We start from the raw sequence: 111224 nt of genomic DNA, 5'->3' as shown, positions 1-111224 counted from the left end.
GCGCAGCTTCGACATGGTCTTGGACTCGATCTGGCGGATGCGTTCGCGGGTGACGCCGTAGACCTGGCCGATTTCGTCCAGGGTGCGGGGCTGACCGTCGGTCAGGCCGAAGCGGAGACGAACCACGCCGGCCTCACGCTCGGAGAGCGTTTCGAGGACGGACTGGAGCTGGTCCTGCAACAGGGTGAAGGACACCGCGTCGACGGCGACGACAGCTTCGGAGTCTTCGATGAAGTCACCGAGCTGGGAGTCGCCTTCGTCACCGATGGTCTGGTCCAGGGAGATGGGCTCACGCGCGTACTGCTGGATTTCCAGCACCTTCTCCGGCGTGATGTCCATTTCCTTGGCGAGCTCTTCGGGGGTGGGCTCGCGGCCCAGGTCCTGGAGGAGTTCGCGCTGGATGCGGCCGAGCTTGTTGATGACCTCGACCATGTGCACGGGGATGCGGATGGTGCGGGCCTGGTCGGCCATGGCGCGGGTGATGGCCTGACGGATCCACCAGGTCGCGTAGGTCGAGAACTTGTAGCCCTTGGTGTAGTCGAACTTCTCGACCGCGCGGATCAGACCGAGGTTGCCTTCCTGGATCAGGTCCAGGAACGCCATGCCGCGGCCGGTGTAGCGCTTGGCCAGCGAGACCACGAGGCGGAGGTTGGCCTCCAGCAGGTGGTTCTTGGCGCGGTTGCCGTCGCGCATGATCCACTGCAGGTCGCGGCGGGACTGCACGGGCAGCTTCTCGCCCTTGTCGGCGAACTCGCGCAGCTTCTCCGTGGCGTAGAGACCGGCCTCGATGCGCTTGGCGAGCTCGACCTCCTCCTCGGCGTTGAGCAGCGCGACCTTACCGATCTGCTTCAGGTAGGCGCGGACCGAGTCGGCCGAAGCGGTGAGCTCGGCGTCCTTGCGGGCCTGACGCAGCGCCTCGGATTCCTCTTCGTCCCAGACGAAGTCACCGGACGCCTTGTCCTTCGCCGACGGCTCGTCGGCCTCTTCGGCTTCCTCGGTCTCGGCAGCGGCGGCGGGCGCGGCGACCTCGTCCTCGTCGTCGGCCTCGTCGACGATCTCCTCGTCCTCGAGGTCTTCCTCGTCGATCTCGATGTCACCCAGGTCGTCGAGCTCGATCGACTCGTCGTCGAGGATCTCTTCGCCCTCGGCACCCTCGGCACCGGGCTCGCCGGCCTTCTTCGGCGCAGCCTTCTTCGCCCCCGCCTTCTTGGCGGCGGCCTTGGTCGCCTTCTTGGCCGGGGTCTTCTTGGCCGCGACCTTCTTCGCCGCGGCCTTCTTGGCCGGAGCCTTCTTGGCGGCTGCCTTCTTGACCGCCGGTGCTGCGGTGCTGTCTGCCGGGTCGGCGGCTGCGGCCGATTCGGCGGTGTCCTGGGTATTCGTGGCTACCACGTACGCCCTTTCGTGACGGTCTCGTGCGGCGTCACGCCAGAGTGATCATCCGGCGGAGCGGTTCTGTCGGGGGGATAAGCCGGCTCTCGTGCCGGTGTCGGTTTCCGGCTCACCGCCGGGCATGCGTTCCATTGTAACGATCGAACCAGCTTACTTACGGTGCGATACCGGCTGACACCGCCATGGCCGCTCCGACGATGCCCGCGGTATTGCGCAACGCGGCAGGCACCACGGGGGTTCTGTTGGTGAGCAACGGAATCCACTCCTGATAATCGCGGCTGATGCCGCCACCGGCGACGAACACGTTCGGCCAGAACAGGTTCTCCAAGGTGACCAGCACCTTGGACACCTCCAACGCCCACTCCGGGTAGCTCATGCCGACCCGATCCTTCACCGACGCCGCGGCCCGATGCTCGGCCTCACGGCCGTCCACCTCGATGTGCCCGAGCTCGCTGTTGGGCATCAGCACGCCGTTGTACATGACCGCCGAGCCGATACCGGTGCCGAAGGTGAGCAACACGACCAAACCGGTGAGATCCTTTGCCGCGCCGTACCGGTCCTCGGCCATGCCCGCGGCGTCCGCGTCGTTGAGTACCGTCACCTCACGGCCGCCCAGCGCCACCGAGAACAGATGCCGGGCGTCGATGCCGACCCAGGTCTTGTCGATATTGGCGGCCGTGCGCACCTGGCCGTGCAGCACCACGCTCGGCATGGTGATCCCGACCGGGCCCTCCCAGCCGGCCTGCGCGACCAGCTTGGCCACCGCCTCGGCGACCGCGTTCGGGGTGGCCGGATGCGGGGTGGCGATCTTGATCCGCTCGTACACCAGCTCACCGGTCGCGAGATCGACCTCGGCACCCTTCACGCCGCTGCCACCGATATCGATGCCGAACGCGTGCCCGGGATCGGACATGGACCACACCTCGTTCTTCCCCTTCGACCTGCGCCCTGTGTCGTGCACGACAAGCCTAATGCGCGCGATGCCGGATCTGTGCTGCGATGGAGCTCGTGCCGGAATCGAATTTCACTTCCATCGCCCCCGCCGACTCCACGAACACCGACACTTCAGACATAGCCGAACTGCGCCGCGTCGCGGTGCTTCTCGCCGAGACCGCCGCCGCGCACGTGCGCGAGCGCCGCCCGCAGGTCTTCGGACCCGGCGCGCACGCGACGGACGCCGTGCAGTCCAAGAGCACCCCCACCGACCCCGTCACCATCGTCGACACCGAGACCGAGCAGCTGGTCCGCAAGCTGGTCGCCGAACTGCGCCCCGGCGACCTGGTGGTCGGCGAGGAGGACGGCGGCGCCATCGCCGACGCCCCGGAACTCGTGCACTGGGTGGTCGACCCCATCGACGGCACCGTCAACTTCGTCTACGGCATCCCGTCCTACTCGGTGTCGGTGGCCGCGGTGCGCGACGGCCGCCCGGTCGCGGGCGCGGTCGCCGACGTCGCGCACGCCGTCACCTACAGCGCCGGCCTCGGGTTGGGCGCGCATCGCGCGGACTCCAGCCCCGACGGCGCCGCACCGGGCGGCGCTCCGGTTGCCTTGCATGCCAACCGGGTTGACGCGGCGTCGATGGCGCTGGTCGCCACCGGTTTCGCGTACGCGACCGAGCGCCGCACCCGGCAGGGTGAGCTGGTGGGCCGGGTGCTGCCGCACATCCGCGACATCCGCCGCTTCGGTTCGGCGGCCCTGGACCTGTGCGCGGTCGCCGAGGGCCGCACCGACGCCTACTACGAGCACGGCCTGAACCTGTGGGATTGGGCCGCGGGCGCGCTCATCGCCACCGAGGCCGGCGCGCGGCTGATCCTGCCGCCCCGGCTCGACTCGCCGGGCGCGGCAGGCGATTTGGTGTCGGCGGCGGCGCCCGCCATCGCGGACGAGCTTTTCGGCCTGTTCGAACGGTTCGATGTCACCACCCCTATCCCGATTTCCTGACAGCGGGCTGGACGGCCGCGCGGCCCGGGTGACCGGCCGCGAGCCACACACAAAGAACCGCCGCGACCGAGAAGGTCGCGGCGGTTCGTTCATCCGGAGACATCTATTCGAATGCGACGGCACGAGTTTCGCGACGGCGCCCGAGCGGTCAGAGCCGCGCCCCCGGAAAAGAGATTCTCAACACTTCGCGTGCCGGGCGGCTTCCAGCAGCCTCGGGTCGACGGCGGGCGCGGTGCCCGGCGTCGGATTCTTCAGCGCCCGCAGCACCTCTTCGGCGTCGGTACCGGGCCGGATGTCGCGGAACAGCGAGCCCAGGACCATGTCCACGGTCTCGTCCTGTCGCTGATCCTCGATCAGCTCGGCGCACGGCGCGACCAGCTGGACCGCGGCCGCGGCGGGCCGTCCCTTGACGCCGAACCGGATCTGCCCGGTGCACTCCAGATCACCGTTCACATAGACCGGGTCATTGCCGATCTGCACGTCCGGCGCGCTCGCGAAACCGAGATCGCCCAGCTCGGAGGCCACATGCGCGGCCTGACCGCGCTGGTTGTTGGCGTTGAACACCCGCACCTTCGACGCGGCCAGGGCGGCCGGCTGCACATCGCGCAGCCGCGACGCCGACACCCGTTCGCCGAGCGGGGCGGGCGCGGGCGCCGACGTGCTCGAGGCCGGACTGGGGGAGTTGCAGGCCATCGCGCCCTGGTCACCCTCGCTGGTCGTCAGCGCCTTGAACCACACGACGACGCAGATCAGGGCGATGACCCCGACCATTGCCGCCCAGGGTTCCCAGCGTCGGCGAATGAAGTTCCGTCCCGTGGGATCGGTCGTTTTGCCTTGGGTGATCAGTGAAACCACGCCCACACTCTACGAAAACGCCGGGACTACCGCGTGAACGGTCTCGGCAAGTCGGGCATCGGTGTGGCGGGCGGGTCGCGCCGGGGCCCCGCCGAGGTGGCGGACAGGTCTCGAGACGGTGCGGAAGGTCTCGATCAGTACCCCCGCCGGTGACGATTAACCCTCTTTTTCAACTCGCGCGGGTTTTGATTGCGACTTTGGTCCCGGGGTCCGCTATTGTCTGGCGGCCCAGATCGTACAACCCAGGGGAATCTGGGGTTCGATTTCGGGAACAACAAGGGCATGTCCTGCGTTGACCGAGCGCGATCCAGTGTGGATGAGGACTATCCGGCCTGGATCTGTGACCGGTGTACGCGTGACGTACACCACGGGCGGGCGGCATTCCAGCCGATCCGGCTCCGCGAGGAGTCGGGCGGACGGGTGCCGGTCCGGGATACACGGAGTGAGGACGAGGGGAAGACGACATGGCAACCGACTATGACGCACCGCGGCGCAATGAATCCGACGATGTTTCGGAGGACTCGCTGGAGGAGCTGAAGGCTCGCCGCAACGAGGCCGCGTCCGCCGTCGTGGATATCGACGAATCCGATACCGCGGAGTCGTTCGAGCTTCCCGGCGCGGACCTTTCCGAGGAAGTGCTCTCGGTCCGGGTCATCCCGAAGCAGGCGGACGAGTTCACTTGTTCCAGCTGCTTCCTGGTGCACCACCGCAGCCGTCTGGCCAGTGAGGCCGGCGGTCAGCTGATCTGCATGGACTGCGCCGCCTAGGCAAGGTTCGCAGAGCGTGTCCGGCCAGCCCGCGCTCGGTTCGCCGAGCGCGGTCCGGACCGGACCGCGCAGTACTTCTCAGTAGATGGTTTCGGGAGATCAGGCCGATTCGGCCGCGTTCTCCAGGCCGAGTGCGGCGATCACGCGTTCCGGATCATCGGGCACTGCCTGACCAGCCAGTGCCCGGCAGGATCAGGATGTTTCGGCCGCGTTCTGTAGTCCGAGCGCGGCAATCACGCGTTCCGGATGGCGAGTACTGGCCAGCCAGTACGGCGTCGGATCCTCGGGATCGTCGAGGACGAGCAACACCATGGGCCCGATCCAGGCCCGATGCTGGACGAAGGCGGCGGGGTCGAGTTGTCGACCCAACGCCGCACTCTTCGCGCTGGTGGGAACCGGCGCCGCCCGCTTGACGAAGGTCGCGGGCAGATGCGCGCGATCGGTGCGCAGTTCCGGCACGCCCTCGGCGTCGGGAGTCACGTACAGGCGATGGCGCGAGAACCACAGCAGCACCCACACCGCGACCGGGAACAGCAGCACGTACGGCAGCCAGGCCCGCACACCCGGTGCGCCCATGTGGATCTCGGCGGCCAGCAGCCCGGTCACGACGAGCGCGGCCGGCCACCACCACAGCGGCACCCAGAGGCGCTCGGTGTAGAGGGGCTTGGTCTGCGGCTGAGGTTCCATGGTCACCTGAGGGGGCTGGTCGGACACGACATCAGACTAGGTCAATGACTGAGCGGTCGAACGCGTAGGCTCGGCCCACGTGACCGGTATTCCACCTATTCCCCTGCTGCGGCTCGATCCCGGCATCCCCGTACCGACGCGTGCTCACGAGGGCGACGCGGGCGTGGACCTGTGCACTACCGAGGACATCATCATCGAACCGGGCGAGCGGGTGCTGGTCGGCACCGGCATCGCGGTGGCGCTGCCGATCGGCACGGTCGGGTTGATCCATCCGCGGTCGGGTCTGGCCGCCAAGGCGGGCCTGTCGGTTGTCAACACCCCCGGCACGGTCGACGCGGGCTACCGCGGTGAGATCAAGGTGTGCCTGATCAATCACGATCCGCGCACCGCCATCGAGCTCCGGCGGGGCGATCGCATCGCCCAGCTGCTCGTGCAGAAGGTCGAATTGGTGGACTTCGTCGAGGTCCAGGCACTCGACGACACCGCGCGCGGCGCGGGAGGATACGGATCCAGCGGTGGGCATGCCAGCCTCGCGCAGTCCGGCGGGGTGGGTCAGGCGACCGGCAAGGAGGCATGACGATGGTGTTCGGACGCAAGAAGAGCAAGGGCGGCGACAGAGACGACGCGCCGCAGTACGACGACGAGTACACCGAGTACGACGAGTACGAGGAGTACGACGAAACAGTCGACGAGGCAGACGAATTCGGTGACGAGCCGGCCCCCGCGCGCGGCCCGGAGATCGGCCCCTACGACTACGAGGACGTGGCCGACCGCCTCGAGGCGATCGCCGAGCAGCGCCTGGACCTGGGGTCGGTCATCGTGCCGGTGCCGCCGGGCGGGCAGCTGCAGGTCGAGATGACCCCCGACGGCACCCCGCAGGCGGTGCACCTGGCCACCCAGCACGGCCGGATCACGGTGGCGGCCTACGCCGCGCCGAAGTCGGCGGGCCAATGGCGTTCGGTGGCAGCCGATCTGGCCGAGACGCTGCGCAAGGACGGCGCGCAGGTGTCGGTGGTGCAGGGCCCGTGGGGTCGTGAGCTGCACGCCGTCACCCAGGGCGCGGATCTGCGTTTCATCGGCGTGGACGGGCACCGCTGGATGGTCCGCCTGGTCGCGGCCGGCCCGACCGGCGCGGCCGACGAGAACACCCCGCTGGTCGCCGCCGCCCGCGCGGTCATGGGCGAGACCGTGGTCCGGCGCGGTGACGAGCCGCTACCGGTGCGCGAACCCCTCCCGGTGGTCCTACCCCAGGAGCTGGCCGACCAGCTCGCCGCCGCCCACCAGCAGCAGCTGGCCGCCCAGCAGCAGGCCATGCAGGCCCAGATGGACGCCATGCAGGGCGGCCCGGCCTACCAGCCCGAGGCCGCCCCCACCGAACCGCGCCGCGGCGCGGAGGGCTCGGCCATGCAGCAGCTGGGCTTGAACTGACCGAACTCTCCGGGCCGGGATTCCCGGCCCGGATTCGGCTGTAACGCGCAACGAAAATGGGGCGCCGCCACTGTGGCGGCGCCCCATTTCGCTATCGGCTGAATCGGGTGGCGGTCTGTACTCGGGATGGTGTCTCAGCGCTGCGATTCCAGAAGTCGGGCCCGGACCCTGGATCCGATGCCGTTCGGCTCGGGACTGCGGGAGTTGCACTGTGCCGGGCCAGGATTCGGGTCAGGGTGCGGGGATGCGGCGGGGGAGTAGGGCGTTGATGCCGCGGGCGCCGAGGATCGAAGGGTCCGCGCCGAGTTCGTCGAGGGTGATGGTGTGCAGGGTGGCGTGCGGGAGCAGCGCGGTCCAGCGTTCGGCCACGGCGAAGGGGTGCACGGGGTCGTCGGCGGCGGCGATGATTTCGACCGGGGCGGTGACCTGGGCCAGGAGTTCGGGTTCGGGCCAGGCGTAGTTCGCGGCCTCTTCGAGGGCGGCGGGCAGGTCGGGCCACTGGGAGGTCCACGAGCGGGTCAAGGCGTCGGCGAGCCAGGCTGGGCTGGATTCGCGCATGCGGGTGATGACGGCGTCTAGGCCGTCGGCGCGCAGCTGGGTGGCGGTGGCGGCGGCGGACAGGGCCGCGGGGCAGCCGGTGGTGTCGGCGCCGGTCCAGGCGGGCAACGCGGCGACCACGCCGTACACCGACTCGGGGTGCTGGGCGGCCCAGTCGACGGCGACGGCCGCGCCGAGGGAGATCCCGGTGACCAGGACGGGCCCGGAGCGGGCCGCGGCGTCGAGGGCGGCCCGGTAGCTGTCGATCACCCGGCGCGGGTCCGGTTCGACCGCCAGGAACGGCAGATCCAGTGCGGCGCAGGCGGATCCGAAGGCGCGGCGGGCGAAATGGGCGTCGGAACCGGTCCCGGGCAGGGCGACGGCGACCGCCGGACGTGGAAGATCGGGCACCGGCCGACTGTAGCGGGGGCGGGCGCGCGTGGCGGGTGCAGCCCGTCCCATCTACAGTGGCCCTTGTACGGCCACGAGCGCCCGGGTGGCAAACCGTCCGGTTGCCGTGGAAGGAACGAACGACGTGAGACCCACGCCGTCGAGCTCTACAGGAGAGCGTGCGAGATGCCATCCTCGGGTGGGAAGGACACCCCGTCAGGCTATTTCCGGCGGCTCGGCCGCCGACTGACGGAGGACCTGGATCGTTTGGATGCCGAGGAGCTCGCCGAGACGTCGGAGGCGTCGGGTGCGTGCCGGGCATCGGAATGTCGGCGTGGTGAGGAAGTCACCATGGTCGGCCGGCTCCGGAGCGTGGAGGCCTGTCCCAAGGCCGGCGGCGCCGAGGTGGCCGCCGAGTTCTTCGACGGCACCGACAGCGTCGAGCTGGTTTTCATCGGCAGGCGTCGTATCCCCGGAATCGAACCGGGCCGTCGTATTCTGGTCCGCGGCCGTGTCGGTGAACGTGACGGCGGCAAGGTCATCTACAACCCCTACTACGAACTGCGCGGGAATTCCTGACACTCATGCCGAACCCCACCAGCAGCGGCGAGGGCCGCGATCCCGCCGAGCCCTACGGTGCGGCGGCCTTCGATCCACCGACGGTTCGCATCGATCCGGCCGCAGCGGCCGACGAGCCGCCGTTTCGCCTGGAGAACGCCCTGCTGGACGACGATATGCAGGCGCTGGTCGACGCCGAGCGCGCCGCCGACACCGAGCACGGTGACGGCGCCGACGAGCCCGAACCCACCCTGCTCGAGCAGATGGGCGGCCTGTCCGGCCTGATCTACTCCTCCCTGCCGGTGCTGGTGTTCGTGCCGGTGAATTCGCTGCGCGGCCTGACCGCCGCCATCTGGGCGTCGCTGGGCGTGGCCGCGGCGATCCTGGTGTGGCGCTTGGTGCGTCGCGGTCCGATCCAGCCCGCCATCTCGGGTTTCCTGGGGGTGGGCCTGTGCGCGTTCATCGCCTACCGGATGGGTGAGGCGAAGGGTTTCTTCCTGTTCGGCATCTACGCGAGCCTGGTGTACGGCGGCGCGTTCCTGCTGTCCCTGGTGGTGCGCTGGCCGTTGGCGGGCGTGATCTGGGGTGCGCTGAACGGGCACGGCACCGGGTGGCGCTCCGACAAGCGCGCGATGCGTCTCTACGACATCGCGACGGCGGTGTGGGCGCTGGTGTTCGTGGCCCGCTACCTGGTCCAGAACCACCTGTACGCGGCCAACAGCACCGGTCTGCTGGCCGTGGCGCGGATCGGCATGGGCTGGCCGTTGACCGCCGTGGCGGCGCTGGTGACGTTCTGGGCGGTGCGCAAGGCCGGTCACCTGCCCTCTTCCGCCGCGAAGGCCGCTGAAGGCCAGGCCGAGGCCGGTCAGGGCCGGGGCGCCGCCCCCGATTCCACCGTCTAGACAGTCGTCCGATTCGGGCACTTATCGCGCTAAACCTTCGCCGCGCAACACCTTCGGGGCCATCGGGGGACGGGAGGGGGTGACCAACCCACCCCTGGGGTGCCTATTTCGGCGGCCTCCCGGCGAGCACGATCTTTCTCAGAAGCTCTAACAGGCTACGGAGAAAGGAACGCGGAGTGGTTACCGACGGCAAGGCAGTGGCAGCGCAGGATCGGGGCGAGGGGCTCGCGATCGCGGTGCAGACGGCAGCCTCGCGCCGGCACCCGGTGGGGCGGGGAGGCAGCAAGTCCGGCAGTGTGGCGACATCGGAATCCCGGCGTGCCGCAGCGGAATTGGAGATGCTGATCGGCCCGGCCGCCGCCGGTGACCGCGCGGCCGTCTCCGAGATTCTCAAGATCGTGTACCCGCTGGTGCGCCGCTACTGCGCGGCTCGCCTGGGCGGGGCGGGTCACCTGCACGTGACCGCGGACGATGTGGCGCAGGAGATCTGCCTGGCGACGGTGCAGGCCATCCCGCGCTACCGCGACCAGGGCAAGTCCTTCCTGGCCTTCGTCTACGGCATCTCGGCGAACAAGGTGGCCGACGCGTTCCGGCGGGCGCAGCTGCACCCGGCCTACCCGGTCGCGGAGTTCCCGGACGCCCCGAACACCGAGGCAGGCCCGGAGGAGCGGGCGCTGGCGATGGAGACCCGCCGCGCGACCCGCGACCTCATGCAGGTGCTGTCCTCGACCCACCGTGAGGTGCTGGTCATGCGGATCGTGCTCGGCTGGACGGCGGCCGAGACCGCCGAGGCCATCGGCACCAGCCCGGGCGTGGTGCGGGTGATGCAGCACCGCGCGCTCAACCGGCTGCGCGCCGAGCTGCGGGAGGCGTCCTGAGAGTTCGGGGAATGAAATACGGCGAATGGGCCGGGCGCAGGGGGTGCGCCCGGCCCATTGCCGTATCCGGAGCTGTTTCGGTTCGCGTGCGATCAGGCGGGGGCGGCGGTCGAGCCGAAGCCGTTGGCGCCGAGCGCCTTGCGTAGGTCGTCCTCGGCCTCCACGGAGGTGACGAACAGCAGTTCGTCCTCGCCTTCGAGCGGGTCGTCGCCCTGCGGGACGATGACGCGCCCGCCGCGCAGGATGGTGACCAGGGCGGCGTCCCGGGGCAGGGTGAGGGTGCGAACGGCCTTGCCGGCCAAGGGGGTATCGGTGGGCAGGGTGATCTCGACCAGGTTGGCCTGACCCTGCCGCAGCGTCATCAGCCGCACCAGATCGCCGACCGACACCGCTTCCTCGACGAGCGAGGCGAGCAGCCGCGGCGTGGACACCGCGACGTCGACGCCCCACGAGGAGTCGAAGAGCCACTCGTTGCGGGGATCGTTGACGCGGGCGACCACCCGATCGGCCCCGAATTCGGTCTTGGCGAGCAGCGAGAACACCAGGTTCACCTTGTCGTCGCCGGTGGCGGCGATGACCACGTCGTAGGTTTCCAGCCCGGCCTCTTCGAGCGTTTCCAGCTCGCAGGCGTCGGCGTGGGTCCAGACGGCGGCGGGCGCGCTGGTGGGGTCGATGTGGTCGAGGCGGCGTTCGAGCAGCATGACCTGATGGCCGCCGCGCAGCAGTTCCTGGGCGATGGAGCGTCCGACGGCTCCGGCCCCGGCGATGGCTACCTTCATCGGGCTTCCTTCACGATCAGTGCTCGGGGGCAGGGGGATTGGCGGCCAGGGCGACGGCTTCGCCCACGGTGCCGGAGGTGGCGGCGATGTAGACCAGGTCGTCGGCCTGCAGCATGGACTTGCCGGTGGGCAACACGCCCTGCCCGAAGCGGATCACGAAGGCCACGCGTGCTCCGATGGCCTCCTCGAGGTCGTGCACCGAACGCCCGTACCAGTTCTCGTGCACGTCGAGTTCGGTGACGGCGACGGTGCCGGTGGGGTCGCGCCAGGTGGTGGTGGACTGGTCGGCGACCAGGGTGCGCAGGAACCGGTCGGTGGTCCACGGCACGGTGGCGATGGTGGGGATGCCCAGGCGTTCGTACACCGCGGCGCGCTTGGCGTCGTAGATGCGGGCGACCACGCGCTCGACGCCGAAGGTCTCGCGGGCCACGCGGGCGGAGATGATGTTGGAGTTGTCGCCGGAGGACACCGCGGCGAAGGCTCCGGCGCGTTCGATTCCGGCCCGGGTCAGCACATCTCGATCGAACCCGACGCCGGTGATGCACAGGCCCGGGAAATCGCGGCCCAGGCGCAGGAAGGCGCTCGAGTTCTGATCGATCACCGCGACCTCATGGCCGATGCGCACGAGGGCGCGGGCGAGCGAGGAACCGACCCGCCCACATCCCATGATCACGACGTACACCGTACGAACCCCATTCCCGAAAACCGTGGTGCGGTCTGGTTGCCACCTGCTGGAAAACTTCGGCCGGGTGGCAACCGTACCGCTCGAGTTTCACTGCGGGCACTTTCCCCCTCCGGAACATGTTCAAACCGGAACCGGGAAAACCTCACACCCTCCGACGTCACCCTACGGTCGCGGGGCACCCGCGTCGCGCCGCGAACACGGCCGCTCCCGGACTGCCTTATGCTGCCAGGAGTGTCGAAGTTGACGACGGCCGCCAAGCGCATGCTGGTCGGCCGCCCATTCCGCAGTGATTCGCTCGGTCATACGCTGCTACCCAAGCGGATCGCCCTCCCGGTCTTCGCCTCGGACGCCCTGTCCTCGGTGGCATACGCCCCCGAGGAGATCTTCCTGGTGCTGTCGGTGGCCGGGCTGTCCGCCTACGTCTACGCCCCCTGGATCGGCCTGGCGGTCGCCCTGGTGATGGCGGTCGTGGTGGCCAGCTACCGGCAGAACGTGCACGCCTATCCCTCGGGTGGCGGCGACTACGAGGTCGCCACCAAGAACCTGGGACCGACCGCGGGCTTGACGGTCGGCAGTGCGCTGCTGGTCGACTACGTGCTCACGGTGGCGGTGTCGATCTCCTCGGCGGCGTCCAATATCGGGTCGGCGGTGCCGTTCGTCTCGACGCACAAGGTGCTGTTCGCGGTGTGCGCGATTGTGATCCTCACCGCCATCAATCTGCGTGGTGTGCGCGAGTCCGGCACGGCGTTCGCGATTCCCACCTATGCGTTCATGATCGGCATGTTCGTCATGCTGATCTGGGGTTTCGTCCGGATCTTCCTGGGGCAGACCGTGCACGCCGAGTCCTACGGGTTCGGGCTGAAGGCCGAGGACGAGCATCTGTTCGGGCTGGCGTTCGTGTTCCTCATCGCCCGCGCCTTCTCCTCCGGCTGTGCGGCGCTGACCGGTGTCGAGGCGATCAGCAACGGCGTGCCCGCCTTCCGCAAACCCAAGTCCCGCAATGCCGCGACCACCCTGCTGCTGCTCGGTTGTATCGCGGTGACGCTGTTCATGGGCATGATCGTGCTCACCCAGAAGGTCGGCATCGTCTACGCCCACGACACCGCCGACCTGATCGGCGCTCCGGCCGGATACGAGCAGAAGACCCTGGTCGCGCAGCTGGCGGGCGCGGTGTTCTCCGGCTTCCCGGCCGGGTTCTACTTCATCACCATCGTCACCGCGCTGATCCTGGTGCTGGCGGCCAACACCGCCTTCAACGGCTTCCCGGTGCTGGGTTCGATTCTGGCGCAGGACCGCTTCCTGCCGCGTCAGCTGCACACCCGCGGTGACCGGCTGGCGTTCAGCAACGGCATCCTGTTCCTGGCGGGTGCGGCGATCGCGTTCGTGGTGTTGTTCGGCGCGGAGGTGACGCGCCTGATCCAGCTCTACATCGTCGGCGTGTTCGTGTCGTTCGTGCTGAGCCAGACCGGCATGCTGCGGCACTGGACCCGGCTGCTGCGCACCGAGACCGATCCCGCGCAGCGCAACCGCATGAAGCGTTCGCGGGTGATCAACGCCATCGGCCTGACCATGACCGCGACCGTGCTGATCATCGTGCTGGTCACGAAGTTCCTGGCCGGCGCGTGGATCGCGATCATCACCATGGCGGCGATCTTCGGCCTGATGAAACTGATTCGCCGCCACTACGACTCGGTGTCACGGGAACTCCACGAGGCCGAGTGGGACGGGGTGCTGCCCAGCCGCACCCATTCCATCGTGCTGGTGTCCAAGCTGCACATGCCGACCCGGCGCGCCATCGCCTACGCGCGCGCCACCCGCCCCGACACCATCGAGGCCATCACGGTCAACGTCGACGAGCCCGATACCCGCGCGCTGGTGCGGGAGTGGGAGGCCAGCGATATCGCGGTGCCGCTCAAGGTGATCGAATCGCCGTACCGCGAGATCACCAAGCCGGTGATGGATTACGTGAAGCGCGTCCGCAAGGCGTCGCCGCGCGACGTGGTCACCGTGTTCATCCCCGAATATGTGGTCGGCCACTGGTGGGAGCAACTGTTGCACAACCAGAGTGCGTTGCGCCTGAAGGGCCGCCTGCTGTTCGAGCCCGGCGTGATGGTGACCAGCGTCCCCTGGCAGCTGTCCTCCTCCGCGGGCCGCGGCCAGCCCGCCCGCGTGGTCAACGCCCCCGGCTCGGTGCGTCGCGGTTTCGGAGATGAGGCATGAGCGGACCCGACTGGTACGGCGAGGTTTTCGAGGTCCGGCTGGGCCCGCCCGGCCACGGCGGTTTCTGCGTGGCCCGCCACGAGGGCCGCGTCCTGTTCGTTCGCCACGGCCTGCCCGGCGAACTGGTCCGCGCCCTGGTCACCGAGGATCGCGGCGGCTCCTTCTGCCGCGCCGACGCCATCGATATCCTCGACCCCTCACCCGACCGCATCGACGCCACCTGCCCGGTCTCCGGCCCGGGCGGCGCCGGCTGCTGCGACTTCACCTTCGCCACTCCCGAAGCCCAGCGCGCCCTCAAACACCAGGTCGTCGCCGACCAGCTCCGCCGCCTCGCGGACTGGGAACCGGACTTCACCGTCGAACCGATCCCGGTCCCGTTCGGCCTGCCGACCGGTGCGGCAGCACAACAGGATTCCCGCACCGGCCTGATCGCACCGCCCGGCAGTCCCGGCCGCGCCGGCCGCGTGACGACCAATCTCAGTGCGGCCTTGCTCGCCAATCCGGCCGAATCCGGTTCGCGCGCTGCTGCGGTGCATCCGGCGGGCGGTGTCGCACCGGGCCGAATCGGCGGTGTGGCCACGCATGTGGCGAGCGACCTGCTCGCGCGGCCGGGTGTCGTCGGAAAGCCCGACCCGGTGTCGGCGGAACTGCCGGGCGCCGAGTGGTCGGCCGATGCGTATGCCGGTGGATGGCGGAGCCGGGTGCGACTCGTGGTCGACGCCGAAGGGCGGGCCGGGGTGCACCGGTATCGGAGTACCGAAGTGATGGCGGATCTGCGGTGTCCGCAGCCGATGGCGGGGGCCTTGGAGGGGATCGCCGAGCGGCGATGGACTCCGGGAGCCGATCTCGTGGTGGCTGTCGACGGGGACGGGATGCGGCATCTCGTGGAGCTCGCGCCTGCCGAGGACCGTCACGGCGGAGAGCCTGCGCGGCGTGAGAGGGGCGGCGGCGCAGGCGGTTCCGGCCGGGGCAAGGGTGATCGGCGTAGTACGGCGGCGCGGCGGGCCGCGGCGCACAGTGCGCGGACCGAGCGGGTGGTCGATGGGACCGGTCGTGCGGTGCAGTATGTGTCCGGGCGGCGTTGGGAGTTGTCGGCGACGGGGTTCTGGCAGCCGCATTACGGTGCGGCGCAGTGCTATTCGGATGTCGTGGCCGAGTGGGCCGACGCCGCTCCCGGATCGCTGGTGTGGGACTTGTATTGCGGTGTGGGTGTATTCGCGGCTCGGCTCGCGGATCAAGTCGGCCAAACCGGTGCGGTGCACGGTGTGGAGTTCGCGCGCACCGCGGTCACCGAGGGGCGCGCGGCCTTGCGGGACCTGCCGTGGCTGGACCTGACCGCCGAGCGGGTCGAGCGGTGGATCGTCGAACAGCCCGAGGCCGCGCCGGACGTCGTGGTGCTGGACCCGCCGCGGGCGGGCGCGGGCAAGGACGTGATCAACGCGCTCAGCGAGCGGTCTCCGCGCCGCATCGTCCACATCGGTTGTGACCCGGCCTCTTTCGCGCGCGATGTCGGCCTGTACAAGGCGGCCGGATATCACCCCGTCGCGCTGCGTGTTTTCGATGCGTTCCCGGGCACCCACCACGTCGAATGTGTGGCTGCGTTCGAGCGCTGACGGGTTTCGAGATCAGGGAGCTGTGTGCACGGGATGTCGTCGTATTCCCGCGCCGACGGCTCCCTGATCTTGTTGTGGCACAACCGCGGCGCGGAATCGGCGTGCCCCGGCAGCCGGATGGGCTGGCGGGTACGGGATTCGGTGCGTGCGCCAAGATGTGGCCCATGAGTACGTTGTCGGACCCGACGTTGGCGTCGGTCCTGGAGCTGATCTACGCCGATCAGTCGAAGTTCCACTCGCTCGAGGCGCTGCTGCTGGGGGTGGATCTCAAGCGGCCCGAGTATCAGGTCGATCTGTGGGTGAACGCGGACAGCTATTGGGGCCGGTTGGTGGGTCCGGTGTACGGGGCGCGGATGGCGGCGTCGGGCGGCAACGCGGAGGCGGATCGGGCGCTGCTGGATCTGGTCGAGGTGACGGTGGCGCGGTTCCTGCAGGGGGAGTCGTTGCAGCGCAAGCTGCTTCCGGCGTGGATGCCGCGGCTGCGGGAGGCGCTGCTGGCCGACGGCTATCGCGTGAAAGTCGATCGGGTGCCGGGGGAGGGGCTGGACGGCACGGTGCGCTGTCGCCTCAAACCCACCGCGACCCTGCCGGTCCGTTTCGCCGACCGGGTCGCCCTGCTCGAGACCGAACTGGAGGTGCGCGGCCAGCAGACCGCCCTCGACCATCTCCGCGCCGCCGTCAAACACTATGGCCGGGGCCGCTTTCCGGCCTGCGAGAAGCGTCTGCGCGCGGCTCTGCTGCAGGTGACCGCCTACGCCACTGGCACCGGCGATCTCGACGGCACCCGCAATGTCCGTCACCTGGTCGACACCGGCCGCCTCACCATCGCCGAGGGCACCCGCCTGCTGCACGACCTGCGCGCCCTGACCGCCGCGGACCCCTACCCGCACCGAACCCGCGCCGACGCCAGCCGATTCCGTGTCCAGCTCACTGTGATCCACGCGACCGCGCTGCTGGCCCAGGTCCAGCACTGAGTGTCGTTGCGGTGCTAGCCCAGTTGCCAGGTGACGCGGATGCTGGCGGTCATCTCGCTCTCGCCGAGTTCCACGGGTACCGCGCGGGGTGCGGCGGCCTTCATGTCGGCGGCGAAAGCGATGCGCGGCGGGGGCGTCGGTCCGGAGATGTTCTCGGTGATCTCCAGCACCGGCCCGAGCTTGCGGCCCGCCCGTGAGACGTACTGTTCGGCTTTGCTGACCGCGTGGTCCCAGGCTGCGTCGCGGGCGCGGATCATCAGCGATTCCTCGTCGGCCACTGTCAGGGTGAGCCCGCCCAGCCGCACGTCGTCGCCCCCGGCGGCGACCGCGTGCGCGATGGTCGCCGCGGGCCCGCCGTCGTTGCCCGCCTTGGCTTCTCCTTCGGGCCCGGCGACGTCGCGCAGCGTCACGGTCAGCGAAGTCCCGGCCGTGTATCCGACCAGCTTCTCCCGATTCCCATCCGTCCAAACGGTTTCCGCGCGCACGCTGAGCCCGCTGGTGCTGATGTCGCGCCCCTGCACGCCATCCCCGTGCAGGGCCGCGATGACCGCGTCCGCGCGTTCCCCGGCGCGCGCGTAGGCGACGGCCACGGTGTCGGCGCGGGTTTCCACGGAGATGGATACCCGCATGATGTCCGGTGTGGCCCCGGCGCTGCCGGATCCGATCATCGTGATGGTGCCGGCGTTATCACTGGTCACGGGGTCCTCCTCGGTCGGTGCGGGCGCAACCCAGCCGATGCTACCGACGCCCGTCGACTCCCCGTCCGTGCCGCGCGGACCGTTCGGCCGCGCGGTGCACCGGGTCCGGGTTCAGCCCGCCGGGTGTGTGGAGTCGGCGGTTTCGGAGAGTGTTTCGGCGAGTGTGCGTGCCCCCGTGGCGATCTCGCTCGCGGCGGCGAGGTCGAGGCGCAGGTCGAGGTCGGGTGCGTCGGCGGGGCCGTCGTGGTGGGTGAGGCCGGTGTCGGTGATGACGTAGTGGAAGGCGGTGTCGCCGATGCGGACGGTCACGGTGCCGGTGTGGACGATTTCGGCGACGGCGCGGCCCAGGGGCAGTGCGAACCAGTGGGCGCGGACGGCGTCGGTGGCGCGTTGCTCGCCGAGCTGGGTGGTGCCCCAGGCGGAGAGGGTGTCGAGGACCGGGCGCAGGGCCGCGCCGGCGTCGGTGAGTTCGTAGAGGGCGGTGCCGGCGCGGGGTCCGCTGCGGCCCGGCGCTGCGGCGGGTGGGCGGCGTTTGATGAGAATCCCGTCACGCTCGAGGTCCTTGAGTCGCGCGGCGAGCACGTCGGTGCTGATGCCGGGCAGGTCGGCGAACAGGTCGCTGTAGCGGCGCGGGCCCGAACACAATTCGCGGACCACCAGCAGGCTCCACCGGTCGCCGACGATGTCGAGGGCGCGGCTCACGGTGCAGTAGTGGTCGTAGCTTCGGCGTGGCACGATCCCACTGTAACCAACAACTTGGAAAAACAAAGTGCAAACTTGGAATTTCCAAGTAGAGTGTGCGGCAACCACACCGAGAAGGGGTCGTTCATGCAGGTGAAGCAGTCGAGCAAGCTGGCGGGCGTGTCCTACGAGATCCGCGGGCCGGTCGCCGAGCATGCCGCACGGCTCGAGTCCGAGGGGCATCACGTCGTGAAGCTCAATACCGGCAACCCGCTGACCTTCGGCTTCGAGGCGCCCGCCGAGCTCCTGCAGGACATGGTGCGCAATCTGCCGCAGTCCAGCGGCTACTCCTCGTCCAAGGGCCTGTTGTCCGCGCGCCGCGCGGTCGTGCAGTACTACCAGACCCTGGGTCTGTCCGAGCTCGACGTCGAGCAGGTCTTCCTCGGCAACGGCGTCTCCGAGCTGATCATGATGGCGATGACCGCGCTGCTCGAGACCGGTGACGAAGTCCTGGTCCCCGCACCGGATTTCCCGCTCTGGACCGCCGCCACCGCGCTCAACGGCGGCCGCCCGGTGCACTACATCTGTGACGAGCAAGCGGACTGGATGCCGGATCTGGCCGATATCGAGTCCAAGATCACCGACCGCACCCGCGCGCTGGTCATCATCAACCCGAACAACCCGACCGGCGCGGTGTACTCGCCCGAGGTGGTACGCCAGATGCTGGAGATCGCGCGCCGCCACAACCTGGTGGTGTTCTCCGACGAGATCTACGACAAGATCCTCTACGACGACATGGTCCACACCGCCACCGCCGCCCTGGCCCCGGATGTGCTGTGCCTGACCTTCTCCGGGCTCTCGAAGTCCTACCGTGCGGCCGGTTTCCGTGGTGGCTGGCTGGTGGTCTCCGGCCCGATCGAGCACGCCGAGAACTACCTGGAGGGCCTGACCATGCTGGCCGGGCTGCGCCTGTGCGCGAATGTCCCCGCCCAGCAGGCGATCCAGGCCGCCCTCGGCGGGCACCAGAGCATCTACGACCTGACCCTGCCCGGCGGCCGCCTGCGCGAACAGCGCGACCGCGCGTGGGAGGCGCTCAACGCGATCCCGGGCATCTCGTGCGTGAAACCCAAGGGCGCGCTGTACGCCTTCCCGCGCATCGACCTGGACATGTACCCGATCCACGACGACGAACAGTTCGTCCTGGACCTGCTGCTACGCGAGAAGATCCACATCGTGCAGGGCACCGGCTTCAACTGGCCGCGCCCCGACCACTTCCGGATCGTGACGCTGCCGCACGCCGATGAGCTCGAAGCGATCATCGAGCGCATCGGACGTTTCCTGGCGACCTACAAGCAGTAGGTCAGACCGGGCGGCCCGCGGTCATGCCGCCGTCGACGACGAACTCGGCGGCATTGCAATAACTGGATTCGTGGCCGGCGAGGAACACGACGACCGCCGTGACCTCCTCCGCCATACCGAGTCGGCCCAGGGTGTTGGCGGCGCGATCTGCGGTCGAACCCTCGGGCACGCCGATCATCGGGGTCAGGATCCCGCCCGGGTGAACGGAATTCACGCGCACCCCGTGCGGGGCCAGTTCCAGCGCCGCGGACTTGGTGAGTCCGCGCACCCCGAACTTGGAGGCGGTGTAGGCGTGCGCGCCGGGCACGCCCTGGATCCCGGCGGCCGAGGAGATGTTCACCACCGACGCCGGCCGGGCCGCCACCAGGGCGTCGCGGGCGGCGGTCAAACCCAGGAACGGGCCGGTGAGGTTGATCGACAGCGTCCGCTGCCACTGCTCCTCGGTGTAGGCGCCCAACGGTCCGAAGTCCAGGATGCCCGCATTGTTCACCAGCACATCGAGTTTCCCGAACCGCTCCACCGCCGCGTCCACCGCGACCCGCCAGTCCTCGGCGCTGGTCACGTCGAGGTGGACGAACGCCGCGGCCTTCCCGAGTTCGGCGGCCAGCTTCTGGCCCGCCTCGTCGGAGATGTCGCCGATGAGCACCGAGGCCCCCTCGGCCACGAACGCGCGCGCGTGCGACGCGCCCATTCCCGATGCGCCGCCACTGATCAGGGCTACCCGCCCGTCGAGCCGTCCGCTCATGCCCGCTGCCTTCCGTCGAGATCGATGATGGTCCGCTCCGGCCGGAACACGCAGCGGGTGGAGGTGTAGATGGTGGGCATGCACTTGTTGCAGTGCACGCACGCCGACTGCGTGGCCGCGTCGGATTGGATGCGCCGCAACAGGTTCGGTTCGCGCAGCAGCGCCCGACCCATGGCGACGAATTCGAAGCCCTCGGTGCGGGCCAGGTTCATGGTGTCGAGATTGGTGATGCCGCCCAGCAGGATCAGCGGCATGGACAGTTCGCGGCGGAACTGGCGGGCCCGCTCCAGCAGGTACGCCTCCTGATACGGGTACTCCTTGAGGAAGGCGCGCCCGACCACCTTGAAGCCCAGCCGCGCCGGGCCGGGCAGGACTTTCGCGAAGTCGGAGCGGGGCGCGTCGCCGTGGAACAGCAGCATCGGGTTGAGCAGTGAACTGCCCGCGGTCAATTCGAGGGCGTCGAGTGCGCCGTCGGCCTCCAGCCAGGCGGCCACCTGCACGCTCTCGGGGATGGTCAGTCCGCCGCGGCGGCCGTCCTCCATGTTCAGCTTGGCGGTCACCGCGAGCCGGTCGCCGACGGCTTCGCGCACCGCGCAGGCGATTTCGCGGGCCAGCCGCGCCCGGTTGACGAGGGCGCCGCCCCAGCGGTCGCGGCGTCGGTTGAGCAGCGGGCTCAGGAACGAGCTGACCAGATAGTTGTGGCCGAAATGGATTTCGACGGCGTCGAATCCGGCCTGCTCGGCGAGCAGCGCGGCGTTCGCGTGCGCGCTGATGAGTTCCCGGATCTCGGCGTCGGTGGGCACCTTCATGGCCTGCATGCTGAGCGGGCTGAACATGCGGCTGGGCGCGAGCGCGGGCACCCGATTGGAGGCGGCGTTGGCGACCGGCCCGGCGTGCCCGATCTGGGCGCTGGCGGCCGCGCCCTCGGCGTGCACCGCGTCGGTCAGTTCGCGCAGTCCCGCAACCGCTTCGGGTCGCATCCAGATCTGGTGGCGGTCGGTCCGCCCGCCCGGCGCGACCGCGCAGTAGGCGACGGTGGTCATGCCGACCCCGCCCGCGGCGACCTCGCGATGGAACTCGATCAGTTCGGGGGTGACCAGCGCCTTGGGTGTGCGGCCCTCGAAGGTGGCGGCCTTGATCACCCTGTTGCGCAAGGTGATCGGGCCGAGTTTCGCGGGTGCGAAGATGTCGTTCATGGTTGTTCTCCCGGTGCGGTGAGGCCGGCCACCACGAAAGTGCGCAGGGCCGTGAGCGCTGATGCGGGCATCCCGTGATCTTCGATCTCGGGTGCGCCGAAACGCATGATGATCAGGTCGAAAGCCAGCATCCAGCGCTGGGCGGCCTGGCTCCGTTTCAGTTCGGGCAGTAGTGGCGCCCAGGAATCCATCTGGAACCACGGCCCCTGCCAGGTGGTCAGGTGCCGGCCCAGTACGAAGCGGGCCAGCAGCCGTAAGTGCAAGCGCCCCAGGGGATCGGCGGCCAATTCCACGAACGGCGCGAGGATGGTGTCCACCACCGCCGGCACCGAATCCCGGCCGCCGCTGGCCCCGGCCAGCCCTTCGGCCCATAACGGTCCGAGCCGATCCTCGATGAGCGCGCCGACCAGCGCCTCTTTCGAGCCGAAGTGGTAGTGGACCGCCGCCGGATTGGCCCCGGCGGCCGCGCAGACCGCGCGCACGGACACCTCGTCGTACGGCTCGGTGAGCAGCAACTGCTCCGCGGCGGCGATCAGCCGTTCGCGGGTTCCCGCGACGGGTGCTTTCTCGACCATGCCAAGCAGTGAAACACGTCTCAATCAGTAATTCAATCAGTGATTGAAATACTGATGGGAAGGGTCCCGGTGAACGGTCAGTCGGACTGAGCCCAGGCCGCGACCGGCAGGGTCAGGTAGACGCCGATGCTGCCCTCGACGAACTTCTCGACATCGGCGAGCAGCCGGTCACAGCGCTCCTGCCGGTTCTCGGCGCGGCTCTCGAAGTACTTCGAGCGGATCTCGATGAGCAGGTCCAGGCCGGATCGGTCGAACTTCCCGAGCGGGCGGAATCGGATCTCCACATCGCCGGGCTGCAGATCGCCGTCGTAGGGTTCCTCGGGGCATTCGACCGCGGTCGACACCAGGTGCGGCAGCCATTCACCCAGTTCGCGCAGCACGGTCTCGGGGAGTTCCGGCTTGTAGGTCACCTCGACGAGGGGCATCGCCTCAGTCTATGGGCCTTGATTTCCGGGTTTCGAGCGCGCGGGCGAGAACCTCCTCGATCACCTCGCTCTTGGCGTTCGCGTAGGCGTCACCTGGACGACGAAGGTGTCGGCCGATGGCGTGGTCGTCCATGGTGGCCATGGGTTCCGCCGAGGGTGTCCGCGCGATCAGGAGGTGCGGACGCTCGCGATGATCTGCTTGGCCTGGTCGGCGGGCAGCTCGCCCGGCGTACCGCGGTCGACGAGGACGGCCAGCACCAGCAGGGCGTTCTTGGGGCCGGTGAAGGCGAAGGTGTAGATCGAATAGGAGGTGGTGGCGCAGCCCGACAGCGACGGCTTCCACGTGCCCGCGGACTCGACCTGCTGACCGGCGATGCCGCTCTTGGTGGTGACCGCGGCCGGCGCGCCCGGCTTGCCGCCCGAGGGATCCGAATAGCCGCCCTGCGCCGAGATTCGCGCCACCTTGGTGGCGGCCGCGCCCGCATCGCCGCCCTCGGCGCGGGTGACGAACGCGAGGGTCCGGTAGGCCGAGCCGGGACAGTAACCGTTGCCCTCGGTGGCCTTGCCGTGCCCGACGAAGGAGCCGTCGGCGCCGTTCTGCAGTTCAGTGTCGGAGCGGTCGGCGATGGTCCAGCCGTCGGGCACGTCGTAGCTGATCCCGTAATCCGGGACGGTCACGGTGTTGCCGCCGGGCTTCGGCGCCCCGGACTTGGACGGACCGGTCGCCGACGGACTGCCCGGGCGGCTGGTCGGGGCCGAGCCCACGGTGCTGGTGGGTGCGGCGGTGGTGCCGCCGGACGAGTCGCGGGTCAGCGCGTACGCCGCGATTCCGCCGCCGACCAGCACGATCACGCCGACGATCGCCGCCACGATCAGCCAGGTGCGATTGGGTCCGCCACCGGGCGCCGGCATCGGCTGCCCGTAACCCGGAATCGCCGGCTGCCCAGGGTAATTCGGGGGAACCTGCTGGCCCGGATACTGGCCGGGGTACATCGCCGAGGGGTCCTGCCCGGGGAATCCCTGCACGGGCGTTTGCCCGGTGTAGGTCGCGGTCGGCTCGTATCCCGGGTAGTTCGAGGCGGGTGCTTGGCCGGGGTAGACCGCGGTCGGCTCATAGCCGGGGTGGTTCGGGACGGGCGTTTGACCGGGGTAAACGGCGGTCGGTTCGTATCCGGGGTAATTCGGGACCGGCGTCTGCCCCGGGTAGACCGCAGTCGGCTCGTACCCGGGGTGGTTCGGGACGGGCGTTTGACCGGGGTAGACCGCGGTCGGCTCATAGCCGGGGTGGTTCGGGATGGGCGTCTGTCCCGGGTAGACAGCGGTCGGCTCGTAGCCGGGCTGATTCGGGACGGGAGCTTGTCCCGGTTGCCCCGGGGTCGGGTGGTAGCCGGGGTGGACCATCGTCGCTTCCGGCGTCATCGGCTGCTGCCCAGCGTAATTCGTCGTCGGCTGCTGTCCCCACGCCTGCTGGTTCGGGTCCTGCGGCGAATGTGCGCCGGGCGCACCGGAACTCGCGGGGTCCTGGGGGTTCCGCCACTGATCATGGTTGTCGGTCACGCTGTTTCGCCCCTGTCCCCGGCGTGCTTCCGCCGCTCGGGGCCCACCCTATCGGGTGCGTTTCAGGCGTGCTCGTCGGGCGCTTCCGGTTCGGCCCCGGCGGCGGGCGGTGTCGCGGCGGGGGACACGCGGATCACCCCGGCGTCGAGGTCGAGGCTGACGCGCGGCCGATGCATCTGGCCGCCGCTGTCTTCGCTGCCGTCGTCCTCGAGCTTCTTGCCGGGGAACAGTTCACCTATGACACCCACGAATCCACCATAACCGTCAGCCGCGGTGGTAGCGCGGACCCTGGAACCCGTAGCCGCGCCGACCCCGCGCGAACGCGAAGAACAGCACCGGGAACAGGAAGAACGGGAAGATGTGGGTGACGATGGCGAACACGAACGCGAGCACCACCAGCGCGCCCGCGCCCACCGGAACCAGCGGCAGCGCGCGACGTGGCGCGGGCGGAGTGGGAGCCTGCTGGGCCGGTGGTTGCGGGCGGGGCAGGTCGCTGAACAGGACCGCCAGTTCACCCGCGGTCTTGGCGGCGTAGGCCCGGCTCACCCGGTCGTCGTATTCGGTGAGGTCGAGGCGGCCGGCCGCGAAGTGCTCGCCGAGCGCCGCGGCGGCCTGTTCGCGTTCGGTGGTGCCGACGCGCACGGTGGGCGGCCCGTAGACCGCGGGATCGAAATCGGTCATGACAATCCGCCTGGTGGGAGGGAAGCAATCTCGTTGTCCGCCAGCGTAGGCGCGTTCGCGGCGGCGCGCCTGCACGCGAAGGCGTAAACCGGGCTACGCCTGCGGGCGTATGCCGGGTGTCGAGGTCAGACTCCGCCGTGGGCGGCGACCGCGCGCACGGCGGCGTCGGCCTGCGCGTAGGCGGCGGCCGCCAGCCGTTCCAGCAGCGCGAGTTTGAGCTGCGGGGCGGCGTTGGTGAGTTCGTCGAACCGCGCGGGCGGCAGCACGGCCACCCGGACCGTGGTCTCGGCGTACACGTCGTTGGCGTATCGCATGTCCGCCAGCATCGAGGTCTCGCCGAACGACATGCCCGGGGTGAGGGTGATCAGCCGGTGCCGCCGATTGTCGCGATCGGTGAAGGTGAAGCGGACGCGTCCGTCGAGGATGAGGAACAGTCCGCAGCGTGGACTGTCGCGCGGCACGATGAGCTCGCCGCGCGCGATGGTGCGGGTCTCGAATTCCTTTGCCAGCCGCTCCCGCTCGTCGTCGGGTATCGCGGCGAGCGCGGGATGCTCGTCGACGGTGAGGGCGGCCGGGCCTTCCTGCCCGGCGGGCCGGTGCTGGTCGAGCACGAGTTGTTCGCACCATTCGGTGGCGGCGTCGCGGTCGATGAACACGCGTCCGTGTATGTCGGCCGGGTCCAGGCTGGAGGCCAGCTGTCCGAGCTTGCCGTCCGGATCGACCAGTCCCACAGGGCAACCGGCGGCGGCCAGTTCGGTGCGCAGGTCCTCGAGCATGCGGACGGCGATCGGGCTGACATCGCCGACCTCGCGCAGATCCAGCACCAGGGCCTCGAGTTCTCCGGGGGTGTCCTCCACGGCGCGCACGGTGGATTCGGCTCCGGCGAACAGCAGGTCGCCGTGTAGTTCGAAGATGCGCGCGTGGTCGCCGAATTCGCGCAGCACCGCCAGCTCCTCGGCGTCGCGGCGCAGCCGGGAGGGCGCGTCGGCGACGGTGTAGGCGGTCCGGATCGCGGTGTGCGCGGCCCGGGTCACGTGCAGGAAGTGCAGTCCCAACCGACTCGACAGCTCCCGGCACGCCTTGACCCCGCGCACGCTGCTGCCGTGCGCGTCCAGTCGCGGCGAGTACACGGCGATCCCGATCTGCCCCGGCAGCACCGCCAGGATGCCGCCGCCCACACCGCTTTTGGCGGGCAGCCCGACCGTGGTCACCCAGTCCCCGGCGGCGTCGTACATGCCGCAGGTGGTCATGACCGACAGCACCTGTTCGACCAGCGGTCCGGTCAGCGCTCGTTCCCGGGTGAGCGGGTTCACCCCGTTGTTGGCCAGGGTGGCGGCCATGACGGCGAGATCGCGGCAGGTGACGTCGATCGAGCACTGCCGGAAGTAGCGGTCCACCGCCTCGTCGGGGTCGACGTCGATGATGTTCGCGCCGCGCAGCAGGTACCCGATGGCGCGATTGCGGAATCCGGTGCGCGCCTCGGAGGCGTAGACGGCGTCGTTCATGGTGAGTTCGCGTCCGGCGAATCGGCTGTAGCTGCGCCGGATTCGGGCGAAGCGGTCGGCGGCGTCGGTGCCGTTGATCAGTCCGGCCGCCGCGATGGCGCCGGCGTTGATCATCGGATTGCGCGGCCGCTGGGTCTGCGGGTCGAGGCTGATCTCGTTGAACGGCTCGCCGGTCGGTTCCACGTCGATGTGCCGGGCGACTTCGGCGACCCCGCGATCGGCCAGCGCGAGCGCGTAGGTGAAGGGCTTGGAGATCGATTGAATCGTGAACGCGGCGTCCAGATCTCCGCTGCCGTAGATCCGCCCGTCCGCGGTTGCCAGGCAGATGCCGAACGAATCGGGTTGCACGGCGGAGAGTTCGGGAATGTAGTCGGCGAGCGTTCCCGATGTGTCGGCCCGGCAGAGCTCGTACACTTCGTCGATGATGCGGGCCACGACGCCGCCGGAGGGGACCACAGGCCCAGCGTAACGGGCGTAATCTGTGTTGAGCCTCACATCTGTTACGGATGTCGCAGGTGGCGTTTCGTTCCTGGCATCGGGGGCCGGAAAGGGCTCCGTAGACTGTTGCAAACACAGGAGACATCCGGAGGGAGCAATAGCCGTGGGAGTGCTTTCCCGGGTCGACATGCCCGAGGACCTGCGCCGGCTGTCGGTACCGGAGCTGCATGAGCTGGCCGAGGAGATCCGCGAGTTCCTGGTGCGGAAGGTCGCCGTCACCGGCGGGCACCTCGGACCGAATCTCGGCGTCGTGGAGCTGACCATCGCGTTGCATCGGGTCTTCGACTCGCCTGCCGACCCGATCATCTTCGACACCGGGCATCAGGCCTACGTGCACAAGATCCTCACCGGCCGCAAGGACGGGTTCGACACGCTGCGCAAAGAGGGCGGGCTGTCGGGCTATCCGTGCCGAGCCGAGAGCGCCCACGACTGGGTGGAGTCCTCGCACGCCTCGGCCTCGCTGTCCTACGCGGACGGACTGGCCAAGGCGTTCGCGCTGACCCGGCAGAAGCGGCACGTGGTCGCGGTCGTCGGGGACGGGGCGCTGACCGGCGGCATGTGCTGGGAGGCGTTGAACAATATCGCCGCCGGGCAGGACCGCTCGGTGATCGTGGTGGTCAACGACAACGGCCGTTCGTATGCCCCGACCATCGGCGGTCTCGCCGAGCGGCTCGCGGGTCTGCGCACCCAGCCGGCCTACGAGCACGCGCTCGACGCCACCAAGCGGATCGTGCAGAGCATTCCGGGCGTGGGTGATTCGGCGTACTCGATGCTGCACGCGATCAAGACCGGCATCAAGGACGCGGTCGCGCCGCAGGAGCTGTTCAGCGATCTCGGGGTCAAGTATGTGGGCCCGGTGGACGGGCACGATCAGGTCGTGTTGGAGGCCGCGTTGCGGCGGGCCAAGGACTTCGGTGGTCCGGTCATCGTGCACGCGGTGACGCAGAAGGGTCGCGGCTACAAGCCGGCCGAGGATCACGAGGCCGATCAGATGCACGCCATCAACCGGATCGACCCGGAGACCGGTGTGCCGGTGGGCGGTCCGTCCGGTCCGAGCTGGACCTCGGTGTTCTCCTCGGAACTGATCGCGCAGGCCGAGCAGCGCGACGACATCGTGGCGATCACCGCCGCCATGCCCGGGCCGACCGGTCTGACGCCGTTCGGTGATCGCTTCCCGGACCGCATGTTCGATGTCGGCATCGCCGAGCAGCACGCCATGACCTCCGCGGCCGGTATGGCCCTGGGTGGTCTGCACCCGGTGGTCGCCATCTACTCCACCTTCCTCAACCGGGCCTTCGATCAGCTGCTGATGGATGTGGCGCTGCTGAAACTCCCGGTGACGCTGGTGCTCGACCGCGCCGGCATCACCGGTGACGACGGTGCGTCGCACAACGGCATGTGGGATCTGTCGGTGCTGGGCATCGTCCCCGGCATCCGGGTCGCCGCCCCGCGTGACGCGGTCCGGCTGCGCGAGGAGCTGGGGGAGGCCCTGCACATCAGTGACGGTCCCACCGCGATTCGCTTCCCGAAGGGCGCTGCCGTCGAGGAGATTCCGGCGGTGGAGCGTTTCGAGGGCGTGGACGTGCTGCGTCTGCCCGATGCGGATGACTCCGCGTACTCGGTGCGCGCCGATGTCCTGCTGGTCGCGGTCGGCGCGTTCGCCGGGCTCGCGCTCGAGGTGGCGGATCTGCTGGAGGCCGAGGGTGTTTCGGTGACCGTGGTGGATCCGCGCTGGGTGCTGCCGGTCTCGGACACGCTGGTCAAGCTGGCCGGGAATCACCGCCTGGTGGTCACTCTCGAGGACAGTGGCCTGCACGGCGGTATCGGTTCGACGGTCTCGGCGCGGCTGCGTGGTGCGGGTGTGGATGTCCCCACTCGCGATCTCGGTGTGCCGCAGCATTTCCTGGATCATTCCGCGCGCGGCAAGATCCACCAGGATCTCGGCCTCGTTCCCGGCGAGGTCGCGCAGCGCGTGCACGGCTGGCTCGGTGGGGTGTCGAGCGATGAGCTGTCGGCCTCGGGTGAGGATCTCGCCGAGGCGCTGCTGCCCGCCGCCGAGTAATCGGTTCGAGCTCACGGACCCGCGATCATCCGGTCGCGGGTCCGTTCTGCTTTTCGGGGCCGGACTCCTCGCGTAGATTCTGTAACAGGTTACAGTTTTCTGGTCAGGAGTTCGGATGTCCTTTGTGCTGGTCGAGAAGCCGCGTCCCCAGATCGCGCTGGTCACGTTGAACCGGCCCGACCGGATGAACGCCATGGCGTTCGACGTCATGGTGCCGCTGCGCGAGACCCTCGAGGAGGTGTCCGCCGACAACGAGGTGCGTGTGGTGGTGCTCACCGGCGCCGGGCACGGCTTCTGCTCGGGCGCGGATCTGCAGCACGCGGGCCGGGTGCCCGGTGTAGAGGGCTTGACGCGCACCACCATCGGCCGCCGCTCGATGGAACTGCTCGACAATGTGATGCTCACGATCAAGCGCATGCATCAGCCGGTGATCAGCGCCATCAACGGCGCGGCCATCGGTGGCGGTTTCTGCCTGGCCATGGGCACCGACATTCGAATCGCCTCGGAGGACGCGTATTTCCGCGCCGCGGGCATCAACAACGGCCTCACCGCCGCCGAGCTCGGCATCAGTTACACCCTGCCGCGCGCCATCGGTTCCACCCGCGCCTTCGAGATCATGCTCACCGGCCGTGACGTGGATGCCGCCGAGGCCGAGCGCATCGGCATCGTCTCCCGCGTGGTCCCCGGCGACAAGCTTCTGGAAGCCGCCTACGACACCGCCGACCAGATCCTGCGCTGGAGCCGCAGCGGCGGTGAACTCACCAAGCGCCTGTTGTGGAGCGGCCTCGAGGCGGGCAGCTTCGAATCCCACATGCAGACCGAGGGCATGGCCCAGCTCTACGTCCGCCTCACCACCGAGAACTTCGACGAGGCCGTCCGCGCCCGCCGCGACCGCCGCCCACCCAACTTCCTGGACTGAGATCGCCCCGGGAATCGGTGAGCGGCGGCCCGGGTCCCTCGGCTCCCTGCCGAGCCGAGGGACAGGATCACCGGCGGCTGCCGCTGCCGGTCGGGAACAGCTGCGAGCTGCCCGCGCTGGGGAAGGCGATCTTGGGGAGCGCGGCGCTGCCGGAGACCGTGCCGTCCCCGTGGCAGGGAGTCTGCGCGGGCGGCGTGACGCTGGTCGACCCTGCCGGCGCGGCGACGACGGTGACGGTGGTGTCCGCGAAGTCGGAGCCCTGCATCACGCGGATCTTGTGCGTTCCCGATGTGGTCGGAACCCAGGTGATGTGCGTGTAATTGTGGATCCCGTCGGTGCTGGTCGCCATGGTGCCCGCGACGCAGGTTCCGTTGTCGAAGCCATCCACGAAGCGGTTGATCTGCGCTCCGTCGAGTCCGTAGTCCGTCCCGTACGACGCAGAAATGGTGTAGGCCTGTCCCACGACATACGACCCCGGCGTCACGCACGGTGTCGACGCTGCCGGGTCCGACGGACAAGCCAGGATCTGGACCGGACCGACGTCCGCGAGGGCGGTGGGCGCGGTCAATACGGTGACCGCCGCGCCGACGGCCAAAGTCGTTGCACCCCAGCCGATATGTCGCAGCGTCCGGGTCGTGTTCGGCATTCGTGAGCTCCTTCCTTGTTCCGAGTACTAGCTGCCGGGCAGCAGATTCGAACTGCCGGATCCGAAGCTGCCGCCGCCACCGCAGCCGCCCTGCTGGGGCTGCTGTGGCGTGGGTGTTCCGGGGGGTGCGGCGACCACGGTCACCGTCACCGAGTCCGTGAAACTGCCGCCACGGGTGGACAGGGTGTGGGTTCCCGCGGTGAGCGGAACCCAGGTGACGGAATTCGTGGCGCTGCCGAGGCAGGCGCCGTTGTCGTAGAAGCTGCTGACGGGGCTTTGGACGCTGGTGCCGTCGTAGGGTGCGATGACCGAATAGCTTTGTCCGACAACGTAGGACGCGGGTGTCGTGCAGGCTCGGTCCGAACACTCCTGCACCTCGATGCCGTGGATGCCTGCGGTGGCGACGGCCGATGACAGTGTGGTGAGTGTGCCGGCGACGCTGAGAAGTGTTGCGGCCCAGGCGATGTGGCGTGCGCGACGGTGGGTGGCGGGCATGGGTGATTCCTCGCTTCGTCCAGATTTCTGGTCGAGCGAATCCTGCCTTCACCAACGGTGAAATGTTCTCGCTTCACAAAAAGGCGTGACCCCCGACTTGCGGGGGCACCGAAACGGGGGTCAGTCCTCCGTGGAGTACAGCGCGGCGGTCAAGCGCGGGACGACGAGTGCCCGCTGCCAGGGCCGGGCACCGCCGGCGGCCAGGTAGTCCTCGATGAGGGCCGGGGCCTCGCCGTTGGTGACCGACTTGGGCAGCCCGTCCCAGCACATGCGGCGCAGCAGGTCGGGGGTGAGGAGGTTCTCGACCGGGACCGACACCTCGGTCGACAGCTCGCTCATGGCCGCGCGGGCGCGTTGCAGGCGGGCGGCGGCGGCCGGGTCGCGGCGTTCCCAACGGTTGACCGGGGGCGGGCCGTCGAAGGGCTGGGTGAGCGGGGGCAGCTCGTTGTCGGGCAGGGCGCGGGCGCGTTCGACCGCGCCGAGCCATTCGCGCGAGTAGCGGCGCTGGCGGGGCCCGCCGAAGATCGGCAGGGCGCGCAGGGCGGCGATGGACTTGGGCTCGCTGGTCGCGGCGGCCACGATGGCCGAATCCGGGAGGATGCGGGCCGGGGCCACGTCGCGCAGCCGGGCGAGGCGGTCGCGGGTGGTCCATAGTTCGCGGACGGTGGCGAGCTGGCGGGTGCGGCGCAGGGTGTGGATGCCGGAGGTGCGTCGCCAGCGGTCGGCCTTGGGGCCGGACGGCTCGGCGGTGCGGACGTGCTCGAATTCCTGTGCGGCCCACTCGGATTTGCCCTGGTCGGACAGGTCGGCGGCGACGGCGGCCCGCAGTTCGAGGAGTAACTCGACATCCAGGGCGGCGTAGTTCAGCCAGTCGTCGGGCAGCGGGCGGGTGGACCAGTCGGCCGCGCCGTGGCCCTTCTTCAGTTCGCGGCCCAGCAGCTTCTCCACCATGGCGGCCAGCCCGACCCGCTCGTATCCGGCCAGGCGCCCGCCCAGCTCGGTGTCGAACAGCTCGGCCGGGTACAGCCCCAGCTCGGCCAGCCCGGGCAGGTCCTGGTCGGCGGAGTGCAGCACCCACTCCAGGCCGTTGATGGCGTCCGCGAGCGGGGCCAGGTCGCCGTCGACCGGAATCGGGTCGATGAGGAAGCTGCCCGCGCCCTCCCGGCGCAGCTGGATCAGGTAGGCGCGATTGGAGTAGCGGAAGCCGGAGGCGCGCTCGGCGTCGACCGCGAGAGGGCCGGTGCCGGCGGCGAGGCTGCGGGCGGCCGCAGCCACATCGGAGGCAGAGTCCAGTACCGGCGGTACACCGTCCACTGGCGCGAGCAACGGTACCGCGGCAGTGGCTTCGGGTTCATCTGGTACGGACATGGTCTTGAACTCTACGGGTTGGGCAAGGGCGAGCCGCGTCACGTCGGTGAAACGACCGGCCGTGACACTGCGTCGGGCCATGGGGAATCGTACTCACCGGGTGCCGATTTCGTTGCAGTACAGATGTTCTGGCAGGCGGGAGGGGGTTTCCCGCCCGGGCGGGCGGGAATTCGACGATCAGCGGATCCGATCCGGGCCGCAATTATTCGGCGCCCTCGCCCCGGCGCACGTCCAGCCGGGTTACCCCCGCGGGCGGCAGTCCGGCCGCGTAGGCGAGCACCTCGCAGAACGCCTCCACGTGCGGGCGCAGGTTGGTGTCGGTCACGGTCCAGGAGGCCCGCACCTCGAGCTGGTGGGCGCGCGGCGGCCCGGCGATGTCGCCGTAGCGCACCGAGCTGGTCGCGGTGACCGTGCCGCCGAGCGCGGTGAACGGGGTGCGCGAGTCGAGGGCGTCGACCAGCCAGCTCCACGCCACCTCGGGCAGCAGCGGGTCGGCGGCCAGCGCGGAGTCGATGTCGGCCTGGCAATAGGCGACCAGCCGGAACACTCCGTGCCAGGCCTCCTGCCCGGCCGGATCGTGCAGCAGGATCAGGCGGCCGAACGCGTCCCCGTCGGAGTCGACGGGTACCACGTTGCTGTCGGGTCGCGTGACTTCCGCGCCGAGGGCGTAGGAGTACGGAGCGAGACGCTGGGGCGGGCGGATCGGTGCGAGTTCGATGCGGGGATGCACTGATGCGGTTCCCATGGCCTCGACCGCGGCGCGGAACCGAGCTGGTTCTTCGGGCTCCGGGGTCGGGGCAGCGCCGTCGCGGAAGTCGAGCGGTGTCACGAAACGCAACCGTAGACCCCTCGGGCACCCAGCAGTGCGAGGCGCGCCGCCGCGCCCCTTTACGATGGGCGGTGATGAGTACTCACGCCCGCCGCCAGCTGACCGATGCCCCGTTCCTCGCCGCCGCCACCGGTGGCGTGCCGCATCGGCGTCCGGTGTGGTTCATGCGACAGGCCGGCCGGTCTCTTCCGGAGTACCGGGAGGTGCGTGCCGGAATCGGCATGCTGGAATCGTGTTTCGATCCGGAGCTGGTGTGCGAGATCACCATGCAGCCGGTCCGCCGCCATCAGGTCGACGCGGCAATCCTGTTCTCCGACATCGTGGTTCCGCTCAAGGCCGCGGGCATCGACCTGGACATCGTGCCCGGTGTCGGCCCGGTCGTCGCGAACCCGGTGCGCACCGTCGCCGACGTGCGCGCCCTGCCCCGCCTGCGCGCCGAGGACGTGGGCGCGGTCACCGCGGGTGTGAAGCTGCTGCTCGACGCCCTGGGCGAGACCCCGCTCATCGGATTCGCCGGTGCCCCGTTCACTTTGGCGTCCTACCTGGTGGAGGGCGGGCCCAGCAAGAACCACGAGCGCACCAAGGCGATGATGCTCGCCGACCCCGAGACCTGGCACCACCTGCTGGGCGCGCTCACCGACATCACCATCGAATTCCTGCGCGCGCAGCTCGCCGCCGGCGTCGACGCGGTGCAGCTGTTCGACTCCTGGGCGGGCGCGTTGTCGCTGGCCCAGTACCGCGAATATGTTCTGCCGCACTCGGAGCGGGTGTTCGCCGAGGTCGCCGACGCGGGCGTGCCGCGCATCCACTTCGGTGTCGGCACCGGCGAGCTGCTGGGCGCCATGGGTGAGGCGGGCGCCGATGTGGTGGGCGTCGACTGGCGAATCCCGTTGAACGAGGCGGCGCGTCGGGTCGGCCCCGGAAAAGCGTTGCAGGGCAACCTCGATCCGGCCGTGCTGTTCGCGGGTCCGGCGGCCATCGACGCCGAGGTCCGCCGCATCGCCCGTGAAGCCGACGAGGCCATCACCTTGGGTGCGAAGGGACACATCTTCAACCTGGGCCACGGCGTGCTCCCCAACACCGACCCGTCGGTGATCACCGACACCGTCGCCCTGATCCACAGCCTGCCCACCCCGCTCTGACGGACGAACCTCCAGGTAGGAGGGGAGCTGCCGGGTTCGATTCCCGGCTGCCGGGGGCCCGCGAGCGGGCGCGGACGGCGGGAGTAGGTTGGCGGGGACAGCGGCCCGGCTTCGACGAATCGGGCCGTGGTCGCGGCCGCGCAGTGGGCTCGGTCGCGGCGTCTACGAGCTGACGAGGAGTGGTCGATGCGGGTCGCGGTGGTCGGTGGTGGGATCAGCGGGCTCGTGGCCGCCTACCGGTTGCGGCAGGCGCTGGGGGAGTCGGCGGAGCTGATTCTCGTCGAGCGGCGTGATCGGGTCGGCGGCATTCTGCGGACCGTCGACATCGAGGGCGATCCGGTCGATCTGGGGGCCGAGGCGTTCGTGGGCCGCCGCCCCGAGATCCCGGAATTGATGCGGGAATTGGGGATCGAGGATCAGCTCGTGTTCCCCGCGGGGAAGCGGCCGCTGGTGTGGTCGGAGAGGACCGGGCATCGGCTGCCCGAGCGGACGTTGATGGGGATTCCCGCCGCACCGGAATCGGTTGCGGGACTGGTGGATGCGCAGACCCTGGATTTGGTGGCGACGGAGCCGTCGCGGCCGCTGAACTGGACTCCGGGCGCCGATGTCTCGGTGGGGGAGCTGGTGCGGGATCGGTTCGGCGAGCAGGTCGTTCGCCGCAGCGTCGATCCACTGCTCGGCGGAGTCTATGCGGGACTGGCGGATTCGATCGGAGTGCGAGCTGCCTTGCCGACGCTGGCGGCAGCCCTGGATCGGGGAGTGGCCAGCCTGACCCAGGCGGTGTCGGAGGCGCTGCCCCCGCCGAGCACGACCCCGGTCTTCGGCGGCATTCGCGACGGCTACCGGGTGCTGTTGGAAGCCCTGCGCGCCGCCGCCGACGTGAAGGCCGAAACCGGCACCGCCGCAACCCGCCTCACGCGGACCGCGTCCGGCTGGCACATCGACCCGATCGGTGACGTCGACGCGGTGATCCTCGCGACTCCCGCCCCGGAGACCGCGCGACTGCTCCACGACGTCGCTCCTTTTGCCGCCGCGCTCGCCGGCGGTATCGAGTTGGCCTCCTCGGCCGTGGTGGCCCTGGCCCTCCCCGTCGACACCGCCCTCCCCGACAACTCCGGCATCCTCGTCGCCACCGGTGAACCGTTGCGCGCCAAGGCCTTCACTCTTTCCAGCCGCAAGTGGCCGCACCTCGCCGGCCGTGACGTGGCCCTGGTCCGCGCCTCCTTCGGCCGCTACGGCGACGACTCCACCCAATCCTGGTCCGACGACGACCTGGTCACCGCCGCCGTCCAAGACCTCACCACGGTGACCGGCGCCGAGATCCGCCCCGTGCACGCGGTCGTCCAACGCTGGCCCGGCGGCCTGCCCCAATACGCCCCCGGCCACGTCTCCCGAATCCTCGAGCTGCGCTCCGCCACAACCGATCTCCCCGGACTGGCCCTGGCCGGCTCCTACCTCGACGGCGTCGGCGTCCCCGCCTGCGCCGCCACCGGCGCCAAGGCCGCCGCCCTCATCGCCGCCCACCTCGGCTGACCGGAGCCCAGGCTCGGCAGCCGAAACGTGTACGCCACCGGTGATATTGAGCCGCGCACCGACTGGCTGCCGCCTCGCGGTGGTCGGCCGGACCGCAATCGGCCGGGGCCGGGCATCGAGGTCGGTAAGGCCGGGTTCAGCGGGCGACGAGGTCTGCCGGGTCGGTGTTCGCGCCGCAGACGATGACCGCCACCCGTTCGCCGGGGGCGGGGACGTACGCGCCGGACAGCAGGGCCGCGAAGGCGGTCGCGGCGCCGTGTTCGACGGCGAGACGGCGGCAGTCCCACAGGGTTTGGCGGGCGGCGCTGATCTGTTTGTCGGTGACCAGGACCGAGTGGACATCGCCCTCGGCAGCGGCGGTCAGGGCCATCGGGGTGATGCGGCGCGCGCCGAGGGAATCGGCCGCGATGGAATCAACGTCGACGTCGACGGGCGCGCCGGCGGCGAGGGCGGCGTTGAAGGCGCGGCAGTTCTCGGGTTCGACGGCCACCACCCGGATGCCGTGGTGGTTGGCGGACACGGTGATTCCGGTGAGCAGCCCGCCGCCGCCGACCGCGACCAGCACGGTGTCGAGTTCGGGCAGCTGGGAGGCGATCTCGTCGAGCAGGGTGCCCGCGCCGGCGGCGATGTAGGGGTCGTCGTAAGCGTGTGAGCGGAGTGCGCCGGAGGCCGCGGCATAGCGTTCGCATTCGGCGGCGGCATCGGCGTACCGTGCCCCGCCGCACAGCACCTGCGCGCCGAGCGCCTGCAGCCGAGCCAGTTTGACGGCGGGCGTGGAGTCGGGCAGGAACACGGTGGCCGTGGACCCGGCCAGGCGCGCCGCCCACGCACCCGCCACGCCCGCGTTGCCGCCGGAGGCGAGGGTGATCCCGACCTTCGGCAGGCGCCCCTGCTCCTGTTGCGCGAGGACGAAATTCGCGGCCCCGCGCGCTTTGAAGCTGCCCGTGTGCTGCATGTGCTCGAGCGCGAACCAGACGTCCCCGGCGACCGGAACGGTGTCGGAGTCCGCCCGCGCGAGGACCACCGGCCGGATGTAGCCGGAGATTCGTTCGGCTGCCGCTGTCACGTCGGCATGGTTCGGATGCACGTGCGCTCTTTTCGTTCGGTCGCTTGTCTCGATCGGTCCGCGGCTGCGCGCGGCACGGCCTGCGGGAAACCCCGGCCCGATCGACCCCCTAGTTACACTGTAACTTACGCTGGACGCATGCCCAGGAACTCCCAGTCGCTGGCCGAGGCGACACCCGAGGCGATCGCCCGGGCCGGGTTGGAGATCATCCAGTCTCGTGGCGCGAGCGAGCTGAGTTTTCGCAGCGTCGCCGCCCATCTGCGGGTCTCCCACACCACCGTGGTGCGCAGGGGTGGCGGCGATTTCAACGGCCTGGTCGAATTGGTGGCCGACGTGCTGGCCCTGGAGCTGCCCGAGATCGCGCCCGGTTCCGGAGAGTGGGCGCACTCCACCCAGCGGCGTTTCGTGGCCTGGTACACCTTGCTCACCGCCTATCCGGGCCTGGTGATGCTGCGTGGCCCCCGCCCCTGGCTGGGCCGCCGTCTGCTGACCCGTCTCTCCGAACCGCAACTGGCCGACAACATTTCGCTCGGCTTGAGCCCCGAGCAAGCCTTCGTCGCCTACCGCGAGCTCTATCTCTACACCCTCGGCTGTGCCGGTTTGGTCGAATTCCGTGATCGGAAACCGACGCAATTGCGCACCCGCGCCGCGCTTGCGGCGCTGGACCCGGATGAATTTCCGGTCATGGCAACCCATCTGGACACCATCAGCGGATTGCTCACCAGCGATGAGGTGTTCCACGACGGCCTGCGCCGCCTGATCGAGTCCTGGGCCGCGGCCGCACCCTGACACCGGTGTCCGGCCTGCCCGATTCAGGGCGGGTTCGGGCGCAGTGGCACGATGGGGTTCATGGCGCGACTCGACTTCAAGGCCCTCAACGACACCATCCGCTACCTCATGTTCTCGGTGTTCCAGGTGGAGCCCGGCGTGCTCGGCGAGGACCGCAAGGCCGCGGTCAAGGAGGCGACCGCCTTCTTCGAGTCGCTGGAGGAGCGCGGCGTGGTGGTCCGTGGCATCTACGATGTCGCCGGTCTGCGTGCCGACGCCGACTTCATGATCTGGTGGCACGCGGAGAAGATCGAGGATCTGCAGGCCGCCTACGCCGACTTCCGTCGCGTCACCGAGCTGGGTCAGATCTCGAACCCGGTGTGGAGCCAGGCCGCGCTGCACCGCCCGGCAGAGTTCAACAAGTCCCACATCCCCGCGTTCCTGGCGGGCGAGGAGGCGGGCAACTACATCTGCGTGTACCCGTTCGTGCGCTCCTACGACTGGTACCTGCTGCCCGACGAGGACCGTCGCAAGATGCTCGCCGATCACGGCAAGGCCGCCCGCGACTACCCGGACGTGCGCGCCAACACCGTGGCCTCCTTCGCCCTGGGCGACTACGAGTGGATCCTCGCCTTCGAGGCCCCCGAACTGCACCGCATCGTGGATCTCATGCGTGATCTGCGCGCCACCGAGGCGCGCCGGCATGTGCGCGAGGAGATTCCGTTCTTCACCGGTCCGCGGGTGGAGCTCGAGCAGCTGATCAACGCGCTGCCCTGATCTCGGGACGGGTTCGCCGGGCGGTGGCTGATCGCTTGCCCGCAGAATTCGGGGCATGCGCGGAAGCGGGCCTGCCCCTTAATGTTTCTGCGATTCGATCAGTTGCGCTGCCCGAGGGGTGCAGCCGGAGTGCGTTCGAGTTGCTGCAGTAGCGCTTGTCCGTGGGCGCGGGATGTCCCGCGCCCTCGACAACGTGCAGGATACGCTGCCAATTAATGCGACTGGCCGGTATTAAGTATCCGTATCTGACGATTGCCAGTGGATAGCCTGAGTGCGTGGACGCACTCGATTCCGCCATCGTGCATATCAATGACGTCTTCTGGACGTGGTTGCTGATCCCCATCGTGATCGCGGCCGGGTTGTACTTCACCTGGCGCAGCCGGATCGTGCAGCTGCGCCTGCTGCCGGAGATGTTCCGATCCATCACCGAGCGCACGGAACCGGGCGCGGACGGCAAGCGCCCGGTGTCGGCGTTCGGGGCGTTCACCATCTCCGCCGCGGCCCGGGTCGGGACCGGCAATATCGCGGGCGTGGCCGCGGCCATCACCCTCGGCGGTCCCGGCGCGGTGTTCTGGATGTGGCTGATGGCCATCGTGGGTTCGGCCTCGGCCTTCGTGGAATCGACGCTCGCGCAGCTCTACAAGGTCCGTGACCGCGAGCCGGGCACCTTCCGCGGCGGGCCCGCCTACTACATGGAGCGCGGGCTGGGCCGCCGCTGGATGGGTGCGCTGTTCGCGGTGGTCATCACCTTGACCTTCGGGTTCGTCTTCAACGCGGTGCAGTCCAACACCATCGTGGCCACCGGCAAGCGGTCGCTGTCGGCGGACGGCGAGTGGTTCGCGGCCGCGGTGGGCCTGCTGCTGGTCGCGCTGTTGGGCCTGGTCATCTTCGGCGGCGTCCGCCGGATCGCGAAGGTCACCGAGGTGCTGGTGCCGGTCATGGCGGTCGCCTACATCCTGCTCGGAATCGCGGTGGTGGTGTTGAACATCGGTGACCTGCCCCGGGTGCTGGCCGATATCGTGGGCGGCGCGTTCGGTTTTCGGGAGGCGGCCGGCGGGGCCGTCGGCGCGGCGATCGTGCACGGGATCCGGCGCGGCATGTTCTCCAACGAGGCCGGTCTGGGTTCGGCGCCGAATGCCGGAGCGTCGGCGCAGGTCAGTCACCCTGTCAAACAGGGTCTGGTGCAGTCGCTGGGCGTCTTCTTCGACACGCTGCTGATCTGCTCGATCACCGCGTTCATCATTCTCACCACGAATCCGGAGTTGTCGGAGCGCCGGGGCGCCGATCTGACCCAGAGCGCGCTCGAGGAGACGCTGGGCGCCTGGTCCGGGCATGCGCTCACGGTGATCGTGGCGATGCTGGCGTTCAGCTCGCTGATCGGCAACTACTACTACGGCGAGGCCAACGTCGAATTCCTCACCGGCAGCCGCCCGGTGCTGCGCGCCTATCGAGTTCTGGTGCTGGTGGCGGTTTTCGGCGGGGCGCTGGGCTCGCTGACGCTGGTGTGGAATCTCGCGGATGTGTTCATGGGGGTGATGGCGCTGGTCAACCTCGCCGCGATCATTCCGCTGGGTGCTGTCGCGTTCCGGCTGCTCGACGATTATCAGCGGCAGCGGCGGGCCGGGAATGATCCGGTATATGTGCACAACCCGGATATAGCGGACGCTTCCGGAATCGAATGCTGGCAGGAATCGCGGACGCGTGAATCGGCATCGGAGACAACGGACTAGTGTGAGCGCGATCGATTGTTCTGCAAGTTTGTCTCACCGACATCGGAGGGCTTTGCATGGCGAAAGATTTGACTCAACTCGAGCTGCTGACCGAGCTGGAACCGGTCGTCGGTCAAAACATCGACCGGCATCTGTCCATCGCGAAGGAATGGAATCCGCACGACTACGTGCCGTGGGACGAGGGTCGTAACTTCGCCGCGATGGGCGGAATCGACTGGGATCCCGAACAATCCGGATTGTCGGAAGTGGCGAAAGTCGCGATGGTGACGAACCTGCTCACCGAAGACAATCTGCCGTCCTACCACCGCACCATCGCCGAGAATTTCTCGATGGAGGGTGCGTGGGGTACCTGGGTGGGCCGGTGGACCGCCGAGGAGAACCGTCACGCCATCGCCATGCGCGATTATCTGATCGTCACCCGGAGCGTCGATCCCGTTGCCCTGGAAGCCGACCGGATGGTCCACATGACCCGGGGTGTGCACGCACCCGAGGGCTTCGGCGGCGTGCTCGACCAGGTCGCCTATGTCACGTTCCAGGAGCTCGCCACTCGCGTCAGCCACCGCAGCACCGGCCGGGTCTGCAACGATCCGATCGCCGACCGCATGCTGGCGCGGATCGCCACCGACGAGAACCTGCACATGATCTTCTACCGGAATATCACCGGTGCGGCGATGGATCTGGCTCCCGACCAGGCCATCGAAGCCGTCCGGAATGTGGTGCTGAACTTCGCGATGCCCGGCCACGGCATGCCGAACTGGCGTCGCAACGGCGTGCTGATGGTCAAGCACGGCATCTACGATCTGCGCCAGCACCTCGACGAGGTCCTGCGGCCGGTGCTGAAGGTCTGGAAGGTGTTCGAGCGCGACGATTTCACCGCCAAGGGCGAAGAGATCCGCGAGGAAATCGGCAACTACCTCGGGAAGCTCGAAAAGGATGTCCTCCGATTCGAGGAGCAGCGCGCCCGGTTACTCGCGCGTGAGGCGGCCAAGGCCGAGGACGGTCTCGCACCGGCACTGTGAACGCGTGAGATCGAGTTGATGAGGTTGTCCGTGGGCGTGGGGTAACCCGCGCCCTCGAACAGCCCGATCCGTGCGGGCGGCCGCCCGCGGAGATCGAGGCCGTCGCCTTGATCACAACATCTTCCGTCGACGCCACCTCCCGATGCATCGTGGACCCGGGGGCCCGGGACCGCTCGAGGAGACGCTGCGAAGCGCGAAGACCCCCTGCGAACACGTCAATTGCGTTGATACGGGGGGATTCTCGTGATGTCCAAGGTGGCGGCCTTCCTGAGCGGCCGGCGGACGAGGTGGGTGGTGGTGGGCTTCTGGCTCATCGTCGTCGCGGCGCTCTTGCCGTTTCAAAAACTGACCGATGTCGAGTCGAACGACGCGTCGGCGTGGCTGCCCAAGAACGCCGAATCGGTGAGTGTGCTGCATCGGGCCGCGGCGCTGCTGCCGAACGATACGGTGCCCGGCGTCGTGGTGTACGACCGTGGCGGACAGACTCTCACCGATGCCGACCTCGCCAAGGTGACTGCCGACGCGGCGGCGTTCCGTGGCGTGGAGAACGTGACCGGCGAGATCTCGCCGCCGGTGCGCTCGAGCGACGGCCAGGCGATCCAGCTCGTGGTGAATCTTCATGTGCCGCAGGACGGCTGGGCAGGTCTCGGGAAGAGCGTCGATCGCATGATCGAGCTGGCGAAGCACGACGATCAGGGATTGTCGGTGCACGTCACCGGTGCGGGTGGCTATGCGGCGGACTCGGGCAAGGTGTTCACGCAGGGCGGCAGCCTCATGCTGATCACCCTGCTGATCGTGATCGTGATTCTGCTGGCGGCATACCGCAGTCCGGTCCTGGTCCTGCGGCCGCTGTTCGCGGCCGGTGTCGCTCTCGCGGTCGCCCAGGGCGTCGTCTATCTGCTGGCGAAGCACGCGGGTCTCACCGTCAACGCCCAGAGCAGTTTCATTCTCACGGTCCTCGTGTTCGGTGCGGCCACCGACTACGCCCTGCTGTTGATCGCTCGCTACCGGCAGGAGCTGCGTCGACGGGAGAATCCGAACGCGGCGATGGCGGAAGCCTGGTACCGCTCGGCCGAGGCCATCCTGGCCAGCGCGGCGACCGTGACGGTGAGCATGCTGGTGCTGTTGTTCGCGCACCTGGGTTCCACGCAGGGCCTCGGGCCCGTATGCGCGGTCGGCATCCTCAGTTCGGTGCTGGTGATGACCACCTTGCTGCCGGCCCGGCTGGTGCGCGGTCCGTGGATGTGGACGCTGTGGCGAAAGACCAACGGCCGCTGGGTGTTCTGGCCCGCCATGCCCGAATACGGCAGCGTCGATCCCACCGAGAGCGGGATGTGGGCCAAGGTCGGCGACTGGGTCGCCGTGCGACCGCGGCGCGTGTGGATCGCGGCGACGCTGGTGCTGGTGGCTCTCGCCCTGGGCATTACCGGGCTGCGCGCGAACGGTGTCCCCGACCGGCACAGCCTCACCAAGACCACCCAGGCGATGGTCGGCGCCGACGTGCTGGACCAGCATTTCGTCGCCGGCGCGGGCGATCCGGTCTACATCCTGACCCGGGCCGACGCGGCCGACCAGGTGCGGGCCGCAGTGGCGACTGTCACCGGTGTGATCGCGCCTGCGACACCGCCTTTGGTGAAGGACGGCACCGCGATGATCGCCGTCACCCTCACCGACAGCCCCGACAGTGCCGCCGCGATCGCGACCGTCGGCGAGATTCGCGATGCCGTCCATCGAATTCCGGGAGCGGAGGCCGAAGTCGGTGGCAGTACGGCGGTGAAGAAGGACATGGAGGATGCCGCCGCGCGGGATTCCCGGGTGCTGGTGCCGGTGATCCTGCTCGTGGTGTTCCTCATCCTCGCCCTGCTGCTGCGGGCGATCGTGGCGCCGCTGCTGTTGATCGCCACGGTCGTGGTGTCGTTCGCGGCGACCATGGGCATCAGCGCGCTGGTCTTCAACCACGTCTTCCACTTCGCCGGTGCGGACGCCGCTTTCCCGCTCATGACTTTCACGTTCTTGGTGGCGCTCGGGGTCGACTACAACATCTTCCTCGTCACCCGGATCCGGGAGGAGACCGAGCGGCACGGTGCCCGGCGCGGCGCCCTGATCGGACTGTCGGCGACCGGTGGGGTGATCACCTCGGCCGGGCTCGTGCTCGCGGGCACCTTCGCGGCGCTGGCATCGATCCCGATGACCTTCGCGGCGGAGATCGGATTCACCGTCGCGCTGGGCGTGCTGATCGACACCTTCATCGTGCGCTCGGTCGTGGTGACCGCACTCGCCCTCGATTTCGATCGCTACCTGTGGTGGCCCAGCAAGCTCTTCCGGTCCGGTCTCTCGGCGACCGAACCGGAGCCGGCCGACAGCGACGAGCAGGTCGCACCGCAGCCCAGCGTCGTCTGAACGGCACCGGCCTCAGCCGGCGGCATCCTCCGAAGGCTGCAGACGCAGGGAGATCGAGTTGATGCAGTAGCGCTTGTCCGTGGGCGTGGGGTAACCCTCGCCCTCGAACACGTGCCCGAGGTGGCTGTGGCAGTTGGCGCACACCACCTCGACGCGTCGCATGCCCAGGGAGTTGTCCTCCACCAGCACCACCGCGTCCGACTGCGCCGGATCGAAGAACGACGGCCAGCCGCAATGCGAATGGAATTTCTCGCTGCTGCGGAACAATTCGGAGCCGCAGGCCCGGCAGGAGTAGACGCCCTCGGTCTCGGTGTCGGTGTATTCGCCGGTGAACGCGCGCTCGGTGCCCGCTTCGCGCAGCACCCGGTATTCGTCGGGGGTCAGCTTGGTCCGCCACTCCTGCGGCGTGAGCTGGATCCGCGGAACCGGCATGCCGGTCGCGTCCGTGGTGGGTTCGGCGTCGGAACTCATGGGCTCCACGCTAGTACGAGGCGGTCGCCTTCGTCCGGGGGGCGAGCACCGGCTCGGGTTCGGTGATGTCCCGTTCGGGGTGCATCCAGGCCGGGTCCAGGGACTTGCCGACCTGGAGCCGGCCCTCCCGCTTGGCGGCCAGGTAGCGGTCGCCGAGCACGCAGAACGCGACGATGAGCAGCAGGCCCCAGCCGAAGGTGGTGCGCAGGTACTCGACCACGCGGCCGGGGTGCTGCCAGCGGTCCGAGAGCCACTTGTCGTAGGACATGAAGCCGAACACCGCGACCCAGGCTGGCCAGTTGCGCATCACCGAGTTCGGCAGCACCACGGTCATCAGCAGCGGGAACAGGTACATCGAGTAGTACATCTGGCCCAGCGAGCCCAGCAGCAGCGTCGCGGTGATCATGATGCCCGCGGAAGTGCACACGAAGAACACCTCGTCGTCGCGGTAGTAGCGGTACAGCATCCACAGCGTCAGCGCCACGATGACGGCCATGGTGATCCGGATGGTCCAGACCAGCCAGTCGGCGACGCCGTAGTAGGCGCCGTTGCCGACGATCGCGCTGTTGAAGTAGTCGCGCGACTCGGTCAGGTAGGGCAGCGTGTGCGACCAGAACTGCTTGAAGTCCACGATCAGCGGCCAGGCGATCAGGTTGAGCGCCACCGGGATCCCGAGCGCGGTGATGAACACCTTCCACTGCCCGCGCACCAGGGGGATCAGCAACAGCGGCGCCAGCAGGGGCCCCTTGACCGCGATCGCCAGCCCCAGCGCCACACCGGCCCACAGGTCCTTGCGTTTCAGGATGAGGTGGATGAACACCATCATCGACAGGAACAGGCAGCCGTTGATGTTGGTGAACACCAGCGTGTTGGTCACCGTCTCCGAGGCGAACATGCCCAGCAGCAGCGCGGGCGCCGCGACCGACTTCAGCGTGAAGTCGAACAGCTTGAGCAGCAGATACCAGGCCAGCAGGATGGCGATCGCGTTGACCAGGATGAACCCCCACCGCGACTTCTCCGGGTCCAGGATGGCCAGCGGCGAGATCAGCAGCGTCCCGCTCGGCGGGTACAGGTAGTGGGGGTCGGTGGTGTCGTAGTTCTCGCCGTAGATGGCGTGATGGTTGAGGAACGCCAGCGAGGCGTTGTACACCGGACGGAAGTCGTCGGTGATGAACCCGTTGACAGCCTTGATGAACACCCGGTTCAGCACGGTCAGTATCGCGAACGGCCACAGGGCGAAGCTCAATACTTCGGATGTGGTGCGAGCGGTGCGGGGCTCGAGCTGGCGAAGGAACACTCGGGCACGGTACACCGAAAGCCCCTTTCACACATGCGCCGACTCCCCCGCCTCCCCGAATATTCAGCGGGCGGCTCGGGTGCCGCCGACCGTTTCGCATCCGTGCCGGCGGTGGGAGCCGAACCGATTTCGGGCGTACCCGAGGAGTTACCCCGAACGTTGCGAGATCAGTTGTCGCGTTGGCATACGCGGAATGGCCGCTTTCGCAGGCGGTTCCTGTGGCGGGAGGCTGGACCGGTGGCCACGCTCGGCCCTTGTGTCAGGCCGGGCAGGCGGTGCCGTCGGCGGGGAGCTTGGCGTCCTTCAGGTAGTCGGCGAGGGCCTGCTGGGCGCAGCCGGAGTGGGCGACGGTGGGGTGGCCCCAGCCTTGCCAGACGACGGTGGCGGTGCGGGCGCCGGCGGTGCCGAGGGCGCCGGTGACGGTGGGGCGGCCGTCCTGACCGGTGACCGGGTCGGCGCTGCCGCCCATCACCAGGACGGGGAGGTTCAGTTTGTCGGGCAGGGCCATGGGGGAGGCGGCGGGCCAGGCCGAGCAGGCCATCAGGTCGATGGCGGCGACCTTGCCGAAGATCGGATATTGGGTGGCCCAGGTGGTTTCGCGTTCCCTGGCCCGGTCGGGGGTGGAGGGCTCGTGGTTGTCGGTGCAGCGGTTGACGAATTGGCCGTCGGTGGCGATCGCGGCGGCGGCGCGCAGCACGAACGGGGTGATCGGGCCGCGGTCGCCCTTGCCGAGTGCGGTGAGGGCATCGGCGAATTCGGTGATCTGCTGGTTGCCCTGGGTGCGGGAGTCGCCCAGATAGCCGTTGAGGGTGGTCACGAAGGCGGCGGCGGACAGGTCGGGGAGCTGGCCGGCCGCTGCCCGGTTGGTGAGGTCGATGACGGTCGCGCGCGGATCGGGTCCGAGTGAGCAGTTCAGCGAGGCGCAGCGCTGCGCCCAGGCGGTGAGCGCGGCCTCCTGGCCCCTGACGCGCTGTTCGGCGCGCCCGTTGGCGTCGAGCCCGATCGCCTGCGGCGAGTCGAGGATCAGCCGGGCCAGGTGCGGTCCGTACATGCGCGCGTAGTTGAGTGCCACGTTCGCGCCGGTGCCCGAGCCCAGCAGCGCGAGGTGCTCCACCTGCAACTGCTTGCGCAGTTGTTCGATGTCGGCGGCGGCGTGCGGCGCGTCGTACATGCCTTGCCCCGGGGCCAGGAAGTCCAGGCAGGCCACGGTGGCTTCGCGGCCGGCGTTGGCCATGGCGTCCACGGGATCGGTCGTGCCGCGCGTGAACTGGGCCTGGTCGGCCAGGGTCCGGCGTTGCGGGTCGGTCATGCAGCTGACCGGCACCGAACTGCCGATGCCGCGCCGGTCCACCGCGATGATGGGTCGCGCGGCCAGCAGTGCGCTGGCGGGCCCGGCCGCGAGTCCGGCGAGGGTGGCGGTGGAGGACCGGTCGGATCCGGAGGTGAGGATCAGGGGCGCGGCGTCTTTGGGCGTCCGGTCGTAGCGGGCGCGCACCACCGCGTTCTTGAACATGCCGGCCACGTTGCCGCCGGTGTCGATCTGTGCGGGGTATTCGGCGCATTCGAGCACCAGCCCCTGCGGCGGCGCACCGAGGGAGAGCAGGTTGAACGTCGGTGCGGTGCAGTCTTTCCACTGCAATTCGACCTTCGGCACCTCGGGTGCGGGCGGGGGCGTGTCGGCGGGCGCGGTGCTGGGACCGACGCCGCCCTGGTGCGGGTGTTCCACGGCGACGGCGGGCCGGTCGGACGGCCCGGCCCCGCAGGCGGTGGTCACCAATATCGACAGTGTCGACGCCAGCAGAGCGGCCCGAGTCCAGCGCATGCGTTACAGCCTGCCAGGTCGGGCACGCGGTTTCAGCCTCGGGTGCGGGCGCGTTCTCATCGGCTGGGATCTGTGAGCTGAATCGCATTCGGCATACGCTGCGTAAAGCCCCACGCGGGGGCGGATCTAGGCTGACGCAGTGCAGAAACGCCTCGTCGACAGCCACCCGGAGGTTCCGGCCGACCAGCTCGTGGCCCAGATGGTTCCGCCGCCCACCTTCGACGAGGTGAGCTTCGGTTCCTACATCCCGGATCCGAAGGAGCCTTCGCAGGCCGCGGCCGTGCTGAAGGCCGAGCTGTTCGCCGATCAGGTCACCAAGCTGCGCAAGGCCGCGGACAAGAAGGGCCTGTTCGGCAAGAAGAAGCCGGTGCAGGGTATCGGCCTGTACCTCGACGGCGGTTTCGGCGTGGGCAAGACCCACCTGCTGGCCTCGATCTTCCACAGCGTGCCGAACCCGAAGTCGTTCGGCACCTTCGGTGAGCTCACCAATCTGGTTGGCGCGCTGGGCTTCAACAACGCGGTGGAGCGGCTCTCGGCCAACAGCGTGCTGTGCATCGACGAGTTCGAGCTCGACGATCCGGGCGACACCATGCTGGTTTCGCGGCTGCTCACCGAGCTGACCGCGCGCGGCGTGTCGGTGGTGGCGACCTCGAACACGCTGCCGGGTCAGCTGGGTGAGGGTCGTTTCGCGGCGCAGGACTTCCTGCGTGAGATCAAGAAGCTGGGTTCGCTGTTCGAGCCGATCCGCGTGGACGGCCCCGACTACCGGCACCGCGATCTGCCGCCCGCCCCGGAGCCGACCTCGCAGGAGCTGCTGGTCGAACGGGCCGCGGCCACACCGGATTCCACGCTCGACGACTTCGACGAGTTGTTGAAGCACCTGAGCACCCTGCACCCGTCCCGCTACGGCGCGCTGATCAGCGGCGTGTCGGCGGTGTACGTCTCGGGCGTGCACCCGGTCACCGATCAGGCTGTCGCACTGCGCATCGTGGTGCTGGCCGACCGGCTCTACGACGCCGGGACCCCGGTGACGGTGTCGGGCGCGAAGCTGGACGAGATCTTCACCCAGGAGATGCTCGACGGCGGCTACCGCAAGAAGTACCTGCGCGCGATCTCGCGTCTGCTGGCGCTGTCGCGTTTCGAGGCTCCGGTTCACGCCTGATCCGGTTCCGGTGGGCTCGGGGTCTCCTGCGAGATCCCGGGCGTTGCCCACCCCGGTGGCTTTCATAGTTTGCCGGGGTAATAGATTTCGGTGGTCAGCCAAAACCGGGTCGAATTCGGTTTTCGGCCCCGGAAGGGAGCCCCACCTTGCGTAACCGTGCTGTTCAGGCCGCCGCGGCGGTCACCATCGCCCTGTCCGCGAGTCTCGGTTCGGTGGCGACCGCCTTCGCCGCCGACCCGCCGGCCGCCACCAGCAGCGTGCTGGTCAACACCGACAACCGCGCCCTCGGCCTGACCGGGGTGCTCAACGCCCGCGACGCCGGCGGCTACCGGACCGTCGACGGCCGCACCGTGCGCACCGGCCTGGTCTTCCGCACCGGCGAACTGAGCAAGGCCACCGACGCCGATCTGGCCAAGCTGACCGCCGACAATGTGGTCTCCGTCCACGACCTGCGCACCAGCTATGAGCAGCTGATGGGTCGGGACAAGGTGCCCGCCGGCGCCACCGAGCACCACGACGACATCATCGGCCAGGCCCCGCCGCAAGTGCTGGCCTCCACCCTGTCCGCGGGCACCGCCCTCTACAGCGCCTTCATCACCGCGCCCGGCGCGAACGAGGGTTTCGCGAACGTGCTGCGCGACATCGCCTACAACCCGGGCGGCGTGCTGTTCCACTGCACCGCGGGCAAGGACCGCACCGGCTGGACCTCGGCGGTGCTGCTGACCATCCTGGGCGTGGACAAGGACACGGTCTACTACGACTACCTGCTGTCCAACTACTACCGGGGCGCCAAGGACGGCGACATGCTCAACGGCGTCACCGCCTCGGCGCTGGACTCGGCCTTCGACCAGGCGACCAAGAGCTACGGCAGCTTCGACGCCTACGTGCGTGACGGGCTGAGGCTGACCGACGCCGACATCACCGCGCTGAAGGCGAAAATGCTCGCCTGACAAGGCGTTTCATGGCTCATTCGGTTCGACGGAGAGCGCCGGGCGACACAGTCGCCCGGCGCTCTTCTGTATCTGCGCGCTGATGTGATCCCGATCAAAGCGGTTGACGGCCGCGCCGCCTCCCCGATACCGTTCCAATCCTCATGGGTTTCGGTTTCCTTTTCTTGTGATCGTTTCGCCGCGTTGAGCAGCTGCTCCGCCGCGATTCCTCCCCACGCTTCTCCGCTGTTCATCGGCGTGTAGTCGCCTGTCGGCGACCGTATTTCGCGTGGGCTCCCCAACGAACCGGCTCGTTTGCCGAGCCAGAACAGGAGACCCCTGTGCTTACCCTCCAATCCTCCGCTGTATCCCAGCTGACCCTGTCCGCCGTCACCAAGCGCTACGCCGATCGTGTGGTCCTCGACGCGGTGAGTCTGTCCGTCCGGCCCGGTGAGAAGGTCGGCATCGTCGGCGACAACGGCGCCGGGAAGTCGACTCTGTTGCGGCTCATCGCCGGTCGCGACGAGCCGGACAACGGTGACATCGTCGTGCAGGCGGCGGGCGGCATCGGCTACCTGGCGCAAACCTTGGAGCTGCCGCCCACCGCCACCGTCGGCGCGGCAATCGACCTGGCGCTCAGTGATATTCGGGACCTGGAGTCCCGGATGCGCACGGCCGAAGCCGATCTGGTGGCGCCCGGGCCGCTCGGGCGTCGTCTGGACGTGTACACCAACCTGGTGTCCCGCTTCGAGGCGCGTGGCGGCTACACCGTCGACGCCCGGGTGGAGGCGGGCCTGCACGGTCTGGGCCTGCCGGGCCTGGACCGGAATCGCCTGCTGGGCACGCTGTCCGGTGGTCAGCGGCGGCGTCTGGCACTGGCGGCCACCTTGGCCGCCGCGCCGGAACTGCTGCTGCTCGACGAGCCCGCCAACGATCTCGACGACAACGCGGTCGAATGGCTGGAGGGTCACCTGCGTGAACACCGCGGCACCGTGGTCGCGGTGACGCACGACCGTGTCTTCCTCGAGCGCATCACCGACACGGTTCTCGAGGTGGACGCGGGCGCGGTGACCCGCCACGGTAACGGCTACGCCGGTTACCTCACCGCCAAGGCGGCCCAGCGCCACCGGCAGCGGCTGGAGTACGACCGCTGGCGCACCGAACTGTCCCGCAGTCGCCGCCTCGCGGAGGCGAATGTCGCTCGCCTGGATTCGATTCCGCGCAAGCTGCCGCTCGCGGTCTTCGCCGCGGGTCCCTTCCGGACCCGCAGCCGCGGCCACGGCGCACAGTCCCGTATCCGCAACGCCAAGGAAAGGGTGTCCCGCCTGACCACCAATCCCATTGCCCCGCCCCCGGATCCGCTCCGTTTCACCGCCGACCTCGCCGGTCTCGTCCCGGCCGCCCCGCTGCCCTTCGCGGCGGATAGCGGTGTGGTCGATGGCCTGTCCCGCGTCGTACCGGGCGAAGGGCGGACTCGCGGCGCGGCCGAAGCGGCATTGTCGGACGCGCAGGCCGCAGTGGCGGACATCGTGCCGGGCGTGCCGTGTTCGCTCGAAGCCCAGCCGGACGCGGCGAACGTGACGGCCATGCCGCCGGTCGCGGAGGTGAGTTCGGTTGTCGTGCACGGGCGTCTGCGGATGGACGGCCTGCGGATCGGTGCGGCCGATCGGGTGCTGATGACCGGCCCCAACGGTGCGGGCAAGACCACGTTGCTGCGGTTGCTGGCCGGTGAGCTGGCCGCCGACTCCGGTGCGGTCACGGTGCGCGGCCGGGTCGGGCATCTGCGGCAGGAGGAATCGGTGGGTTCGGCCGATCAGACGGTGCTGGACGCGTTCGCGGCCGGGCGGGTGGGCTATCCGGACGAGCATGCCGATGCGCTGCTGGCGCTCGGGCTGTTCCGTCCAGCGGATTTGGTTCTGCGGCTGGGGGAGTTGTCCTACGGGCAGCGCCGCCGGGTCGAATTGGCCCGTCTGGTTACCGATCCGGTGGATCTGCTCCTGCTCGACGAGCCGACCAACCATTTGTCCCCGGGCCTGGTCGAGGATCTGGAGCAGGCCTTGGACGGCTACACCGGCGCGGTGGTGCTGGTCACTCACGATCGCCGGATGCGGCAGCGGTTCCAGGGCCGCCGTATCGAATTGCCCTCGGGTGCTTCGTGATCGGGGCCGGGCCGTCGGTCAGAACTGGTGCAGCATGACGTAATCGTGGTGCAGCTGGCTGCCGACGGTGAACGTTTTGGTGCCCGCGACGGTGAACCCGTGCTTGCCGTAGAAGCGCTGGGCGCGCACGTTCTCCTGGTTCACGCCCAGCCACACCGCGCTGTCGCCCCCGGTGCGCGCCGCGTCCAGGGCGGCGCGCATCAGGGCGGCGGACACTCCGTTGCCGTGCTGGCCGGGCAGCACGTACATCTTGCTGAGCTCGGCGACCGGGCGCTGGGTGATGAGGGCGGCGACGGTCGGGTCGGCGGGCGGCATGGCGTTGAGCAGCGCGTAGCCGACGATCGCGCCGTCGAGCACCGCCTTGAGAACGATCCGGTCGGCATCGGCGAGGTATTCGCGGAACCGGTCCGCGGACAGCACCTCTGTGATGAACTCGGCCTGGTCCTGCGGCGTGGATCCGGGCGGGCAGGCCAGGGGGAAGGTCACGGCGGCGACGGCGGCGAGTTCGCCGGCATCGTCGGTGACCGCCGGTTCGATTGCTACGGCGTCGCTCATGCGTCCAGTCAAGCAGGCTCCGCCGCGGGTTCGGTGGGCGAGGGGGCGGTGGTGGCGCGCGGGTGGAAGACACGCGCGAACCCGATCAGCAGCACCGCGAAGGCGAGCGGAATCGCGAATCCGGCCCGCATGTTCACGGCGTCGGCGAGCACGCCCACCACCGCGCCGCCGACCAGGGTGCCCGCGTAGTTGAACAGGTTGAGCCGCGCGATGAGCGCGTCGAGGTCGCGGCCACTGGTGAGTTGCCCGGCTTCGCTGAAGCACAACGGCGCAATCACCGGCAAGCCGATTCCGGCGACCAGGAATCCGAGGATCGCCACCGCCGGTCCCGGTGCGGACACCACGATCACCAGGCCGATCGAGCCGACCGCGGCGGCGGTCCGCACCACGGTGCGCGGGCCGAAGCGGCGCACCCACAGGTCGCCGGTCAGGCGGCCGAGCATCGAAGCGCCCTGATAGGCGGCCAGTGCGAGCGCGGCGGTCCGGGAGGACGACAGCAGTTCGTCCTTCAGGTACAGCGCCGACCAGTTGCCGACCGCGAGGTCGATGGCGAAAGCGAGCGCGATCACCGTGCCGAAGATCCAGAAGATGCGCACTGGCACCGAACTGGTCGTTTCCTGTTCGGCCGGACCGGCTTCGGCCTCGTCGGTGCCCAGCAGGCGCGGCCCGGCGGCCAGGCACCCGGCCAGCACCACCGCGGCGGCGATCAGGATGGAGATCGTCAGCGGCACGTCCAGCGTCTCGAACGCCGATACCAGCAGCGCGCCCGCGATCGATCCCGCGCTCCAGGCCGCATAGAACGAGACGAGCACGAAGCGGCCATAGCCGTGCTGAATGAACACCGCCTGCATGTTCGTTCCGGCATCGACGATGCCCAGCGCGATGCCGTACACCGCGAGCGCCGCGAAGAGCGCGATCTTGTTCGGCGATACCGCGATCGCCACGCCCGCCACCGCGATCAATGCCAGCCCGATCCGCAGCGCGGTCCGGCTCGACCAGCGCAGCGCGATCCGCTCGGCGGTGATGCTGCCGGCCCCGGCGAGCAGCGAGATCATCGCGACCGAGGCCACGATCAGGCCGTCGGTGAGCCCGAATTTGTCCTTCTGCTGCGGAAGTTCGGTGAGGATGACGGCCAGGAAGAACCCCTGCAGCGCGAACGCCACCGAGTTGGCGGCGCGCGCCGCCCTCAGGGTCGGGTGTAGTGCGCTGAGCTGCGGGTTCGGGGACTGCGGCGGAAGCATTTCGAAAGAGTAGCGGCGGCGGCGCGAGCGGGCATCCCGGACATCACCGGGGGGCATCGCGGACGGACCGGTCGGGGCGTGGCTGGTCACGATCATGTTCGGGGTGCGAAGATCGGTCTCGGCATCGCAGTCGACGATTACGATCCGCGTCGCACTTGATCACACGCGGCTCGCGGTTGCGTAACGAATCTGGTCGCTTTCCTGCCGGTGGGTGCCTGTGCTGCGGCACTCTGGAAGTGACGGCACGGGCTGGTGGTTTCCGATGAGGCGGAAGCGGTCCTTGCGGTGAGTGTGGTGGCTGGGGTGATCTTGTGAGCATGAGGCGAGTGGATGGTCGTCAGGACCGGTCGGTGGCTCTCGCCGATCCGGTTCCGCACGCGAATCCTGTGGCGGCTGTTGCCGATTCGCCGGGATCCGACGGCAAGGGCCACGCGGCGGGGGAGCGGTGCCGGGAAACCGACTGCGCGGACTGCCGCCGGGATGTGCGACGACTCGAGTTCTGGTTGCGCGGGCAGCTGCTCGCCGCCGGCGCCGAGGACGTGCGGCTGGGTGCGGTTGTCGGCGGGCACACCGTGGATGTGTTGTGGCGCAAGGGCGATCGCACCTGCGCCATCGAGGTGTCCAGCGCCCCACCGGAATTGATGCGTGCCCGGCTGATCACGGCCGAGCTGCGGACCGGCGGCTGCGGTGAAGTCCTCTGGATCTGCCCGCCCGGTTTCTGGACCGCGCAGCTGCCCGCACTGGGCCTCGACGACTTCGCCGCGAGCGGCCGCGAATATCGTGTCACCGGCGGATTGCTGGTCTCCGGGCCGGGTGGTGTGGTGACGGCCCGCCAATCCGCCTGCGAACTGGGAGAATTCGTCACAGGCTGGGTGGCTGCCGAGATAGCGTTCGGCTGCCGCGACGAACACACGGGAGGATGGGCGACGGTGACCGACTGGGAGCGACACACCCGGACGCAGGCCGCGGTGATCGCACGCCAGCGTCAGGAAATCACAAATCAGCGCACCGCGCTGGCCTTGGCCCGCAAGGCCACCCGCGACAAGACCAAACAGTTGCTGCGCATGACGCACCGCCTGGAACGCGCCGAGATCGCCGCCCAGCAACAGTCCGACGACCTTGCCGAGACCCGCCGCCGGATCGCCGACCACAATCGCGTGGATGCCACCTTGCGCCTGACCGTCGCCGCCCAGAAGTCCGCGATCATGCACTGGCAGCTGATCACCTGGTTCGCTGTCATGGTGATCGTGACGTTCATCGCCGCGGGACTCGTCCTGAAGTAACCGGCTCTGGCTGTCGTGGCCGCCGAGCAAGGGTGGTGGCCGCCGCACGTGCGGACGCTGGAATGCGTGCCTGAATTCCCCTCCCCCTTCAACATATATCGCAGTGGGGGGCTTGCGGCAAGGCCCCGGGTGTGCCGCACAATCATCGACCGTAAGGCGATGACCTGCGGAAATCAGGAGGGCGTTCATGGTCGATGTGATCATTGTCGGGGCCGGGCCGACGGGGTTGATGCTGGCGGCGGAGTTGCGGTTGCAGGGGGTCGAGGCGGTCGTGATCGAGCGCGATCCCGAGCCGACCAAGGTGGTGCGGGCGATGGGTATGCACGCGCGGACCATCGAGATATTGGATCAGCGCGGTATCGCCGATCGTTTCCTCGCGCTCGGCGCGCAGCACGACGCGAGCCGCTTCTTCGCCGGGATCGCCCCGCCGAATCCGGTGCGCCTGGACACCTCGTTCCCGTTCGTGCTGGGTCTGCAACAGCCGATCACCGATCGTCTGCTGGCCGAGCACGCGGTCGAGCTGGGCGTCGAGTTCCGGCGCGGCTGCGCGGTGACCGGTCTGACCCAGGACGCCGACGGCGTGACCGCGGACCTGTCCGATGGCACCCGTCTGCGCGCCCGCTACCTGGTCGGCTGCGACGGCGGCCGTTCCCCGGTTCGCAAGATGCTCGGCGTCGCCTTCCCCGGCGAGCCCGCCCGCATCGAAACCCTCCTCGGTGAGGTCGAACTCACCGCCCCGCAGGAGGAGGTGATGGCCGTGGTGATGGAAGTCCACAAGACCCACAAGCGTTTCGGCGCGGTCCCCCTCGGCGACGGCGTCTTCCGCATCGGCGCCCCCGCCGAGGGCGTAGCCGAGGACAGCGACATCCCACCCGCCCTCGAAGACCTCAAACGCCAGTTCCGGGCCTTGGCGGGCACCGATTTCGGCGCGCACTCACCCCGCTGGCTCTCCCGCTTCGGCGACGCCACCCGCCTCGCCGACCACTACCGCGTGGGCCGCGTCTTCCTGGCGGGCGACGCCGCCCACGTCCACCCCCCGACCGGCGGCCAGGGCCTCAACCTAGGCGTCCAGGACGCCTTCAACCTGGGCTGGAAACTGGCGGCCGCCGTCAACGGCTGGGCCCCTGCCGACCTCCTCGACACCTACGAATCCGAACGCCGCCCGGTCGCCGCCGACGTCCTCGACAACACCCGGGTCCAAACCGAACTCTCCCTACTGGACCCCGGCCCCCAAGCCATGCGCCGCCTCCTCACCCAACTGATGAACTTCGAAGACGTCCACCGCTTCCTCGTCGAAAAGGTGACAGCCCTCGACATCCGCTACGACTTCGCCTCCGACAACGACCTCATCGGCCGCCGCCAACGCGACATCCCGCTGAAGGACGGCCGCCTCTACGAGCACCTCCACCAGGGCCGCGGCCTCCTCCTCGACCGAACCGGCGACCTCTCGGTGGCAGGCTGGTCGAACCGCGTCGACCACGTCGTCGATGTCACCGAGCAGATCCCCGCCCCCGCCATCCTGCTCCGCCCGGACGGCCACATCGCTTGGGCAGGCACGGACCAGCAGGACCTCCTCGCGGCGTTGCCGCGCTGGTTCGGCGCCGCAACCAACTAACCCACCCGCATCCCCCGATGCCTGGCCCGCGACCACGCTCCGCGGATCCCGGGTGCGCTGCTCCGCCGTCGTCCGCCACCCAATTCGGCTGGGCGTCACGCTGATCCGCGCCCGGGCTGCGAAAGGTCAGCGGGTGAGGCGGAATGGGCCTCGGTGCCATTTCCAGTCGTGGCGGTGGACCAGGGCGGCGAGGTCCAGCAGCGTCAGGTCGGTCTCGGTGCGGAAGGTGTCGAGGGCCGGCCAGGTGAGCGGGCCGCGGGATAGACGGCTGATCAGCGTGGACTCGTGGTGGGCATCCACCTTGCGGGACAACAGTTCCGGGATGCCGTGGCGGCTGCCGGTCCAGGTGAGCCAGCCCCAGCCGAGGGAGTGGGCGTGGGCGCGGGAGGCGGCGGCCCGGGTGCGCTGCGGGTGCAGGGCGGTGTGGGCGAGGGGGAGGACGTCGATGAGGACGGTGCGACCGTCGGCGAAGGTGGCTGCGGCGGTGGGGTAGTGGACGCGTTCGCTGCCATCCAGGTCGTAGGTGACGGCGGTGGGCAGCTCGCGGAAGGACTGGACCTGGGGACTCGTGTCCAGGAGCCGCAGCAACCGGGCCTGCAACGCGGTGTCGAAAGTGACTTCACGGCCCAGCTTTTCGGCGTACATGCGACCCCGGCTGTCGTCGTCGTAGTCGAGACGACCGGCGGGGAGCGCGGGCAGCTCCTCCGGGGTGCCGCCCTCGGGCCACTCGACGCGGCGCAGCCACGCGGCCCAGACGTCGTCGGCCCCGTCACTCGCAGGGCCCTGCCCCGCCCCGCTGAGGGGCGTTCGCCCGGCCGCGGCATCGGCCGGGCGTTGCGTTGCGGCGCGGGTCGTCCGGCCTGCCGTGGTATCGGCAGTTCGCGCTGCGGGGTCAACCCGTCGCGCGCCGTCGTCGGATGCCTGCGCGGCCCCGGATTCTGTTGCGCGGGTGCCGTCCTCGTGCGACGGGACCGGCATCAGGTGCCAGCGGCCCTTCTGCTGCCAGCCGGCGATGCGCTGGAAGACGAAGCCCGCCAGGCGTTTCGCGTCCTGCAGGTCGTGTCCGGCGAGGCGGAGTTTGAGGTAGGACCAGTCCTGGGCGGCGATGTCGCCGTCGGTGGCATAGGTTTCGGCGAGCAGGGTGCGGACGAGGGCTTCGTCGCTGCGGCCGACGGGGTAGCGGTCGGCGAATACCGACAGGTCGGTCTGGCCGGTCGCGAGGGTCTGGCGCAGCATGGTGCCGACCGCGCGGGTGTAGAGCTGCCGCGCGCGGTCCCGGGATACGCCGAAGCGGGCGCCGAGCAGCATCAGGGTTTCGGGGTTCTCGCCGTCCAGTCCGAGGCGGCAGGTGATGAGTTCGGCGTCGCGGGGCCGGTCGGCGGCCACCTCGGCGGCCAGGTCGGCCAGCACTTCGTGGACGTGCTCGAGTCCGAAGTCGACCCCGTCTGCGGGGTCGTCGCGCAGCGGGGTGCGCGCGGTGCGTGCGTCGCTCGTGGTCAAGGCGGCCCCTACCCGTGTTCGCCAGTCTGTTCGACGAGCGTAGCGGGGCCTACCGACAGTCGGTGCAGCACGCGCGCAACGGGGGCGGACTGCGTGTCCCGGGAATGGTCCGGGCCGCGCGTGGCGGCCCCGGTCCGGGTGGTGTGGCTGTGGCTCAGAGGACGGCGTTCATGATGGTGCCCGCGCTGGTGGCGACGATGCCGCCGATCATGGCGCCCGCCACCATCTTCGGTGAGGCGAGCCCGCTGCCCGACCACTTCTCCCAGGCGAACCGGCCGCCGGCGTAGGTGATGGCCATGACGCCCGAGAGCAGGACGAACCAGGTGAAGTAGCGCACCAGTTTCATGAGTTTGTCCGCTACCGGGGGTGTCTCCGGTGTCGGGTTACCGAGCTGGGCGAGCTGGGAAGACGCGAAATCGTACTGGGAGAGCACAGTGTCGTGGAAGGCGCTGAGCAACATGGTCACCCTGCAAAGGTACCGCGAATTCGAGCCGACATGCCCGGGAATGTGCGCCAGATCTAGTGCGCAAGAACAACTTTCGTTGTGTTGTTGAGCGGATGACGAGATTCGAACTCGCGACCCTCACCTTGGCAAGGTGATGCGCTACCAGCTGCGCTACATCCGCATCGCTTCCGTTCCGGCGTTTCCGCCCGTCCGGCTGCGAGAGAGAACACTAGCCCATCCATCGCGCATTTCCAAAACGCCTGGCAAACCCCGAGTTCCCGATGCGTCAACAGCCCTTCACCTGCGCGTCTGCGGGAGCGCCTGCCTCCAGCCGCGCGCACGAGCACGTCCGGGGGGTTACACCCGGCTCCCGCGCTGAGCCGGCCGGTCCCGGCTCGGCGACCTGGCCCGGCGCGGCTATTTCGGAGTGTCCTCGTTCATCGGCACCAGCGCGGAGATCAGCGTCGCCCCGCCGAACCTGGTGGTGATCACCAGCTGCGGCGCCCAGGTCCGTTTGGTGGCGTCGGGATGTTGTTCGGTCACGACCATGATGTGCTGCCCGTCGAAGGGCCCGGGCATGATCTGGACGCAGTAGGTGGTCCCGACCGGGATGGAGTCGATACCCGCCTGGATCTGCTCGACCGTGGGCGCGGGCGCGTCGGGCGCGTACATCTCCCGCACGGCCTTGCCCGATCGGTCGACGTAGTAGCGATTCTGCAGCGCGAGGATGGCGTCCGGCCCCGACTTCGTACTACCGGGCCCGTTCCCGCGCACGGTGCCGCCCTTGGCCTCGTTGGGGCACAGGCCCGCGGGCAGTCCGCCCGCGGGTTGATCGGTGGCAGGGGTGGTGGCGGGCGCGCTGGCGGCGGGAGCGGGCGCGGAGGTGGTGGCCGCGGCTTTGGCGCGCGGGTCGTCACCCTCGCTGACCTTGGCGATCTGTACGACGATGGCCGCCGTCACCACGACCGCGGCCAGGACTCCCAGCGCGGGAACCGCCCACCCGCGCGGTCCCGAGGCGGGTAGCCGGAACCGGGGCACCGATCGCGCCGGACGGGGCGGTCGCTTCAATGGCCTGCGTTCGGCCGGGAATCCGAACGACGACGATCGTCGATCCTCGGTCGGTGCGAAGTCGCTTGTCGCGCGGTCGCGCAACGAGTCGTACGCGGCTTGCGCGCGGACCGAATCGTGCGCGGTCCGGGTGCGCGACACCGCCGCGGGCTGGGCCACCGGGGCTTGATACGGCGTGTCGGTGGCCCAGGACCGGGACCGCCCGGGCTCGGGCCGTTCCTCGTCGACTTCGGCGGCGTGACGCGGCTGGTACTCGTCTTCTTCGTACCCGTCGTCGTAGTCGTCCGCGTCGTAGTCGTCGTAGTAGTCCCCTTCGGCCGGGGCCTGATTCGCCGGGACCGGCCCCGACCGCCCGGTGATCCAGTCCGCCCAGCTGCCGGTATAGGTCTCGTCGTCCGGTGGCCGTACCGGCTCGGACCCCGATCCTGTTGTGCGCGATCCTGATTCGGTGGTGCTCATGGCGTCGCCTGTGGGCTGAGGTTGGGGATCAGCGGTGCCGCGCTACTCGGCGTACCGCTGGGCGTGACGGTCACCGCCGCGCTGGTGGGTGTGGTGCCGCCGCCGAGTGGGAACTGTCCGCCGGGCACGACCGTGGTAGTCGCGGTGGTGCCCGCGAAATCCATTCCCACACTCGGTTTGTCGCTACCCCCGCTGGGTGTGGCCCCGGGTGTGGCGGTCGCGGACAGGTCGTGGGCGACCGCCGCGAACCATTTGCCCACCCAGTCGGTCGGGCTGGCCCCGAATCCCGCGCCTTGGGCGTGGCTGTAGTCGTGTTTCTGCGCGGTGTTCCAGTACCGCACCCAGGTGGTGATGTCGAGCAGATCCTTGTTGTCGGTGACGTTCTGGGTGACGGCGGAGAAGGCTTGGGTGGTGAGCCTGCTGATGGTGGTGGGCGGCACCAGGTTCGCGGCGGCCCCGACCAGTTTGGCCCCGAACACGGCCAGTCCGGCGATCGGGTTCGCCAGCCCGGCGGTGGCGATCTCGGCGATATTGCCCGGTGTCAGTATGTCTTTCACCACGGCCACGATCGAGTTGATGGCGATGGTGCCGACCTTGAGCAGCGCTTGGAACGCGCCCGGGATGTCGACCTGGTTGTACGGGTTGGAGGCGTCGGCGATGCGCTGGGAGATCGATTTCTGTGGCTGGTAGGACAGGTCGGTGAGCGAGGTCCCCGAGATGTCCTTGTTCACCACGGAGGTAGCGGTCTTGATGGAGGTGAACGCCAGCGCCTCGGCGATCGACTTCAGTGACCCGATCGGGTCGCCGCCCGAGATCTCCACCTGCCCCGCGATATTGGCGACGGTCCGCACCAGGGGTGCGCCGACGGGGGTGTCGCAGGCCAGGTCGCCTTCGGTGCAGAATTCGGCGACCCGCCCGACCAATGATCCGAAGTTCTCGAGCGTGCTGCTGTCGGGTGCGATGCCCGCCCCGGATGCGGTTTTGGTGGCGGGCGGATCACCCAGTGCCGCCACCGTTTTCCCGTCGGTGCCGGGCGCCGCGGTGGGCAGTTTCTGATCAGGTTTGCCCGGGAACAGTGGCGCGTTGGCATTGCGGTTGGGGTCGCCGAACAGTGCGACGGCCGCGATCTTCTCGGCCGGGACCGTGCCCTTGCCCGTGCCGACTTCCTGCGCGAACACCGAGGCCACGTGCGCGCCCTGTGAGTATCCGGCGATGGCGAGCCGCGCGTTGGGGCATCGGTCGACGACCTGTTTGGCCATGGACCGCAGTCGCTCCAGTCCGCCGTTCACCGATTGGGTGTAGGTGGTGGTGGAGACCGCGATCACGCCGCCGAAGGAGGCCTCGTATGGCACGTAGGCGCGGTCGACGAGTCCGGCGTCGGCGGCCTCGGCCATCATGGGCCGGAACACTTCCGACAGCATGCCGGTGTCGGTGGTGACGGCGGCGTCGGGGGAGGATTCGCCGGTGCCCTGGATGCCGAGTGCGAACAGGGCCGGGCATTTGTCGATGGGCACGGTGGTGTCCGGCGGCCCGCCGCGGGCCGTCGCCGGGCCGAGCAGGCCGGGTCCGGCGACCGCTGTCGCCACGACGCAGACGGCGGCGGTCACGAGCGCCGCGCTCCGGAACCATCCGGTGGGCAGCAGTTTTCGATGCATGGCGCACCTCGTTCAGGTCATGGACTGGCTGGTTCCGCGCCGTGTTGCGCGCGTTCGGTGATCCGCGTCCCGGCTATCCTTGCCGCGGTGAGGATCTGCTCGGCGAGGAGCCGAACCGGTTGCGGGGGAGTGCGGGTGGGATCCCCTTCGTCCATCGGTGAGACGCCGGCGGCGGGATCCCAGGCCGCCATTTCGTAGGGTTCCAGCGCCCGCCATTGTTCGAGCCATCCCAGCCGCCAGGTGCGAGCCCCCAGTTCGACGGCCAGTCCTTCCATCTCCTCGCGCCGCTGCGCGACCGGAACCGGCAGCGGCCGAGCCGAATCCGCCACCGTCAGCACCCCCACCACTGCGCTGCCGACGGGCGTGGCCTGCGCCTGATGCGCGAGCAGCGCCCGGTGCAGCGCGTTCACGCCGCGCAGGTGACTGCGCCCGATCAACACCACCAGCGGCGAATCCATGTCCGCCCCGGCCCCGATCCGCGCCGGCCACCGCTGTCCGGCGTCCCCGGCCCACCGCAGGCTCGCGGCCAGACTGCTCACCCCGGCCCCGCCGTGCACGCCGACCAGCCACAGCAGTGGCGGCCGCGCCGGCCGATTGGGCACGGACCGATGCCACATGGGGACGGGTGTCGCGGCCGATGTCGGCGGAGTCGGCTCGACGGCTTCGAAAAGCTCTCCGCGGCTGGGGGATTGCGGCTGCGCGGTTCCCACCGATTGCTGCCCCGTACGCTCCGGCGGCCGACTTGTGTCGGGCTGGAGTGGCTGACTTGTGTGGGGCTGGAGTGGCTGTGTTGTGTGGGGCTGGGGCGAGTGACTCGTGCGGGGCGCGGGAGGCTGACTCGTGTCGGGCCTGGGCGGTTGAAGCGCACTGCCGGTGCGCCATTCGCCCGCGCCTCGCGGTTGCCATGCGGCGGACAGGTGTGGCGTCGCGGTGTTCTGTTGCGGTGTCGGCGGTGGCGTCGCGGTGTTCTGTTGCGGTGTGGGCGGCGGTGTCGTGGTGTTCTGTTGCGCTGTGGTGGGTTGCAGAGTGGGGCTGGGTTGCGGGCGTGGGCCGGGTGGTGGCGATGGGGTGGCCGGGGTCCGGGTGCTGGTCATCGCAGCGCTCCCAGCAGGGTGAGGTAGGCGTCGCGGGTTTCGGCGGTGAGCCGGTGCCAGGAGATGGAGCCGCCGGTGGCGAGGTGGAGGTCGAAGGGGATCTGGACGACGGCGCGGACCCAGGACCCGAGGTGGGTGCGTACGTGGTCGATGACGGTGGCGGCCGCGCCGGGCACCTGCTCGGTGAGCACGATGACGGCGTCGCCCACGACGAATTCGCTGAAGTTCTCGTCGAGCCAGGCCAGTGCGGGCTGTAAGCGGTTGATGGCGTCGGGTCGCGCCGCCACGGTGATCACCAGCCCGACCCGGGGATCGGAGAGCAGGGGAGCGGCCAGCCGGCTGGTGACCGGTGCGCCCGCGTCGAAAACGCCCAGCAGCCCGGCTGTTTCGAGATGCCGCGCCACCGAGATCAGTGATTCTCTGCGCGGCAACGGGTCCGGTGTCCGGGCCAGCACCCGCACTCCGGTCGAGGTCTGTCCGGAGCAGGCCCCCACGCTCGACGCCGACCCGGGATCGGCTGTGCCGAGCCACTTCTGCAGCGAGCTCACCGGTGCGGCGTTGTCGCATCCGCGCAAGGCCACGTCGCCGCCGCCGAGCGTGGCATCGACCACGACCGGCCACACGTCGCCTTCACTGTCCACCGCCGCCGCGGCGGCCAGTCCGAGCGCGGTGGTGCTGGCCCCGGACGCCCCGGACCCGCCCAGTACGAGCGCCGCGGGCACGGCCGCGCGCACCAGTTGCCCGCGCCCGCCCCGCAGCGGCACCCCGTCGGTGGGTGATCCGGCGGGCCCCGGCCGGTTCAGTTCGCTTTCCCGCGAATTCCCGTCGGCGGGTTCGGCGGCGCGCAGCCGATCGTCGATATCGACCATGGCTCACCGGCTTCCGGCGACGATCGAGGTGATGTCGGTGCGCCCGTCGCGGGTGGCGGTGGTGATGACCTGCTGCCACGAGGTCTGCGTCCCGTCAGGGTGTTTCTCGTCGACGGTGACGTTCCAGCGGTCGGTGTCCGCGCTGGTGATGGTGACGCAGTGCTGGGTTCCGGCGGGTGTCGCCGAAATCGCGTCGCGGGTGGCCTGTTCCGGCGCGACTTTGGCGTCGGCGCTGAGCACCGACCGCACCGCCGCGGTGTCGCGCAGCACATACCATGCGTATTCGAGCCGCATGATGATCCCGGGCCCGCTGGTGAGGTTGCCCGCCCCGGCCCCGCTCACCCGTTGCGGGGTATCCATCGCCGGGCACCACGTCGTCATCCCGGGCTGATTCCCGTTCGCGGTACTCGTCCCTGCCGCGCCAGCGGCATGCCCTGCGGAGGTGCTCGCCGGACCGGCCTGCGACCCGTCCGAATCACCGAGCGAGGACACCAGCCACGCGATCCCCGCCAACACCACCAACGCCAGCGAAACACCGGCAATCGCCAAGGCGCGAGCCCGGATCCGCATCCGCCGCTGCGTCTGCACCGCCCGTCGCCGCGCCTCGTCGACCAGCGCCGCCATCGGGTCCTCGGCCCTCAAATCCTCCGCGTCCCGCCAGAAGTCGACCTCGCCCGTGTCGCGCCTCTCGCCGACCGCCTGGGCAACGGCCCCTTCTTCGAGCCACGACGCCCACCCCGCGACCTCCACGGGTGCCGGCTCCGACGGCACGCCGACAGGCGCGATCTCCGGCATCACCGGCCGCCGATTCCCATCACCCGCCCGCCGACCACGATCGGTCTCCCGCCGATCACGCCCGCGGCTGTCTGCGCTGGATTCGTTCCAGCCGGAAGCGGATTCGCGCGGGCCTGCGCCTGAATTGGGCGTCGTGGCTTCGACGCGCGAGCTACTCGCTTCGTGCCGCACGGTCTCCGATGCCCCGCGAACCGTGGTGACTTCGAGCAGTGATGCATCGACCGCATGCTGCCCCGAACGAGTCGCGCCCTCCGCCGACTGTTCGGGTTCGGCCCCGGACGGCATCGAATCGCGCTTGCGCTGTGACGCACGCGGTTTGGGTCGGGGCGCGTCCGGCTCGGTCGGAACCGGGCCGCGTCTGTGCTGAGCCGCGCCGAGTTTCGGCAGCGGGAGGCTGCCTGCCGGGTCGGGCTCTGACAGCGGGTGGCCTGCTGCAGGGGAGGTCGGGTCGGGCTCTAACAGTGCGTGGCCTGCTGCAGGTGACGTCGGGTCGGGCTGCGATAGCGCGTGGCCCGCTGCGGGGGAAGCAGACTCGGGCCCGGCGGTGCCGGACTCGGGGGTGGCTGAGTCGGGTTGGGGCGGGCTGGGTTCGAGCCGCAGGAAGTCGCTGTCGGGGTGGGCCGAGGCGGGGTCGGGGGACGCGGTGGTGGCGTCGGGGTGGGGTTCGTGGTGGGTGGGCGGTAGGTGGCCGGGGGTGGATTCGCTGCCGGCGTCGTTGTCTGCGGTCACGGCGTCATCCGTGTCGTTTCGGTCACGCGCCCGACGGGGCGGGTTGCAGGGCGGCGATGAAGGCTTCCGGGGTGATCGCGGGCATCTGCGCCACCGCGGCGCGGAACGAATCGACCTGCGTGTTCACGCCTTCCACCACCTGCTCCACCACGGGCGCGGCCTGCGGCACCGCCGCCGCCACCTGCTGCCCCACCTCGGTGACCGCCTGCTGCACCACCGGAGCCGCCTGCGCGACCGGCTCCACCACAGGAGCCTGCTCCACCGGCTGCTCGACCACGGGCGTCGCCTGCGTGACGGGCGCGATCTGCTGTTCGATCGTGGCGGCGACCTGCTGCACAACGGGAACCGCACCCTGCGCCACCGGCGCAACCTGCTGCTCGATCGTCGTAGCCACCTGCTGCACAACCGGGGCCGCAGCCTGCACCATCGGCGCGACCTGCTGCCCGAGCGCGGCAACCTGCTGCAACGCGGGCGCGATCACCTGCGCGATCGGCGCGGGCACCCCGGGCAGCGCGACAACCGCCGAAACCGGCTGCACCCCGGGCGAACCCGCCGCCGGATCCGAACCCGGCACTTGCGCAGCAGTATCGATCAGGGCTGGGGGAGCGGGAGGCGCTGGCTGTGTCGCGTCTCCTCCACTGAGCGCACCTGCCCCAAGCGCGGCGAGAGCACCACCTCCGACAACCAGTGGAACGCTGGCGAGTCCGCCCAGAGAACCACCGCCGACACATCCTGCGATGCCGCCGACGATCGCGCCCGCGGGTGCTCCGATCCCGGCGGTCGGAATACCGGCGATAGCTGCTCCGGCGAGCGCTCCGACCACTGCGCCGACGCCGCAACCAACAGGGGCCAACACGGCGGGTGCGGCAATGCCGATGGTTCCGGCGCCGACCAGCGCGCCCATCGAGCTCGAGGCCGCCATTCGGTCGGAGTCGTCGCGGGAGAAGCCCATTCGGTCATAGGCGGCGGCGATCTGCCACTCCGCCATATCGAGATAGGCCTGGGCCTTGTCTCGTGTCTTTGTGTCGATCCAATCCGGCAGTTCGACCCGACCAGTGCCTACCCGCAGTTTGTGCGGGTCGGCGGGAATGACTTCGGGTGGACTGACTACTGATTCATCCGGCTGTGTCGACTGCGGTTGGTCGGCCTGTGGCTGCGTGGCCTTGGGCTGGATGATCGTGTCCTGCTGCGGCGTCGTCTGCTGCTTGGGCCGCGGCCGGTTCGGGGCCGGGATGGGTGGGTCCGGAATGTAATCCGCCGGACTTGGTGCCGCGGGCGCCGGAGGTTGGGTGCTCAGCCCCGGTTGCCCGTCGCCGGGCACCGCCAGCCCAGGCTGCCCCGGGGCGGCGATCGCCACGCCTTGGCCCGCGACGAGCGCGATGGGCAGCATCGATAACAGGATCGAAGTTCTTTTGGCTTTCATGTCCCCAGTTCCCCTTCCCCGAACGGACAGCAGCGGGCTCGCGACCCGAATCCCCCGAGTGCCAGGGCTTTACGCACCTCTGGCCCATGACACAGGCGGCCCACCGGAACCAGGTCCCGATGATCCATCATGAAACCCCACCACCTGCGATGATCATGTTGCGGCCCTGATGTTACCCGGATCGTGGGTCGCCGCAACCGGTTCCGTGACAGGAGTGACGAATTGTTAAACCGATCCGATCAACACTCGTAGGATCATCCGGTGCACCGGTCGCGTCGTAAGCTGCGCTCGACTGTCAGGCCCCCGAACCCGCGTCACCGCAACGCTTCTCGACCGTACTCAGGTCCACCCGGAGGAATCCTCATGCGCGCCAAGTCAGCACACCACGCGCAAACTTTTACCGCCGCAGCCGCGGCCCTGCTCGTCTCGGCTGCCGCTTTCACCGTCTCGGCCTGCGGGATGAGTGATCAATCGGCCACGAAATCCACCACCACCGCGGTGGATCCGGCCCGCGCTCCGGCGGATGTGCGCTGGGAGAACTACCAGGGTGTGCAACTCCCCATCGGCGGCCACGACGGTCCCAGCAAACTCGGCACGACCGCTGCCGGCTACACCCGTACCCCGCAGGGCGCGGCCTTGGCCGCCATCAACCACAGCACCCGCCTGTCCTTGGCGCCCGACGGCGTCTGGCCGCAGGTCGCGGCGATCTCCCTGATGCCCGGCGCAGGCAAGGACTCCTGGGTCCTGGCCCGCGCGCAGATCTCGATCACGGCTCCCGCCAACGCGACTGTCGCCCCCCATATCGCGGCCTACCAGCTCACCGCGTACACCCCCGACCGCGCCGATCTCACGGTCTACGCCACCTACTCCGACGCGAGCATCACCGCGACCACGGAAACCGTGCGCTGGGTCTCCGAGGATTGGCGACTCGAGCTCCCGGACCCCGCCGCGAAAACTCAGACCGTGCAATCGGTTCCCGCGATCCCTGCCGAAGCGGTGAAGCTCGCGCCTGCGAAGTAGTCGACCGGGCTGGATCGTGGGGCGGGCGATCGGGGTTATCCGATGAGCTTCAACCCCATCACGCAGGCCACGATCCCGCCGAGGAACAACAGTTTGACCGCGCTCACCGCAGCCTCACCGGTGGCCATCGAATACGCGACGGTCAACACCGCGCCGATGCCCACCCACACCGCGTACGCGGTCCCCACCGGCAGCCCGCGCATCGCGTAGGCGAGCCCCGCCATACTCACCGCGAGCGCCACACCGAACACGACGGTCGGCCCGAGCCGGGTGAACCCCTCCGACTTCCCGAGCGCGGTAGCCCACACGGCTTCGAACACCCCGGACACGACCAACACCAGCCACGACATGACAACCTCCGAAGGCCGTCTTGTCGCACTCCGGGTACGGCTCCATCGTCCGGGCCCCCGATTCGGGGACTACCTACACCATCGCAAACACCCAGCGACCGGGCAAATTCCTTCGTGGTGATCTCCGCCTCCACCTGGAGACCGGGCCGCTCACCTACTGGTTCTGCACGGCCAGCCGCCCGGCGAGCGCGACGAACGAGACCCCGAACACTCGTCGCATCCACGTCATGACCGCCGGCCGGGAAATGATCCGGCTGCGCACCGCCGCCGCGAAGCTCCCGTAGACGGCGAACACCACGAAGGTCGCGAGCATGAACATCCCGCTCAGTTCGAGCATGCGCACGGTGGCGCCGGTCGAGCCGCTCGGCACGAACTGCGGCAGGAACGCGAAGAAGAAGATCGTCAGTTTCGGGTTCAGCACATTGACCAGGACGGCGGACACGATCACCCGCCCCGCCGTCGGCGCGGCCTGCTCACTCTCCTCCGGGATCGAGAGAACATCCTTGTCCCGCAACGTATTCCACGCCATGTACAGCAGATACGCCACGCCCAGATACTTCAGCGTCTGAAATGCCACGGCACTCGCATTGAGCAGCGCCGCCAGCCCGGTGACCGCCGCCACCATGTGCGGCACGATCCCCAGCGTGCACCCGAACGCCGCGATCACACTGGCCCGCACCCCACGCGCCAACCCCGCCGCAAGCGTGAACAGCACCCCGGTGCCCGGCGTAGCCACGATGACAAGCGTCGTCAACAAGAACTCGATGCTCATCTCCCCGACAGTAACCGGGCCGAGGTTCAGCGGTAAGGCTAACGACGCCAGATCTCGCTGCCCAGGAACCGATCCCACTGTTCCGCGGAGAACACCAGCACCGGCCCACCCGGATCTTTGGAATCCCGCACCCCGACTGTGCTGGCCCGGTTCCCGAGGAACGCGATCTCGACACATTCGTTGGCGTCCGCCGAGCGGGACGACTTGAACCATCTGGCATTCGACTGATCGGTTATCACGCTGCGTACTCCTTCGCGATGTCCGACATCAGATCTCTGGTGTCTCTCTCGCTCAACGCTACTCGCTGCATCGACGAGATCGCCGTCTTGAACCTCTCGATCACACGGTCGCTCTCGAGGTAGAGCGCCCCCTCAGCTCCGTCGATGTAGACGCAGGGAGGCTCCTTCAAATGGCATGAGAGGAGCGGGAATTCGAGCAGTGTGAACGACAGGATGCCCAGGCCAGCATGGGTGTCCGCGCTGAACGGGACCACCCGGATCGATACGTTGTCCCGGGTGCCGGCCTCGGCGAGGTGGCGCAACTGTGCCGCCATGACCGCACGTCCGCCTGGCCGGTGCCGTAGCACTGCCTCGGACAGGACCGCGTCCATGCGGAAGTCGGGTTCCAGCGTGCGCTCCTGACGCCGTGCCGCGAGCTCCAATCGGCGGTCCACATCGATCTCGGTGAGGTCCGCGTGGGCGGCCCGAATGATGGCTCGACGGTATTCGGAAGTCTGCAGAAGGCCGGGCACGTGGACGAGCTGGTGGCTGATCCAGTGATTGCTGGTCGCTTCAAGTCGCAGGTAGTGATCGAAGTGTGGCGCGTACTGGTCGGCGTATGCCTGCCACCAGCCCTTGTAGGTGCCTTGCAGCTTGGCGGCTTTGTCCTGCTGCCGGACGTCCTGCCACATTTCCAGTGCTTCTCGTCTGACGTCCGAATCGACCTCGTAGAGGTCGAGTAGCGATTTCAGCTGTGGCGTAGTGACTTTCGTTGGCAGGCCGTCTTCCAAGCGAACCATTGTTTGCTTTGAAGTATCTATCTGGAGGCTGGCTGTTAGCAGTGAAGCTCCAACGCGCTCGCGAAGTCCGCGCAGAAATCGCCCGAATGCCCTTTTGGGAATGGTGGATCCGACCATTTCGTTAGCCTCTCTATCTGGGGAGTGACTTTCGTGGAGTGGCCCATCGTGGAACGCCAACGTAATCCCTTGAAGCTCTTCCGCAATGGTCGTTGTGCAATCACAGTTGAGTCAACCGAGAATTGCTGAAGGGAGGCCGAAATGCCCTGGGACGCATGGGCCCTACTCGCCATCATCGCCCTCTGCACCGCCATCACCGCCCGCACCGCCGTGGACTCCTACCGCCTGTCCCGAGAGTCCCGCCCCCACACCCTCCGACTCCCCCTCTCCGACGGCGGCCACCTCGACATCCCTTGCCCCCGAACCCTTCCCACCGGCCGCCACCGCCCCCACCCGATCAGGTGACCCCATGACCCCCGCCGAAATAGCAGTCCTGACCGCTCTCCACCCCAACCACACCCTCACCGCCCCCCAAATCCAACAATCCGCCACCCTCACCGCCCACCGCACCCGAACCGCCCTCTCCCACCTCGAATCCCGAGGCCTCATCACCCCCAGCAACCCCCGCTCCCGCTACCGCATCACCCCCCGAGGCCAAGCCGCCCTAGCCACCAAATCCCCTAGATTCTCCTGATGCGGTTCGCAGCGGTGGATGGCGCGGTTTCACGATGCCGAGCGACATGCGCGCCGTGAGCGTGTCGCTCGGACTTAGTCGGTAGTGAAATCGGCTGTAGGAATGACTTGTCCGGTGGATCGGGCGACCTGCATCAGTGCCTGCTCATGCAAGGTGGCGTTGTAGTCGGCGACAGCATCGGACACGACGAACAGTTCGATATCCCGCGCCAGGGCGTCGAAGCTTGTCGCCACGATCCCTTGGGATGCGAAAACACCGCAGACGACAAGCTGGTCCTTGCCCTGCCGCCGCAGTTCCACGGCGAGATCGGTCGCATAGAACGCGCTGAGGGATCGCTTGCGAACCCACGGCACCCCAGGCTCATCCATCCCCTCCAAGCATGACCGCGTCGCCTCGCCCGCGTCCGGCCCCTTTCCCCACAGCACCCCGCCCAGACCCCGCTGCCGTGCCACCGCGGCAGGCCGCGGTGCCGAAGCGATAACCGGCACGCTCCGACCGAAAGCCCAACCCGCAACCGTTCGGCACTGCTCGACGACTGCCGCCCGAGTCTGTTCCGCAAGCACGCTCACGTAATACGGCAGCAGATCGTGCACGAGAACCGCACATCGATCCCGCTCGATCCGCCAGCCCAGCCCACCCCGGAAGTCGGCGAACCGTGTCGGCTCGTACGGTGCAACATCAGCAGCGAAGGTAACCACGCCCTGGATCCTTTCAAATCCGCACCCGTGATCAGCATTCTGAAGCGAACGCGTCCTCGTGCACACGTGACGGTGGCTTTGGGGCGAAGGCAGACAAGGGGATTCTCGGGTGGGGGATATGCCACCGATTGTCGAGGTGCGCGGGCTGGGAACGACCTGCTACCAGCGATGCATTCATGCTCGGCCCGGGGCCGCCGACCAGGAGTAGCGAACGCTGGGTCAGCGCAGCCGCCTGCTACTGATCGCCCTGGCTGGTCTCTGTTCTGGTCTTGCGAGGCGGAAGCTTGTGTCCGAGAACTATCTCGGCATTGCGGCGGCGGGCTTCGAGCTGCTCCGGTGTCAACTGTCGCTGTACCGGATGCAAGGAGTCCTGCGTCAGTGCGCTCACTGCTGATCCTCCTCGACGATCGCTTCGATGGGTCTGGGTTCCACCCATTCTTCCCATTTCTCAACTGAATTCGAGATCAGGATCGACCGCACTGGTGTGGGTAATCGGGACAATGGCCTGCCCCGACCGGTCGGTACCAGCCGGTGGCCGGTGCCGCCCCGATCGGGGCAGTCGTTCATCGGATCACTTCAGATGCCGGGCGAAGAACCGGTTCGCTTCCTCTCCCGCGAACTGCGGGACGCCGGTGTGCCCGCCCATGTTGGCGTGCAGCGTCTTCTCCTTCGAGCCGAAGGCGTCGAACAGGTCCAGGGCCATCTGCCGGTCGTTGCCTTCGTCGTCCCACTGCAGCAGGACGTGCAGCGGGATGGCGACCTGCCGCGCCTCCTCGATGATGCTGCGAGGCACGTAACTGCCCGCGAACAGCACGGCTGCCGTGATGCGCGGGTCGATCGCCGCCAGCCGGACGGGGATGGAGATCACCCCGCCCGAGAACCCGACCGGGCCGCCGATGTCGGGCAGTTCGAGCAGGGCGTCCAGGGTGGCTTGCCAATCCGGGACCGCCTGGTCGAGCAGCGGGAGGATGAGCCGGTCGACAATGTCGTCGGTGACCGGCTCGCCGGCCTGCAGCGCCTTGCGCAGGTCGGTGCGGGCCTGATCGGTGACGGCGGGACCGGGGCGGTCACCGCTGCCGGGGAACTCGATGGTGGTCGCGGCGAAGCCTTCCGCTACGGTGTGCCGGGCCCTGGCCACCAGCCTCGGGCTCCGCAGTCCGCCGTTGGGCCCGGCAATCTGGCCGAGCAGGATCAGCGGGGTCGGTGCGGCGGCGGATTCGGGCGTCCACAGGATGCCGCGGATCTCGCCGACGGTGAACTCACGCTCGAGGACGCCGTCGTCGAGGCGTTGTTCGGAAATGAATTGCATGGTCGTGCCTTTCGGGAGTGCACATGAACGGCGCTCCCGGACGACCTATCGCCCGACCGTGACCCCTGAGGAGAGCACCCACGTCGATACAGCGTTCACGGGTACCACCTCCTCGGTCTTCTACACGGCCTCAGGAAAGCTAGCAGTGGCCGCCACGAAGCCGCAACGGGTTTTCGCCGGTTTCGCGTGACAGACTCGCCACATGAGCGCGCAGGACGATTTCGAGCAGGTGGCGGCGGCGCTGGCCGACCGCTGGCTCCACTTCGCCGAAGCCGCCCACGACCGCAAGCCCTGACTCACCGTTCGACGAGCATTGGGAAGCAACCGATTCCGGCCGTCTCATCGGATCGCCGAAGCCCTGCCGGCGGTCATCATGTCGCCGCCTGCGTGACTGCCGCCCTCGCCGGATCCGGTGGCCAGCCAGGCCCGCGGCGAGCACCCCACCCGTTGGGTGAACGCCCGCGTGAACGCCGGCGGGTTGGCGTACCCGAGCGCAGCGGCCGTGCGGCCGACGGAATCGCCTGCGCGAAGCCGGGATTGGGCGACGGTGACCCGCCAGTCGGTGAGGTATTCGGCGGGCGACTGCCCGACCAGCGCTTTGAACCGGGCCGCGAAGGCGCTGCGGGACATACGCGCCTCGCGGGCCATGGTGGCGAGGGTCCAGGGCTGCCCGGGCGATTCGTGCAGCGCGACCAGGGTCCGGGCGAGGCGTTCGTCGGTCAGCCCCGTCAGCAGCCCGGTGGGCAGGCCGACCTCGTCGGGGTGGTCGAGCATCCAGCGGAAGAGCTGGATGAGGACAACCTCGAAGAGCCGGTCCGCCAGCACCCGGTGCCCGCACCGCACATTGTCGATCTCGGCGAACAGCAGCTCGAGCGCCGGCGCCAGGGTACCGACGGCGTCGAGCGGCAGCACGATCACCGGCGGCAGTGTCCGCACCAGCGGATGTCCGGGGCCGCCGTCGAAGTCGAGTGTCGCGCAGGCGAAGTCGGAGTCTTCGTCGGGCGCGTTGTGGAAGGCGTGATCCAGCGGCCGCGGGTAGAACAGCAGGCTGGGCCGGTCGATCCGGCGCTTCTCGACGTGGCCGCCGACCCGCGGGTGTTCCATCTCCATCTCGCCGCGCCGGAGCACGTGCAGGAAGCCGCGTCCGGCGCGCGCGTCGAAAGTCGTGACGCCGCACAGCGGCCCGGTGTGGAACAGGTGGGTGCGCACCCGGAACCGGTCGAGCAGGGGCGAGATTCGGTCGAGGGACGTCACACTCCGACTATGTCAGACGATTCGGTAAGAAATCGAGACGATCCGTCACAATTCGTCCGGCAATCCTCGGCAATCTGAGAGGGCGTCACGGGGCGACCGGGGCGCATCCGAATCGGAAGTGAGGAAATCTCAATGTCTGAAGTCCCTCTCGTGCAGCGTGATTCCGCGACCGGAACCGTGCGGGACCAGCTCGATCAGATCCAAGCCGCCTTCGGTACCGTGCCCGCGATGTTTCGAGCGGTCGCCAACTCTCCCGCCACCCTGACCGCCATGTGGTCCGCGTTCGGCGCGTACGGCGGCGGTGCGCTGGGTCCGGCGCTGAGCGAGCAACTCGCGGTGGCGGTGGCCAACCGCAATGCCTGCGAGTACTGCCTGGCCGCACACACCGCCCTCGGTCGCAAGGCGGGGGTCAGCGGCGCCGCGCTGGCGGCAGCGCAGACCGGCCGCTCGGAGGATCCGCGCGTGGCAGCCCTGCTGGGCTTCGCCTTGCGATTGGTGGAGGAGCGCGGCCAGGTCACCGCGGAGGATGTGCGAGTGGTCCGGGAGCAAGGCTGGACCGATGAGCAGATCGTCGAAACCATCGGCCAGGTCGCGCTGAATCTGTTCACCAACTACGTGAATATCGCCCTCGCGGTCCCGGTCGACTTCCCCGCCGTGGGCCTGCGCCAGCCGGTCTGACCCCGTACCGTTGAGCGACGGCTCGGTCCGCCCGGTGGTCCGGCAAGGTGTCCCGTCGCCGGGCGGATCCGCGCCACCTGCATCAACCGCGTCGTCGCTCGAGTGCGGCTCGCGGGCATCATGAGTCCATGACGGAATATGCGCCTGCCGCGACCGGATCGAACACGCGAACCTCGAGCCGATTGCTGCTGGGGTTGATCGCCGGTTTGCTTGGGGGAGTGCTGGTTACGTCGGTGGCGGCGATCGGGCTGTTCATGCATCGCATCGAGACGGTGCGTGCCGATCCGGCCCCGGACGGGACGTATGCCGCCGCGGTGGTGCGAGTGCACAGTCCGATGGATGTCGACAGCTACGAGGTGTGGCTCGGCCGGTTCTCCGGCGGTGAGGTGCCGCGCGGTCATGTGGTGCCGATACCGCTGGGCTGGGGCACCGAGCCGCGCGTCGACTGGACTCCGGACACGGTGGTTCTGCACTTCGAGCCGGGCGGCGAGATCCGTGTCCCTATGACGATGGTGCTGGATACCCGGTAGTCGCCCGGCGGTGCTGGATCGCCCACCACACCTGCAGCGCCGTGCCCGCACTGCGCAGATCGGTGCCCGCGAGCTCCTCGAATCGGGCGAGGCGATAGCGAACGGTGTTGGGGTGCACGGTGAGTCGTTCGGCCGTGACGTCGACCCGCATGCCGGCGTCGAGGAACTGTGCGGCGGTCTCGATCAGGGTGCGGGCGGCCTCGCCGTCGCCGAGCGGGTCGAGGTAGCGGTGGGCGAGTTCGGCGCCCAGTTCGGTGTCGGCGGCGATCGCGGGCAGCAGGCCGACGCGGTCGAGGTCGAGGGGGCCGGACAGGCCGAACAGCTGGGCGGTGGCCAGGACTCGGGTGGCCAGGCGGAAGGAGCGGTCCAGATCAGTCAGTCGGGTGGCCGGGCCGTACGCGATCAGGCGTGAGCCTGTCGGGGTGGAATTTTCCACAAACCCGGCGAGGTCGCCGTCCACGGTGGTGATGAATCCGCGAACCGTCGAGAAGGCGGGTGTAACCCCTTGCAGTGCAGCGGATGTGGCGTTCTCCTCGGGCCGGGAACGGAACGCGCGGTACTCGCTTTCGGTGTCGAGACCCAGCTGCTGGGCCCGGATCTGGAGTTCCGCCGGTCCGAGGGTGCCCAGCAGCAGCGCGCGGGTGAACTCGGCCCGGAACTGCTCGTCGTGGCGGGCCTGGGCGATCTCCACCTCCCGGTGGGCGGCGCTGAACGCGATACTGGCCTGGTCGACCAGGTCGAGCAGATCGGTGATCGATTCCAGCAGCACCCGGTCGGCGACCTTGCCGATGTGGGCGGCGCTGGTCAGCTCGGCCAGGATCTCGCGCACCGCGATCCGCCAGCCGCTCTGCACATCTGCCAGTGAAACCCCTTGTCGGGCACGGGTTTCACCGAATTCACGGAGCGCCGACAGGTCCTCGGCATGCAGCGGACGCGAGTCGAGCAACGCCCGCGCCAGCCGCTCGAGAATGGATTCGGTACTGCGCGCGATCGTCGTCGCCGACAGTCGGGCGTAGACCGGCATCTCGGCGCGAGCGCGCGCGACCACCCGCTGGGCCATCTCCGGACTGTGGTCCAGGACCAGCGTGATCATCCGCTGCTTCGCGGCCGCGCGAGTCGAACTCATGGTGCCCCGACCCTACGACCGCCGGCTTGGAGAAATCAACAAACCGCGGCGCCCGAATTGAACCCCGCTTCCATGGCGCAGGTCACATCCGCCACGAATACTCGTGACACCGACCACAGTTGTTCGACGAAGGGCTCCCCGATGTACCTGACCCAGGGCCTGCACCGCGCCACCCAGCAGAAGCCCGATGCCGCCATGACCGTCTACGGCGAGCGGACCCGCACTAATTGGGAGGTCATGGATCGGGTGGCCCGGCTGGCCGGGGCCTTGCGCGGGCTCGGCGTCGCCCCCGGTGACCGGGTCGCCATCCTGTCGCTGAACTCGGACCGCTATCACGAATACCTGCTCGCCGTGCCGTGGGCGGACGCCGTGCTCAACCCGGTCAACATCCGCTGGAGCGCCGCCGAAATCGCCTACAGCCTGGCAGATTCCGACAGCCGCGTGCTGCTGGTCGACGACGCGTTCGCACCCCTCGTCGCCGCCCTGCGGGAACGATTCGACGGCCTGACCACGGTAATCCACTGTGGCGACGGCGCGACCCCCGACGGCATGACCTCCTACGAGGCGCTGATCGCCGCCGCCGAACCCATCGCCGACGCCCGCCGCGGCGGCGACGCGCTCGCCGGGATCTTCTACACCGGAGGCACCACCGGCTTCCCCAAGGGCGTCATGCTCAGCCACACGAACCTGATGACCTCCGCGCTCGGCGGCGTCGCCACCGGCTACCTGATGGCCCCGGACGCGGTGTTCCTGCACGCCGCGCCCATGTTCCACCTGGCCGACCTGGCCGGCTGGCTGGGCGTGCTCATCGCCGGCGGCACCCACGTGATGATCCCGGCCTTCGACCCGGTCGCCGTGCTGAATGCCGTTCAACAGCACCGGGTCACGTCGAGTGTGCTGGTGCCGGTCATGATCCAGCTGCTCGCCGATCACCCGCGCGCCGCCGAATTCGACCTCGGCAGCGTCGAATACCTCATGTACGGCGCGTCCCCGATCTCGGAGGCCGTCCTGGAGCGAGCCATGCGGTTGTTCCCCCGCGCCGGATTCACCCAGGCCTACGGCCAGACCGAGGCCGCCCCGATCATCACCCTGCTCGGCCCCGAGGAGCACCGGTCCGGCCGGTTGCGTTCCGCGGGAAAGGCGGTGCCGCACAGCGAAATCCGCATCGTCGACGCCGACGGCCTGGACGTTCCCGCCGGTGCGGTCGGTGAGGTGGTGACCCGCGGCGGCCACATCATGCTCGGCTACTGGCACAAGCCCGACGAGACCGCCGCGGCCCTGCGCACGGGCTGGCTGCACACCGGCGACGGCGGCTACCTCGACGCCGACGGCTACCTCCACATCGTCGACCGTTTGAAGGACATGATCGTCTCCGGCGGCGAGAACGTGTATTCCGCCGAGGTGGAGAACGCCATCGCCGCCCACCCCGCCGTGGCCGCGGTCGCCGTCATCGGCATCCCCGACGACGAATGGGGTGAGCGCGTCCACGCGGTGATCGTCTGCAAGCCTGGCCACACCGTGACCCCGGCCGAGATCCGCGATCACACCAAGGAACGCATCGCCGCCTACAAGGCCCCGCGCAGCGTGGACCTGGTCGACGCCCTGCCGGTGTCGGGCGCGGGCAAGATCCTCAAACGCGATCTGCGGGAACAGTATTGGGGTGGCAAGGCCCGCATGGTCAACTGACGCCCGCCGAGCTGAGGATTCCGGACGGCGCGCAGGGCGTGTCGGCGACGCTCCCTGCGCCACGGGCCACGCCGCACTATGGTCTGATCTGACCATACGATCCCTGCGAGAGCACCTACTGTGCCCTGACGCCACCGCGGCAGACCCCACCGCCGCCGAGACGAAGGCTGCGACACGATGAACGCTCCGACCACTTCCGCGCCGCGGCTCCGGCGGATCCTCCGCCGTGGCGAACACCGCATCGACACCGAGATCGACACCGGCGACGGCTGGCGATCCGGTGACGAAGCGGGCAGTGCCGGTGACGGTTTCGTCGCGCCGTCGGTGTTCTCCAGTGAGTTCGAGATCGCGCGCTACGACGCGCTCGGGTTGGCCGACGGAGCCGAGGTCCTGCCCGTGTGCCCGGCGTCGTTCCGCGACTTCATGCTCTTCGAACAGCACGCCGTGGACGCCGCCCGCGGACTCACCAAGCGCTTCCTCCCGGCGGGCTACCGGGTCGGACAGATCTACGAGGCGCTCACCCGCCGCACCTTCCCGCCGTTCCGGCCGCACGCGCTGTGGTACTCCCAGCCGATCTACTACATGTCGAACGCGCTGACGATCGTCCCGTCGGGGATTCCGGTCGCCCCGCCGGTCTACAGCCGAGCGTTGGATTTCGAGCTCGAACTCGGGGTCGTACTCGGCGCGCCGTTGCGTGACGCCACCGTCGAACAGGCCGCGGCCGCGATCGCGGCTGTCGTCGTGATCAACGATTTCTCCGCCCGCGACATCCAATTGCCGGAGATGCGTTCAGGATTCGGTCCGCAGCGGTCCAAGCACTTCGTCACCTCGATGTCGGCGACCGCGGTCGCCGGACCCGCCGTGGCCGACCGCCTCGACCGTCTCACTGCCACGGTCACCATCAACGGAAACATCGTCTCGCGCACCGGGACTCATGGCATGCGGTACTCGTTGGCCGAGGCCATCGCCCACGTGTCGCGTGGTGAACAGCTCTACCCCGGTGAGCTGATGTGCTCGGGCACGCTGCCCGGCGGATCGGGTATGGAGCTGGGCCACTGGCTCGCCCCGGGGGACGACCTGCGTCTGGAAATCGATGAGATCGGCGTCATCGAACACCGAATCCTGGCGGGCGGAACGGCGTGACCACGATGCCGCTCTCCCTCGAACAGTGGATCGCCGGCGGTGAGCGTACGCGCATCGCGGGCCACGAGATCTTCCATCGGCAGGACGGCCCCGCTACCGGCCGCCCGGTGACCCTGCTGCACGGATTCCCGACCTCCTCCCACGACTGGGCCCCGATCCTGCCGGCGCTGACCGCATCCGGCTGCCGGGTCACCACCGTGGACCTGCTGGGCTTCGGCGCCAGTGCGAAACCGGCCGGCCACGACTACCGCATCACCGAGCAGGCGACCATCGTCGAAGAACTGTGGCGTCATCTCGGCATCGGCCCGACCGCGCTGGTCGCGCACGACTACGGCGTCTCGGTCGCCCAGGAACTGTTGCACCGCAACGCGAGCCGGATCAGCGTGGCGGCGTTCCTCAACGGCGGCCTGTACCCGGACCTGCACCGTCCTACCCGCACGCAGCGACTGCTGCACAGTCCGCTCGGCGCGGTGTTCCAGCACCTGGCCACGGCCTCGATGTTTCGAAAGTCGCTGCGCGAGATACTCGGTCGCGCAGTCGACGACGAGCAGCTGGACGACATGTGGCGGGCCATGACCATGGGGCGCGGCCTGCGTGTCCAGCACCGGCTGCTGTATTACATCGACGAGCGTCGCCAGCACGCCGACCGCTGGCGCAGCGCGCTCGAACAGTATCCCGGCCCGGTGCAGTTCATCTGGGGCCCGGCCGACCCGGTCAGCGGCGGCCACGTCCTGCCCCGGCTCCGGGAACGCCTGCCGCACGCGCAGTTCACCGTGCTGGACGAACCGCCGACCACTGGCCACTACCCGCAGGTGGAGAACCCGGACGCGGTCGCTACGGCCTTGACCGCGTTCCTGAAGTAGACCCGGCACCGATTCACTGCGGGGAGTCTCGCCCCCCGCATCCGGAACGCTCTCCAGCTCTTTCGCATCCGGCCGAATCTGCTCGAGCGCCTGCCGCACCAGATCCTCGGACACCTTGCCCTTGACCGAGATCTCCGAATCCCCGATCTTCAGCGTGAATTTCGTGGTGCGCCCGGCCAGCCACGCCGTCACGCACGCGGTCACCGCACCCATCAGCGGCGCCGACTCGACCACCAGCTTGATGACCTCCTCCGCGCCCAGCACATCCGGCCGCGGCACACCGCTGATCCGCAGCTTGCGCACGGCGCGCAGGTCGTCGTCTTCCACGATCGCCTCGAACAGCGACCCCAGTTCGGCGATGTCGTCGTCGGCGTCGCAGATCGAGATGGTGATCGTCGCGGTCACGTGAACCCTCCCCAGCAAGTGTTGTGCCGCAAGTCTAGGCCGGCGGCCGCGGTCACCGGATCCCGGAAGAACAGTGGGAGCCGGACGGATTCGCGCGCCGGGTGCAGGGCCGTTCCGCCGGTCCACCCGGGGAACGGTCCTGACCTTCCGCACGCCGCTGCCGCCGATCCCGCTCGAGGATCCGAGCCGCCAACCGCACCACGGCCTCCTCCAGCCGCATGCCCAGCGATTCGGCCCGCAAAGCGGCCAGCTCCAGCGCGAACTCCTCGTCGGTGGCGGACAAGTCGCTCAAGATCTCGTCGAGCGCCATGCCGTCGATCGCCTGCTCCCGGGTCAGATCCCGTCCCGGCAGCCAACTCAGCACCCACCGTCCCCCGTCGGACCCGGGAATCAGATGCGCGGTCTCAGGCGTCATGTCACTGGTGATCGCCCGCCCGGAAATACGTAGCGCCATAGCCTTTCACCCCCTCGGAGCTGGACTCCTCGAAAATGTATGGCTCAGCGCTTAACGATCGCTATCGATTTCCTTGAGGCCCTGGAAGCTACGCCAGGCGGGTGGGGAGGGGAGCGAGGGTGTAGTTCTGCCAGACGTAGGTGTCCATCTGGTGCTGGTCGCCGGAGAGGTTGACGACCCGGTCGACCTTGCCATCGGTGTTGAAGTGCCACACCAGCGCCCAGATGGTGTCCACCTTGCCCTCGCCGGCGGTGGAGTAGCCGCGGTGGATGTCGACCACGTACTCGTCGTTGGCCTGGAGGAAGAAGGTCTCGGCCTTCATCCCCGCGGTGGCGAGCTGATTGAAGAATTCGACCACCTCGTCGATGCCGTGCTTGGTGCCGGAGAGCGGGTGGTGGCCGGGAATGGTCCAGGCGATGTCCTCGGTGAGGACCGCCCGCATGCCGTCGAGGTCGTAGCGGGCGTAGGCGTCGAAGAAGGCGGCGATCGCGGCGATCTTCGGATCCTGTTCGGTCACAACGTTTGTCGTCATACCGGCAGGTTATTTCTCGGCGGCGGCCGAGAGAAGGATCAAAATCGAATGGACCCGGAACGGATCGTTATCAATCGACCGACGTGTTGAGCGGATGACGAGATTCGAACTCGCGACCCTCACCTTGGCAAGGTGATGCGCTACCAGCTGCGCTACATCCGCGTGCCCGCCAGGCCTTGTGGGCCGATCGGCTTGCGGGACAGAACATTAGCCTATGGGTGGGTGGGTAATGCAAATCAGGGGCTTTCCCCCGGGAACAGGATCGGGCTGATGCGGTAGGGCCTGCGGTCTTCGCCCGGGGTGTTGGCGGCGAACGGGGTGACGACGTCGCGGAGGCCGGAGAGCATGGTGGCCAGTTCGTCGGGGGTGAGCCACAGGGTGGCCTGCCGGTAGCTCACGGAGTCGGCGTACGGGTCGGCGCCGCTCTGGTCGAGGTAGGCGTTGAATTCGGCGATGAGGACGGCCATGGCGGTGGCGAACCCGCGGCGGTGTTCATCGGGCGTCATCGTCGCTCCGGCCTCGGGGGCGATGGTGGGCCGGTCGGCACGGAGCCGGTAGGAGCGCTCGATCGCGCCGCGCACCTTGCGCTCGCCGGCGACTTCGAGCATCTCACCCTCGACCAGCAGACCCAGATGGCGATAGATGCTGGTCCGCGGCACGTCGGCCAGGTGGTCGCAGAGTTCGGACGCGCTGTGGGTGCGGCCTCCGGACAGCGCGTGCACGATGCGCAATCGAACGGGGTGCAGCAGTAGATCGGTGGCATCCATAGCCCTACTATCCCATTTCTGGTACCGTTTCCAAAGTTGGGATCGTTCACGGGAGGGCATCATGCGGAACGTGCCAGGACGCCGATTGTTCTTGGGCGGCAATGAGATCTATGTCGAGGAGTCCGGGTCGGGGGACACCTGCGTGGTGTTCGAATCCGGCACGGGCGCAGGACGGCTGCTCTGGGATCCGGTCGTAGCGCTACTCGGCGACAGCGTGCGAACCGTCGCCTACGACCGCGCCGGGCGTGGCCGCAGCAAGCGAATCGGCCCACCCCAGAGCATCGACGACATGTCCGACACCTTGGCCGCACTGGTCGAGCAGCTTGCGCCCCAGCGGCTGATTCTGGTGGCACACAGCATGGGTGGCTTGGTAGTCAGGCGAGCCATCGACAAGATGTCGCCACGGCCGGTCGGCGTAGTCCTGGTCGACCCGACCCCCGAACAGGCCCCGATCTACGACGACTGGACCGCCACGGCGAAGAAGACCGATCGCATTCTCGCCGTAGAACAGTCCCTGTCCCGCATCCGCCCACTCATGTCCGCCCTCACCCGCTCCTACGGCCGAATGTTCCCCGCCCCCACCTACGCGACCATGCTGGCCGAGGACTTCACTCCAACAGGCTTCGCGCAAACCCGCAACGAACTACAGGCCGTCGCCGCCGCGATCACCGAATTCCGAACCACACCACCGCGCCGCCCCGACACCGACGTCATCGTCATCTCCGCCGCCCGCCCCACCCGCTTCCAGACCCGCAGCTTCGACGCCATCCACGAATACCAGCGCCGCTACGCCGAGGAGATCGGAGCTGTCGTCGAGGACGCCGACTCCACGCACCTCATCCCGGCCGAGCGCCCCGCCCAGATCGCAGCCGCCGTCCACCGACTATCGGGTGCCGAGCCCAGGGGCGCACAACAGAAAGGCCCGGCGTGAGCCGGGCCTGATCTGGTCGAACTGTGGTGCGCGATACTGGGATTGAACCAGTGACCTCTTCCGTGTCAGGGAAGCGCTCTCCCGCTGAGCTAATCGCGCAGGATTCCTTCTTTGAGCGGATGACGAGATTCGAACTCGCGACCCTCACCTTGGCAAGGTGATGCGCTACCAGCTGCGCTACATCCGCTTGCTCGCCAGGCCTTGTGGGCCGATCGGCTTGCGGGACAGAACATTAGCCTATGGGTGGGTGGGTTATGCAAATCGCCAGGAAAACGGGCGATTTCGGGCATGTTGTGGGTGTCGGGGGCGGGTCAGTCGGTGGCAGGTTGCGGGTTGGTGAGGGGAGCGGCCTGGGCGCGGGAAAGGCGCACCGCGGCAACACACATGACGACGACCGACGCGGCGACGAAGGCGGTGCCGAGCGGACCGGAGCGCAGTCGCTCGTCGAGGACCGTTATGCCGAGGAAGGCCGCGCCCAACGGCTCGGCGACGGTGAACGCGGGCAGTGAGGCCGATAGCGGACCTACCTGGTAGCCACGCTGTTGCACGTAGAGGCCGAGTATGCCGCAGGCGGCCAGGACGTACAGCTCCCAGCTGGTGAGTCCGGCGGTGATGCTGGCGGAGAACAGTTTGGTGACGTTCGCGGTGAGAGCGGCGGAGATACCGAACAACAGACCGGCCGCCGTACCCAGCAGCAACGCTTGCAGAGTCGGCACGCGCACGGTGGTAGCCACGACGATGCTCGCCACCACCACGCCGGCCACCAACCCGAGCGGCAGCACCCAGCGGTCCCACGGCGCCGCGGTGACCCCCTCGGTCGGTTCCCCGACCACCAGGAAGCAGGCCAGCGCGATCGACAGCGCCGCCGCCTGCAACCACATCACCGCCGTCACCCGCCGCCCGCTGTAATGCGCGGCCAGCGGCAGCGCGAACACCAGCGCGGTCACCAGGATCGGCTGCACCACCAGCACCGACCCCAAGGCGAGCGCCACCACCTGGAACGCGAATCCGCCCGCGTCGCCGATCAATCCGGCCAGCCAGCGCGGATTGCGAATCAGCTTGGCCACCAACGCATCCCCTTCGGGCACGTCCGCCGCTGCCCGTTGCTGCGCCACCGCCGACACCGCGAACAGCACCGCGCCGATGAATGCGCAGATCACTGCCGCCAAAGGTAGGTTTCCCACCCGGTCAAGTCTGCCCGACAAGGTCATCCTGGTCGGTCGGCGGGGCCGTCTGAACTCACCTTTTCGGGGCGGCTGCGTCAGTGGATTTCGTCGGCCCAGGCTTGCAACCCGGCCAGGAATCCCCGGCGCTGGGTGGGCGTCAACCGCGACATCGCGCGCAGCAATGCGTCGGAGCGGCGGTTGATGAAGGTGGCCACGTCGTCGCGCCGATCGTCGGGCAGGGACAGCAGGGTGCGCCGGTTGTCGGCGGGGTCGTTGTGGCGTTGCAGCCAGCCGGCCCGGTTCAGTTCCCCGGCCAGCTGGCTCGCGTTGGTGAGGCTGATGTCGAGGCGGCGGGCCAGGTCGCTGACGCTGAGGCTGCCCGCGGCCAGCACCTGGGCCAAGACGGCGCCGTGCCGGTTGCCGAGTCCGCCCGCGTCGAAGGATTCGCGCAAGGTGGCGGGCATGTCGCCGTGTGCGCGGCGGAAATGCGTGGCGATCAGTGGTGCGAGCGCCTCCAGTTGCCGCTGATGCTCCGCACTCACCGGTGCGCCCGCGGTGTCCGTCGCTCGCTGTGGCCGAGGCACGAACCCTCCGTTCGATGTCGAACTGCCGTCTTGACAGATCCAGGATACAGGTTCGAAGATCTGAACTATTCGAAAATCTGAACTATAGGGAGACACTCGGATCCCGCGAAAGGCTCACCCATGCGCACCCGACTACTCACCGCGGCCGCCCTGCTCACCACCGGATACCTGTGCGGCGCCTTCGGATACGGATTGATCAATGTCGCCCAAGCGTTCAAGACCGTCCCGCTGGACGTGCGGTTCACCTTCCACACGGCCCTGATGAAGGTCAATGGACCGGTCATGCAATCGGCGATGGGACTGGCCGCACTGACCTCACTGCTACTGGCGATCTACAGCGGGGGAGTCGTCCGCCGCTCGGCCGCAACAGCTTTCGGCCTGGTCCTCACCTCGTTCGTCATCACCCGATTCGGCAACGTCCCGATCAACGGCAGGATCAAGCAGTGGGCAGTCGGAGATGTCCCCGCCGACTACGCCCAGATCCTGCACCGCTGGGAGCTGTTCCACATCGCCCGCACCGGCACGGCGCTGCTGGCCTTCCTGATCATCATCGCCATCGCCGTGTTCGCCCAGCCCGCCCCGGCGGCAAGGGATCAGGCGGTTCCGGCGGCCCCCAACTGAATTCGCGCGGCCGGGGCGGCCCCGTGATAGAAATGCCGCCCCAGCCCCACCGAGAACACCAGAATGCCGTAGGCCGCATGCTCCACCGAGGCCGTGAACAGCGACTTCGTCCGCATGTACCGCGCCGCGAACAACCACCCGCCGACGCTGCTGGCCGCCACCGAGAACCAGCTCCCGAACACGATGTGCACGTACCCGAACGCCGCCGCACTCGCCGCCACCATCGCCCGGCCCTCGCCGAACACCGGCGCGTACCGGTGGAACAGGAACGATCGGAAGATCAATTCCTGCGGATACACGCTCAGCGCGGGATACAACACCATGACCGCCAGCCAGATCAGCGGATTGCGCCGCGGCAGATCGAACAGATCCTCCCGCCGCAGCAGCGCCGTGGCCGCGGTCAACGCGACCGCGTTCGCCCCCGCGCCGACCGCCATCGACCGTGCCTGCGCCGGGAATGCCTCGGCGCGCCACAGGGATTGGCGATCGAACCCCTTGGATCGCCGCAGATACACCGTCACCCCCGTCCCCAGGATCAGCAGTGCCGGAATCGGTGGCTTGCCCCGCAATACCGCGTTGTACAGGGTCGTCCCGCCGAAGAACAACGCCGCGTACTCGGCCGCCAGATACGCGCGCCGCCACCGCCGAATCCTCATGGCCACCACCATAATTTCCCGCCGGTGAACCTGCTGGTCAGAGCGGATTCCCCAATTCCCAATTCACTGACGCAATGTCTAGTTAGTCTGTTTTCTGTCAGCGAAATCGGACTGCTAGGACCACCCGTGAGCTATTCCCTCATCATCGAGAACGGCACCATCGTCGACGGGACCGGAGCGGAGCCCTATGCCGCCGACGTCGCCGTCGAGAACGGGCGCATCGCCGCCATCACCCCGCCCGGCCGGCTCGCACAAGCCGTGGCGGACAACCGGATCGACGCGACGGGGCTGCTGGTCACCCCCGGCTTCGTCGACATCCACACCCACTACGACGGGCAGATCACCTGGGACCCGCAGCTCACCCCCAGCTGCTGGCACGGCGTCACCACGGTTGTGATGGGCAACTGCGGCGTCGGCTTCGCGCCGGTCACCCCCGAGAAGCGGGACTGGCTGATCGGCCTCATGGAAGGCGTCGAGGACATCCCCGGCGCCGCGCTGTCGAGCGGAATCCGCTGGGACTGGGAGTCGTTCCCGCAGTTCCTCGACGCGCTGGACCGGCTGCCGCTGGCCATCGACGTCGGCACCCAGGTCCCGCACGGCGCGGTCCGCGGCTACGTGATGGGGGAGCGCGGCGCCCGGAACGAAGCCGCCGCACCCGAGGACATCGACTTGATGGCCAAACTCGTGCGCGAGGGCATCGAGGCCGGGGCGCTGGGCTTCTCGACCTCCCGCACCATCGTGCACCGCGCCATCGACGGCGAACCCGTCCCCGGCACCTTCGCCGCCGAGGAGGAACTCTTCGGCATCGGCCAGGCTCTCGCCGACGCGGGCGCGGGCGTGTTCGAACTGGCCCCCGCTGGGATCATGGGCGAGGACCTGGCCGCCCCCGACCGCGAACTCGCCTGGATGATCCGCCTCGCCGAGAAGACCGGCCGCACCGTGAGTTTCGGCCTGCTCCAACACGACGGCGCACCCGACGACTGGAAACGCCTGCTGGACTCCTCGGCCGCCGCTTTCGACAACGGAATCCCGGTCCGCCCACAGGTTTCCGCGCGCCCGCTGGGCCTGCTGATCGGCTTGCAGACCTTCAACCCGTTCTCGTTCCGGCCCAGCTACCAGGCCGCCGTCGAACGCAGCGGCCAGGACCTCGACGCCCTCGTCACCGCCTTGCGCGACCCGGCCCTGCGTGACGCCATCCTCACCGAGGCCGACCTCCCCGACAATCCGATGGCCTTCCTCAGCATGGGCCTGGACCGCACCTTCACCCTCGGCGACCCGCCCGACTACGAGCCCGCCCCCGACGCCAGCCTGGCCGGCGACGCCGACCGCGCGGGCATCGAAACCTTCCGCTACCTCTACGACCAGCTGCTGACCCGCGACGGCCGGGCCCTGTTCTACCGCCCCCTGCTCAACTACTCCCGCTTCACCCAGGACCCGATCCGCGACATGCTGTTGCACCCGGCCACCGCGGTCGGCCTCGGGGACGGTGGTGCGCACGTCGGCGCCATCTGCGACGCCTCCAACACCACCTACCTGCTGACCTACTGGACCCGCGACCGCACTCGCGGCGATCGCATCCCGCTGCCCCTGGCCATCCGCAAGATGACCCACGACACCGCGCAGATGTACGGCCTCGGTGACCGCGGGACCGTCGAGGTCGGAAAGAAGGCCGATCTCAACGTGATCGACTACGAGGCACTGCGGCTGTTGCCGCCCGCCGTCGCCTATGACCTCCCGGGCGGGGCCCGCCGTCTGCTCCAACGCGCCGAAGGCTACCGCGCCACGATCGTCTCCGGCGAGGTGGTCCTGCGCGACGGCGAGGACACTGGTGCCCGCCCGGGCGCGCTGATCCGTTCCGCCCGCTGAGCCCATCGGAATTCGCCCGGAAATGCAGAAAGGCCCGGCGTGAGCCGGGCCTGATCTGTATGAAATATGGTGCGCGATACTGGGATTGAACCAGTGACCTCTTCCGTGTCAGGGAAGCGCTCTCCCGCTGAGCTAATCGCGCGGGTCTTTTTTGCTCTTCAAAAAGAAGAGGCGGCGACGGGAATCGAACCCGTGTGCACGGCTTTGCAGGCCGTTGCCTCACCACTCGGCCACACCGCCAAGCAGGCCGTGTTGGCCCCTCGAGCGGATGACGGGATTCGAACCCGCGACCCTCACCTTGGCAAGGTGATGCGCTACCAGCTGCGCTACATCCGCATTCCGTCCCGGGCGCCTTTCGGCTGTCCCGCTGACGAGGTAGAACATTAGCCGACGATCTGCGCAGGTAACAAATCGCCTGGTAGATCGGGGTAATTTCGAACTACAGGCATGTGGTTCCGCCGGTCGGCCCCGGAAGTGGGCGACCGCTGCGTACGAGTCGCCACCCATCCCACCCCGCCCCGGCGACACCCTCGTGACGCTCCGGCAACACCCCGGTGAAACCTCACCCGCCCCACCGCCCCCTGAAACCTCAGTTTTACGCCGTTGTGCACGCGATTTGGTGTGATGCGAGCGGGGTGTGTAATCTTCATTCTCGTTCGAGAGGCACGCAAGCGCCGCTCCGAACAGTCGCCTCGGCGACAAGACCCCGGTTCTATAGCTCAGCGGGAGAGCACTCGCTTCACACGCGAGGGGTCGCTGGTTCGATCCCAGCTAGAACCACAGAGAAAGGCCGGTCATCGCAGGTTTTGCGATGACCGGCCTTTTTTCGTGCCAACGAGCAGCGCCGCTGTGCGCGGGTCCGGTCAGAGTTGCGTGTGCCCGGAGCCGGTGAGGATGATCAGCGGCATCATCAGAACGCCGAGAATATCGTTTCCGGTGCATTGGGCCGAGGCACTCGAGCTGCCGGTCGGCTGGCTGCCGCAGTTCTGCACCGTCATGGACTTGGTCGATGAACCCTGTGTCGCGGTGAGGCTGTAGACGCCCTCGGGAAGCTTCGAGCGATAGACGTACTGGACGGTCCCCGTACCGGCCTTGGATCCGGCTTGCGGGGTGAACGTGCCGACGTTCTGCCCGTTCAAGGTGACCGTGACCGGTGCCAGGGCGTCCGCGCCGCTGGTGCTCACGTAGATCGTGCAGGTATTGCCCGCCCCCTCGCATCCGCCGATGCCGGTGTCGATCTGTGTCAGATTCACGTTGTCGACCGCGGCCGACGCCGAGGCCGCCGCGACGGCCGGAATCGCCAGCATGGCCACCGTGGCGGCGGCCCAACTCATTTGCCTCATCTGTTCTTTTCCTGTTCTTTTCCGTTGGAGTTGTCGTTGTCGGCACCTGAGTGCCGCTCCGACGGTAACCGCGGAGCGAGGCTGCGCGCGCACAAATCGAAAAGCCGATACTTCAGAATGCCCTCACGCTTCGCATTGCTTGCGTCGCAACGGGGTTCGGTTCGAAGCCGTCGAGGTGTCCGGGGGCAAGATCGGCGCCGGGTACCGTTGGGCGGTGAACCCAGCTGATGCGAGAAGCCTCAAAGACAGTGATCTCGAGTCCCGCAAGGAAAACCTGCGGGTCCTGCTCGAGCGGGCTGGCGACGGCGACGCATCCGCCAAACAGGTACTCCGCGCGCTGGTCCGCGACTATCCCGACTACCACCGGACGATCTACAGCCTGGCGCTGAACCACGCGGAGGTCTTCGGCGACGACTCCCTGAAGGCGCCGCTGCTCGCGTCCCTCGCCGACACTCGCTACAACTGCCAGGCCTGGGCCGCGATGGGCTGCGCGGCCCTCGGGTTCCGCGAGGCGGTCCCCGGCTTGCTCGCGATGCTGGACCACCCACAGCAGATGGCCCGCGAGGAAGCGGTGATCGCCCTGGGCGAGCTCGGCGACGAATCCGTCGTCCCCGCCCTCACGCCCCTGCTGCGGGACTCGATCGCGGGAATGCGCGAACGTGCCGCCGAGGCCCTCGGCGATATCGGCGGCGACGCGGCCCTCGCCGCGCTGTGGGACGAATTCGAGCACCGCCGCTACTACCGCATCGGCTACATCGCCAGCGCGCTGGCCAGATTCGCCCCGGAGGTGATCCCGAGGCTGCTGGCGGCCGCCGACAGCGCAGACCCGGACCAGCGTTACTGGGCGGCCGTCGCACTCGGCTCCACCGGCGACGACCGTGTCGTGCCGACACTGGAACGGCTCATGGCCAACGACCGCGGCTCGACCGTCTTCGACGGCATGGTGAGCGTCGCCGCGAAGAAAGCCCTCCGCACGCTCCGCCGAATCCAAGCCGCCATCGCGGCACGGGAATCCTGACAGCGCAGCTCGCCCGGATCCCGCTGTAGCCCTAGGAAATATGGTCGTTTCAGCCTTGGTTGCGGCGACTATCGTTCCGGCTCACAAGTTGTCGTTACGAAGGGGTGGGCCGGCATGACGCGCAATCTGGTGAAATCGGCTGTGGTGGTCGGTTTTTCCGGTGGAATCCTGCTGTCCGGGCTGGGTGCCGCGTCCGCTGAGCCCGCGAGCGTCGCGCCGATCGCCGAATCAGGATCGGGGACAATCGCGCAAACAGGTTTCGGCACCGGTTCCGCAGGACTGGATCTGGCCACGGCGATGGTGCTCTGCAAGCTCACCGGCGGCGACTACCGCCTCTCCATCGGCATGCTGGTCGGGCCCAGCGGTTGCCTCGGCGGGTTGCTCGGGATCCCGAAGGTCTAGCTCGGACCTTTTTGCTTTGTCTGGATATCCCGACGGGTCATCGCGACCAGTCGGTTGACTCCGATCCATGGTTCACCGCGTCCACTTGGTGAAATACGTTCTGCGAGAGTGTCTGTCGCGGTATGTTTCGCCGGTTCGCCACGCGCTGGCATGGTCCGCTCCTACGATGAATCAGTGCCAGATGCCTTTCCTGGCACGGGTTTTCACCTTTTCATCATGCACGACATGAGTGGAATCGGGGTGTGTCGATAGTGACCGAACCTGTCCAGAACGTAACCAATGAAACCCTGGAAAGTATTGCTGCCAATGGCATGTGGGCCGATGGGCTGACCTTCACGCCGGAGGTGGTGCAGGTCGCGCGGGCGCTGCTGGCGGCGGTGCGCGGGGTCGCGCCGGCCGGGGTGCTGCCGCCGGAGTTGCAGGAGGTGGTGGATACCGTGCGGGGTGGCGCCGCGGTGGAGATCACGCAGATCCCCGGGGCTGACGGGGTGATGTTGTCGGCGTTGACCGTGAAGCTGAACGGGGACGAGCCGCGTCCGGTGGTGGTGGTGCCCGCGGGGTGGAGTCCGCTGGGCTGGCTGCCGTTCGTGTGGACCTATCTGACGTTGGCCGTCGACGGGTATCACGTGCTGGCCTACACGCCGCGCGGTCTCGGCACGCCGGGTGAGATCACCACGTCGCAGGGGTTCATCGACGTCGCCGGTGAGAAGGATCGCGCCGACGGCCACCGGGTGCTGGACTACGCGCAGGAACTGTTCGGGCCCAGCGCCATCGGCATGCTCGGCGAGTCCTATGGTTCGGGACTCAGTCAGTTGATCGCGGCCACGGACCCGGTGGCCCGGGTGTCCGCGGTCGTCGCGCTGAGCACCTGGGGCAATCTCGCCACGTCGCTGTACGACAACGGGACCCGGCACCTGGCCGCGATGAAACTGCTGGTCGATTTCACCGGTGGCACGCCCGGCAAGCCCGAGGAGAAGTTCGACCCGGACACCCTCCGGATCCTCGACCTCTTCGAGCGGGGCGAGAACATGGACGAGGTCGTGGCCTGGGGGCTGGACCGCTCGCCGGAAACCTTCGTCGAGCTGACCAACTCGCACGGCATCGCCACGTTCATGTCGAACACCTGGCACGAGACCCTCTTTCCGGTCAACGAAATGCTCGACACGTTCAACCGGCTGACCGTGCCGAAGCGACTCAACGTGTGGATCGGCAATCACGGCGCACCCGAGGCCGCCGGACTGGTCGGAATCCCGCTGGGATTCCCGTTCCCCGGCCTGCTCACGCCGATGCGAGAAGCGCGTGACTGGTTGGACATTCACCTGCGGGGAATCGACCGGAGCCAATCCGAACCGGTCAGCAATCAGATCATGTTCACCTACCGCACCCAGCCGATCACCGGTGGCGCGCAACGGATTACCGAGCCCGCGCAGCGCGAACCCAAAATCGACTGGAGTCAGGTCAGCACCGAAACCGAACGCTGGTATCTCGGCAACGGCGGCGGGGACGGCACCCTGCTGCCGAAGCCGGAAACCGGGTGGACGCGCAGCTTCACGGTCGGCGACGGGGAGGCAGCGGCCACCTCCGCCACCGCGGTCGCCGAGTTCCTGAAGACCGGGCAGCGGGAGTGCTACGGCAATCCTCAGCTCTACCGGGTCGGGGACTTCGAGCGGGACCGCCTGCTGATCTGGCAGACCGAGCCGCTGACCGGTGGTCGCCGGGTGCGCGGCATCCCGTCGCTGCACCTGTCCGTCGGCAGCACAGCCCCGGCGGCCACGCTGGTGGCCTATCTGTTCGACGTGGCCCCCGACGGCACGGCCCGCATCATCACCCACGAGCCCTGCACGCTGTTCGAGCTGGTGCAGCCGGAGCAGCGCGTCGTCCGCTGGCGACTGCAAGGCGCCTGCTACGACATCCCGGACGGGCACCGCCTCGCACTGGTGGTCAACGGCTACGACAAGCTCTACTCCTACAGCCCGCCCGGCACCACCACCATCACCTCTCCCGAGTACGCCGAGTCCTACCTCGACCTCGAACTGGGCTGAGTAGTCCCGTCTCTCGTGCGTCCGGTGGGGATCGACGGTGCTCGATCCCCACCGGATCACATCCCTGCATCGCGAGATTCCTCGCGGCGACGGGCCTACACAAGACATGAAATGCTTTGTGTCACAGCGCCTCCACCGCTTCGGGGACGGTCCTGCGCGCCGAGCGTTCGGCGCGGCGCACCACGGCGACCGCGGTCACGACCGCGACGACGCTGAACCCGGCCGCCACCAGCGACCCGCGCTGGAATCCGGCCGTCGCTGCCGCTGCCGGGCCGGTCGACACGCCGCGGCCCGCCGCGATCGCCACCGCCGCCACGATGGCGATGCCCAGCGACCCGCCGATCTCGCGCGCCGTCTCCACCATCCCGCCCGCCAAACCGCTGACCTTCTCCGGGATTCCGATGAACGCGGCCACCTGGAGCGAGGTCTGCGACAGCCCGATCCCGATCCCGACGGCGACGAATCCGGGGAACAGATCCGGCCAGTACGCGGCATGCACCGGTACCCGGGCCAGCCAGAGCAGCCCGGCCGCCGCGACGCCCTGCGCCAGCGCCAGCGACCATCCCGCACCGAGCCGGGTGAGTGCGACCGGTGCGACACCCGCCGCGGCCACCACGGCGGTCACCGCGATCGCGAGATAGGCGAGCCCGGTGCGCAGCGCCGAATATCCGAGCGCCTGCTGCATCAGCAGCGATGCCTGGAAGATGGTGGCGAAGAAGGAGGCGAACACCAGTGCCGCAACGAGATTCGCGGCATTCAAGGTCGGTCGCCGGAACATCGACAGCGGCACCAGCGGCGACGCGGAGCGAGACTCGATGGCGGCGAACGCGGCCAGCAGCGCGCATCCGGCGATCAGGAAGCCCAGCGTGGTGGCCGAGGTCCAGCCGTGATCCACGCTCTTGTTGATGGCGTACACGATCGCGGTGAGCCCGGCGGTCACCGTGACCGCCCCGGCGATGTCGAACGGTCCCCGGTGGATCTTCCGGTCGGCGGGAACGAATCTCGGGATCAGCGCGACCATGCCGGCCACGATCGGGACATTGATGAAGAAGATCCACTGCCAGCCCGGCCCCGCGGTGAGGGCGCCGCTCAACACCACCCCGACCGAGGCGGCACTGCCACCGGCGGCGCCGAACACCCCGAGCGCCTTGTTGCGGGACGCCCCTTCGGGGAAGGTCGCGGCGACCACCGCCAGCGCGGCCGGAGCGGCGAGTGCCGCGCCCACACCCTGGACCGCGCGCGAGGCGACGAGCGGGGCGAACGATCCGGACAGCCCGGCGGTGAGCGAGGCGCCCGCGAACAGTGCCAGACCCGTCTGCAGGATCCGGCGCCGGCCCAGCAGGTCACCTGCGCGACCGCCGAGCAGCAGCAGGCCGCCGAGCAGTAGCCCGTAGGTGATGACCACCCACTGCAGATCGCCGGCGGCCAGTCCGAGATCGGATTGGATCGACGGCAGCGCGACATTCACGATCGCGATGTCGAGGGTGATGATGAATTGGGCGCCGCACATCAGTGCGAGGATCGCCCCCGGCCGCAGGGCCGGCCGCGGCCGGATCGATGGGGTGGATTGCCCTACTGGGGAATGTGTTTCGTTGACCATGCTTCTGACAACCGGCCGGACGCCGGAAACTCGTCGCGGCGGTGTGCCCGGGCCGCGACGAGTTTCCGAGGCCGCGACGGTGGTGCACGGTATGGACCTGGAACAGACGTCCGGCGGCGGAATCGTGGTGCTCACCGGCGAGCCCGACGCGGGCCGTACCGCCGCATGGTGTGCCCGCGTCAGCGCCCTGCACGCCGACGGGCACCGCGCGATTGTGTGTGATGTGCGCGGACTTTCGGGCTGCGCGTCGGCGGTCGTGCAGGCATTGGCGCGAATCACCCTGACTGCCAGGCGATCCGGATGCCGCTGCGTGCTCGTGGGCGCGGACGATCGCCTGCTGATCCTGCTCGAGCTGACGGGCCTGAACGAGCTGTTCGACACCGCCGCCCCCGAGTGGTGAACCCTCAGTCGAGCTGGTCCGGTAACCCGAAGGCCCCGAACAGTTCCGGTTGCAGGAAGGTGTGCAACCGCGCGATCTCACCGCCCGAGCATTCCAGCACCTGAATGGCGAAGGCGGTCATCCGCCCGTCGGTCTCCCGGTACAGTGCGGCGGCGGGGCACCCGTTGGCCTGGATCGGAATCAGCCGCTTGCGACGGCACCCGATGTCGGACCCGATCAGCCAGTCCCGGAACGACTCCCGGCCGAACAACCAGAACGCGACCGGCGGCATATCGATGATCGCGTCGTCGCGCAGCAGCGACACGATACCGGCGATATCGAATCGCTCGAACGCGGCGACGTAGCGGTCGAGCAGACCGGTGTCGATCGGATCGAGTGGCCGCGCGCCGTCGGCTCGCTGCGCCAGGGCCGCCCGCGCCCGGCGCAGCATGCTGTTGACGGCGTCGACGCTGAGATCCAGCAGTTCGGCCACCTCCGCGGCCCGCCAGCACAGTACGTCGCGCAGGATCAGCACGGCCCGCTGGCGCGGCAGCAGATACTGCAGGGCGGCGACGAAGGCCAGCCGGACCGACTCGTTCGACACGGCCTGCTCGGAGGGATCGACGGTCGGGCTGCTCGGAAACGGCTGCACCCAGGTCGACTCCGGGAGTGGGGCGCCCAGCTCGCCGCGCGGGTCGGCGGCGGCGACCAGATCCATCGGCAGCGCCCGTCGCTTCCGGTCGGCGCTCGCGTCGATGCAGACATTGGTGGCGATGCGGTAGGTCCACGGTCGCAGACCCGCCGGATCCTCGAGCCGGGCCGCGGACCGCCACGCGCGCATCATCGTCTCCTGCACCGCGTCCTCGGCCTCGAGCACCGAGCCGAGCATGCGATAGCAGTAGGCGAGCAGTGCCGGTCGCAGCTCGGCCAGCGCATCCTCGACCGCGGGCGCGGCCAGGGCAGACGTCTGGTTCATGCGATTCTCCTCGCGGTCCGGGTGCCGGCGCGCTCGCACGGAACACCTTCGACAGTTATGACCGCGCGGGCCGCCGAAATTCGTCGCGGTCGCGAGAATCCAGTTCAGCGCCGGGGGTAGGGATCCATGTCGCGCAGGCGTTGCCGGTGGATGCGCTGCAGTTCGCCCACCCGGGTGAGAAAGCCCGCGATCAATTCGAGTTCGCCGGGCTCGTACCAGCTGAGCATCATCTCGAAGCTCTCGTCGACCAGGGGCGCGATGAGTTCCTCGATCCGCCGCGCGGTGAGGTCGGTCGCCACCACGATCACCCGGCGACGGTCGGTGGGGTGCAGTGAGCGAGTGATGTAGCCCTGCTTCTCCAACCGGTTGAGCAGCACCGTGGCGCCCGCGGCGGTGAGGCCCAGGCGTTCGGCCAGCAGGCCGGGAGTCGTGGACTTCCCGTCGCCGAGCAGGACGATCTCCAGCGCGCGCCGATCGGTCTCGTTCACACCGAGCAATCGGATCAATTCCCGGGCCAGATCCTCGACGGTGCCGTGATAGAACTCCAGCGCCTTGCTCAGCTCTACCTGGGCGGGTTCGGTTGACTTCGGACGCACGCGCTCCCACCCTCGTACACTTCGAGCATGGACCGGGCTGCCGATTACAGCCCGGTCCAGCCATATTCACCTCATGTCGTCAGTGCCTCGAACTCAGCTGACCGTGGTGGTGGTGAGGGTCGGGGACGGGTTCGGGTAACAGGCGGTCGCGACGTTGCCGATGAACGCCACCTTGGTCGTCATGGTCATACCCGGGTTGGCGAAACTGGTTCCCGCGTACTGGCTGGTGATCGACGTTCCGGGAGAACCGGCCGTGACATTGATGGTCACCGCGGGCGGGGTGAAGCTGGTGCCACCCGCGATCGGACCCGGCACGGTGAGAACGACATTCCCGCCGGAGGTGGAGACGGTGCCGGCCACGGAACCACCGGAGGCGGTGGCCGAGACCAGCGTCGAATTCGCCGGAGTCGGGAAGGTCATCTTCAGGTTGCTGATGTTGGTCACCGTGAATCCGGAGGCCGAACTGGGCACCGTGGACGCACCCGGGGTGAGGGTGATGGCCACGGCCGAGCCGGACGCCGCCGAGCCCGGCGCGGTGCCGGTGACCGTAGTGGTCATGCTCGAGGTCTGGCCGATCCCGAAGATCGTGCCCTGGCAACTCCAGTTCACGGTGACTGGCGTGGCATTCGCGGGTGCGGCCAATGCGAAAACGGTGGCCAGCGCCACCGGAGTAACAATTCCGGCGCGCAGCAGCACGGAGGCGGTCTTACTCATAACTATCTCCCAAAATGTGAAGTAACGACACGATCCGTATGGTGTGCCGTACCTGTAAGGGATTTGAAATGTAACCTGTTCTCATCGTGCGGGGGCTGGAATTCGTAATAACGGTTCGGTATCGATGGCCGGTCGGGGACCGGTTCCGGCAGATCCTTAACTGCAATTGAATATTTACTCTGGAAAGTTAATTCCGCCGAGAGTTCCACGCAAATCGATCGAACGTGAATATCGACAATTTTGGTGACTTTAGTGGTATCACGTAGGGTGATCGGCGAAAGGGGGGAACTCGATGATCAACTCGTTGGGTCTGGAGCAGGCCGCCGAGCCGATCGCCCGCCGTCGTCCACTGCGATGGGCGCTGCTGGTGCTCGGATGGCTTTTGCTGCTCGCGGGCATCGCCGGAGTCGGGCTGCACTACAGCCCGTGGGTGTGGGAGCCGGCGGTGCTGGCCGCGTCGTTCGCGTCGTATCCGATGGCCGGTGCGCTCGCCGCGATCGTGCTGCTGGGCCTGGCTCGCCAGTGGGCGAGCACCGCGGTCGCGGTGCTGGTGTCGGCCGCCGCCCTCTGGTCGCAGGGGCCGATGCTGTGGCCAGACGGGAGCGCCCCGCCGGGCATGGATCTGGTGGTGATGCAGTCGAATCTGGAGCTCGGCCGCGGATCCGCGGAGGCGGTGGTGCGCACGGCGCGCGAGGACGGCGTCGAGGTCCTGACCCTCGAGGAGCTGACGCCGGACCTGCTGGACAGGCTCGATGCCGCCGGACTCGCCGAGCTGTTCCCGTATCGCTTCGCCGCACCCTCCGGCAACAGCGGGCAAGGCACCGGGATCTTCAGCCGCTATCCGCTGACCGACGGCGTCAAGCTCGACGGATTCTGGCTGAACAACCTGCGCGCCACCATGATTCACCCCGCCCGCGGGCCGGTGTCGGTCTTCGCGTTCCACCCGATTCCGCCGATGTTGAACACCGGGGTGTGGAGCAGCGAACTCGACCGGCTCCGTGCACATCTGGACGAGACGACCGGGCCCGCGGTGGTCGGCGGTGACTTCAACTCCACCTACGACCACGCCGCCTTCCGCGCGCTGATCAGCGGCCGCTACGCCGATTCCGCCGAACTCCTCGGCGTCGGCGCCCTGCCCACCTGGCCGACCGATCGCGCCTGGGGTCCGGTGATCGGCATCGACCGCGTCCTGATCGCCGAGGGGCACGCCACCGCCCTGCACTCGGTCACGATCCCGAACACCGATCATCGCGCCGTGATCGCGCGCCTGCGTCTCTGAGACGGACCGCTCGGCGCTGTCGCGTGTGTCACACTGACCAGTCGGGAATTGACGGGCACCGCAGGCCCTTCGGGGCCGGCGGAAGTCGATGAGGACAGCGCGCACATGTTCGACTGGGATCTATCGAGAAATACCTCCAGCGTCCACGTCATGACGCGGATCGCGGAGGAACGGGGGATGACGGCCGAGGAGTGCCTGGCCGGAACCGGGATGCCGCCCGCCGCGGTGATCGACCCGAACGTCACCGTCACCGCCCGGCAGGAACTCACGGTGGTCCGAAATCTGCTGGAGCGCTTCGGCGATGAGCCGGGGCTGGGCGTGGAAGCGGGCCGCCACTATCACCTCTCGCTCTACGGGCCGTGGGGTCTGGCGATGCTCGCCAGCCGTACCCTGCGCGAGTCGGTGGACGTCGCGCTGCGCTACGTGGAGCTGGCCTTCGCGTTCGGGCACCTGCGATTCGAGGAAACCGAGACCGAGGCGAGGCTGCTGCTCGACGATTCCGAAGTGCCCGAGGACGTTCGCGGCTTCCTCGCCGAACGGGTACTGACCGGCGCCCAGCTGCTCGGCACCGAGTTGTTCTCCACCGGCATCCCGCTGCGCCGCTTGACCTTCCGGCACCACGAGCCTGCCGACACCACCCGCCACCGCGAGATCTTCGGACTCGAACCGGAATTCGGGGCGGCCGACAACGAGCTCGTGTTCGACGCCGCCTACCTGGACCTGCCGCTGCCGCAGGCCAACGAGTGGGCGCGCAGCACCTGCGAGCAGATGTGCCGCGATCTGCTCGTCCGCCGCCACGCCCGCACCGGCGTGGCGGGCACGGTTCGTGATCTGCTGGTCCGGGATCCGGGTCGGGTGCCCGATCAGGTGGAGGTCGCCGCCGAACTGTTCATGAGTCCACGCACCCTCTCCCGCCGCCTCCATGAGGAGGGGACCTCGTTCCGCGCCCTGCTCGACGAGGTGCGCCGAGCGCTGTCGGAGGAACTGCTCGACCACACCTCCATGACCACCGAACAGCTGGCCGCCCGGCTCGGCTACGCGGAGGCCGCCTCGTTCATCCGGGCCTTCCGCCGCTGGAAGGGTTGCACCCCACAGGAATACCGCTCCCGCCAAGGGCGCGCGCCGGCGCGGGTGCCACAAGCGGTGTAGCCGACGCGAAATATCAATCGTCCGTCCGCGCCGGGGCTGCGGTCCCGGGCGGTCGCGCATCGAATCGGTCGGCGCGCCGACGAAAGGCGTTTCGGTCGTCGACACCGCGAAACGAGTTGCGGCCCTGGCCGCGTGGGTGCGCCCTCACACCGGCTGTTTGCGGTAAGTTTGCCGAATACTGTCGGGTGAACGGGAGGCGCGTCGGTGCTCACGGAGGATTCCTATCTGCTCGCGCCCGCCGAGGGCGACTACCTGTCGGTCCGCACGGTCACCGCGCGCGGCGGTGACGAGGAGATCGGGGCCGATCTGGCTCGCCTCGGCCGTACCGACTTCGGCGCGCGGATCGCGCCCTACTCCGATCCGATCTACGCGCAGGCGCGCCGCACCTACCTGGAACGCAACCATCCCGCTCTCGCCGCGCGGGCGCGCGGCGTGGCGGCGGCGTTCGGCATGCCCGCCGACGGCGACGAATTCGACACGACCGCGGTCGGATACGACGTGCCCGGCGGTCCCGCCTGTTCGGCGGTGTGGTTCCCGCCCGCGCTGACCACCACCGGGCGGCCACTGTTCGGCAGGAACATGGACTGGTACACCCTGCCCCTGAGCGCCACCACCGGCATGCGGCCCGGACCCGACGAACACCCGTCGTGCTCCCGCACGGTCCTGGTCACCACCGTCGGCGAATCCGGGCGCGCGGTAGCGCAATTGGGCTGCCACGACCTGGTCAACCCCGGCTACGACGGCGTCAACGACGCCGGGCTGATGATGGCGCTGCTGGTCGACCACACCGCACCCGGCAACCCGGGCACCAGCGGCGCCGGTTTCCTCGACCACGGCCTGTCCTCGATGCAGCTGATCGGCTACGTCCTCGATCAGGCCACCACCGTCGCCGAGGCCAAACGCTCCCTGCTGACCCAGCACATCTTCGTCCCGGTCGCCGAGAGCCAACACTGGCTCATCGCCGACGCCCAGGGTGCGGCCACCGTCTTCGAAATCGACCGCGCCTCACGGCAATACCGCTTCACCGACGCTCCCGCCGACGCGCCGTTCATCATCACCAACCACGCCCTGCACACCTACCCCACCATGGACACCTTCCCGGCGGTCGACCCGAGCCGCGAACACGATTCCTTCGTCCGCTACCGCATGCTGTCGGAAGCCATCGGCGCCCACCGCGGGCTGTGGAGCCCCGCCGATATCGATGCGCTGCTCGACGTGGTGCTGTGCGCCTTCACCGACGACGCGGCCGCCGGCGTCAGCGGCGGCGTCCCCGAACGCACGCTCTGGAACTACCTCGCCGACCCGGTCGCCCGCACCTATCGCTTCCGATTCCACCAGTGCGATCTCGGCCCCGAGCCGGGCACCAACCACATGCGCGTCCAACGCACCGATCACCTCGAGTGGAGCTTGGACAAAGCGTTGTCCTGATCGGGAACGCGCTTCTGGCACACGGTGGATCCCGCTCGAGCGGGGTCGCCGGATTCAGCCCACAGTCTTGGCGGTGAAGTCGGCGATGGCCACGCCGACCGGGTCCGGGCTGCCGTCGTTCTGGGTTTCGGCGCCGGCGAGGGTGTCGATATGGGTGTAGCCCGGGACGATGACGCGCTGGAAGTGTGGCGCGGTCGGGATGATCGAGGCGGCGAGGTCCTGGGCGTCGAGGAAGTCGTGGACGACGCTGTCGGTGCCGTTGATGGTGATCATCGGTTTGCCCATCACCTCGGCGTCGTACCTGATGTTCGACAGCGACCCGGTGCGGCTGCCGGCGAGGGCGAGGAACGTGTCGTACAGCACCCGCGTCGGGAAATACCACTCGGTGAATCCCAGTGGGCCGCTGACCATTCGAGCGAAGTCGGCGATGTCGACGACCTGGTCCCACGGGTTCGTATAGAAGGTCGTAGGGGTGTGGCGGTAGTCGTCCCAGGTGTAGAGGACGTTCGGATCGACCGGTCCCACCCGCTTCTCGTGGCCCAGCGCGCCGCCCACACCCAGGCCGATCAGCGGAATCCGCTGCGGGCCGTCGGGCAGCGGGAACGTCTTCTCCTGCACCGGCCCGCCCGCCAGCGCACCCAGACTGACCTGGTCCAAGCCGATGTTCATGCCGTTCTTGCTCAGGATCTGGCCGAACGCCGCCTGATTGGTGAAGCGGAAGTCGCGCAGGTTCGGCGCGCCGGTGAGGACGTCGGCCCAGTTGTTCGCCCCGCCGACCCGGAAGGTGCTGTCCAGACCCCAGGTCACCGGAAGACGCTTCAGCACATCGGATTCGGCGTCGGGCTCGAACTGCGCGTCCAGGCCCAGAATCGACAGGGCGTTGAAAGTCTGCGGATTGAAGATCGGGATCAGCGCGTTGTCCGCGGGCGCCAACCCGAACTTCAACAGGGCGGTCGAGATCGCCTCCGGCAGTGCCAGGCCCAGTTCACTGAGCTTGGCGAACAGCGGATCCACCTTCAACCCGACCGGGTCTGCGGTGACCAGCGTGTCGAGGGCGACGAACCCGGCGCACTGGTTGTATCCGGCGTCAGTCCGATCGCCGGTGAAGTCGGTGGCGGCGAACAGCCCGGTGAGCAGACCGCCCTGTGAATGCCCGCCGCACAGCGTCTTCGACTGTCGGAAGCCCCGATCGGGCAACTCCCGCGTCAGAATCTCGTACTCGTCCCGTGAAGTCTGCGCGACACCGAAGTCCGCGCCCATCCGGTCGCCCCACAGCCCCCGCCAGCCCGGGAACGTCTTCCCGTCGATCACGGCGCCGTTGTAGTAGTAGTCGATGGCGATCCGGTAGTCGCCCGCCGCACGCGCCGCGTCGATACCGGTGTTGTCCTGCTGGCAGACGCCCCGCCGCGCCAGCGACCACCACTCGGCGTGCTTGCCCTTGGCGGCCAACTGGTGCAGCGTGTTTCGCGCCACCCGGTCCAGCGAGTACGCGCTGCCCGTCGCGCCGGGCTGCATGACCAGTACGGTGTCGGCCTGCTCCGGATCCTCGGGTTCGTCGGTGAGCCGGTAACGCAGGTAGCTGATCTTGTCGCATTCCGGCGGATGGGGACCGGCCGTGGGCAGCATCGGGCTGTCCAGGGTGACCTCGCGGACCTCGATACCACCCCCGCTCTCCACGACTTGCTCGGTGCGCCCGGGCGTTTCGGCGGACGCGAGCGCGGTCGCGCCGGAGGCGGCCAGGGCGATGGCGGTGACGGCGGTCAGGCCCCGGAGACGGGCGGGGGTACGCATCGGTGGATACCTCGGTTCTCGCGGTGTCAATTGACGAATCGGAAGCAGGTGCGCTGGCCCGCGTCACCGGGCCTGGCGGCGCGGTGACACACCATCGCGTAATCGCGGCCCGGACGCTGGGACAGGTAGTTCCAGACGGCCAGGCCGGCATGCAGCGGGACCACCTCCTGGGTGCCGTCCCGCAGGTAGAGGGTCATCTCGCCGTCCGCGCCCGCCGGATCGCCCAGCTTCAGGTCGGCCAGCCAGCCCAGCGTCCAGATCGGAAGATCCGGGCTGACATACCAATTGCCCGCGTCGTAGGTCGTCCACTCGGGCGTGAGGTCGGTGTGCTTGAAGTCGAACCCGGCCAGGTTGATGGTGAAGTCGATCGGTGGCAGCCAGCCGGCGCTGGTGCTCAGACCCGGCGGCTGTGGCGCGGGCTGTGGCGCGGCCGGTACGTTCACGGCGGGTGGCGGGGGAGTGTCGGCATGGGCCATGGGGGCGGCGGCCAGAGCGACCAGAGCCGCCCCGATGCAGACGCGCAGGGGGAAAGAGACAGTCATGGGCGGGCTTTCGTCAGTCGTTCGGGAAGCGCAGGCAGGTGCGGGTTCGGTACGGGTCGGTGGTGACCTCGGCACACACCTCGGCGTAGGCGCCGGCCGGTCGGCGGGCCGTCACGGCGTAGATCACCGGCAGCCCGCAGGAGGTGCCTACCGGCACGACCTCCGGTACGCCGTCATCCTTGGGGTAGAACGCGAATTGCCCTGACACGCAATGTCCTCCGGCGGTCGAGGACAGCACGCCGACCACGCCCGGCGCGACGGCCGGAGTGAGGGTGCCGATATCGCCGTCGAACAGCGCACCGGCCGGGACGGCCGTGAAATGGTTGAGGCTGGTGCCGCCGACACTGACGCCCCAGGACAGCGTCGGCTCCACCGCGCCCGCGTGCGGTGCGCCCAGCGCCGCGGTCACCGCGAGCGCGCCGCCGGTCGCCGCGAGTCCGGCTGTGATCTTGTGCTTCATCGATCCGGTTGTCCTTCATCGGGATTGAGGGGAATGCGATTGCGCAGCACGGCCACCGACTCGGAGAGCATGCTCATGGAGATCACGTCGTCGTGCCGGTCGTTGTCCAGGCGTACCGCCGCGGCCCCTTGCGAGCCCAGCCCCACGGTGTGCTGCTCGAGGTAGCCGAACGTGCGGTCGCCGTTGTTGCGGTAGATCATCGCGGTCGACGGAACGTATTGGAGCGCGGCGATATCCATCCGCCCGCTACCGGTGAAATCTCCGATCGCGACGGCACATGGGGCGATCGGACCGACTGTGGTCTGCGGCGGACCGAAATTGCTGTGCCCGTCGCCGTACATGACCGAGAAGCTGAAGGCCGCCACATTCGCGGAGACGACATCGGCGTTGCCGTCGCCGTCGACGTCGGCGACCTTCAGATCCTCATCGGGCAGTGGCAGCAGATTCCAGCGCGGCGGCAGGAAACCGCCCTGCCGATCGTTGCGCAGCACCCAGAACCCGGTGGTCCCCAGATCGCCGGTGACGATGTCGTCGTAGCCGTCGTTGTCCACGTCGGCGACCAGCACCGTCGAGCGGATCAATCCCGCTGCCAGCCACTGCGGTTCACCGAAATGACCCGTTCCGTCGTTGGGCATGACGCCGATCGCGCCGGGCAGCGGAACCAGATTGTCGAACGCGATGTCGAGACGTCCGGTGTGGTGGAAGTCGCCGAGCTGCACGCCCAGCGGCAGCCCGCCGGTACGATAGGTGACCGCCGGATTCGGGTCGCGCGAATACTCGCGATCGACGGTGAAATGCCCGCTCCCGTCATTGAACAAGACCGTGATGCTGAACTGATTGCTCACCACCAGATCCAGCGCCCCGGTGCCCCGCAGATCGCCCGCCACCACGGCGTTCGCACCGACCTCGGTGGGGATGAACTGGGTCCGGCGCAGCCGCCCGTGACCGTCGCCGCGCAGGATGGCGACCCCGCCCGCCACCCCGGTCGCGGCCACCGACTGATTCCCGTCACGGAAGAAGTCACCCGTGGCCAGGGTCTGCGACCCGTACCCCGAACCCAGTCCGCCCGCGTAATACTCGACCGAGTCTTCGAATGCCGGATTCGGTCCGGTGCCGCCGGACCCGGTGTCCGGCGCGGCGCTGACCAGCGCGATCGGAGCGGCCAGCGTGAGCGAGGCCACCAGCGCGCCGGTCGTGAACAGCTTCTGGTATCCCGACATATGTTGTTTTCCTGACGAATTCGCGTCCGGCGTCACTGCGGCGTGCAGTCGTGCCGGCCCGGGCTGCTGGTGAGGTTCTGAAGGAAGATCTGCGGGCGGAACACCTGGATGAGGGTGGCGCGGTCCGGAACCGTCACGCACAGACTCGGCCCGTAGTGCCCCTGCGGCGCGTACTCGGTCGCGACCGCCCGCGACAGGCCGTCGATCGGCTCGCGCAACGCATCGCACGACGCCTGATCGGCATCGCCCCGGCCGTAACAGTTGAACCAGGCCATGGCGTAATGCACCGACAGCGCGGGCGATTTCGCGTTGTGCGGCACCCCGAGCCAGTTGATGGAGTCGCCGTGGCTGCCGCCCTCGTAGTCGACGAACATCATCGGATTGGTGCTGCGCGGGTCACGTCGTTCCATGTCGTAGAGGTCCTTGGTGCCGATCGGCCCGTCGGTGGGGTCGAAGATCGGGTTGGGCGGCAGCACACCGTTCTCGTTCAGCCCCGGAATATCGAAATCCGCCGTCTGCCACTGCACCGCCGCCGACGCCACATGATGGGTGAAGCCCGACATTCCGACGAACGACGACACCTTCGGCAGCGGGCGGCCGTCATAGCCGAAACCCTTGTCCTGCCAGTTCAAATAGGACGACATGCCGATCGAGCCGACCGACTGCCCCCACAGATTGATGTGATCAAGATCCAGCAGGTCCAGCCACGGATTGCGCTGGTTCTCCCCGGCGGGGGCATACGCGGGGTTGATCCGCACCAGCCGCGGATTCTGCGCGCGCACCAGGTTTCCGAGCTCATTGCCCAGATCGCTGATCGCCGTGATGTCCTGGCCCGCGACCCAGCGGGTGACATCCTGGGCGTCCAGGCAGGATCCGGGGGCGAAGCAGTGCTCCACCTGGAGCAGCGGCGTGATCAGATCCAGCGCGTTGCCGTCACTGGCCGGCTGCCCGGCCTGGGCGAAGGTGAAGGAGATGAAGCCGTCGCGGGCCGTGCCCATGGCGTACATGCCGACGTCGCTCTGATGCTCGGAGGCGCCGGGGAAGCCGATGGTCACCGGATACTTGCGCGCATCCGGGTGGTCGGGGTCGACGCCGGCGGGGAAGAACACCTTGCCCGCCAACGAGATACCGCGGGCGTTCACCATCCGGAACTTTCGCACGGCGCCCTGGGCGAAGACCGCGCCGGATTCGCCCGGGGCGCAGGAACCGTCGACGGTCTCGAACCACACCGTGCCGTCGGGGTTGTTGCACGGCAACCGGAACCGGGCCTGCGCATAGTCCGGATCGTCGTACGTGTCGTCGTGTAGCGCGTCGTCGACATCGGCGACACCGAACCGGCCGTTGTGGTTCCAGTCCGGAATGTAGGCCGGATGTGTCGGCAACCCGAGTCCGAACGGCGCGACATGGGTCAACGCGTCCCACACGTGCTGCGCCGCCGCCGCGGCGCCCGACGCGCCCTGCGGCGTATGCCAGGTCTCCGGCTTCGTCAGATCCACGAACGGCTGGGCCAGGCGTCCCGCGGTGTCGAGAATGCCTGCGCCGACCAGATATTGGAGCTGCCCGGGAGTCAGGGTGTCCACGAAGGTCCCGGTGAACAACTGTCCGATCTCGGTGAACACATACGACGGGTCCGGCGGCTGCGGTTCGGGATAGCCCTCGGCCTGCGCGGGCGCGGCGGTCACCGCGCCCAGCGCCAGCAGCGCCGCTGCGGGCAGCGCCGCCAGACCACGAATACGACGGGTTCTACGCACCCCGACCTCCTGCTCGGTCACCGGCGGCCCGGATCGGCGGTGATCGGGGCCTGCCTTCGCATTGAACTGGCTCAGACACTGCGAAGGCAGTTCGCGGGAGGACAGGAGGTTGACAATCAGCGCCAGAATCGGCGCGGGCTCACAATGGGTGCCGGAATTGCAAGTGCAATTTCATTTGGTCCTTGCATTTGTCGCTGTCGAGGACTTCCTGTGCCGATACTGCGACATGCTGTGCCAGAAGCGGCTGCGGGCGCGCGGAATTCGCCCGTTGACACAACAATCGAAGAGCGCGGTCCGGGAGTCGAGAGGCTCCTGGGCCGTTGTCCATTATGTCGTGTATCCAGGAGGGGTCCGGATGCCGGCATCACGCTGATTGCTTATGGAGGCGAGACCCAGGATGACGGCATCCGAAGAGGAGCGACAGATCAGTGAGCTCGTCGCCCGGCTGGCCGACAAATTCCCCCACCTCACGCCGCGCTGTGTCGGCGAAGAGGTCCGCGGAATCCATCGCGAGTTCGAGGGCCACCGGGTGCGGGAATTCATCCCGTTACTGGTGGAGCGCATTGCCGAACGGCAGCTGAGCCGCCGGGTTTCCTACCATTCGACCGCTGTCGGCACCGGATGGCAGTCCTCGGCACCGGCCTATCTCTGACACCGCTCGGTCGCTGATTTGCGCGAAATGGCCGGTCCATCGTGATGGACCGGCCATTGTCGTTGCTGTGCCGCTCCGGGTCAGTGATGCTGGAGCTTGCGCTTCGTCTCCTTGTTCATTGCCTGCGCATCCGACCGTGCCTGCTGGGCGTCCCGTTTGATGCCGTCGCCCATGCGGTCCATGTCACGCCGGGCGTCATCGGCCAGCCGGTCCATGTCCTGTTCGACGCGCTGGGCCTGGTCCTTCATGCCCTGCTTGGCCTTGTTGGCGATCTGGCTGGGTTTGCGGCCGTGCTTGCTAGACATTCCAACCTCCGAATCGGTGGTCTTCGTCCGAACCAAGGAAAGTGGGCGCGGGGATCACCGCGTCCGATCGAATCTCCGAGCGCTGTCGGGCGGCGTCACCAGGGGCAGAGATCGCCGACAGCCGGGTGTTCGCAGCAATTGTTGAGCAACAATTACGCCTCGTAGAGCCTGCACCTGCGCGTCCCCGCTGTCAATCTTTTCGCCGAAATCGGTCGTTGTGCAGGGGGAATGCCGAAACGACGCGTGCGGCGGCGCTCACCTCGGTAGGGTTTTGTTTCCGCGTCCGGGATGTGCGCTGTTCGGCGGCGGTGGAGTGTCGCGCACCGTGTGAAGTGGGTTGGATGTCAGAGTTGGTCGGCACCCGGGTGCCGATGTACACCCCGGAATTCGCCGCCGACCCGCATCGGGTCTATCGCGAAACCCGCGAGCGCTACGGGTCTTTGGTTCCGGTCGAACTCGCGCCCGGCGTCCCGGCCACGCTGGTCGTCGGATACCGCACGGCGGTAAGGATTCTCAACGATCCCGAACGCTTCCCCGCCGATCCGCGCGCCTGGCAGGCGGGCGTGCCCGCCGACTGCCCGGTGCTGCCGATGATGCAATGGCGGCCGAATGCCTTGCGCAACGCCGGAACCGAGCACGCGCGGTACCGGCAGACCAACACCGCCGGATTGACCGGCATCGACCACTACGGTCTGCAGGGCACCGTCGAACGGGTCGCGGTCTCGCTGATCAATTCGTTCTGCGCCGCCGGATCGGCGGACCTGGTGCGCGACTACGCTTTTCCCCTCGCCTTCCGGGTCCTCAACCAGCTGCTCGGCTGCCCCGTCGAGATCGCCGCCCAAGCGGCGGAAGGATTCCGGGCCGTCTTCGAAGGCGTCGGCGCCGAACGCGGCAACACAATGCTCATCGACGCGCTGCTGCGGCTGACCCAGCACAAACGGGCCCACCCCGGCCACGACGTCACCACCCGCATGCTCCACCACCCCGCTGGACTGACCGACACCGAAATGGTGCATCAGCTCGCCACCCTCTACGGCGCGGGCATCGAGCCGCAACAGAACCTGATCGTCAACGCCATACTGCTGCTCCTGGTCGACGACCGCTTCCGCGGCAGCGCCCTGGGCGGCAGCCTCTCCACCCGCGAAGCCCTCGACGAAGTCCTCTTCGACGACCCCCCGATGGCCAACTTCTGCATCAGCTTCCCGCCCCGCGCGGTCCTCCTCGACGACTGCTGGCTGCCCGCCCACCAACCCGTCGTCATCAGCATGGCCGCCTGCAACACCGACCCCGCCATCCGCAGCGCCGAATTCGCCGGCAACCGCTCCCACCTCGCCTGGGGCGCCGGCCCCCACACCTGCCCCGCCAGCTCCCTGGCCTACCTCATCGCCCAGGAAGCCGTCGACCAACTCCTCGACGCCCTCCCCGAACTCCACCTCACCATCCCCGCCACCGAATTGACCTGGCGCCCAGGCCCCTTCCACCGCGCCCTCCTCTCCCTCCCCGTAGCCTTCACCCCCGCCCCACCCCTCCCCGAACCCCACTGACCCCACCCCCCGCCGCGCCGATTTGGCAAACCGGCGGGGTGACACGCTAGTGTTGTCTCACTCCGGCAAGGGAATCCAACCCGGACAGTCGCCCCGGCGACGAGACCCGGTTCTATAGCTCAGCGGGAGAGCACTCGCTTCACACGCGAGGGGTCGCTGGTTCGATCCCAGCTAGAACCACTTCGAACGGCAGGCACCACACGGTGCCTGCCGTTTTGTGTTCGTTCGGCGACCGGAAGCCCGCTTCATACAGCGAGCTACGGCGTGCTCCCGGGTCTGGTAGGGGTGGTGAGGGCGTCGAGAGCTGTGGTGAGGGTGGCGGGGGTACGCAGGGGGTGGCGGTTCAGGTGGGGGAGCTCGCGTTTCGCAATGGCGGTGAGGACGCCCGCCGGGGGGAGTTCGAGGAGTGTGGTGAGGCGGGCCTCCTGGCGCAGGGTTGTCGTGCACAGGTCCCAGCGGACGGGGCGGGTGATCTGAGCGGCGATCTTGGTCAGGGCGTCGGCGCCCGACGTGACGGGGCGACCGTCGAGGTTGGACAGCAGGGGACGGATCGGGTTGCGGGGGATGAGTTTTCCGATCGCGCGGGTCACCGCGTCGCGGGCGGCGGCCATGAATTCGGTGTGGAAGGCGCCCGCCACCGGGAGGACGACCACTTTGGCGTCCGCCGGGCGGTCGGCCGACAGCGCGGCCAGGGCTTCGATGCGTCCGGCGACGACGAGATGGCCGGGAGCATTGTGGTTGGCGGGCACCAGATCGAGTTCCGCGATGCGGGTGAGCACCTCCTCGGGGCGGCCGCCGAGGACGGCCGCCATGCCGGTGCGGTCCGCGGCGCAGGCGTCGGCCATGGCGCGGCCGCGGATGGCGGCCAGGGCGATCGCGTCGTCGGGGGAGATCACGCCCGCGGCCGCTGCCGCCGCGAGCTCGCCGACCGAGTGACCGGCGACCATCGTGTCGGGCCCGAGGCCGCCCGCGGCGTGCAACGCCTGCACCGCGAGCAGCGCGGCGGCGACCACCAGCGGCTGGGTGGTGGCGGTGTCGACGAGTTCGGTTGCGTCGGCGGTGGTTCCGAGGCGCAGCAGGTCGAGGTCACAGATCTCCGACCAGCGCGCGAGGCTTCGCTCGGCACCCGGCAGCGACAGCCAGTCGGTCAGCATGCCTGGTTTCTGCGAGCCCTGCCCGGGCGCCAGGAGGGCATAGGGCTCGACGTCGAGGCGGGTGTGGGCGGCGGCAGGGTGGCTCATCTGCGCTGCCTCAGCGCGACGCATTCCTCGGCGAAGGCCAGCGAGCGCAGGTGGAAGGTGCGCGCCGTGTAGCCGAGGCTGGTGTTGTGGCCGGCGTCGAGCTGACGGTCGATGACCACGCGCGGTGAATGCCGCAGCCGGGAGCACAGATTCGCGAGGGTGCGGTCGTCGTGATGCCACCAGCGCTCGTGCTCGGCGAAGGTGAACCGGACCGGAACCCGAATGCGCTCGGCGATGGCGGGAAACATCGATTCCCAGCTCACGATGTCGAACCGCTCGGCGGCCGGGATCGGCGCGGTGATCGAGCGAGCCTGGTGGAATGTCTCCGGCGGATACAGCTGCAGCGGCAGCCAGCTCTTCGTCCACGTCGCGCCGATGTTCTCGAGCCCATCGGCCGGGTGGGCGTAACGGTGCCCGCACCCGGAGACATCGATGCCCAGCAGATCCGGTACACGCTGATAGGCGGCAGTGGCCAGAGCCAGCTTGCCGCCGAACGAATGGGCGTGCAGCAGCACACCCGCACCGGTGTCGAACCGCCCGGCCAGATCCCGAAGCGCGTTGGCGAGGGTGGCGGCCTGGTCGATGACGGGCCGGCCCTCGGGCAGTGCGGCAGCGGACGCGCCGTAGCCGGGGCGGTCGATGGCGACGACCGAGAAGCCGAGGGCCGCGCCCAGTTCGAGCATCGACATGCCGGGCAGGGCTCGACCGTCGAAGTATCCGGCCCGCATCCCGGCCCCGTGCAGGGCGACGATGGTGCCGCGCGGCGGCTGCTGGACCGGCGTGGTGATCAGCGCCGACAGCGTCGCGTCACCGCCGTCGAGGTCGATGGACCGGACCTGCAGGTCATCGACCGTCGAATGTGGGTACAGCGGTGTGGGATTGATGACGGTCATGTCTGATCTCCTTGGCTTACACTGCAAATCGAAGTGCCCTGGGTGATGGCGGCACCGGTTTCGACCGCGAGACCGGTGATGACACCGGCCTTGTGGGCGGTGACCGGGTTCTCCATCTTCATGGCCTCGAGGACCACGACCAGATCCCCGGCCTCGACGGACTGCCCCTCCGTGACGGCGACTTTGACCACAGTGCCCTGCATGGGCGCGGTGACTGAATCGCCGGAGGCTGCGTCGGCCATGCCTGTTCGCTTGCGCGGCTTGGGCTTCTTGCGCACCGCAGCCGCACCATTGGCCGACGCGGCGGCGCCGACCGAGAACTGACCCGGCAGCGACACTTCCAGACGACGACCGCCGACCTCGACGACCACCTTCTGGCGGGGCGCCTCGTCCTCGTCCTCGATGGGTTGGCCGCCGGTGTACGGCTCGATCGGGTTGTCCCACTCGTTCTCGATCCACTTGGTGTAGACGTCGAACTTCTCGCCGTCGCCGATGAAGGCGGGGTTGGTGACGATGTGGCGGTGGAAGGGGAGGACGGTGGCCAAGCCCTCGATGTGGAATTCGGCGAGGGCGCGGGCTGCTCGTTGGAGGGCCTGGTCACGGTTCTCACCGGTCACGATCAGCTTGGCGAGCATGGAGTCGAATTGGCCGCCGATGACAGAGCCCTCGACCACACCGGAGTCGACACGGACGCCGGGACCGGTCGGTTCGCGGTAGGTGTCGACCGGGCCGGGTGCGGGGAGGAAGCCGCGGCCCGCGTCTTCGCCGTTGATGCGGAACTCGAACGAGTGGCCGCGCGGGGTCGGGTCCTCGGTCAAGGTCAGGGCGTGCCCTTCGGCGATGCGGAACTGCTGGCGCACCAGGTCGATGCCGGCGGTCTCCTCGGTGACCGGGTGCTCGACCTGCAGGCGGGTGTTCACCTCGAGGAACG

109 protein-coding genes, 9 tRNA genes, 1 pseudogene and 1 riboswitch (1 of these 120 running past the window's edge) are annotated in these 111224 nt (G+C 68.7%); of the genes and pseudogenes, 46 read left to right on the top strand and 73 right to left on the bottom strand.

Features of this window, described 5'->3' with window-relative positions; all coding sequences use genetic code 11:
- Both ACYVKL_RS36115 and ppgK read right to left on the bottom strand, forming a co-directional pair.
- A protein-coding gene (locus tag ACYVKL_RS36115; RefSeq protein WP_379172869.1) for an RNA polymerase sigma factor crosses the window boundary here: on the bottom strand, positions 1-1389 show its 5' portion. 42 nt of this gene lie to the left of the window's left edge; the window shows 1389 of its 1431 coding nt (coding positions 1-1389); it begins with the start codon at positions 1387-1389; the stop codon falls past the left edge of the window.
- Positions 1390-1543: 154 nt separating this feature from the next.
- Positions 1544-2302, bottom strand: coding sequence for a polyphosphate--glucose phosphotransferase (gene ppgK / locus ACYVKL_RS36110; RefSeq protein ID WP_379172867.1), 759 nt, complete (start codon positions 2300-2302; stop codon positions 1544-1546).
- A gap of 86 nt (positions 2303-2388) precedes the next feature.
- On the opposite strand from ppgK, the gene ACYVKL_RS36105 reads away from it, so the two are divergent.
- A complete protein-coding gene (locus ACYVKL_RS36105; protein ID WP_379172865.1) occupies positions 2389-3330 on the top strand; it encodes an inositol monophosphatase family protein in 942 nt (313 codons plus the stop codon).
- 177 nt (positions 3331-3507) lie between these two features.
- Here ACYVKL_RS36105 and cei read toward each other — a convergent pair whose 3' ends face one another.
- A complete protein-coding gene (cei, locus tag ACYVKL_RS36100; protein ID WP_379172863.1) occupies positions 3508-4185 on the bottom strand; it encodes an envelope integrity protein Cei in 678 nt (225 codons plus the stop codon).
- Positions 4186-4649: 464 nt separating this feature from the next.
- Here cei and ACYVKL_RS36095 point away from each other — a divergent pair, with 464 nt between their 5' ends.
- Positions 4650-4952, top strand: a complete 303-nt coding sequence (locus tag ACYVKL_RS36095) for a DUF4193 domain-containing protein (RefSeq protein ID WP_040859007.1) — start codon at positions 4650-4652, stop codon at positions 4950-4952.
- 192 nt (positions 4953-5144) lie between these two features.
- Here the strand turns inward: ACYVKL_RS36095 and ACYVKL_RS36090 are convergent, their stop codons facing one another.
- Positions 5145-5639 carry a DUF3093 domain-containing protein gene (locus tag ACYVKL_RS36090; protein WP_379173159.1) on the bottom strand — a complete coding sequence of 165 codons (495 nt, stop codon included), beginning with the start codon at positions 5637-5639 and terminating at the stop codon, positions 5145-5147.
- Positions 5640-5718: 79 nt separating this feature from the next.
- On the opposite strand from ACYVKL_RS36090, the gene dut reads away from it, so the two are divergent.
- Both dut and ACYVKL_RS36080 read left to right on the top strand, forming a co-directional pair.
- Complete coding sequence (dut, locus tag ACYVKL_RS36085) at positions 5719-6216, top strand: dUTP diphosphatase (protein ID WP_379172861.1); 498 nt, start codon at positions 5719-5721, stop codon at positions 6214-6216.
- A 5-nt stretch (positions 6217-6221) separates the two neighbouring features.
- Complete coding sequence (locus ACYVKL_RS36080; RefSeq protein ID WP_246598727.1) at positions 6222-7067, top strand: DUF3710 domain-containing protein; 846 nt, start codon at positions 6222-6224, stop codon at positions 7065-7067.
- A gap of 231 nt (positions 7068-7298) precedes the next feature.
- On the opposite strand, the gene ACYVKL_RS36075 is transcribed toward ACYVKL_RS36080, so the two are convergent.
- Positions 7299-8015, bottom strand: a complete 717-nt coding sequence (locus tag ACYVKL_RS36075; RefSeq protein WP_379172859.1) for an alpha/beta fold hydrolase — start codon at positions 8013-8015, stop codon at positions 7299-7301.
- 165 nt (positions 8016-8180) lie between these two features.
- On the opposite strand from ACYVKL_RS36075, the gene ACYVKL_RS36070 reads away from it, so the two are divergent.
- From ACYVKL_RS36070 to ACYVKL_RS36060, 3 genes are all read left to right on the top strand, one after another.
- Positions 8181-8573: an OB-fold nucleic acid binding domain-containing protein gene (locus ACYVKL_RS36070; RefSeq protein WP_379172857.1), complete on the top strand. Its 393-nt coding sequence runs from the start codon at positions 8181-8183 to the stop codon at positions 8571-8573.
- A gap of 242 nt (positions 8574-8815) precedes the next feature.
- Positions 8816-9454 (top strand): DUF3159 domain-containing protein, encoded by a 639-nt coding sequence (locus ACYVKL_RS36065; protein WP_379173157.1) that lies wholly within the window; start codon positions 8816-8818, stop codon positions 9452-9454.
- Positions 9455-9750: 296 nt separating this feature from the next.
- Complete coding sequence (locus tag ACYVKL_RS36060; protein WP_379173155.1) at positions 9751-10332, top strand: sigma-70 family RNA polymerase sigma factor; 582 nt, start codon at positions 9751-9753, stop codon at positions 10330-10332.
- 92 nt (positions 10333-10424) lie between these two features.
- On the opposite strand, the gene ACYVKL_RS36055 is transcribed toward ACYVKL_RS36060, so the two are convergent.
- On the bottom strand, positions 10425-11111 hold the full coding sequence (locus ACYVKL_RS36055) for a potassium channel family protein (protein WP_379172855.1): 687 nt from the start codon (positions 11109-11111) through the stop codon (positions 10425-10427).
- Between the two features lie 16 nt (positions 11112-11127).
- Positions 11128-11793: a potassium channel family protein gene (locus ACYVKL_RS36050; RefSeq protein ID WP_213556565.1), complete on the bottom strand. Its 666-nt coding sequence runs from the start codon at positions 11791-11793 to the stop codon at positions 11128-11130.
- A 234-nt stretch (positions 11794-12027) separates the two neighbouring features.
- Here ACYVKL_RS36050 and ACYVKL_RS36045 point away from each other — a divergent pair, with 234 nt between their 5' ends.
- From ACYVKL_RS36045 to ACYVKL_RS36035, 3 genes are all read left to right on the top strand, one after another.
- On the top strand, positions 12028-14016 hold the full coding sequence (locus tag ACYVKL_RS36045) for an APC family permease (RefSeq protein WP_379172853.1): 1989 nt from the start codon (positions 12028-12030) through the stop codon (positions 14014-14016).
- Positions 14013-15629, top strand: coding sequence for a class I SAM-dependent RNA methyltransferase (locus ACYVKL_RS36040; protein ID WP_379172850.1), 1617 nt, complete (start codon positions 14013-14015; stop codon positions 15627-15629). The genes ACYVKL_RS36045 and ACYVKL_RS36040 overlap by 4 nt, the downstream gene beginning before the upstream one ends.
- A 164-nt stretch (positions 15630-15793) precedes the next feature.
- Positions 15794-16603, top strand: a complete 810-nt coding sequence (locus tag ACYVKL_RS36035) for a hypothetical protein (RefSeq protein WP_379172848.1) — start codon at positions 15794-15796, stop codon at positions 16601-16603.
- A 14-nt stretch (positions 16604-16617) separates the two neighbouring features.
- On the opposite strand, the gene ACYVKL_RS36030 is transcribed toward ACYVKL_RS36035, so the two are convergent.
- Positions 16618-17301 (bottom strand): SIMPL domain-containing protein, encoded by a 684-nt coding sequence (locus ACYVKL_RS36030; RefSeq protein ID WP_379172846.1) that lies wholly within the window; start codon positions 17299-17301, stop codon positions 16618-16620.
- Between the two features lie 111 nt (positions 17302-17412).
- Complete coding sequence (locus ACYVKL_RS36025) at positions 17413-18036, bottom strand: winged helix-turn-helix transcriptional regulator (RefSeq protein WP_379172844.1); 624 nt, start codon at positions 18034-18036, stop codon at positions 17413-17415.
- Between the two features lie 93 nt (positions 18037-18129).
- Between ACYVKL_RS36025 and ACYVKL_RS36020 the strand changes: the two genes are divergently transcribed.
- Positions 18130-19341 (top strand): pyridoxal phosphate-dependent aminotransferase, encoded by a 1212-nt coding sequence (locus tag ACYVKL_RS36020; RefSeq protein WP_379172842.1) that lies wholly within the window; start codon positions 18130-18132, stop codon positions 19339-19341.
- 1 nt (position 19342) lies between these two features.
- On the opposite strand, the gene ACYVKL_RS36015 is transcribed toward ACYVKL_RS36020, so the two are convergent.
- The 9 genes from ACYVKL_RS36015 to glsA all read right to left on the bottom strand — a co-directional run bounded on the left by ACYVKL_RS36015 (position 19343) and on the right by glsA (position 26481).
- On the bottom strand, positions 19343-20086 hold the full coding sequence (locus ACYVKL_RS36015) for an SDR family oxidoreductase (RefSeq protein ID WP_379172840.1): 744 nt from the start codon (positions 20084-20086) through the stop codon (positions 19343-19345).
- Positions 20083-21282: an NADH:flavin oxidoreductase gene (locus ACYVKL_RS36010; RefSeq protein WP_379172838.1), complete on the bottom strand. Its 1200-nt coding sequence runs from the start codon at positions 21280-21282 to the stop codon at positions 20083-20085. Before ACYVKL_RS36010 ends, ACYVKL_RS36015 begins: the two co-directional genes overlap by 4 nt.
- Positions 21279-21857, bottom strand: coding sequence for a TetR/AcrR family transcriptional regulator (locus ACYVKL_RS36005; RefSeq protein ID WP_379172836.1), 579 nt, complete (start codon positions 21855-21857; stop codon positions 21279-21281). Before ACYVKL_RS36005 ends, ACYVKL_RS36010 begins: the two co-directional genes overlap by 4 nt.
- Before the next feature lie 77 nt (positions 21858-21934).
- Positions 21935-22282 carry a hypothetical protein gene (locus tag ACYVKL_RS36000; RefSeq protein ID WP_379172834.1) on the bottom strand — a complete coding sequence of 116 codons (348 nt, stop codon included), beginning with the start codon at positions 22280-22282 and terminating at the stop codon, positions 21935-21937.
- A 4-nt stretch (positions 22283-22286) separates the two neighbouring features.
- A complete protein-coding gene (locus tag ACYVKL_RS35995; RefSeq protein WP_379172832.1) occupies positions 22287-22424 on the bottom strand; it encodes a hypothetical protein in 138 nt (45 codons plus the stop codon).
- A 26-nt stretch (positions 22425-22450) separates the two neighbouring features.
- Entirely contained in the window at positions 22451-23839 is a 1389-nt protein-coding gene (locus ACYVKL_RS35990; protein ID WP_379172830.1) for a DUF8017 domain-containing protein, read from the bottom strand.
- Between the two features lie 62 nt (positions 23840-23901).
- Positions 23902-24087 (bottom strand): hypothetical protein, encoded by a 186-nt coding sequence (locus ACYVKL_RS35985; protein ID WP_379172828.1) that lies wholly within the window; start codon positions 24085-24087, stop codon positions 23902-23904.
- A 16-nt stretch (positions 24088-24103) separates the two neighbouring features.
- Positions 24104-24520 carry a DUF1707 SHOCT-like domain-containing protein gene (locus ACYVKL_RS35980; RefSeq protein WP_379172826.1) on the bottom strand — a complete coding sequence of 139 codons (417 nt, stop codon included), beginning with the start codon at positions 24518-24520 and terminating at the stop codon, positions 24104-24106.
- Positions 24521-24645: 125 nt separating this feature from the next.
- A complete protein-coding gene (gene glsA / locus ACYVKL_RS35975; RefSeq protein WP_379172824.1) occupies positions 24646-26481 on the bottom strand; it encodes a glutaminase A in 1836 nt (611 codons plus the stop codon).
- 145 nt (positions 26482-26626) lie between these two features.
- Between glsA and dxs the strand changes: the two genes are divergently transcribed.
- The gene (gene dxs / locus ACYVKL_RS35970) at positions 26627-28585 is read left to right on the top strand and encodes a 1-deoxy-D-xylulose-5-phosphate synthase (protein ID WP_379172822.1); all 1959 of its coding nucleotides are present in this window, start codon (positions 26627-26629) and stop codon (positions 28583-28585) included.
- A 115-nt stretch (positions 28586-28700) separates the two neighbouring features.
- A complete protein-coding gene (locus ACYVKL_RS35965) occupies positions 28701-29504 on the top strand; it encodes an enoyl-CoA hydratase (protein WP_357195075.1) in 804 nt (267 codons plus the stop codon).
- Between the two features lie 67 nt (positions 29505-29571).
- On the opposite strand, the gene ACYVKL_RS35960 is transcribed toward ACYVKL_RS35965, so the two are convergent.
- From ACYVKL_RS35960 to ACYVKL_RS35945, 4 genes are all read right to left on the bottom strand, one after another.
- Positions 29572-30150, bottom strand: a complete 579-nt coding sequence (locus ACYVKL_RS35960) for a hypothetical protein (protein WP_379172820.1) — start codon at positions 30148-30150, stop codon at positions 29572-29574.
- A 27-nt stretch (positions 30151-30177) separates the two neighbouring features.
- Positions 30178-30645: a hypothetical protein gene (locus tag ACYVKL_RS35955; protein WP_379172818.1), complete on the bottom strand. Its 468-nt coding sequence runs from the start codon at positions 30643-30645 to the stop codon at positions 30178-30180.
- Positions 30646-30765: 120 nt separating this feature from the next.
- Positions 30766-32013 carry an HRDC domain-containing protein gene (locus tag ACYVKL_RS35950; RefSeq protein WP_379172815.1) on the bottom strand — a complete coding sequence of 416 codons (1248 nt, stop codon included), beginning with the start codon at positions 32011-32013 and terminating at the stop codon, positions 30766-30768.
- Positions 32014-32215: 202 nt separating this feature from the next.
- A complete protein-coding gene (locus tag ACYVKL_RS35945; protein WP_213556548.1) occupies positions 32216-32842 on the bottom strand; it encodes a DUF3000 domain-containing protein in 627 nt (208 codons plus the stop codon).
- A 74-nt stretch (positions 32843-32916) separates the two neighbouring features.
- Between ACYVKL_RS35945 and hemE the strand changes: the two genes are divergently transcribed.
- Both hemE and ACYVKL_RS35935 read left to right on the top strand, forming a co-directional pair.
- Positions 32917-33984, top strand: coding sequence for a uroporphyrinogen decarboxylase (gene hemE, locus ACYVKL_RS35940; protein WP_379172812.1), 1068 nt, complete (start codon positions 32917-32919; stop codon positions 33982-33984).
- A 186-nt stretch (positions 33985-34170) separates the two neighbouring features.
- Positions 34171-35517 (top strand): protoporphyrinogen oxidase, encoded by a 1347-nt coding sequence (locus ACYVKL_RS35935; protein ID WP_379172810.1) that lies wholly within the window; start codon positions 34171-34173, stop codon positions 35515-35517.
- 136 nt (positions 35518-35653) lie between these two features.
- Here ACYVKL_RS35935 and ACYVKL_RS35930 read toward each other — a convergent pair whose 3' ends face one another.
- Positions 35654-36604, bottom strand: coding sequence for a threonine/serine dehydratase (locus ACYVKL_RS35930; RefSeq protein WP_379172809.1), 951 nt, complete (start codon positions 36602-36604; stop codon positions 35654-35656).
- Between the two features lie 117 nt (positions 36605-36721).
- On the opposite strand from ACYVKL_RS35930, the gene ACYVKL_RS35925 reads away from it, so the two are divergent.
- From ACYVKL_RS35925 to ACYVKL_RS35905, 5 genes are all read left to right on the top strand, one after another.
- A complete protein-coding gene (locus ACYVKL_RS35925; RefSeq protein ID WP_379172806.1) occupies positions 36722-37372 on the top strand; it encodes a TetR/AcrR family transcriptional regulator C-terminal domain-containing protein in 651 nt (216 codons plus the stop codon).
- A gap of 60 nt (positions 37373-37432) precedes the next feature.
- Entirely contained in the window at positions 37433-38128 is a 696-nt protein-coding gene (gene hemQ / locus ACYVKL_RS35920) for a hydrogen peroxide-dependent heme synthase (RefSeq protein ID WP_213556543.1), read from the top strand.
- Between the two features lie 275 nt (positions 38129-38403).
- The gene (locus tag ACYVKL_RS35915) at positions 38404-39858 is read left to right on the top strand and encodes an alanine/glycine:cation symporter family protein (protein WP_379172803.1); all 1455 of its coding nucleotides are present in this window, start codon (positions 38404-38406) and stop codon (positions 39856-39858) included.
- 56 nt (positions 39859-39914) lie between these two features.
- Complete coding sequence (locus tag ACYVKL_RS35910) at positions 39915-40877, top strand: acyl-ACP desaturase (RefSeq protein ID WP_379172801.1); 963 nt, start codon at positions 39915-39917, stop codon at positions 40875-40877.
- Between the two features lie 246 nt (positions 40878-41123).
- Positions 41124-43277 carry an MMPL family transporter gene (locus tag ACYVKL_RS35905; RefSeq protein ID WP_379172799.1) on the top strand — a complete coding sequence of 718 codons (2154 nt, stop codon included), beginning with the start codon at positions 41124-41126 and terminating at the stop codon, positions 43275-43277.
- A gap of 12 nt (positions 43278-43289) precedes the next feature.
- On the opposite strand, the gene msrB is transcribed toward ACYVKL_RS35905, so the two are convergent.
- The 3 genes from msrB to ACYVKL_RS35890 form a co-directional block, all read right to left on the bottom strand.
- Positions 43290-43748 carry a peptide-methionine (R)-S-oxide reductase MsrB gene (gene msrB / locus ACYVKL_RS35900; protein WP_379172797.1) on the bottom strand — a complete coding sequence of 153 codons (459 nt, stop codon included), beginning with the start codon at positions 43746-43748 and terminating at the stop codon, positions 43290-43292.
- 10 nt (positions 43749-43758) lie between these two features.
- On the bottom strand, positions 43759-45045 hold the full coding sequence (locus ACYVKL_RS35895; RefSeq protein ID WP_379172795.1) for a glycosyltransferase family 87 protein: 1287 nt from the start codon (positions 45043-45045) through the stop codon (positions 43759-43761).
- A gap of 259 nt (positions 45046-45304) precedes the next feature.
- Positions 45305-46867, bottom strand: coding sequence for an alpha/beta hydrolase (locus ACYVKL_RS35890; protein WP_379172793.1), 1563 nt, complete (start codon positions 46865-46867; stop codon positions 45305-45307).
- 139 nt (positions 46868-47006) lie between these two features.
- On the opposite strand from ACYVKL_RS35890, the gene zapE reads away from it, so the two are divergent.
- The 3 genes from zapE (at position 47007) to ACYVKL_RS35875 (ending at position 51117) form a co-directional block, all read left to right on the top strand.
- Positions 47007-48029, top strand: coding sequence for a cell division protein ZapE (zapE, locus tag ACYVKL_RS35885; RefSeq protein WP_379172791.1), 1023 nt, complete (start codon positions 47007-47009; stop codon positions 48027-48029).
- A gap of 146 nt (positions 48030-48175) precedes the next feature.
- Entirely contained in the window at positions 48176-48979 is an 804-nt protein-coding gene (locus tag ACYVKL_RS35880; protein ID WP_379172789.1) for a tyrosine-protein phosphatase, read from the top strand.
- Between the two features lie 320 nt (positions 48980-49299).
- The gene (locus ACYVKL_RS35875; protein ID WP_379172787.1) at positions 49300-51117 is read left to right on the top strand and encodes an ABC-F family ATP-binding cassette domain-containing protein; all 1818 of its coding nucleotides are present in this window, start codon (positions 49300-49302) and stop codon (positions 51115-51117) included.
- 18 nt (positions 51118-51135) lie between these two features.
- On the opposite strand, the gene ACYVKL_RS35870 is transcribed toward ACYVKL_RS35875, so the two are convergent.
- Both ACYVKL_RS35870 and ACYVKL_RS35865 read right to left on the bottom strand, forming a co-directional pair.
- Positions 51136-51672 carry a GNAT family N-acetyltransferase gene (locus tag ACYVKL_RS35870; protein WP_379172784.1) on the bottom strand — a complete coding sequence of 179 codons (537 nt, stop codon included), beginning with the start codon at positions 51670-51672 and terminating at the stop codon, positions 51136-51138.
- Positions 51673-51680: 8 nt separating this feature from the next.
- The gene (locus tag ACYVKL_RS35865; RefSeq protein ID WP_213556534.1) at positions 51681-52913 is read right to left on the bottom strand and encodes an MFS transporter; all 1233 of its coding nucleotides are present in this window, start codon (positions 52911-52913) and stop codon (positions 51681-51683) included.
- Between the two features lie 317 nt (positions 52914-53230).
- Here ACYVKL_RS35865 and ACYVKL_RS35860 point away from each other — a divergent pair, with 317 nt between their 5' ends.
- Both ACYVKL_RS35860 and rox read left to right on the top strand, forming a co-directional pair.
- Entirely contained in the window at positions 53231-54196 is a 966-nt protein-coding gene (locus tag ACYVKL_RS35860) for a hypothetical protein (protein WP_379172781.1), read from the top strand.
- A gap of 187 nt (positions 54197-54383) precedes the next feature.
- Complete coding sequence (gene rox, locus ACYVKL_RS35855; RefSeq protein ID WP_379172779.1) at positions 54384-55811, top strand: rifampin monooxygenase; 1428 nt, start codon at positions 54384-54386, stop codon at positions 55809-55811.
- Positions 55812-55937: 126 nt separating this feature from the next.
- Here the strand turns inward: rox and ACYVKL_RS35850 are convergent, their stop codons facing one another.
- The 9 genes from ACYVKL_RS35850 to ACYVKL_RS35810 all read right to left on the bottom strand — a co-directional run bounded on the left by ACYVKL_RS35850 (position 55938) and on the right by ACYVKL_RS35810 (position 65815).
- Positions 55938-57311, bottom strand: coding sequence for a sigma-70 family RNA polymerase sigma factor (locus ACYVKL_RS35850; protein WP_379172777.1), 1374 nt, complete (start codon positions 57309-57311; stop codon positions 55938-55940).
- A 154-nt stretch (positions 57312-57465) separates the two neighbouring features.
- Positions 57466-57771 carry a hypothetical protein gene (locus ACYVKL_RS35845; RefSeq protein WP_213561281.1) on the bottom strand — a complete coding sequence of 102 codons (306 nt, stop codon included), beginning with the start codon at positions 57769-57771 and terminating at the stop codon, positions 57466-57468.
- 93 nt (positions 57772-57864) lie between these two features.
- A tRNA-Gly gene (locus tag ACYVKL_RS35840) sits at positions 57865-57937 on the bottom strand.
- A 236-nt stretch (positions 57938-58173) separates the two neighbouring features.
- Positions 58174-59283: a DUF8176 domain-containing protein gene (locus ACYVKL_RS35835; protein ID WP_379172775.1), complete on the bottom strand. Its 1110-nt coding sequence runs from the start codon at positions 59281-59283 to the stop codon at positions 58174-58176.
- Complete coding sequence (locus tag ACYVKL_RS35830) at positions 59280-60938, bottom strand: cutinase family protein (RefSeq protein ID WP_379172773.1); 1659 nt, start codon at positions 60936-60938, stop codon at positions 59280-59282. Before ACYVKL_RS35830 ends, ACYVKL_RS35835 begins: the two co-directional genes overlap by 4 nt.
- A 17-nt stretch (positions 60939-60955) precedes the next feature.
- Positions 60956-61540 (bottom strand): hypothetical protein, encoded by a 585-nt coding sequence (locus ACYVKL_RS35825; RefSeq protein WP_379172771.1) that lies wholly within the window; start codon positions 61538-61540, stop codon positions 60956-60958.
- A gap of 488 nt (positions 61541-62028) precedes the next feature.
- Positions 62029-62901: a MinD/ParA family ATP-binding protein gene (locus tag ACYVKL_RS35820; protein WP_379172769.1), complete on the bottom strand. Its 873-nt coding sequence runs from the start codon at positions 62899-62901 to the stop codon at positions 62029-62031.
- Positions 62902-62904: 3 nt separating this feature from the next.
- Complete coding sequence (locus ACYVKL_RS35815; protein ID WP_379172766.1) at positions 62905-64425, bottom strand: DUF8176 domain-containing protein; 1521 nt, start codon at positions 64423-64425, stop codon at positions 62905-62907.
- Positions 64426-64447: 22 nt separating this feature from the next.
- Complete coding sequence (locus ACYVKL_RS35810; RefSeq protein WP_379172764.1) at positions 64448-65815, bottom strand: hypothetical protein; 1368 nt, start codon at positions 65813-65815, stop codon at positions 64448-64450.
- A 396-nt stretch (positions 65816-66211) separates the two neighbouring features.
- Here ACYVKL_RS35810 and ACYVKL_RS35805 point away from each other — a divergent pair, with 396 nt between their 5' ends.
- Positions 66212-66868 (top strand): DUF8175 domain-containg protein, encoded by a 657-nt coding sequence (locus ACYVKL_RS35805; RefSeq protein WP_379172762.1) that lies wholly within the window; start codon positions 66212-66214, stop codon positions 66866-66868.
- A gap of 35 nt (positions 66869-66903) precedes the next feature.
- Here the strand turns inward: ACYVKL_RS35805 and ACYVKL_RS35800 are convergent, their stop codons facing one another.
- The 4 genes from ACYVKL_RS35800 to ACYVKL_RS35785 form a co-directional block, all read right to left on the bottom strand.
- Complete coding sequence (locus ACYVKL_RS35800; RefSeq protein ID WP_379172760.1) at positions 66904-67218, bottom strand: DMT family transporter; 315 nt, start codon at positions 67216-67218, stop codon at positions 66904-66906.
- Between the two features lie 9 nt (positions 67219-67227).
- A riboswitch (guanidine-III (ykkC-III) riboswitch) is annotated at positions 67228-67291 on the bottom strand.
- 81 nt (positions 67292-67372) lie between these two features.
- Entirely contained in the window at positions 67373-67990 is a 618-nt protein-coding gene (locus ACYVKL_RS35795) for a LysE family translocator (protein ID WP_379172758.1), read from the bottom strand.
- Between the two features lie 38 nt (positions 67991-68028).
- Entirely contained in the window at positions 68029-68229 is a 201-nt protein-coding gene (locus ACYVKL_RS35790; protein WP_379172755.1) for a DUF397 domain-containing protein, read from the bottom strand.
- On the bottom strand, positions 68226-69125 hold the full coding sequence (locus ACYVKL_RS35785) for a helix-turn-helix domain-containing protein (RefSeq protein ID WP_379172753.1): 900 nt from the start codon (positions 69123-69125) through the stop codon (positions 68226-68228). Before ACYVKL_RS35785 ends, ACYVKL_RS35790 begins: the two co-directional genes overlap by 4 nt.
- Positions 69126-69266: 141 nt before the next feature.
- Between ACYVKL_RS35785 and ACYVKL_RS35780 the strand changes: the two genes are divergently transcribed.
- The gene (locus ACYVKL_RS35780; RefSeq protein ID WP_379172751.1) at positions 69267-69470 is read left to right on the top strand and encodes a hypothetical protein; all 204 of its coding nucleotides are present in this window, start codon (positions 69267-69269) and stop codon (positions 69468-69470) included.
- A gap of 303 nt (positions 69471-69773) precedes the next feature.
- On the opposite strand, the gene ACYVKL_RS35775 is transcribed toward ACYVKL_RS35780, so the two are convergent.
- The 4 genes from ACYVKL_RS35775 to ACYVKL_RS35760 all read right to left on the bottom strand — a co-directional run bounded on the left by ACYVKL_RS35775 (position 69774) and on the right by ACYVKL_RS35760 (position 72960).
- Entirely contained in the window at positions 69774-70397 is a 624-nt protein-coding gene (locus ACYVKL_RS35775) for an isochorismatase family protein (protein WP_379172749.1), read from the bottom strand.
- Positions 70398-70632: 235 nt separating this feature from the next.
- Positions 70633-70785, bottom strand: coding sequence for a hypothetical protein (locus tag ACYVKL_RS35770; RefSeq protein WP_379172747.1), 153 nt, complete (start codon positions 70783-70785; stop codon positions 70633-70635).
- Between the two features lie 183 nt (positions 70786-70968).
- Positions 70969-71706, bottom strand: a complete 738-nt coding sequence (locus ACYVKL_RS35765) for a dienelactone hydrolase family protein (protein ID WP_379172745.1) — start codon at positions 71704-71706, stop codon at positions 70969-70971.
- A gap of 339 nt (positions 71707-72045) precedes the next feature.
- Complete coding sequence (locus ACYVKL_RS35760; RefSeq protein WP_379172743.1) at positions 72046-72960, bottom strand: AraC family transcriptional regulator; 915 nt, start codon at positions 72958-72960, stop codon at positions 72046-72048.
- 132 nt (positions 72961-73092) lie between these two features.
- Between ACYVKL_RS35760 and ACYVKL_RS35755 the strand changes: the two genes are divergently transcribed.
- Complete coding sequence (locus ACYVKL_RS35755; protein ID WP_379172741.1) at positions 73093-73638, top strand: carboxymuconolactone decarboxylase family protein; 546 nt, start codon at positions 73093-73095, stop codon at positions 73636-73638.
- A 128-nt stretch (positions 73639-73766) separates the two neighbouring features.
- Positions 73767-74168 (top strand): hypothetical protein, encoded by a 402-nt coding sequence (locus ACYVKL_RS35750; protein WP_379172739.1) that lies wholly within the window; start codon positions 73767-73769, stop codon positions 74166-74168.
- Here ACYVKL_RS35750 and ACYVKL_RS35745 read toward each other — a convergent pair.
- Positions 74140-75294, bottom strand: coding sequence for a PucR family transcriptional regulator (locus ACYVKL_RS35745; protein WP_379172737.1), 1155 nt, complete (start codon positions 75292-75294; stop codon positions 74140-74142). The genes ACYVKL_RS35750 and ACYVKL_RS35745 overlap by 29 nt on opposite strands.
- Positions 75295-75435: 141 nt before the next feature.
- On the opposite strand from ACYVKL_RS35745, the gene ACYVKL_RS35740 reads away from it, so the two are divergent.
- From ACYVKL_RS35740 to ACYVKL_RS35730, 3 genes are all read left to right on the top strand, one after another.
- The gene (locus tag ACYVKL_RS35740) at positions 75436-76980 is read left to right on the top strand and encodes an acyl-CoA synthetase (protein WP_379172735.1); all 1545 of its coding nucleotides are present in this window, start codon (positions 75436-75438) and stop codon (positions 76978-76980) included.
- Positions 76981-77157: 177 nt separating this feature from the next.
- Complete coding sequence (locus ACYVKL_RS35735) at positions 77158-78123, top strand: fumarylacetoacetate hydrolase family protein (RefSeq protein ID WP_379172733.1); 966 nt, start codon at positions 77158-77160, stop codon at positions 78121-78123.
- A 5-nt stretch (positions 78124-78128) separates the two neighbouring features.
- Entirely contained in the window at positions 78129-78986 is an 858-nt protein-coding gene (locus tag ACYVKL_RS35730) for an alpha/beta fold hydrolase (protein WP_379173153.1), read from the top strand.
- Positions 78987-79130: 144 nt separating this feature from the next.
- On the opposite strand, the pseudogene ACYVKL_RS35725 reads toward ACYVKL_RS35730, so the two are convergent.
- From ACYVKL_RS35725 to ACYVKL_RS35705, 5 genes and pseudogenes are all read right to left on the bottom strand, one after another.
- Positions 79131-79313: pseudogene (locus ACYVKL_RS35725) on the bottom strand (effector-associated constant component EACC1); the annotation flags it as partial.
- A 130-nt stretch (positions 79314-79443) separates the two neighbouring features.
- Positions 79444-79845 (bottom strand): hypothetical protein, encoded by a 402-nt coding sequence (locus ACYVKL_RS35720; protein ID WP_379172731.1) that lies wholly within the window; start codon positions 79843-79845, stop codon positions 79444-79446.
- Positions 79846-79933: 88 nt separating this feature from the next.
- Complete coding sequence (locus ACYVKL_RS35715) at positions 79934-80377, bottom strand: nuclear transport factor 2 family protein (protein ID WP_379172728.1); 444 nt, start codon at positions 80375-80377, stop codon at positions 79934-79936.
- Positions 80378-80466: 89 nt separating this feature from the next.
- Positions 80467-80539, bottom strand: a tRNA-Gly gene (locus ACYVKL_RS35710).
- A 74-nt stretch (positions 80540-80613) separates the two neighbouring features.
- Complete coding sequence (locus ACYVKL_RS35705; RefSeq protein ID WP_379172726.1) at positions 80614-81144, bottom strand: helix-turn-helix domain-containing protein; 531 nt, start codon at positions 81142-81144, stop codon at positions 80614-80616.
- A 61-nt stretch (positions 81145-81205) separates the two neighbouring features.
- Between ACYVKL_RS35705 and ACYVKL_RS35700 the strand changes: the two genes are divergently transcribed.
- The gene (locus ACYVKL_RS35700; RefSeq protein WP_379172724.1) at positions 81206-82075 is read left to right on the top strand and encodes an alpha/beta hydrolase; all 870 of its coding nucleotides are present in this window, start codon (positions 81206-81208) and stop codon (positions 82073-82075) included.
- A 24-nt stretch (positions 82076-82099) separates the two neighbouring features.
- On the opposite strand, the gene ACYVKL_RS35695 is transcribed toward ACYVKL_RS35700, so the two are convergent.
- The 4 genes from ACYVKL_RS35695 to ACYVKL_RS35680 form a co-directional block, all read right to left on the bottom strand.
- Positions 82100-82174 (bottom strand) — tRNA-Val (locus ACYVKL_RS35695).
- A 15-nt stretch (positions 82175-82189) separates the two neighbouring features.
- Positions 82190-82262 (bottom strand) — tRNA-Gly (locus ACYVKL_RS35690).
- Positions 82263-82386: 124 nt separating this feature from the next.
- Positions 82387-83286, bottom strand: a complete 900-nt coding sequence (locus ACYVKL_RS35685) for a DMT family transporter (protein ID WP_379172722.1) — start codon at positions 83284-83286, stop codon at positions 82387-82389.
- A 50-nt stretch (positions 83287-83336) separates the two neighbouring features.
- Positions 83337-83783, bottom strand: a complete 447-nt coding sequence (locus ACYVKL_RS35680) for a MarR family winged helix-turn-helix transcriptional regulator (RefSeq protein ID WP_379172720.1) — start codon at positions 83781-83783, stop codon at positions 83337-83339.
- Between the two features lie 162 nt (positions 83784-83945).
- Between ACYVKL_RS35680 and ACYVKL_RS35675 the strand changes: the two genes are divergently transcribed.
- Positions 83946-84446: an anthrone oxygenase family protein gene (locus tag ACYVKL_RS35675; protein WP_379172718.1), complete on the top strand. Its 501-nt coding sequence runs from the start codon at positions 83946-83948 to the stop codon at positions 84444-84446.
- Here ACYVKL_RS35675 and ACYVKL_RS35670 read toward each other — a convergent pair.
- Positions 84419-85102: a CPBP family intramembrane glutamic endopeptidase gene (locus ACYVKL_RS35670; protein WP_379172716.1), complete on the bottom strand. Its 684-nt coding sequence runs from the start codon at positions 85100-85102 to the stop codon at positions 84419-84421. The genes ACYVKL_RS35675 and ACYVKL_RS35670 overlap by 28 nt on opposite strands.
- A gap of 126 nt (positions 85103-85228) precedes the next feature.
- Between ACYVKL_RS35670 and ACYVKL_RS35665 the strand changes: the two genes are divergently transcribed.
- Positions 85229-86968 (top strand): N-acyl-D-amino-acid deacylase family protein, encoded by a 1740-nt coding sequence (locus ACYVKL_RS35665; protein ID WP_379172714.1) that lies wholly within the window; start codon positions 85229-85231, stop codon positions 86966-86968.
- A 67-nt stretch (positions 86969-87035) separates the two neighbouring features.
- Here ACYVKL_RS35665 and ACYVKL_RS35660 read toward each other — a convergent pair.
- From ACYVKL_RS35660 to ACYVKL_RS35650, 3 genes are all read right to left on the bottom strand, one after another.
- Positions 87036-87110, bottom strand: a tRNA-Val gene (locus tag ACYVKL_RS35660).
- A gap of 27 nt (positions 87111-87137) precedes the next feature.
- Positions 87138-87208 (bottom strand) — tRNA-Cys (locus ACYVKL_RS35655).
- Positions 87209-87231: 23 nt separating this feature from the next.
- Positions 87232-87304 (bottom strand) — tRNA-Gly (locus tag ACYVKL_RS35650).
- Between the two features lie 372 nt (positions 87305-87676).
- Between ACYVKL_RS35650 and ACYVKL_RS35645 the strand changes: the two genes are divergently transcribed.
- Positions 87677-87748 (top strand) — tRNA-Val (locus ACYVKL_RS35645).
- A gap of 83 nt (positions 87749-87831) precedes the next feature.
- Here the strand turns inward: ACYVKL_RS35645 and ACYVKL_RS35640 are convergent.
- Positions 87832-88311, bottom strand: coding sequence for a hypothetical protein (locus ACYVKL_RS35640; protein ID WP_379172712.1), 480 nt, complete (start codon positions 88309-88311; stop codon positions 87832-87834).
- 214 nt (positions 88312-88525) lie between these two features.
- Here ACYVKL_RS35640 and ACYVKL_RS35635 point away from each other — a divergent pair, with 214 nt between their 5' ends.
- The 3 genes from ACYVKL_RS35635 (at position 88526) to ACYVKL_RS35625 (ending at position 91773) form a co-directional block, all read left to right on the top strand.
- On the top strand, positions 88526-89329 hold the full coding sequence (locus tag ACYVKL_RS35635; protein WP_379172710.1) for a HEAT repeat domain-containing protein: 804 nt from the start codon (positions 88526-88528) through the stop codon (positions 89327-89329).
- Between the two features lie 114 nt (positions 89330-89443).
- Positions 89444-89731 (top strand): hypothetical protein, encoded by a 288-nt coding sequence (locus ACYVKL_RS35630; protein WP_357195231.1) that lies wholly within the window; start codon positions 89444-89446, stop codon positions 89729-89731.
- Positions 89732-89982: 251 nt separating this feature from the next.
- Positions 89983-91773, top strand: a complete 1791-nt coding sequence (locus ACYVKL_RS35625) for a CocE/NonD family hydrolase C-terminal non-catalytic domain-containing protein (RefSeq protein WP_379172708.1) — start codon at positions 89983-89985, stop codon at positions 91771-91773.
- A gap of 121 nt (positions 91774-91894) precedes the next feature.
- On the opposite strand, the gene ACYVKL_RS35620 is transcribed toward ACYVKL_RS35625, so the two are convergent.
- Positions 91895-93283 (bottom strand): MFS transporter, encoded by a 1389-nt coding sequence (locus tag ACYVKL_RS35620; protein WP_379172706.1) that lies wholly within the window; start codon positions 93281-93283, stop codon positions 91895-91897.
- 181 nt (positions 93284-93464) lie between these two features.
- On the opposite strand from ACYVKL_RS35620, the gene ACYVKL_RS35615 reads away from it, so the two are divergent.
- Positions 93465-93773 (top strand): STAS domain-containing protein, encoded by a 309-nt coding sequence (locus tag ACYVKL_RS35615; RefSeq protein WP_460774022.1) that lies wholly within the window; start codon positions 93465-93467, stop codon positions 93771-93773.
- Positions 93774-93777: 4 nt separating this feature from the next.
- Here ACYVKL_RS35615 and ACYVKL_RS35610 read toward each other — a convergent pair whose 3' ends face one another.
- The 3 genes from ACYVKL_RS35610 to ACYVKL_RS35600 all read right to left on the bottom strand — a co-directional run bounded on the left by ACYVKL_RS35610 (position 93778) and on the right by ACYVKL_RS35600 (position 96038).
- Positions 93778-94767, bottom strand: coding sequence for an RNA polymerase subunit sigma-70 (locus ACYVKL_RS35610; RefSeq protein ID WP_379172701.1), 990 nt, complete (start codon positions 94765-94767; stop codon positions 93778-93780).
- 65 nt (positions 94768-94832) lie between these two features.
- Positions 94833-95324 carry a MarR family winged helix-turn-helix transcriptional regulator gene (locus ACYVKL_RS35605; protein WP_379172699.1) on the bottom strand — a complete coding sequence of 164 codons (492 nt, stop codon included), beginning with the start codon at positions 95322-95324 and terminating at the stop codon, positions 94833-94835.
- Positions 95325-95417: 93 nt separating this feature from the next.
- On the bottom strand, positions 95418-96038 hold the full coding sequence (locus ACYVKL_RS35600; protein WP_379172697.1) for a hypothetical protein: 621 nt from the start codon (positions 96036-96038) through the stop codon (positions 95418-95420).
- A gap of 292 nt (positions 96039-96330) precedes the next feature.
- Here ACYVKL_RS35600 and ACYVKL_RS35595 point away from each other — a divergent pair, with 292 nt between their 5' ends.
- The 3 genes from ACYVKL_RS35595 (at position 96331) to ACYVKL_RS35585 (ending at position 99894) form a co-directional block, all read left to right on the top strand.
- Entirely contained in the window at positions 96331-97317 is a 987-nt protein-coding gene (locus tag ACYVKL_RS35595) for an endonuclease/exonuclease/phosphatase family protein (protein ID WP_379172695.1), read from the top strand.
- A 150-nt stretch (positions 97318-97467) separates the two neighbouring features.
- Positions 97468-98466, top strand: a complete 999-nt coding sequence (locus tag ACYVKL_RS35590) for an AraC family transcriptional regulator (RefSeq protein WP_379172693.1) — start codon at positions 97468-97470, stop codon at positions 98464-98466.
- A 204-nt stretch (positions 98467-98670) separates the two neighbouring features.
- Positions 98671-99894, top strand: coding sequence for a C45 family autoproteolytic acyltransferase/hydrolase (locus ACYVKL_RS35585; protein WP_379172691.1), 1224 nt, complete (start codon positions 98671-98673; stop codon positions 99892-99894).
- A 54-nt stretch (positions 99895-99948) separates the two neighbouring features.
- Here the strand turns inward: ACYVKL_RS35585 and ACYVKL_RS35580 are convergent, their stop codons facing one another.
- Genes ACYVKL_RS35580 through ACYVKL_RS35560 form a run of 5 tightly spaced genes read right to left on the bottom strand, consistent with a single transcriptional unit; the run spans position 99949 to position 105658 of the window.
- Positions 99949-101685 (bottom strand): hypothetical protein, encoded by a 1737-nt coding sequence (locus tag ACYVKL_RS35580; protein ID WP_379172689.1) that lies wholly within the window; start codon positions 101683-101685, stop codon positions 99949-99951.
- Between the two features lie 26 nt (positions 101686-101711).
- Positions 101712-102227: a hypothetical protein gene (locus ACYVKL_RS35575; protein ID WP_379172686.1), complete on the bottom strand. Its 516-nt coding sequence runs from the start codon at positions 102225-102227 to the stop codon at positions 101712-101714.
- A 13-nt stretch (positions 102228-102240) separates the two neighbouring features.
- Positions 102241-102687 (bottom strand): hypothetical protein, encoded by a 447-nt coding sequence (locus ACYVKL_RS35570; RefSeq protein ID WP_379172684.1) that lies wholly within the window; start codon positions 102685-102687, stop codon positions 102241-102243.
- Positions 102684-103907 carry an FG-GAP repeat domain-containing protein gene (locus ACYVKL_RS35565; RefSeq protein WP_379172682.1) on the bottom strand — a complete coding sequence of 408 codons (1224 nt, stop codon included), beginning with the start codon at positions 103905-103907 and terminating at the stop codon, positions 102684-102686. Before ACYVKL_RS35565 ends, ACYVKL_RS35570 begins: the two co-directional genes overlap by 4 nt.
- A 32-nt stretch (positions 103908-103939) precedes the next feature.
- Positions 103940-105658: an alpha/beta hydrolase family protein gene (locus tag ACYVKL_RS35560; protein WP_379172680.1), complete on the bottom strand. Its 1719-nt coding sequence runs from the start codon at positions 105656-105658 to the stop codon at positions 103940-103942.
- Positions 105659-106055: 397 nt separating this feature from the next.
- Here ACYVKL_RS35560 and ACYVKL_RS35555 point away from each other — a divergent pair, with 397 nt between their 5' ends.
- Positions 106056-106310, top strand: a complete 255-nt coding sequence (locus tag ACYVKL_RS35555; RefSeq protein ID WP_357195254.1) for a three-helix bundle dimerization domain-containing protein — start codon at positions 106056-106058, stop codon at positions 106308-106310.
- A gap of 80 nt (positions 106311-106390) precedes the next feature.
- On the opposite strand, the gene ACYVKL_RS35550 is transcribed toward ACYVKL_RS35555, so the two are convergent.
- Positions 106391-106615, bottom strand: a complete 225-nt coding sequence (locus tag ACYVKL_RS35550; RefSeq protein WP_379172677.1) for a DUF883 domain-containing protein — start codon at positions 106613-106615, stop codon at positions 106391-106393.
- 341 nt (positions 106616-106956) lie between these two features.
- On the opposite strand from ACYVKL_RS35550, the gene ACYVKL_RS35545 reads away from it, so the two are divergent.
- Both ACYVKL_RS35545 and ACYVKL_RS35540 read left to right on the top strand, forming a co-directional pair.
- The gene (locus ACYVKL_RS35545) at positions 106957-108159 is read left to right on the top strand and encodes a cytochrome P450 (protein WP_379172674.1); all 1203 of its coding nucleotides are present in this window, start codon (positions 106957-106959) and stop codon (positions 108157-108159) included.
- 108 nt (positions 108160-108267) lie between these two features.
- Positions 108268-108339: transfer RNA gene (locus ACYVKL_RS35540), tRNA-Val, on the top strand.
- A gap of 77 nt (positions 108340-108416) precedes the next feature.
- Here ACYVKL_RS35540 and ACYVKL_RS35535 read toward each other — a convergent pair.
- The 3 genes from ACYVKL_RS35535 to ACYVKL_RS35525 all read right to left on the bottom strand — a co-directional run.
- Entirely contained in the window at positions 108417-109400 is a 984-nt protein-coding gene (locus ACYVKL_RS35535; protein WP_379172672.1) for an ACP S-malonyltransferase, read from the bottom strand.
- A complete protein-coding gene (locus ACYVKL_RS35530; protein ID WP_379172670.1) occupies positions 109397-110293 on the bottom strand; it encodes an alpha/beta fold hydrolase in 897 nt (298 codons plus the stop codon). Before ACYVKL_RS35530 ends, ACYVKL_RS35535 begins: the two co-directional genes overlap by 4 nt.
- The coding region (locus ACYVKL_RS35525; protein WP_460774011.1) for a biotin/lipoyl-containing protein at positions 110290-111224 on the bottom strand (935 nt) is incomplete at its 5' end. The genes ACYVKL_RS35530 and ACYVKL_RS35525, both read right to left, overlap by 4 nt.

It is taken from the genome of Nocardia tengchongensis (genome assembly GCF_054781395.1).
This window is presented reverse-complemented; position numbering and strand designations above follow the sequence as displayed.

What these genes read in the sequence shown, in the direction of transcription:
- ACYVKL_RS35835 (WP_379172775.1), bottom strand. Translation starts at nt 59,283, where the DNA reads ATGAGCACCACCGAATCAGGATCGCGCACAACAGGATCGGGGTCCGAG.
- ACYVKL_RS36065 (WP_379173157.1), top strand. Translation starts at nt 8,816, where the DNA reads ATGGGCGGCCTGTCCGGCCTGATCTACTCCTCCCTGCCGGTGCTGGTG.
- ACYVKL_RS35555 (WP_357195254.1), top strand. Translation starts at nt 106,056, where the DNA reads ATGACGGCATCCGAAGAGGAGCGACAGATCAGTGAGCTCGTCGCCCGG.
- ACYVKL_RS35590 (WP_379172693.1), top strand. Translation starts at nt 97,468, where the DNA reads ATGACGCGGATCGCGGAGGAACGGGGGATGACGGCCGAGGAGTGCCTG.
- ACYVKL_RS35950 (WP_379172815.1), bottom strand. Translation starts at nt 32,013, where the DNA reads ATGTCCGTACCAGATGAACCCGAAGCCACTGCCGCGGTACCGTTGCTC.
- ACYVKL_RS36005 (WP_379172836.1), bottom strand. Translation starts at nt 21,857, where the DNA reads ATGGTCGAGAAAGCACCCGTCGCGGGAACCCGCGAACGGCTGATCGCC.
- ACYVKL_RS35735 (WP_379172733.1), top strand. Translation starts at nt 77,158, where the DNA reads ATGAACGCTCCGACCACTTCCGCGCCGCGGCTCCGGCGGATCCTCCGC.
- ACYVKL_RS36000 (WP_379172834.1), bottom strand. Translation starts at nt 22,282, where the DNA reads ATGCCCCTCGTCGAGGTGACCTACAAGCCGGAACTCCCCGAGACCGTG.
- ACYVKL_RS35545 (WP_379172674.1), top strand. Translation starts at nt 106,957, where the DNA reads ATGTCAGAGTTGGTCGGCACCCGGGTGCCGATGTACACCCCGGAATTC.
- ACYVKL_RS35910 (WP_379172801.1), top strand. Translation starts at nt 39,915, where the DNA reads ATGGCGAAAGATTTGACTCAACTCGAGCTGCTGACCGAGCTGGAACCG.
- ACYVKL_RS36020 (WP_379172842.1), top strand. Translation starts at nt 18,130, where the DNA reads ATGCAGGTGAAGCAGTCGAGCAAGCTGGCGGGCGTGTCCTACGAGATC.
- ACYVKL_RS35630 (WP_357195231.1), top strand. Translation starts at nt 89,444, where the DNA reads ATGACGCGCAATCTGGTGAAATCGGCTGTGGTGGTCGGTTTTTCCGGT.
- ACYVKL_RS36015 (WP_379172840.1), bottom strand. Translation starts at nt 20,086, where the DNA reads ATGAGCGGACGGCTCGACGGGCGGGTAGCCCTGATCAGTGGCGGCGCA.
- ACYVKL_RS35615 (WP_460774022.1), top strand. Translation starts at nt 93,465, where the DNA reads ATGGACCTGGAACAGACGTCCGGCGGCGGAATCGTGGTGCTCACCGGC.
- ACYVKL_RS35715 (WP_379172728.1), bottom strand. Translation starts at nt 80,377, where the DNA reads ATGACGACAAACGTTGTGACCGAACAGGATCCGAAGATCGCCGCGATC.
- ACYVKL_RS35800 (WP_379172760.1), bottom strand. Translation starts at nt 67,218, where the DNA reads ATGTCGTGGCTGGTGTTGGTCGTGTCCGGGGTGTTCGAAGCCGTGTGG.
- ACYVKL_RS35765 (WP_379172745.1), bottom strand. Translation starts at nt 71,706, where the DNA reads ATGCAATTCATTTCCGAACAACGCCTCGACGACGGCGTCCTCGAGCGT.
- ACYVKL_RS35535 (WP_379172672.1), bottom strand. Translation starts at nt 109,400, where the DNA reads ATGAGCCACCCTGCCGCCGCCCACACCCGCCTCGACGTCGAGCCCTAT.
- hemE (WP_379172812.1), top strand. Translation starts at nt 32,917, where the DNA reads ATGAGTACTCACGCCCGCCGCCAGCTGACCGATGCCCCGTTCCTCGCC.
- ACYVKL_RS35795 (WP_379172758.1), bottom strand. Translation starts at nt 67,990, where the DNA reads ATGAGCATCGAGTTCTTGTTGACGACGCTTGTCATCGTGGCTACGCCG.
- msrB (WP_379172797.1), bottom strand. Translation starts at nt 43,748, where the DNA reads ATGAGTTCCGACGCCGAACCCACCACGGACGCGACCGGCATGCCGGTT.
- ACYVKL_RS35860 (WP_379172781.1), top strand. Translation starts at nt 53,231, where the DNA reads ATGAGGCGAGTGGATGGTCGTCAGGACCGGTCGGTGGCTCTCGCCGAT.
- ACYVKL_RS35730 (WP_379173153.1), top strand. Translation starts at nt 78,129, where the DNA reads ATGCCGCTCTCCCTCGAACAGTGGATCGCCGGCGGTGAGCGTACGCGC.
- ACYVKL_RS35785 (WP_379172753.1), bottom strand. Translation starts at nt 69,125, where the DNA reads ATGGTCGGATCCACCATTCCCAAAAGGGCATTCGGGCGATTTCTGCGC.
- ACYVKL_RS35980 (WP_379172826.1), bottom strand. Translation starts at nt 24,520, where the DNA reads ATGACCGATTTCGATCCCGCGGTCTACGGGCCGCCCACCGTGCGCGTC.
- ACYVKL_RS35550 (WP_379172677.1), bottom strand. Translation starts at nt 106,615, where the DNA reads ATGTCTAGCAAGCACGGCCGCAAACCCAGCCAGATCGCCAACAAGGCC.
- ACYVKL_RS35750 (WP_379172739.1), top strand. Translation starts at nt 73,767, where the DNA reads ATGACGGAATATGCGCCTGCCGCGACCGGATCGAACACGCGAACCTCG.
- ACYVKL_RS35530 (WP_379172670.1), bottom strand. Translation starts at nt 110,293, where the DNA reads ATGACCGTCATCAATCCCACACCGCTGTACCCACATTCGACGGTCGAT.
- ACYVKL_RS35600 (WP_379172697.1), bottom strand. Translation starts at nt 96,038, where the DNA reads ATGAGTAAGACCGCCTCCGTGCTGCTGCGCGCCGGAATTGTTACTCCG.
- ACYVKL_RS35870 (WP_379172784.1), bottom strand. Translation starts at nt 51,672, where the DNA reads ATGAGCGACGCCGTAGCAATCGAACCGGCGGTCACCGACGATGCCGGC.
- ACYVKL_RS36010 (WP_379172838.1), bottom strand. Translation starts at nt 21,282, where the DNA reads ATGAACGACATCTTCGCACCCGCGAAACTCGGCCCGATCACCTTGCGC.
- ACYVKL_RS35935 (WP_379172810.1), top strand. Translation starts at nt 34,171, where the DNA reads ATGCGGGTCGCGGTGGTCGGTGGTGGGATCAGCGGGCTCGTGGCCGCC.
- ACYVKL_RS36035 (WP_379172848.1), top strand. Translation starts at nt 15,794, where the DNA reads ATGAGTACGTTGTCGGACCCGACGTTGGCGTCGGTCCTGGAGCTGATC.
- ACYVKL_RS36090 (WP_379173159.1), bottom strand. Translation starts at nt 5,639, where the DNA reads ATGGAACCTCAGCCGCAGACCAAGCCCCTCTACACCGAGCGCCTCTGG.
- ACYVKL_RS35575 (WP_379172686.1), bottom strand. Translation starts at nt 102,227, where the DNA reads ATGACTGTCTCTTTCCCCCTGCGCGTCTGCATCGGGGCGGCTCTGGTC.
- rox (WP_379172779.1), top strand. Translation starts at nt 54,384, where the DNA reads ATGGTCGATGTGATCATTGTCGGGGCCGGGCCGACGGGGTTGATGCTG.
- ACYVKL_RS35995 (WP_379172832.1), bottom strand. Translation starts at nt 22,424, where the DNA reads ATGGCCACCATGGACGACCACGCCATCGGCCGACACCTTCGTCGTCCA.
- ACYVKL_RS35720 (WP_379172731.1), bottom strand. Translation starts at nt 79,845, where the DNA reads ATGGCGCTACGTATTTCCGGGCGGGCGATCACCAGTGACATGACGCCT.
- ACYVKL_RS35700 (WP_379172724.1), top strand. Translation starts at nt 81,206, where the DNA reads ATGCGGAACGTGCCAGGACGCCGATTGTTCTTGGGCGGCAATGAGATC.
- ACYVKL_RS35580 (WP_379172689.1), bottom strand. Translation starts at nt 101,685, where the DNA reads ATGCGTACCCCCGCCCGTCTCCGGGGCCTGACCGCCGTCACCGCCATC.
- ACYVKL_RS36040 (WP_379172850.1), top strand. Translation starts at nt 14,013, where the DNA reads ATGAGCGGACCCGACTGGTACGGCGAGGTTTTCGAGGTCCGGCTGGGC.
- ACYVKL_RS36095 (WP_040859007.1), top strand. Translation starts at nt 4,650, where the DNA reads ATGGCAACCGACTATGACGCACCGCGGCGCAATGAATCCGACGATGTT.
- ACYVKL_RS35675 (WP_379172718.1), top strand. Translation starts at nt 83,946, where the DNA reads ATGCGCACCCGACTACTCACCGCGGCCGCCCTGCTCACCACCGGATAC.
- ppgK (WP_379172867.1), bottom strand. Translation starts at nt 2,302, where the DNA reads ATGTCCGATCCCGGGCACGCGTTCGGCATCGATATCGGTGGCAGCGGC.
- ACYVKL_RS35685 (WP_379172722.1), bottom strand. Translation starts at nt 83,286, where the DNA reads ATGACCTTGTCGGGCAGACTTGACCGGGTGGGAAACCTACCTTTGGCG.
- ACYVKL_RS35830 (WP_379172773.1), bottom strand. Translation starts at nt 60,938, where the DNA reads ATGCATCGAAAACTGCTGCCCACCGGATGGTTCCGGAGCGCGGCGCTC.
- ACYVKL_RS35865 (WP_213556534.1), bottom strand. Translation starts at nt 52,913, where the DNA reads ATGCTTCCGCCGCAGTCCCCGAACCCGCAGCTCAGCGCACTACACCCG.
- ACYVKL_RS36055 (WP_379172855.1), bottom strand. Translation starts at nt 11,111, where the DNA reads ATGAAGGTAGCCATCGCCGGGGCCGGAGCCGTCGGACGCTCCATCGCC.
- ACYVKL_RS35960 (WP_379172820.1), bottom strand. Translation starts at nt 30,150, where the DNA reads ATGCCGAACACGACCCGGACGCTGCGACATATCGGCTGGGGTGCAACG.
- hemQ (WP_213556543.1), top strand. Translation starts at nt 37,433, where the DNA reads ATGGCGCGACTCGACTTCAAGGCCCTCAACGACACCATCCGCTACCTC.
- ACYVKL_RS36105 (WP_379172865.1), top strand. Translation starts at nt 2,389, where the DNA reads ATGGAGCTCGTGCCGGAATCGAATTTCACTTCCATCGCCCCCGCCGAC.
- ACYVKL_RS35805 (WP_379172762.1), top strand. Translation starts at nt 66,212, where the DNA reads ATGCGCGCCAAGTCAGCACACCACGCGCAAACTTTTACCGCCGCAGCC.
- ACYVKL_RS35620 (WP_379172706.1), bottom strand. Translation starts at nt 93,283, where the DNA reads ATGTGCGGCGCCCAATTCATCATCACCCTCGACATCGCGATCGTGAAT.
- ACYVKL_RS35755 (WP_379172741.1), top strand. Translation starts at nt 73,093, where the DNA reads ATGTCTGAAGTCCCTCTCGTGCAGCGTGATTCCGCGACCGGAACCGTG.
- ACYVKL_RS35740 (WP_379172735.1), top strand. Translation starts at nt 75,436, where the DNA reads ATGTACCTGACCCAGGGCCTGCACCGCGCCACCCAGCAGAAGCCCGAT.
- ACYVKL_RS35890 (WP_379172793.1), bottom strand. Translation starts at nt 46,867, where the DNA reads ATGCGCTGGACTCGGGCCGCTCTGCTGGCGTCGACACTGTCGATATTG.
- ACYVKL_RS35905 (WP_379172799.1), top strand. Translation starts at nt 41,124, where the DNA reads ATGTCCAAGGTGGCGGCCTTCCTGAGCGGCCGGCGGACGAGGTGGGTG.
- ACYVKL_RS35845 (WP_213561281.1), bottom strand. Translation starts at nt 57,771, where the DNA reads ATGTTGCTCAGCGCCTTCCACGACACTGTGCTCTCCCAGTACGATTTC.
- ACYVKL_RS35810 (WP_379172764.1), bottom strand. Translation starts at nt 65,815, where the DNA reads ATGCTGCCCATCGCGCTCGTCGCGGGCCAAGGCGTGGCGATCGCCGCC.
- ACYVKL_RS35925 (WP_379172806.1), top strand. Translation starts at nt 36,722, where the DNA reads ATGCCCAGGAACTCCCAGTCGCTGGCCGAGGCGACACCCGAGGCGATC.
- ACYVKL_RS35955 (WP_379172818.1), bottom strand. Translation starts at nt 30,645, where the DNA reads ATGCCCGCCACCCACCGTCGCGCACGCCACATCGCCTGGGCCGCAACA.
- ACYVKL_RS35570 (WP_379172684.1), bottom strand. Translation starts at nt 102,687, where the DNA reads ATGAAGCACAAGATCACAGCCGGACTCGCGGCGACCGGCGGCGCGCTC.
- ACYVKL_RS35965 (WP_357195075.1), top strand. Translation starts at nt 28,701, where the DNA reads ATGTCCTTTGTGCTGGTCGAGAAGCCGCGTCCCCAGATCGCGCTGGTC.
- ACYVKL_RS35820 (WP_379172769.1), bottom strand. Translation starts at nt 62,901, where the DNA reads ATGGTCGATATCGACGATCGGCTGCGCGCCGCCGAACCCGCCGACGGG.
- ACYVKL_RS36070 (WP_379172857.1), top strand. Translation starts at nt 8,181, where the DNA reads ATGCCATCCTCGGGTGGGAAGGACACCCCGTCAGGCTATTTCCGGCGG.
- ACYVKL_RS35595 (WP_379172695.1), top strand. Translation starts at nt 96,331, where the DNA reads ATGATCAACTCGTTGGGTCTGGAGCAGGCCGCCGAGCCGATCGCCCGC.
- ACYVKL_RS35640 (WP_379172712.1), bottom strand. Translation starts at nt 88,311, where the DNA reads ATGAGGCAAATGAGTTGGGCCGCCGCCACGGTGGCCATGCTGGCGATT.
- ACYVKL_RS35670 (WP_379172716.1), bottom strand. Translation starts at nt 85,102, where the DNA reads ATGAGGATTCGGCGGTGGCGGCGCGCGTATCTGGCGGCCGAGTACGCG.
- ACYVKL_RS35565 (WP_379172682.1), bottom strand. Translation starts at nt 103,907, where the DNA reads ATGTCGGGATACCAGAAGCTGTTCACGACCGGCGCGCTGGTGGCCTCG.
- ACYVKL_RS35705 (WP_379172726.1), bottom strand. Translation starts at nt 81,144, where the DNA reads ATGGATGCCACCGATCTACTGCTGCACCCCGTTCGATTGCGCATCGTG.
- ACYVKL_RS35780 (WP_379172751.1), top strand. Translation starts at nt 69,267, where the DNA reads ATGCCCTGGGACGCATGGGCCCTACTCGCCATCATCGCCCTCTGCACC.
- ACYVKL_RS35745 (WP_379172737.1), bottom strand. Translation starts at nt 75,294, where the DNA reads ATGAGTTCGACTCGCGCGGCCGCGAAGCAGCGGATGATCACGCTGGTC.